The following is a 105,981-nucleotide window of genomic DNA, read 5'->3' as shown; positions in this document are numbered from 1 at the left end:
TGAATGTCGACTTCTCGCCATAAAAAACACTCCCCAATAGAATAAACAGATTTGTTATTTCATCTGTCTACCTATTGGGGAGCATATCAGAAATGGAGGTTCTTTTTGCGATTCGTATCGTGTGATGCATCCAGTCGCCGATGTCCGTCCAGATGTCTTGGCGTTGGCGCTCACGAAGCACTTCGTGGCGAGCCTGATCATAAGACAGCACGGTCAATTCGATGTCGGCGGCCTGATGTTTGCGGACGATTCCGGAGAGTCCTTCTCCGTCATGTACGACGGGGTCATCGGCACCTACGACGAACAAAATTGGTAGTGTTTTCGGATGTTCTTGTATCCGGGCGGCAGAGGTCACATCGAGTGACGCTTTTGCTACCTCGTGTAAATATCCGAGCGTCGGAATCCCACCACAGTCCGGGTCGTTCATATAGGCGATCACTTCCTCGGGGACACTAGAAATCCAATCGCTCTCGGTCGTGGCGGGTAAGAATTTCAAGTTATATCGTCCGAACAACAAGCGTTCGAATAAACGGGATTCATGGGTGCTCCCTTTGAACCGAATGGCCAAATCGATCGCATACAGTCCGGCACGTCCAATCAATCCAGAATGCGGGGGCGGGGAAACGGCGATGACACCCGCCAAGCGATGACCTAACTGTTGACCGAGTCGACGCGCGAGCAACGAGCCGAAACTATGGCCGAGGACGACGGTCGGCAATTCATCTTGATAGTGATCGAGGAGCGAGATGGCGTCGTCGACCATTTGATCAAATCCTTCGTGTGGAGATAGATGAGCGTAAGTGGACTGGGTTCGGGCCAAGGAACCGGCGCCGCGAAGGTCGCACAGAAACACATTAAAACCAATTTCTGACAAAAAATCAGCGAATTCGACATAACGTTGATGATGTTCAAGCATCCCATGGAAAATGAAACAATTTCCAATCGGTTGTCTGGCCTTGACGTGCAATAGTTGTGTCCGGTATCCATCCGCATACGTATGTTCCGTGACGTCCATCCCTATCCCTCCGTTGTCTTGATTAGAATAAGCCAATCGCTTTCCCAGTCTCATCAATCCCCATATTCAAGGCGGCCGGTTGTTTCGGCAGACCCGGCATCGTCAAGACGTTACCTGTCAAGGCGACGAGGAAGCCAGCGCCGACCGACGGTTTCAACTCTCGCACCGTCACGGTGAACCCGTGTTGGTATCCGAGTTTCGTCGGGTCATCCGAGAGCGAGAACGGCGTCTTCGCCATACAAATCGGCAAGCTCTGCCAGCCGTTCGCTTCGATTTGTGCCATCTGTTTTTTCGCGGTTGCGGTAAAGGTGACGTCGGCCGCTCCATACACTTCACGGGCGATCGTCAAAATTTTCTGTTCGATGGAATCGGTTAACGCATAGAGCGGGGTAAACGAACTCTCGTTCGACTCAATCGTGTCGATGACGGCCTCGGCGAGGGCACGACCGCCTTGTCCACCATTCGACCACACTTCACTGAGCGCCACTCGAATGTGGTTCGCTTCACACCAATCGAGGACGGCCGCCAACTCTTCGGCTGTATCCGAATTGAATCGATTGAGGGCGACGACGGTCGGCAAACCGAGTTTCCCCATCGTCTCGACATGTTTGGCGAGAAGTTTTAACCCGTTTCCGACAGCTCCGACGTTCTCGACGTGGAGTTGGTCTTTGGCGACACCGCCATGCATTTTCAAAGCACGGACTGTTGCCACGAGAACGACGGCGTCCGGGTTCAATTTTCCGATGCGTGACTTGATATGACAGAATTTCTCGGCGCCAAGATCGGCTCCGAAACCAGCTTCGGTGACGACATATTCACCGAGCTTGAGCGCGGTTTTCGTCGCAATCAATGAGTTGCATCCGTGCGCGATATTGGCGAACGGACCACCATGAACGAGGGCTGGTGTCTGTTCAAGTGTTTGCACCAAGTTCGGCTTGAACGCTTCTTTCAATAGCAGTGTCGCGGCACCGGCCGCACCGATTTGTTCGGCCGTGATCGGCTCATTGTCCCGATCGTATGCGACGACGATTCGCTTGATGCGTGCCTCGAGGTCAGTCAACGAATCGGCGAGACAGAGGATGGCCATGATTTCAGACGCGACCGTGATATCAAAGCCGTCTTCACGAGGTACGCCATGGGCAATGCCGCCAAGGCCAATCGTCACGTGACGGAGCGCCCGGTCATTCAAGTCGAGCACACGTTTCCAGACGATTTTCCGGACATCGATGCCAAGGTCGTTCCCTTGATGGAGATGATTGTCGAGCATGGCGCTAATCGTGTTGTGGGCCGCGGTGATAGCGTGCATGTCGCCTGTAAAGTGAAGGTTGATGTCTTCCATCGGCAACACTTGGCTGAATCCTCCGCCGGCGGCACCGCCTTTTAAGCCCATTGTCGGCCCGAGCGACGGTTCTCGCAAACAGACGATCGCTTGTTTGTCGAGTTGGTTGAGCGCTTGGCCGAGCCCGACGGTCACGGTCGACTTTCCTTCACCGGCTGGAGTCGGATTGATTGCCGTGACGAGAATGAGCTTCCCGTCTTCGCGAGTCGCCATCCGATCGATGACGTCGAAGGATAACTTGGCTTTATATTTCCCGTATAGGTCGAGGTCATCTTCTTGTAAACCGAGCTTTTCCGCAATCTCTTTGACGGGCAACATCTCGGCTTGTTGGGCAATCGTTAGGTCGGATAACGGTTTAATCGTCGTCATGTATAAAATCCCTCCACTTTCGAACATTGTAATCGGTTTATTTCATTTCATTCGTGAATCGACTTAGAATCAAGGTTTAATTCTTCATTCAGGAAGACTCGTTCGTGTTGTCATTGAGTTTATCATAACGCATCGTCTCGTATAATTCACCCATTGAGTGCAATATATTCCACCCTTTCCGTCAAATGTATCCGTTTTCATTTTGGTTGTTTGAAGGTAAGTTGATAGTGGAGGCGATGAACATGACAGAAACACCAAAACAACACAAGCGAAGACGAAATTGGAAGAAACCAGCGAGTTTTATCGCATTCGTCGGTCCGGCCTTTTTGGCGTTTGTGGCGATTGTGCTCATACCGTTCATAAACGGGATTTATTACAGCTTCACGGATTGGAACGGTGTGACGGGTCAGTTGAACGTAGTCGGGTGGGACAACTATCAGCGGATTCTATTCGAGGATGAACAGTTCCGCGCCTCGTTCTGGATTACGACGAAATACACGATTGTGGCCGTCATCTTGACGAACATCGTCGGTTTCTTACTGGCCTTACTGTTGACGATGAACATTAAGACACGCAATATCCTGCGCACCGTCTTTTTCATGCCAAACTTGATTGGCGGGCTCATTCTCGGATTCATTTGGCAGTTTATCTATGTGAAGGGCTTTGAATCAATTGGGGCACTGACCGGATGGAGTCTGTTCGAACTGCCGTGGCTCGGTGACGCCCAGACAGCCTTTTGGGGCATCGTCATCGTCGCCATCTGGCAAGGCGGAGGCTACGTCATGGTCATCTACATCGCAGCGCTTCAAAACGTGCCGACGGATTTGCTGGAGGCGGCCAAAATCGATGGGGCGAATCGGTTGAAGATGTTGCGTCACATCACGTTACCGATGATTATGCCGTCGATCACCATCTGTCTGTTTTTGACGATTTCCTGGTCGTTCAAAGTGTTCGACACGAACTTGTCGCTCACGAACGGTGGCCCATTCAAATCGACAGAGATGCTCGCCTTGAACATCTATACAGAATCATTCGTGAATAATAATTACGGGCTCGGCTCGGCGAAAGCGGTCATCTTCTTCCTTGTCGTCGCGGCGATTACCGTCACTCAAGTCTACTTGACGAAAAAGCGGGAGGTGGAGGCATGACGACAGAAAAAATTGAACGCATCGAAGCGAAGGTCGATTCATCTTCCCAGCGATTGCTACCGCAAAAACCGCTGCGGGCGGGTGGATATACGGCCGGTCTCGCTCTCGTCGAACTGGTGGCGATTCTACTTGGACTGTTATATCTCGTCCCGTTCTATTACGTCATCGTCAACTCGTTCAAATCAATTGCCGAGATTTACACGAACACGTCTGCCTTGCCGAGCGTCTGGCTCGCGTCGAACTATACAGAAGCCTGGGAGGCGATGAACTACGGACGCGTCTTCTTGAACTCGCTTCTCATCACGGCCGGGGCGAACCTTCTTATCGTGCTGTTCACCTCGATGGCGGCCTGGAAGCTCGTCCGGACAAAACATTGGATTTCGACCGTCATCTTCTTCTTGTTCGTCGCGGCGATGGTCATCCCGTTTCAGTCAATCATGATTCCGCTCGTGAAAGTGTCGAGCCTGCTCGGTCTTTTAAACAGTCATTGGGGACTGATGGTCATGTATCTCGGCTTCGGGTCCGGCATCTCCGTCTTTCTCTATCATGGTTTTATGAAGTCGATTCCGGAAGAGATTGAAGAAGCGGCCATCATTGACGGTTGCTCGACGTGGGGCGTGTTTTGGCGAATTGTCTTCCCGCTCCTCAAACCAATCACGGTGACAATCGTCATCTTGAACAGCCTTTGGATTTGGAATGACTTTCTCTTACCTTCACTTGTCCTCCGAGACATCGAGCTGCGGACGATTCCGCTCGCGACGTTCTATTTCTTCGGACAATATACAAAACAATGGGATTTGGCACTTGCTGGTTTAGTCCTTGGGATCGTTCCGCTCCTCGTCTTTTTCTTCGGTATGCAAAAGCATATTATCAAAGGGATTACGAGCGGCTCGATCAAATAACCCTGCCCAAGGGATCTCCCCCGTTCGCTACACGGGGGAGAATTTTTTTTTGAAAAAGTGGTTGACATTCGTCTGAATATTGATAATAATTGGGTCAATTCAATTGTGAACGACATTGAAAGGACGAGTACACAGAAGACGTAAGCAAAGCGAGCCGGGGAAGGTGAGAGCCCGGACTGAAATCTCTGTCGAAGAACCTCCTGGAGTCGCTACCCGAACGCTTTGCAAGTAGACGTAGCCGGACTGTTCCCCGTTATCGGAACTACGAGATGTTCGTCTCGAAAAAGTGAGTAGATTCGTCTACTAATTTGGGTGGCACCGCGGAGCTTGAAGCCTTCCGTCCCATAGTCCATGGGATTGGAGGGCTTTTTTCTATTGCTCCATCCCGAAATCCCACAATTGGAGGAAGAAAACATGACAACAACAGCAATGAGCAAGATGAAGGAAAAACAACAGGCGATTACAGTAGTGAAGGCGACATTCGAAGACAAGTTCAGCACGGCGCTCGGACTCACACAAGTTCAGGCCCCACTGTTCGTCACATCGGCGAGCGGTGTCAACGACCACTTGAACGGTGTCGAACGCATCATCCAGTTCGATACGCAGTATCCAGGGCATGAACTCGAAATCGTTCAGTCGCTCGCGAAGTGGAAACGTGAAGCGCTCGGCCGCTACGGATTCGAAGTCGGTGAAGGGTTGTACACACAGATGCGCGCCATCCGTCGGGATGAAGAACTCGACGCGACACACTCACTCCACGTCGATCAATGGGACTGGGAACGTGTCATCGCTCGGGAACACCGGACGACGGAGTACTTGAAGGCGACGGTCGAAACGATTTACGCGGCACTCCGCGAGACGGAACAGACGGTCGAAACGATGTACGGAATTGAGGCGATCTTGCCAGAGTCGATTCACTTCTTGACGAGCCAAGAGTTAGAAGACCTTTACCCGGATCTTACACCAAAAGAGCGTGAGCACGCGATTTGTAAAGCGTACGGTGCGGTCTTCCTCTCGCAAATCGGCGGCGCACTCGCTTCGGGCGATAAGCACGACGGTCGCGCGGCTGACTATGACGACTGGTCGCTAAACGGCGATATCCTCGTCTGGCACCCGGAACTCGAATCGGCGTTCGAACTGTCATCGATGGGAATTCGTGTCGACGAGACAGCGCTTGCCGAGCAGTTGGTGACAGCCGGAGCTGAAGACAAACGCAAGTACCCGTTCCACCAAGCGGTCCTCGAAGGACGTCTCCCGCTTACAATCGGGGGCGGCATCGGGCAATCGCGTGTCGCCATGTATTTGCTTCGTGCTCGTCACATCGGTGAAGTCCAATCTTCGGTCTGGCCGAGTGAGATGATCACAGCATGTGAAGAAGCTGGAATCAGCCTGTTGTAATTATATAGAAGAAACTAAAACCAGGACTTTCTTTTCAATAAGAAAGTCCTGGTTTTCTGTGCAACATTTTCCACCCTACACGTCAATTTTGACACCTACATAATGGAAGCGTTTTCATCTAAAGTTAGGGTGTACCGAATGTTGAAGGATTGTCGACTCTATACTTAGGAGGAAGCGAAATGAAACGTAAATGGAGATTATCAACTGCCGTCATGACGGCAGGGATGGTATTGACGCTTGCGGCCTGTGGCGGCGGGTCGCTTACGGAAGATGAAGGATCGAACGATGCGAACGCGGATAACGGGGACAAGCAAGACGTCACGTTGAACGTCTTCCAGTTTAAAGCGGAAATCGCCAAAGATCTTGAAGCGATGGCGAAAGAATACGAGGAAGAGACGGGCGTCAAAGTGACCGTTCAAACGGTCGGCGGCGGAGCCGATTACGGCGCTGCGCTCAAGTCACAGTTCGCGTCAGGCAACGAGCCGGACATCTTCAATAACGGCGGATTCACCGAAGCTCAGACATGGAAAGACAAATTGGAAGATTTGTCAGGCGAGAAGTGGGTCGGGGATTTGACGGAAGTGGCCAAGGAACCGATGACGATGGACGGAAAACTGTACGGGATGCCGATGAACTTGGAAGGATACGGCTTCATCTACAACAAGGAGCTGTTCGAGAAGGCGGGCATCAGTGAGTTGCCGAAGACGTTGTCTGAGTTGACGGATGCGGCTGAGAAGTTGGATAAAGCAGGCATCACACCGTTCTCGGTCGGTTATGCCGAGTTTTGGATTCTCGGAATTCACTTGCTCAACATTCCGATGGCGCAACAAGACGACCCGGATGCGTTCATCCAGGCACTCAACGAGAATAAAGAAAAATTCGAGGACAATGAGCAGTTCCAACAATTCTTGAAACTGTTCGACCTCACCATCAAATACGGCAATAAGAACCCGCTCACGACGGACTATAACACGCAAGTCACACAGTTCGCTCAAGGTGAGACGGCAATGCTTCAGCAAGGGAACTGGGCGCAACAGATGATTCTCGACGTGAATCCGGACATTGAGATGGGCTTCGTCCCAATCCCAATCAACGATGACAAAGAGAAGATGGATCGTCTCCCGGTCGGCGTCCCGAACAACTGGGTCGTCAATAAAAACTCGAAGTATAAAGAAGAAGCGAAAGACTTCCTCGAATGGATGGCGACATCTGATACAGGTAAAGATTACATGGTCAACAAATTCAAATTCATTCCGGCGTTCAAGTCGATCGAAGCGAACGACCTCGGTCCGCTTGCTGACGACATCTTGGCTTATTCGAACGAAGGCAAGACGATTTCATGGAACTGGTTCAAGTATCCGGATGGCGCGGTCAACGAGTACGGCGCGTTGATGCAAGCGTACGTCGGTGGTCAAAAGACCGGAGACGAGATGCTCCAAGACTTCACAAAAGTATGGGCCGATAAGGCAAAATAACAGCAACACAAGCAGCGAAATGACCCCTTCGCCGCTTGTGTTTTTTTTATGAAGAAACTGTCACACGAATCCCATAAAAACGACACACATACCCCCGTGGGTTTTCGTACAATATGTTCTGTAAGCGATTCATCAAGAGGAGGGGTTATGAGACGACTAAGCTGGTTACTCGCTTTATGGTTCTTCTCACCGATAGCTGTTCAAGCGGACACAGAACCGGTGTTGCTCGAAGAACCGATTGTGATTCAATCGAACGAAACGTTCAACGGTGCAGGAAAACGGTTCATCAGTTGTGAACGACCCGCTTTCCAACTCGAAGGAATCGGGGCCGTGCTCGAGAACGTCGAGATCGAACAGTGCGAACGGACGACTGTACCCGCGGTGCTCGTCGAGGGGCTGGGCCACCAAGTCATCGATGCGAGAATCGAAGCAGCTGGGACCGGGATTGCCGTCAGGGACAGTCACGGGGTCCGGTTGATTCGACCGAACGTGACCGGGACAGGTCGGGGAGAAGGCATCTCCGTACATAGTAGTGAAGCGACGGTGATTAAAGGTGCCATCATCGACCATGCCCGAGACGGGATTTACATCGAAGACGGGAGCGGACATGAATTGGTTCGGCCACTCGTTATGAACTCACGGTACGGCATTCATCTCATGTTCCCGACGGACGTTTCAATCACCTCACCTATCCTGCACCATAACGAAACCGGCGCGATGGTGATGGGAACCGAGCGCGTCAGCATCGAAAATGGACAAATTCATGACCAGACAGGTGCGACGGGGATGGGGCTCATGCTGTTCGAGGCGGTCGAGACGACCGTTCGTGCGAATGCAATTCATGGGAACCGCGTGGGGATTTACGCCGAGAAATCGGAGTGGACGGCAATCCATCATAACGGAGTGAACGGAAATGATATCGCGTTGCGGTTGCAGCGGGCTACCGGGATGACCCTGGTCGGGAATGATTTGACACATAATCGCTATCCGGTCATATCGTTCAAAGCGGCTGACAACGTGATTGCCGGCAACAGATGGGGTGGGCTGACGCTTGATTTGACCGAGGACGGACAGAGCGAGATTCCGTATCGGGCTGACCCGTATTTGTTTTTGCTCGCCGATTCGTATGAAGCGTTTGAATTATTGTACGGGGCCCCCGGGCTGACCGTACTCGAGCGTGTCCTCAGAAGTCCCGATGAGGTCACGCTCATTGACACGGCGCCACTTGTGACGAATTTCAAGTTTACTTGGCAAGGAACAGTCGGGGCGACCGTGTTAAGTGGATTATTGATGTTATTATGGCGATTTGGGAGGAAACAAGATGATTACTTATAAGAAGATGGCAGGATTACTTACCGTATCTGGATTGACACTCGCGCTAGGGGCGTGTTCAAGTGCGGCAGCGGAACCGTTCGACATCAAATGGGGCGAGACCGAATGTGAAGTGTGCAACATGAAAATCATGGACGAACAGTTCGCTGCCGAGGCAATCATGGACAACGGAAAAGGCTATGCGTTCGATGACATCGGTTGTTTGATGCGGGACTGGTATCCGGAACAGACCGAGGAAGACATTGCGGCCATGTACGTCAAAGACTATAACACGAAAGAATGGGTCGATCTCGAGGAAGGAACGTTCGTCCACGATAAGATGTCGAAGACGCCGATGGCATACAATATTGTCTCGTTCGCAAAAAAAGCGGACGCTGAGGCATATGCGGATAAGAACGGCGGAACGGTCATGGACCTCGACGACTTGAAAGAGCATTCATGGGAACGTGGTGAGATGAACCAACATAAAAAAATGAACACGGGTGATGACAACAAGATGAGTGACAGTGATTCATCAGAAGGCCACGGACAGTAAATGATGCTCTGGCGGATCGAGTGGTCGCGCACGTTGCGTCAAAAAGAGAGTTACGTCTTCCTGTTCACTTGGATGGTGACGCTCGTCTTGCTCGGTGGTCTTGGACAAGCACTGCCGATGGCGTCTGCCTACACGAACGTCAACGCGTCACTGCTCACGATTATCGGTCTCGTCTTGCCGCTGTTCGTCATGTTGACGACGGCACTCCAATGGGGAGGAGAGCGGGAGTCAAAACGGTTGCGCCTCTTGACGACGTACCCGCTATCGATGTTTCGTCTCATTTGGATGCGATACAGCGCTTTTCTCGCGACGCAAGCTTTGATCGTGACGCTCGCCTATGCACTCGCCTCATTCGTCGTATCGATGCCCCTCACCACATGGTTCGTCTTATGGACCTATTCAATCGGACTCATCGCGTATGGGGCGGCGCTCGGGACGTTCGTTGGCGTTATCGGTCGAAATCGACTTCAAGCCGTCCTTCTGTCTTTCCTCATCTGGATCGTCATGATTTTATTGTGGCCAACGATACTCGTGAGTGTCATTGCTTGGATGCCGTATGGGATTCAGGCGGAAGCGATGATCGGTGCTTTGTTCTTGAACGGATTTGAACTGTTGCGTGTCTGGGTGAGCGCGGTTTTAGCAGCACCTGATTTGTTCGGCGCCATCTATGAGACGTTTATTGATTGGCTCGATGGATCAATCGGCACGGCCGTCGTCGGTTTTACAATCGCAACGGTTATTCTTTGGATGCTATCCGCTTCAGCCTGGTGGTTACGACGGGAGGGTCGACATGATTCAGCTTAAGAAAGTAGGGAAACGTTACGGCGAGTCATGGGCGCTCCATCCGCTCGACGGAACGATAGTAGCGGTTCACATCGTGGCTTTGTGCGGCAGCAATGGGGCAGGTAAATCGACGCTGTTGAATCTCATGAACGGCACGATCACCCCAAGCGTCGGGAGCGTGTCGTTGAACGGTCGAACGATTGGTGACGGGAAAGCGTACCATCAGACGTTCGGTTACATGCCAGACGATTTTGCGTTCGACCCGTCTTGGACCGTCGGTGAGACGTACGCCTATTACGCCTTATGGCAAGGTGTGAAGCCGGACAAGGTACTGTTGAAGCGAGTCGGTCTCGATGAACTAAGGCATCGTCACGTTGGGAAGCTATCGAAAGGGATGCGACAACGGCTCTTGCTCGCGCAGGCGCTCGTAACCAAACCAGACATCCTACTCCTCGACGAACCGACGAACGGACTCGACCCAACATGGATGCATCTGCTCGGCGGTCTGTTACGGGATGAAGCGGCGCGTGGAGCGACAATCGTCTGTTCGACACATCAGCTCGACGTCGCAGCGATGCTTGCTGACGAAGTGTGGATGCTCAAGGACGGTCGGGTCGCCGGTCGCGTTATCGTAACGGACGAAACGGAGGCCTACGCTGAGATTAAACGTTTCTTTTTCGAATCGGAAGTTGAGGCTTGTCAAACGGGCGTCGCTCGCACAAAATAATAGACAGTTGAAGTGGTGCTCGGAACCTTCCGGCACCACTATTTTATTGGGGAGATGACAGATATGAGAAAGAATGTCACGGTCGCGTTGTTGTTGGCGACTTTTTTAGCGGCGATTGAAGGGACGGTCGTCTCGGTCGCGACGCCGGTCATCGCGAGCGAGTTGAACGGGGCCGCCCTCGTGAGTTGGGTGTTCGCCGCCTTCTTGCTGTTCACGGCGGTGTCGACACCGATTTATGGAAAAGTGGCCGATTTGTTCGGTCGCAAGCGGGTCCTACTGTTCGGGATCGGTTTGTTCACCCTTGCTTCGCTCTTATGCGGTCTTGCCACATCGATGGAGCAATTGATTATCTTTCGGGCGCTCCAAGGACTTGGTGCCGGGGCGGTATTGCCGATTTCGATGACCATCATCGGCGATTTGTATAAGTATGAGGAACGTGGCAAGATTCAAGGCATCTTAAGCGCGGTCTGGGGGGTCTCGGGCGTGCTCGGGCCGGTCATCGGCGGGTTCTTGGTCGAGACGTTGTCTTGGCGCTACGTCTTCCTCTTAAACGTACCGTTCGCACTGTTATCGTTCATCATGATCATTGTCTTCTATAAAGAGACGGTGACCGAGACGACGGAGCGGATTGACGTCAAAGGGGCGCTGTTGTTCGCGTTCGGTACGACGGCATTCTTATATGGACTGATCACGTTCAGCGAAACGAACGTCTGGACACCATCGATCATCGTCAGTGCCGTGTTCAGTGTCGTTCTGCTTACCAGTTTCTTTTTATCAGAGCGGCGTGCGAAAACACCGTTACTACCGCTCGATTTATTGAAACAACCGATTATCGCATCCATCAATGGCGCCGTCTTCTTCGCGGCATGGGTGCTCGTCTCGATGTCGGCCTATATTCCAATCTGGGCCCAGGCCGTACTTGGTAAATCGGCGACGGAAGCCGGATTCATGCTGATGCCGCTCTCGGTCGCTTGGACGTTCACATCGATTATCGGCGGCCGTACACTTGGCGCGGCCTCGCCACGGCGTCGAGCCGTGACAGGAATGAGTCTCTTGTTGATCGGGACAATCATCTTGACGCTGCTCACGCAATCAAGCCCAGATCTGTTCGTCTACCTCGCTGTCGCCATTATCGGCGTCGGGTTCGGCTTGTCGCAGCCGATGTTCATCGTCGTTTTACAGACGGTCGTGTCATATCGTCAACGCGGGACCGCGACGGCGGCAAACTCCTTCTTGAGTACCGTCGGTCAGACGCTCGGTGTCGCCGTATTCGGTGCCGTGTTTAACTTCATCGTCCTGAGTGGCTTCCGTGACGAGCCCGGGTTAAGCGGTGTGTCACTCGAATCGTTCTTCAATCGGAGTATGACCGAGGCGCTAAACGCGACAGTCAGGCTCCAAGGCGAACAACTCATCGCCACAGGATTGAACACCATCTTCATCGGTGCGGCACTTGCCGCATTCATCGCACTGTTGATTGCACTACGTTTACCGGTTAGCCCACCTGAACCTTCACGCGATAACTAAAGACACGGTATGATGGTGAAAAGGAGGCGATCATGTTGAGACGATGGATGTTCATCTTGTCGCTCGTATTTGTTGCCGGTTGTGCCTCGGAATCGACCGAGGCGCCGGAACCTGAACAGGCACCAGTCGAAGAGTCGACCGAAGAAGCACCGTCTGATACGGCACCAGAGCCGGAACCAACTGAGCCGGAAGGCGACGTGTCGACCGGTGCAACCGAATCGATTGTCGAACAGTTAGAGGCACCGTGGTCAATCGCAAAAACCGATGACGGATGGCTCATCTCGGAACGCGGCGGCACGATTGCCGTCATCGATGCGGACGGGAATCTCGACCGACAAGCGGTCGTCTTAGACGAAGACGTGCTTGAAATCGGGGAAGGCGGTCTCCTTGGACTCGCGTTGACCGCAGATTTTGCGACGTCACGCCAACTGTACGCTTATCATACGTACGGGACACCCGGGAACGTCCAAAACCGGGTCGTCGAGTTGACGTGGGATGGCAATCAGTTTGAAGAGACGGCGGTTGTACTCGATGAGATTCCAGGGGCCCAGTTCCATAACGGCGGACGGTTATTGCTCGACGGTGACGTGCTTTGGGTCACGACCGGAGATGCGCTCGTGCCGGAACTGGCTCAAGACGAGACATCGATTGCCGGAAAAGTGTTACGGGTGCCATTATCCGGAGCGGGCAATCCGACCGATTGGATTTATTCGTCCGGACACCGCAATCCTCAAGGTTTGACGAAAATCGAGGATACGTTCTATGCGAGTGAACATGGGGCGTCCGGTCACGATGAAGTGAATATCATCGAAGAGGGTAACAACTACGGCTGGCCGCTCATCGAGGCAGACCAAGAACGAGATGGGCTCGAGACACCATGGTTCGAGGTCGGGGAGACGTCGTGGGCACCATCGGGCATTGTTGCCGACGACCGTTACGTGTATATGGCGACGCTGCGCGGGAATCGCCTCGTTGCCATCGACCGGGAATCACGTGAGGTCATCCCGCTCGTCGAGGATAAAGGTCGCATCCGTGACGTCTGGTTGGAAGACGACGGACTTTACTACATCACAAACAATACGGACGGACGTGGCAACCCTGGAAGTGGGGACGACCAGCTGTATCGCCTCACGATCGAATAGAAACTGACATACGTGTCAGTTTCTATTTTTTTGTTGAATACATCCATTTATCCGGTATAATGGAATTCATATGGAAAATGAAGGGGATTTTTACATGAAACAATCGCAATTGGTACATAAGAACGAAACATTGTATTTTGGACTGCTCGTCGCCGCCAGCGTGTTGACGGTGGTGCTAGGAATCGTCTTCACGATTGCCTCGCTCGGCATCTTTTTATGGGTGATCGGATCAATTTTAGCACTGTCTCTATTCACACACTGGCTCCAAATCGGATATATTCGCACGAACGGCGTCAAAGTCACGGAGCGTTAATTCGCCGACCTGTATCAGACGTATCAGCGTGTCGGGCAGGAAATGGGTATTCGCTTACTCCCAGACGTGTACATTCTTCAAGCCGGAGGCGTCTTGAACGCTTTTGCGACTCGTTTCTTCCAAAAGAACATGGTCATTCTGTATTCGGATGTAGTCGAGTTGTCACGTGACGGATATACGAAAGAAGTCGAATTTGTCATTGCCCATGAGTTGGCACATATTCGCCGGAATCATGTCCAAAAACAATGGGCGATGATGCTCGGCGGTTGGATTCCGTTTTTAGGGTCGGCTTATTCGCGTGCTTGTGAGTTTACATGTGACCGTATGGCCGCCCATCATATTCAAGATCAGGAGGCATCGAAACGTGCTCTCACGATTCTTGCGATTGGTGGGAAATTGGCAAAAGAAGTGAGCGAGTTTGACTACTTGTATGAAGCGAGCCGTGAGAACGGATTTATCGCCAAGTTGAGCGAGTTGTTATCGACACATCCGCCACTCCCGAAACGAATTGCGGCCATCGCGACGAACGCCGGTGAGACGAACGTTCCGGTCTTCAAGACGGCAGGGTATGTCAAAGGGTCGATTATCGGGACGATTGTATTGACTGTCATTGTCAATGTGGCCATTGTCGCCTGGTTGTTCACGAGTGATGGATTTACAAGCTTCGCTTCATCGCCTTTCATTGAAGAATTTGCTGGTGATATGACTGAAGAACCGCTTCAGCAGTTGGCGTATGACAATGCAGGTGCGGACGCGATTCGAGAGGAATTGGCGAACGGCGCGGACGTTAACATGCAAGACAGTTATGGTGATACTCCGCTCCATAATTTGCTGTATAACGATGGAATGGACTACGATTCATTAGTGTTGCTGCTCGAAAGCGGAGCCGATGTCACAATCGAGAATGACGATGGGATGACACCAGTCGATGTGGCGAAAGATTGGAGCCACGAATTTGGGATTGTAGAACTGCTACGTTCTTATGAATGAACAACTGGCTCGTCTCTCGAGAAACTGGGAGACGAGATTTTTCATGACAACATTGCAAACGCTTGCATAAGCCGTGATATAATGACAGCGAGGAGGCGATACGTGGATGAGCATTCGGACGAAGCTGACGGGAATGATCGCATTGACGATTATCGTTCCCGTCATTTTGGCGACGATCATTTCCTTTTGGTACGTCAAAGACCGGGAGCGGGAACGGGGGCTTCAGCTCACGGAATGGTCGCTTGAGCGAGGCACACTACAGATGGAACGGTATGTCTCGGACTTGAGCCGCTTGCCGACCAGTCTGTATGCGAATCGGGATGTGCTCGATATTCTCGAGTACGGCCCGGGACTGTCGCTCGAACAGACTGAACTCGAGGTACGACGGGCGCTGCTCGGGATGTACTTATCCCGTGAGGATGTGGCCCAAATCCAACTGCTCATGCTTGAGGATATGGATTCGTTCGCCGCCTATAAGATGAAAGTGTCCCCGCGCTCGAAACGGCAGCCAAGTGAGATTCAGCAACAACTATTGAAATATGAGGAGAGCCGCGTCCTGCTTGAGGCCTCGCATCCGCTCGTGCCCTATCATGATTTCGGGCCGCTCGTCTCGGAAGAGCAGGTCGTCACACTCCATTTCCGACTCGACAAAATCGAGACGGATCAGCCACTCGCGATATTGTCGATTGATATTCCGGAGGACATTTTCATCGGCCAACTCGCCTCACTACAGAACAATCCGAGCGAGAGCCTCTGGTTCGTCGGGGGAGGCAATCAAGTGTTCGCACAACTCGGTGACGGTGAAATCCCGCAAAATGTATCGACGAACTCGCTGTCGAGCGATGGAAAGCATCACCGTATCGTCAAATCGTTCGAGTTTGAGAACCAGACGTTCTACGTCGGAAAATCGATACCGGATCGATTGTTGATCGAGCCGGCGTCGCGGACGTCGTTCATCATCTTTGTCGTCGGGATGGTGTCGCTCGTATTGGCATTGATTGGGGCGACCTATGCCTCGATGCGTTTGACGACTCCAATCAAGACGCTCACGTCGAACATTTGGCGAATCGAACAAGGGGACATGACGGTCTCATTCGATTCCCTCGGAAATGATGAGTTCGGCGTGCTCGGACGGCAGTTCAAGCGGATGATTGAACGAATCGATGATTTGATTCAACGGGAGTACCGATTGGCGCTCGAGAATCGGACGAATGAGCTGAGGGCGCTCCAAGCCCAGACGAACCCACACTTCCTGTTCAACGCCTTGCAGTCAATCGGGACGCTCGCATTGAAAGGCGATGGCAAGACGGTGTACCGTCTCATCACGCAGCTCTCCTCGATGATGCGCTATACGATGCACCCTGATGAGTCGCTCGTGACGCTAAAGCGAGAAGTCGATCACCTCACGTCCTACATTCGCTTGCAACAAGTCCGGTTCCCGGATCAATTTGAGATTGAGGTCGATGTGCCGGAGCCGCTCCTCGATTTGATTGTGCCGAAGATGATTTTGCAGCCGCTCGCCGAGAACTTTTTCAAGCATGGGTTTGAGCGCGCCGGTGCGACAGCGGCCAACCGTTTCTCCGTGCGAATTCATCAGTCGGGACAAAATCTTGTGATTCATTGTGAGAATAGCGGACGCGATCTCTCGGATGAAGAGTTGACGCTATTGAAAGAACGGATCGAGGTATCGACCGAGCCATTGAATGGGGCGGAAGGTACCGGTTTAAAGAACATTCGGGATCGACTCATGTTAAACTATAATCGGGAGGCTCAGTTTATGTTGGCTACACCAGAGACAGGCGGATTTCGTATTGTCATGCGTTTCCCGGCCGTAAAGGAGGCGGATGCGTCATGACGAAAGTGTTGATCGTTGATGATGAATCGCCGGTACGGGAAGCGGTGAAACTGCTCGGGGAGTGGGACCGGCTCGGCGTCACGAAAGTGATTGAGGCGCAAGACGGGGAAGAAGCGAAACGGATTATCGTCAAAGAACGGCCGGCGTTGATTTTATCGGACCTTCAAATGCCTCGATGTAACGGCATCGAGTTGATGGAGTGGGTCCATATGGAGGCGGAGACGGCCAAACTGATCGTCTTGACGGGCTATGACGAATATTCGTACATGCGGCGCGCGATCCAGCTCGGCAGTTTCGACTACTTGCTGAAACCGATTGACCCGGATGTCTTGAACGAGACGCTCGCACGTGCCCTCGCCGACGTCATTCCTGACGAAGACGATCCGATTCTACAGATTGGCGCGTTCATCGAACGCCATTATGCGGAAGAACTCAGCTTACAAGGGATGAGCGAGCGCTTTTACTTGAGCCGCGAATACATATCGCGTCGCTTCAAACAGCAGTACGGCGTCAACTTATCCGAGTACTTGCTGTCGATCCGGATGCTCGAGGCGAAACGTCTCCTTGAGACGAGTAGACAACGTATTTATGAAGTCGCCCAAGCGGTCGGCTTTTCGGATGATAAGTATTTCCGGAAAGTCTTCAAAAAACAGATTGGTATCACCCCGAATGAATATCGGGAGCAGTGCCAACGACTATCTTGAAGGAGGAATTTAATCATGAGTGTACACATTGGGGCAGAAGCAGGACAAATCGCAGAAACGGTATTATTGCCAGGAGATCCGTTGCGTGCGAAATATATCGCGGAGACGTTCCTCGAGGATGTTGAGTTATACAACGAAGTCCGCGGCATGTATGGCTTCACAGGAACATATAAAGGAAAACGTATTTCCGTTCAAGGGACTGGGATGGGTGTTCCATCGATGTCGATTTACGTGAACGAATTGATTATGTCATACGGCGTAAAAAACTTGATTCGTGTCGGTACGGCCGGCGGAATTCAAGAAGACGTCAAAGTACGTGACGTCGTCATCGCGATGAGTGCATCGAGTGAGATGGCCCAAAACCGGGTTCGTTTCAACGGCATGGACTATGCACCGACAGCGACGTTCGACCTCCTACATCGCGCGTATATGAACGCCGAAAAGGCTGGTATTCCGGTCAAAGTCGGTCAAATTTTCACAGCCGACCAGTTCTACCAGGATGATTTCCACCATTTCAAGAAGTGGGCCGATTTCGGTTGCCTTGCCATCGAAATGGAAGCGGCAGGTCTTTACACACTCGCTGCGAAACACAAAGTGAACGCGTTGACGATCCTCACAATCTCAGACCACTTGTTGACAGGTGAAGAGACGACATCGGAAGAGCGTCAATCGACGTTTGACGAAATGATTCGTGTCGCACTCGATACAGCGGTCGAAGTCACAAACTAATGAACACGCCTTACAGACCACTGGTTTGTAAGGCGTTTTTGTGTCCGCGCGCCTTGTCTTGTATACAAAGTGAAACTGGCAGGCTAGACTGAAGCTGAAACGAACAGTTCCCGTATTGGGCTGGATCAAGGAGTTGTCATCATGAATAAAGCGTCCGCTTTTGTCATTTATAGTATCGTCTTTTTTGCCTTCTTTGATTTATTCGCCCAGCTTCCGGTCATGAGCACGTTTGCGACATCGGTTGGTGCGACACCTTTCATCGCAGGGCTCGTCATCGCCATCTACTCGTTGTCGAATACGTTCGGCAACATTTTATCCGGCATTTGGACCGACCGGATTGGTCCGATCGTCATCTTGCTCGTTGGTCTTGCGCTGTCGAGCCTCAGTCTCTTGTCGTATCATCTCGTCGACACAGCGACGACGCTATTAATTGTCCGGATCGTGCACGGCTTTGTAGCGGGTTTGATTGTCCCAGCCGCGTTCACGTTGTCCGCCAATCTGACCGCCGCGAACCGACAAGGTAAAAAAGTGGCATTGACCGGCAGTTTTGTTGGTTTGGCAGCCATCGTCGGTCCGGCGTTCAGCGGCATCATGGCCAGCCAGACGACCGTGCCGATCGTCTTCACATACGTCGCGCTGTTCGGGGTAGCCGTCGCGCTCCTCGCACTCGTCTTTTTGCGCCCGTCGAAGTTAACACTTGAACCTTCCCATCGTACAGATGAAGGGACGTCGCGCCTGGAACGAGACGTAGTGAAAGCGTATATCGGCGCCTTCCTCTTGATGTTCTCGCAAGGGGCAATCGCGTACTTGCTTCCCCTTTACGTGCAGGCGCTCGGGTATGACTCTCGTCTGAGCGGGACATTGCTCAGCACGTTCGGTATCATGGCGGTGCTCGTGTTTGTGTTGCCGACGAATCGCCTGTTCGACCAAATCGAACCAGCGAAGCTCGCGGCACTCGGTGTCGGCATTCTCGGTGTGAGCCAACTGTTGATTGGCCGATCAGAGACGTCGCTCCTCTTGTACGCTGTCCTCGCCTTGTATGGCGTCGGGTTCGCTATCTTATTCCCAGCCATCAATACGATGTTGATTAAAGCGACGAATCAGGCCAATCGTGGTAAGTCGTACGGCTATTTTTATGCGTTCTTCTCGCTCGGGACAGTGACGGGCTCGGCATTGTTAGGCTGGCTCTCGATTACGCTGACACAAAAATTCGCGCTGACGGGTGGCATCCTGCTCGTCGCCGGTTTGATATTTGTCGTCATGCAACAAACGAAGAAACGGGACGTGCCTGTCAGATAGGACGGACGCAGATCGAAGGTTCAAAATGGTCGCTGACCGAGTGAAGATGATAAGATGAAGCTAGCGTTATCATCCAAGGGAGGCAGATTTATGCTCGCACCAATCGAACAGTTGACCATTGAAGAGCTCATTCGTAAACAGCGTCGCTTCTTTCGGACGCAAGCGACCAAGTCGCTCGCATTCCGTCTCAGCATGTTGACGTTTTTAAAAGAGTCAATCAAGCATCATGAAGCAGAGATTCTTCAAGCGTTGGAGCAGGATTTGAACAAATCAGAACTCGACGCGTTCACGACGGAGATCGGTTTCGTCTATGACGAAATCACACGGACGACACGTGAGTTGAAGCGTTGGATGCGCCCGAAACGTGTCCGAGGCGCCTCAATCCATCTCGGGACGCAAAGTGAGGTCATGTATGAACCTTACGGAACGGTACTCGTGATCGCTCCGTGGAACTATCCGTTTCAATTGGCGATGGCGCCGCTCATCGGAGCGATTGCCGCAGGCAACACGGCTGTCGTGAAACCTTCGGAATTGACACCGAACGTCGCCCAAATGATCACGAAAGTGCTCGAACGGGCGTTCACCGACCGCTACGTCGTCAGCGTCGAAGGAGATAAGGACGTTGCGACCGAGTTGCTTGCCCAGAAATGGGACCATATCTTCTTCACAGGGTCGACGCCAGTCGGGAAAATCGTCATGGAGGCGGCGGCGAAGCACTTGACGCCCGTCACGCTCGAACTTGGTGGGAAATCACCGGCCATTGTCCATGAAGATGCCAATATCGAGATTGCAGCCAAGCGCATCGCCTGGGGCAAATGGATGAATGCCGGGCAGACATGCGTCGCTCCGGATTACGTCCTTGTCCACGAATCTAAACGAGAGGCGTTCCTCGAGGCCATCAAACGGGAGGCGTTCACGATGTTCGGAAACGGCGTCGGGACGAAACGGTTCACACGAATCGTCAATGAGACCCACTTCGACCGCTTGACCGCATATTTGACAGAAGGAGACATTTTCTTTGGAGGCCAGACGGACCGGGACGAATTGAAGATTGCCCCGACCGTGTTGACGGATATCGAAGAGGACGCGAACGTGATGAAAGATGAAATTTTCGGACCGATTCTACCAGTCCTCACGTACCGCCAACTCGACGAAGTGATTGAGTTTGTGTCATCGCGTCCGCATCCGCTCGCGCTCTATTTGTTCACCGAGACGAAAGCCGTGGAGCAGACCGTGATGAAACACCTCACGTTCGGTGGAGGCTGTGTCAATGACGTGCTCATGCATTTGACGAACCCGAACCTGCCGTTCGGCGGCGTCGGCGAGAGCGGGATGGGCTCGTACCATGGACGTTACAGTTTTGAGACGTTTAGTCACGCCAAATCGATTTTACGAAACACGACGAAATTTGATTTACCGATTCGTTATCCGAACTTCAAAGCGGCCGAGAAGTTGATTCGACTCGTCTACCGTTGACCAGACTAGACTGCAGGGAGCCTGCAGTCTTTTTTTTTGTGGTCAAAGAATAAGAAGATTGTTTGAAATGTCACATACTTTTATGAAACTAGCGGCATACCTCTTGTATAATATAGCCATACACATGACGTACGAGACTTAATCAGATATACGATTAGTGGAGGGAGCAGAGAACATGACTATGAAATGCGGAACGACCAAACCGAATAGCTTTGTCTTTTCGCAAGAGACGAAACAGCTCTTGCTCGAGATGATGACGTTTCAAGATCATTCGAAAGGGAGCATCGTTTGTTGGGAAGGCGAGAAGTGCAACAAGTTCTTTTATTTGAAGAGCGGTTCCGTCAAATTCACGAAGCTGACGAAAAAAGGGAGCGCACTCATCATGTTCATCTATGGGGCGGACGACTTCTTCGGGGAGTTCGATATCGACGAGGTGTTCCCGAGTTCGTATAGCATCGAGACGACTTCGGACAGTGTCATCGGTTGGATTTCGAAGCAAGAGATGGATGAACTCGTTCGGCGCGATGCGCAGTTGGCCACTGAAGTATTGCGGTGGACGTCGATGATGCGCAAGCAGTCCGAGATGAAACTCCGTGACTTGCTGCTATATGGGAAACCGGGTGCCCTCGCCTCCACGTTATTACGCATGGCGGCGATGGACGGCGTCGAGTCAGCAGAAGGGATCGTCGTGCCAAAACATCCGTCAGACGGGGAGCTCGGTCAGCTGATTGGCGCACCTCGCGAGACGGTGAATCGGATGATGAACCAGTGGCGGAAGGAAGGCATGTTGACGACGACGGGGACAGAGATGATTTTGCATGACATCGATTTCTTGAAAGAGCTATGTTACTGCGAAGGCTGTCCCGCCGGTATTTGTCGGCTTTAATCTTTCAAGAGAGCTGCAACATTTCACCTTATCAAAGCGCGTGAAACCGAACAGGTGGTTGACTCGATTCGTGTCGGGACAATCGCCTTTTTTGTATGCCTTTATACAAAATGTGAACTTTATGTGTGGAAACTACGCAAATTTGATGTGATTGTCACTTTTGGAGTGATAAATGTCACATATTAATCCCCATCCCATTTCATACAATAAAAGTGGAAATCACAGGGAAAGGGGTCCTTCACGTGGAGAAAAACGATGGACAAGAACCGAACTTAAAAGGCACGTTCACATCGGTCATGATTGTCGCGGGCGTCATCATTGCCATGTGGTCGTCAGTGTTTTACCTATTTATGACGCGATAACGAGCAGGAGGAGAGCAACATATGCATATTCATAAACTTGAAAAATATTGGCTTGTATTCGGCATCATTTTATTAGGTGTGTTTTTAACCGTGCTTGGTATCTCTGCCTTTGCGGCAGGAAATCAACCGGCTTCGGACGCGGATTTGATCGATCCGGCGAAAGTACATCAAACCGCACCGTTCGACAAACCGGGACTTCATAAAATTGATGACAACGAATATGAACTTGTCATGGTCGCGCAAGCGTTCACGTTCACGCCGGGCAACGTCGAGATTCCAAAAGGGGCGAAAGTCACGTTTCTCGTCACCTCACCGGACGTCGTTCACGGTTTCCAGTTGACGGGCACACCGGTCAATATGATGGTCGTACCTGGCCATATCAACTCGCTCACGTATACGTTCGACGAGGCGGGCGAATTTTTAATCCTTTGTAACGAATATTGTGGTACCGGACATCACATGATGTCGACAAAAATTAAGGTGGTGGACTAAATGAATGACGTAGCCTCAAAACTAAAGCAGTGGGAAATGGAACGCGGCGTACCGGTACCGAGTATCGGTGTCAAAGAAGCACGCCTCGCCTATGCCCATGTCGTCATTTCGGTCCTCGCCGTCTTAATCGGCGGTTTGGCAGGACTCATGCAGACGCTCATCCGAACGGGCGTCATCCCGGAAGTGTTCGGTTATTATCAACTCTTGACCGCGCACGGCATCATGCTCGGTCTCGTTTTCACGACAATGTTCATTATCGGTCTGCTTTACGCGCTCCTCGCCAAGTCGTTCGGACGCTTTGAGTCGTTCCCAACGAGGGTCGCTTGGCTCGGGTTTTGGATGATTATCGCCGGCGCCGTGCTCGTCACGATCATGGTGCTCGCCAATAAAGCGACCGTCTTGTATACGTTCTACGCACCGCTCATGGCCGACCCAGTGTTTTATATCGGTCTCGTCTTGTTCGTCGTCGGTACGTGGTTATCGGCGTTCGCCATGTTCCGGATGTATGCGGACTATAAACGAGAAAATCCGGGCGTTCATCCGCCGCTTCCGGCGTATATGAGTATCATGACGATGCTCTTGTGGGTCATCGCCACGCTCGGTGTCGCCGGGACGATTTTATTCCAACTGCTCCCGCTCTCGCTCGGTTGGAAAGACACGGTCGGAATCGAGTTGTCACGGACGCTCTTCTGGTATTTCGGTCATCCGCTCGTCTATTTCTGGCTCATGCCGGCCTATATTGTCTGGTATACGGTCGTGCCGAAAGTCATCGGCGGAAAGATTTTCTCCGATGCGCTCGCCCGGATGGCATTCCTGTTGTTCCTGCTATTCTCGTTCCCGGTCGGCTTCCACCACCAGTTGACGGAACCAGGGATTGAACCGTTCTGGAAGTTCGTTCAAGTCATCTTGACGTTCCTCGTCGTCATCCCGTCGTTTATGACGGCGTTCTCGCTGTTTGCGACGTTCGAGCTGCGCGGCCGCGCACTCGGAGCTCGCGGTTTATTTGGTTGGGTCAAGAAGATGCCATATGGGGATGTCCGTTTCCTCGCTCCGTTCGTCGGCATGTTGTTCTTCATTCCGGCTGGGGCCGGCGGAATCATCAACGCATCGCACCAATTGAACGCGATGGTCCACAACACACTTTGGGTCACGGGCCACTTCCATATCACGGTCGGAACGGCCGTCGCCTTGACGTTCTTCGGAACGGCATATTGGCTCGTGCCGGTATTGCGCGGCCGTATCCTAACGAAAAAGATGAATCGAATCGGATTGATTCAAGCAGGCACGTGGGCGTTCGGAATGTCGATCATGTCTTACGCAATGCACATCTCAGGACTGCAAGGTAATCCGCGTCGGACCGGTCCGGCAACGTACTTCTCGGATGCGCTTACGCGCGAGTGGATTCCATACCACATCGCGATGGCGATTGGCGGGACGATCCTCTTGATTTCGGTCCTCATCTTCGTCTATTCAATGTTCAACTTGTCGTTCCTCGCTCCGAAGGGAGAAGAGGAGTTCCCGCTCGCCGAGACCGAAGAGGCGGCGATGGAGACACCGCGTTTCTTCGAGAATTGGAAGCTTTGGATTACGGTCACGTTCGTTTTAATTGCCTTCGCCTATACGATTCCGATTTGGCACTTGATTGAAAGTGCGCCGCCGGGAGCTAAAGGTTGGGTGCTCTGGTAAACTGAAGTCAGCCTCGCTAGCGGGGCTGACTTTTTCATGTGGGGAGATGGAAAGATGGAGCTACTTCGTGCAGATATTCACCGTGAATATGTTAGACGCGAGCCGGATCGGCCGTTCCTCGTCGCGATCGACGGGTTGAGCGGGGCAGGGAAGACGACGATGGTCGAACAACTACGCGGGATTGCAACGAATGAAATGGTGTTACATATCGACGACTTTATCGTCGAGCGGCACCGACGTTACGCGACGGGACAGTCAGAGGCGATGGAATATTATGCGCTCCAATGGGACGTCGAGTTGCTCGTGGAGACCTTGTTCAAACCGCTTCGGGAAAGGCAGACGAATTTGACGTTGCCGTATTATGAGCGAGACCAGGACGCGGTCAACATGCGAACAATTGAGATTGCTCCGAACACACTTGTCTTGATCGAAGGGATCTTCTTATTGCGGGACGAGTGGCGTCCTTATTTTGACTACATCGTCTATCTCGACTGTCCGCGGGAAGTCCGGTATGAACGGGTCTTGAATCGTGATACGTATATCGGCGACTTGTCGGAGCGGCTTGCTAAGTACGAACGCCGGTATTGGCCGGGAGAAGCGCATTACATCAAAACGATCAACCCGCAAGCCCAGGCCGATCAAATCGTTTCATCTAGTTGACGCATCCATTTATAGGGGATGCGTTTTTGTTTTGGAAAAAACTGTTGACTCGGTTAGTGTACTATGGTGATAATACAGTTAGATAGTGTATTAGTCGCATCATACACTTAGAGAGGTGACAACATGATCATACAATTCAACACGAGAGCCCCGGTTTACATTCAAGTCGTCGATTACTTCAAAAAGAAGATGGCGCTTGGCGAACTGCAGGCGGGCGAAGAGATGCCGTCGCGACGTGAGCTCGCGACCGAACTGAAAATCAATCCGAACACCGTCCAAAAGGCGTTCAAAGAGATGGAGGAACAACAATTGATTACGACCGAACGGAACCGTCCGAGCCGCGTGACGACCGATGAACATGTATTGAAACGCATCCGCACGGAACTCGTCGATGAGGCAGTCGCTGTCTTTGTCGAATCGATTCAAGAACTTGACGTCACGATGGATGAGCTCGTCGATAAAATCAAACGGCAATACGGGGAGGGGAATATTCATGATCGAAGTACTGGGAGTTAAGAAGCGTTACCGCAAAAAACAAGTCATCGAAGAGGTGTCGTTCACGGCCCAAAAAGGGGAAATCACATGCTTGATCGGGTTGAACGGTACCGGGAAATCGACGATTTTAAAAGGCATCATGGGACTGACGCCGTTCGACCAGGGGACGGTGCTTGTCGACGGCAAACCGATCGATTTGAATCGTGTCGCGTTCGTACCGGACCATTCGACGTTCCCCATCCATTTCACCATTGAACAGTGCGAGGCGTTCATGCGCGACTTTTATCCAAAGTTCGACCCGAAATTGTTTGCCCGTCTTGTCGATGAGTTCAAGCTGTTCCCAGAGGACAAGTTGAATGAGCTGTCGAAAGGGACGCTCGCCAAAGTGAATTTGGCGCTCGGGATTGCCCAAGATCCGGACTATCTATTGCTCGACGAACCGTTCTCGGGCATCGACGTGTTCTCGAAAGAACAAATTGTCGAGTTGTTCTCGAGTGACATTATGCAAGACCGCGGCGTCTTGATTACGACGCACGAGATTGAAGACATCGAATACTTGGTCGACAAGGCCGTCATGTTGAACCGCGGCCGGATCGTTCGCGAGTTCGACGTCGAGGACGTCCGCTTCATTCATGGGAAGTCGATTGTCGATGTCATGAGAGAGGAGTATGGCGCATGAATTTGTTGAAACTACTCGGATGGGAAGTCGAGCGGTTGACGAAACCGTATCTCATCTTGATCACGTTACTCGTCGTCACCCAGTTCGCCTGGCTCGGCGTCTTCCTATGGAGCGAGACGAATATGTATGAAGAAATGCGTCGTGCTGGAACGCCGGATTACACTTTGACGTTCGGGAATTATCTTGGTGGCACACCGTTCATCTTGTCGATTGGGGTTGCTGTCACGGCGATGGTATTCTTCAGTTTTTGGATTTGGTACCGTGACTTCCAAGGCCGTGGGACGTTCATGATGCGCCTATTGCTCATGCCGCAACAACGGATGCTCGTCTTCGGTGCGAAGCTAGTGACGATGATGTTGATGATCCTTGGCTTGTTCTCCGTCCAGTGGATTGCGCTCAAACTCCAGTACATAGCGTTTTCGAGTTGGTTGGACTCGCAAATGATTCCGATGAGTGGCTCCTTCGAACAGGCCATCGGCTACGATGGGGCGCTTTCGGTCATGTTCCCGGCGTCACTGTTCAACTTCTTTGTCCATCAAGTATTAATTGCCCTCGCCGTCTTATTCATCTTCGCATTTGTGTTGATTGAACGGAGCCTGTGGCAACGGACGGTGTGGGCGCCGTTCCTCGCCTTATTGATGATTGGGGTTGTCGTAGTTGTGCCGATGATTGGATTCTTTATCATTGAGAACTATCTGTTCATGGAAGAGACGCTGGCCGTCTTCACTCTTATTTTAGTGATTTGGTTTACTGGGGTCGTTTGGATTGGATATCGTCAGTTGACGAAGAAATTAAGTGTGTGAGGTGAGCAGATGAAACGAATGTGGAATGTGGCCGCGCTCGGTGCGGTCGTCATCATCGGGCTCGGTACGTTCGCCTTTGATTCGAAAGCATCAACGGCGGAGTGGGTGCTCGATGTCAAAACAAATGAAAGTGTATGGGAAAATCAAAAGATACAAGCCTTTTATGAAACTGAGGATGAGGTCCAGGAACGGTTTGAAATCACCAGGTCTGGTAGCGAAGTGACGACCCATTTAAATTACGTCGAAGAAGCGCTTAAACAACGCGAACGGGTCAATCCTACGATGCGAAAGTTCTATCGTCAAATGACAAACCTTAGTTTCACCCAATCGTTACGCACGAAAGAGGAGTATGTCGGCATCGGACAAAAAGGAAACGATGAAATCGTTCTTTTCCGAACCGAAGGCAACGACATTGCCACGACAACGTTCCCGTCAAATGTCAGCGATGCAGTGGAAGTCATGGAAGGGAACTGGCACGGCATATTCGTTCAAGATGGTCGTGTTCATTTGATTTATCGTGACGGTTATGACAGACAGGCAGCAACAAAAATCGCCGTATTTGATGAAGGGGCGGCTGAAATCACCCTTGAAGAAATCTCAATAGAAGACGGCTTTATTTCTAGTGTTGTCGGAACATCTAGGTTTTACGATGAGAACCGGATGACCATCGCAGCCGATAATCGTTTCCTCCCGGTACGTCTTGGGACATACGAAACGATAACCGAAGATGGTCAGACGTACACGAACGAGACGGAACGTCCAGGCGTGTATGCCTATGACACCGAAGAGAAGCGTGTCGTCGAGTTAAAAGCTGAAGGGGATATGTGGGGCGCAACCGTCTATGAGGATCAATTAATCGTCTTGCAGGAAGATGGGACCGAATTCGTTGTCGACTTGAAGACAGGGAAGCAATCGACGCGACAAGTCATCGATGGTTCGGTCGGTACGACTTGGTATGTCGATAACCAACTGTATCATATTCGCCCGACGAAAGATGGGGCCGTTATCGACGTCTATCAAGATGGGAAAGCCATCTCGAGCGCCGTCGTGAAGGCGACGAACGATGCGGCGAAGGCATTGTTATCCAACACGAAATATTATGTACAATAACAAATAACCGAGAGGCAGCCGCCTCTCGGTTATTTTGATGGTTTCGGGACGATGACCCCGTCTTCTAAATCGAGCAACATGTCGATCAGTTCTGCACAGAACTCTGGGAACTGATCGAGGAACGCACCCGGACCGACCTCATCGGTGAAGTCGATATACAGGTCCGACACGTTACCGGCCATTTTCGCCGGAAGAGCGAGGAACGCCGACCCGAAACGCCAGCTGCCTCGGATATCGAGCAGCTTGCCGAGCATGATGTCACCGACCTCACGTTTTTCCGGGAGATTGACGCGATACGTCTCTTTCGTCTCCCAATCGCGCAGTCCTTCCTCGGTCACTTCAAACACCGAGCAACGCGGGACCGCCAAGCCACGGAGCGCGTGATACAAGGCAGGGGACATGTCGGCTTTTTGATCTGCCAAGTAGCGGCCGTGCGGTGTCATCCCGTCCTCGTCCGTCTCGAAGAAGACGGCCCAGTCGATGAACAGGTCGCGGAATAGCTCGGCGTCTTTCAACTGCCATGTGCCTTCCGAGGCGATCTCTTGAATATAGTTCGTCCAATGTGTGCTGCGCGCGAGCGCGGCTTGCTCATACAACTTTTTCAGCTCGGCCAGCAATTCGGACTCTTCTACAAGCAAAGGGAATGGAATTACTTTCCGGTCTTTTTTCATCGGCGCGGTCCTCGTTTGTTCGCAGGACGCTTCACGACCGGCGGTTTATCCTCGATCCGTTTCTCGATGACGTCGCCACGATAAATCTCGAGTTCTTTCAATTCCACGCCTAGCTGGCGAGCGAACGATTTCAAGTGCGTCAAGTCTTCGTCCGTCACGAGCGAGAGCACGGTCCCGGCCGCATTCCCGCGTGCCGTCCGGCCCGAGCGGTGAATGAAGTCGTCAATCGATTCTGGCAAATCGAAGTGGACGACGTGCGTCACTTCTTCGATGTCGAGACCACGGGCCGCGAGACCTGTCGTGATGAGGAGTGGATAGTCGCCTTTCCGGAATTCGCGGAGCGTCTCCACGCGTTCGCGTTTCCCTTTTAGGCTGTCGAGCATCCGGTAATTCACTTTCATTTTATCGAGTTCGCCTCTGAGTGGTGGCAAGAATGAGCGGTTGTTGATGAAAGCGAGCGCTTTGACGCCGTTGACATGTGACAAACGACGAAGCAATTCCGGCTTATAGCGGCGTGTCGTCAACATATAGCCGTACGTCACTTGACTGCTCACAGCTCGTTCGATTTTCACGTGTGCCGGCTCCTTCAAGAACGGGGCAGCCCATGCTTGAAGCGTGTCTGTGAGCGTTGCCGATACGAGGGCGATTTGATGTTCGTGCGCCGTGTGCTTGATGATGCGTTCGGCAGCTTCTGTTAATCCGCTATCGATGATTTGGTCAGCTTCATCGAGGACGATTGTGTGCGTCTCATGAAGCTTCAATTTTTTCTTGTCGATCAGTTCGACGAGTCGGCCCGGTGTCCCGACAATCAAATGGGGCTTTTTCTTCAAGCGGTCGATTTGACGTTTCAATTCGACACCGCCAATAAATGAAGCGATGCGGACATCACCTTTCTCGGTGAAGCGTTGCGCGACCGTTTGAATCTGCATGACGAGCTCACGCGTCGGCGCGACGATGACGACTTGAATCCGGTCGTTCGAGGTGTCGATTTTTTCAATGGCGGGTAACAAATAAGCAAGCGTCTTCCCGGTACCTGTCGGCGCTTCGATCGTGACGTCTTTTCCGTCAAGAAGAAGCGGGAAGGCTTCGGCTTGGACCGGCATTGGTTCAGTAAAGCCAAGGCGATCCCAGGCTTCGTTAATAAATGGTTTTGTAAAGTTCATATCAATTCTCCTTATCGTGGGGCAAAAACAAAGGAAGCATAAGCGCTCCCTGTCTTAGATATAGCGAACATGTTCAGTATCTTGGTCGAATGAAGAACGGAGTGTCTGTGTGAACGTCTGTCCGTCCTCGATGAGTTTGATGTGCACATCGATTTGGTCAGCCGACGCCTCGACGCCTTCGACGGTGAAGCCTTGATACACACGATACTGCAATTCTTTCGTCAACCGTTCGTATGAAGCGAGCTCTGGATACGTCGCTGCCACGTCAATCGGGCGCGAGATGAGAGCAACGAGCAAGTTATCGCGGTAGTCGATGAAATCCTCGTTTTCGATGTCGTCGTCAAACCGAATCCAAAAACCTGCGTCTTCAAATTCTGTGATAAATCCATCACGTTGTTCACCGTTCGCTTCTACTTTAAGGGAGATGCGGTCACCGGCTTTCAAGTCGTGATCAGCTGTCAATAATTCGTACGTCATGGGAAGAACCCCTTCCTCTTCTACAATGTTCTGCCTTCATTGTGTCCGATGTAAGGCAAAAATTCAAGTTCTATCCCTGAGTCGTGATATACATCACACTAAAAACTGTACAAATCGTCACATCCGAATTCAGATGATACAGAATCGACTTGAATTGCGTCGTGACGTGATTTATCTGTTTCATAGTTAATGAGAAATACGTTATAACAGAATTTAAAGCGCTTACAAAAACGGCTTCACGCCAACGTTCATGAGATTGTTACAACTTTCACAAGAATGTAAAACATAATGTTCACGTTTTCACGTACACTCAACTTATAGAAAGCACGCAGTTATCTCAACTATGAGGAGTGACCCACAATGGCAACCGAAATTAAATCAGCCTGGTCAGGATTTGTACCTGGGCAGTGGACGAACGAAGTGAACGTCGGTGAGTTTATCCGTTTGAACCGACATGAGTACACAGGAGACGACCGTTTCCTCGTCGGACCGACCGAAGCGACGAATCGTCTTTGGGCACAAGTGATGGAATTGACGAAAGAAGAGCGGGAACGCGGTGGTGTTTGGGCCGTCGATCAAAACAACCCATCGACAATCGTCTCGCACGGACCGGGATACTTAAACAAAGAGCTCGAGAAAGTGGTCGGCGTTCAAACGGACGAGCCGTTCAAACGTTCGATTCATCCGAACGGTGGCATCCGAATGGTCGACGCTGCACTTGAATCGTATGGCTTCGAGCCGAACCCTGAAATCACAAAGATTTATTCGGAAATCCGCAAAACGCATAACCAAGGTGTCTTCGATGCGTATACACCTGAGATGCGAGCAGCACGGAAGTCAGGGATTATCACAGGACTTCCTGACGCTTACGGCCGTGGACGGATTATCGGCGACTACCGTCGCGTTGCCTTGTACGGGTTAGACTTCTTGATTGCCGCACGTAAAAAAGATTTGGCGAACCGTGGCGGTTTCTTATCAGAGGCAGATATTCGGACACGGGAAGAAATGTCTGAGCAGCTCCGGGCCCTCCAAGAGTTGAAACAACTCGGTGCGGCGTACGGGTTTGACCTCGGCCGTCCGGCGGAAAATACACAAGAGGCGTACCAATGGGTATACCTTGCATATCTCGCAGCCGTCAAAGAACAGAACGGCGCCGCCATGTCACTTGGACGTGTCTCGACATTCCTCGATGTATACGCAGAACGTGACATCGAAGCAGGTCGTTTGACCGAGTCGGACGTTCAAGAAATCGTCGACCACTTCATCATGAAGCTTCGAATCGTCAAGTTCTTGCGCACGCCTGACTACAACGAATTGTTCTCGGGTGACCCAACATGGGTGACCGAGTCAATCGGTGGGATGAGTGAGGATGGACGTTCGAACGTGACGAAGAGCTCGTTCCGCTTCTTGCATTCACTCTCGAACCTCGGGCCAGCACCAGAACCGAACTTGACGGTGCTTTGGTCGACGAAATTGCCAGAAGGCTTCAAACAATATTGTGCGAAGATGTCGATTGAGACGTCCGCCATCCAATATGAGAACGACGACCTCATGCTTCCAGAGTTCGGTGACGATTACGGCATCGCCTGCTGTGTGTCACCGATGAAAATCGGGAAACAGATGCAGTTCTTCGGAGCCCGCGCCAACATGGCGAAAGCACTCCTTTATAGCATGAACGGAGGCCGTGATGAGAAGAGCGGCGACCAAATCGCACCGGTTTGGGAGATGAACACCGAGGACGTGCTCACGTACGACAAAGTGTATGCCGACTTCGACCGGACGCTCGATTGGCTCGCCGAGCTCTATGTCAACACGCTCAACGTCATCCACTTCATGCATGATAAATATGCATACGAACGAATCGAGATGGCGCTCCACGACCCTGAGATTTTACGGACGATGGCATGTGGCATCGCCGGCCTCTCGGTCACGGCGGATAGTCTTTCAGCCATCAAATATGCGACCGTGAAACCGGTCCGCAACGAGCAAGGCATTGCCGTCGACTTCGAGACAGAAGGCGACTTCCCTAAATTCGGCAACAACGACGACCGTGTCGATGCGATTGCCGTCGAGCTCGTCGAGTCGTTCATGCAAAAAGTACGCAAGCATAAAACGTACCGCGATGCGCTCCATACGCAATCGGTCTTGACGATCACATCAAACGTCGTTTACGGCAAAAAGACAGGGAACACACCGGACGGACGTCGCGCCGGCGAACCGTTCGCACCTGGTGCGAACCCGATGCATGGCCGCGATACGAAAGGGGCAGCTGCGTCGCTCTCATCAGTCGCGAAACTCCCGTTCGAACACGCACAAGACGGAATTTCATACACGTTCTCAATCGTACCGAAAGCGCTCGGTAAAGAAGAAGTGGCCCGTGAACTCAACTTGGCGGCACTCCTTGACGGTTATATGGGCGGCGAGCATAAAGGACATCACTTGAACGTCAACGTCTTCAACCGTGAGACGTTGCTCGATGCGATGGAGCACCCGGAAGAATATCCACAGCTCACGATTCGTGTCTCTGGCTATGCGGTCAACTTCATCAAATTGACACGGGAGCAACAAATCGACGTCATCAACCGGACGTTCCACGGTTCATTGTAAACAAAGGCTTGGCGGCCTTCACTCGAGGGCCGCTCATTCGTTAGGAGGTCATTTCGATGACAATGGGATATGTACACTCGGTCGAATCGTTTGGAACCGTTGACGGCCCGGGAATTCGTTTTATCGTCTTTTTACAAGGTTGTGCGCTTCGTTGCTTGTATTGCCACAATGCTGACACGTGGGATTTCAAAAAGAATAACCATCGTTCGGCCGAGGACGTCATTCAAGAAGCGCTCAGCTATCGTCCGTTCATGGAAGCGTCAAAAGGCGGCATCACGATTTCTGGGGGCGACCCGCTCGCGCAGCCAGAGTTTTTAGAGGCGCTCTTGCGTGAAGCAAAGAAACACGGGCTTCATACGACACTCGACACGTCCGGTGCACTCCGTCCCCCTAACTTGGATGCGATTTTAGACCATACGGACCTCGTGTTGCTTGATATCAAACATATCGACGATGACATGTGTAAGAAACTGACAGGACGGAGCAACGTCAACACGCTCGCGCTCGCTGAACATTTATCCGAGCGCGGAACGAAAATGTGGATTCGCCACGTCCTCGTCCCGGAATGGACACTTGATGAAGGAGCGCTCCGCCGCACGGCAGCGTTCATTCAAAAGCTCGACCACGTCGAGAAAGTCGAAATTTTGCCGTACCATGAGATGGGCGTCTATAAATGGGAGGCGCTCGGTCTCGACTATCCGCTCAAAGGAATTAAACCCCCGACGACGGAAGAAGTCGAATGGGCGGAAGGGATTTTACAAGGAACCGTTTAAAAAACTGCGCAGACCATCATGGTCTGCGCAGTTTTTGGATTACAAATGTTTTTGACTGACGTGCTGACGGATGGCGGCCTCATCGAGAGGACGTTTGGCGACGCCGGTCTCGACGGCGGCTTTGGCGACCGCGACCGCCACGGCCGGTGCGATTCGTTCATCGAATGGGCTCGGGATGACGACACCGTTCGCCAAATCTTCTTCGGTCAATAAATCGGCAATCGCGTGGACGGCCGCTTCCTTCATCTCCTCATTGATTTCGCTGGCGCGAACGTCAAGTGCGCCCCGGAAAATACCTGGGAAGGCGAGGACGTTGTTCACTTGGTTGGCGAAATCGGAACGGCCGGTCGCGACGACACGCGCCCCGGCTTTTGTCGCGAGGTCTGGCATAATCTCCGGAATCGGGTTCGCCAGAGCGAAGATGATTGGATCGACGGCCATCGAGCGGACCATGTCTTCCGTGACGGCCCCGGCCGCCGAGACACCGATAAAGACGTCGGCACCTTGAAGCACGTCGGCGAGCAATCCTTCGTGTTGCTTCCGATTCGTCGCTTTGGCGATTTGATCTTTGAACGGGTTCATCCCTTCGACGCGTCCTTCGTAAATCGCGCCTTTCGTATCACAGATGACGAGGTCCTCGACACCGAAACGCTTCAACAGTTTGGCGATGGCGATGCCCGCGGCCCCGGCACCGTTCATGACGACACGGAGTTCAGGCATCGTTTTATCGACGAGGCGCAACGCGTTGACGAGACCGGCCAAAACGACGATGGCTGTCCCGTGCTGGTCGTCATGGAAGACAGGAATCGGGAGCGATTGTTTCAAACGGGCTTCGATTTCAAAACACTCGGGTGCTTTAATGTCTTCTAAGTTGACGGCACCAAACGTCGGTGCGAGCAGTTCGACCGTCCGGACGATTTCATCGACGTTGTGCGTGTCGAGACAGATGGGAAACGCATCGACGCCAGCGAAGCTTTTGAACAAGACGGCTTTTCCTTCCATGACCGGCAGTGCGGCTTCTGGACCGATATTGCCGAGACCGAGCACGGCGCTCCCGTCCGAGACAACGGCGACCGTGTTGGCGCGGAGCGTGTAGTCATACGACAACTCTTTATCCTCGGCGATGCGACGGCACGGTTCGGCGACGCCAGGCGAATAGGCGAGGCTGAGTGCTTCTTTCGTGTCGACGTCGACTTTCGGTGTCGTTTCCAATTTTCCGTGATGGAAGGCATGCATCTCGAGTGCGCGTTCGTTCAATGTTTTCATAAGTCTCTCCCTATAATTAGCGATTTTAATCTGTGACAATACGAGTCCATTGTAACGGAGAAACCGCTTACTTTCGAGGGTTTTACCTGCATTTGGGCGAACTATTTCTGAACGGTTGTTCACAAATGTCGGATTGCTGATAGGACTTGGTGCTAGGTCAGGAAGGTCAAAAAAGGAGCCACAGTTTTTCTGTGACTCCTTTCGTAGATTAAGCTTTCGTTTTTCGTTTCTTCTTCTCGGCGAGACGAGCCGCTTCCGCTTGTCGTTTTTCGGCGTAGCGGAGTTCACGCTCGAGCTTGACGAAGCTTTGATAGCGCTTCGCGTCGAGCATCCCGGTTTCAATCGCCTTGCGGACCGCACAACCGGGTTCGGCCTGGTGTGAACAGTCCCGGAACCGACACGCCTCGGCGAGCGCCTCGATATCCCGAAACGTATCGTCGAGGTAATCGGCCCCGTCCCAAAGGCCAAATTCACGCATCCCCGGTGTATCGATGACGAACAAATCGTCAATCTGGAACAGTTCGCGATGCGTCGTCGTATGCTTGCCGCGTTCATCGCTCTCGCGGACTGCCTGTGTCTCGGCGACGGTCGTCCCGGCGAGCGCGTTCGTCAGCGTCGATTTCCCGACACCGGACGAGCCGACGAGCACGATGGTGCTTCCGCTCGGCAGTGCGGCTCGCAACGCTTCGACGCCGTCACCAGTGACTGAACTGACAGGGAAGACGTCGACCCCAGGCACTGTCAACGTAAGTTCGTCGACGAGTGCATCTGCGTTGTCGACTTGGTCCGATTTCGTCAAGACGATGAACGGCGTGGCGCCAGTTTCCCACGCGGCGAGCGAGTAACGCTCGAGCCGACGCAGATTGAAATCGTGTCCGCACGCCATCGTGATTAAGATAAAGTCGACGTTCGCACAGATCAGCTGTTCGCGCGTCTCGTTGCCGGCGGCTGCCCGTGATAGGACAGTGCGCCGTTCAAGGAGACGTCGAATTACGCCTTGACCGTGTTCGCGAACGGTGAACTCTACGAAGTCACCGATGACCGGATAGTCGCGCTCGCTTTCAGCCTCATGTCGGAATTTCCCGGTGACGCTGCACGTGTAGGCTGCATTTTCGGTCGTGACCGTGTACATATGTTGGAACTGTGCCGTGACACGCCCCGTTGTGATTGTTGTTTGATTCAAATAGAATCCTCCTCTTAGTGATGGAGGACAGTCGCCCTCCGATTGGCTGACAAGGTGTATACTGCGTTGAATACGGTGCTCATAAAACATCATCCTTTCATTGTTCGATGCCTTTAGTATAGCACAGGATTTGAGAACGCTATCATCTCAGTCTATAGACCGAGGGAAAACGGGCCTTGCGCTCGTCGCGCTATAAAAAATAACGTATTATGATAAGAGTGTACTTAACGAGGAGGGATGATAGATGAATCGCCAGGTGAAACAAGTGTTGTTCATCGTGGCCGCGATCTCTTTAGTTCTCGTTCTAATCGGCTTTTTACCGAATATGATCATGTTCGGTTTGGGGGCGCTCTTAGCACTGTGGGCTGGAGTCAGATTCATGGCCGTGACACATGTCGGCGCAAAAATCGGTTACGGCGCGCTTGCCGTGATCGGGATCATCACAATTTTATCGAATATTTGGGCGTTAATCGGGATTGTGGTGGCATGGGTATTGTTTAAAGGGTATATGATGTATGCCAACCAAAAACAAGACGTCGAGATTTTGAATGCGGACGGCTCGCGTGCGAACCGGAGCAGCTTTCAATCGTTTGATCAAGTGTGGCAGAAGTTTGTAAACCGTCGCTAAGCTTCACAAGGAGGATATTATGATGAAAACACCATTTGACCAGTTTCGTGATTTAGCTAACGAGTTGACGAAAGAATTGTCGAAAGAGATGAAGAAGTTCCAAGATAAAGAGGGTCCACGTTCGGCACCGCGTTCGAGCGGGGAGGCCGAGTTGAACCGCCACATCCGTGGTGCTGAAAAAGAAGCGATGTCCGTCGAACGTCTCGTCGAACGTCAAAAAGCGCTCCTCGATGAGCTGGCGACAAAACGTGATGACGCTAAACTGATGGCGGATAAGCGTTACGAGCAGACCGAGCTCGCCAAACAAGCGGGCGAAGAAAAACTCGCGGAGCGGGCCGCACTCGAGTCGAAGCATTACGGTGAGCAGTATCGTTACTTTGAAGGGTTGCTCGACGAAGGAGCGCGTGAACTCGACGCACTCGAGCGCCGTGCCCTCGAGATGCGACTGAAACTCGATGAGATGCAAAACAAACGCTATGAGTTCGCGATGCGAGAAAACCTGGATTTATTGAAAGGTGCGCTCGATCAAATCTTCGGAGCGGAGACGTCGAAGACTCATCCGTTCACGGAAGAAGAGAAGAAGCAAGAACCGGCCGCTGAAGAGAAAATCGATGCAGCGGATGAAGATGATTTCGAAGCAAAACTAAAAGAACTTGAGCGTCGTTTCAAACAAGACTGACGCAACGGTTCAGCGATGGTCCGGCGAATGAGTTGGGCCATCGCTTCTTTGCTTCATTGTACATACTGTCAGAGAGGGGGAAGCAACGTGGAACGTTGGAACACACGCCAAATCATCGGATTCATGATTATTTTGTTTGCCATTGGACTATTTATCGATATCGTGACGGGTGGAAACAGCGTCCTCTTCAGCATGGTCGTCCCGTTATTGTTACTTTATATCGGACGACGGTTCAGCCGCAAAGGCAATCAGCCGGTCAGCTATATCTTTTACGGGATTGGCGGCATCATGCTCGTCGGACTCATCTTTTCGTCGGCGGCATTTGGTTTTGTGTTGTCGGGCTTACTGCTCATGTTCGGTTATCGGCTGTATAAAAACCGTCCGCTCGAATCGACCCGATTCAAGTCGCACATCCGGCAAGAACAGGCGTTTACGTTCGGGACGAAAGAAAGTGGTCACTACGTGCTCCAAGACACGAATGAATTTTTCTTGTTGCGTGACGTCGAACTCGACTTGTCGCGCGCGATTATCCCGGAAGGAGAGACGTTCTTACTGTTGAATGGGCTCGCCGGGGATATCCGGATTCTCATTCCGGCAGGTTACGATTACTCGATTGACGCCTCGATCGGGTTCGGCAAGATTCAAGTCGACGAATCGAATTATTCACCGGTGTTCAACCGTCGCTTTTATACGGCATCGGACGATTACGCGTCGGCGACACGAAAAGTCCGGATTCATATCGTACTCATGAGCGGAAGTGTCGAGGTGATGACCGTATGAAGAAGGATTCGTATCCACGGACCGTCGTCTGGCATCAACTGTTCAGTAGCCTATTGACGGCACTGTTCGTCACGATTGCATTTTTAATAGGTGACTCGACTTCACTCCGAGATCTGTTCACACGTGAAGAAGGGTTGCCTTTCGGTGTGTCTATCCTCGTCATCGCCGTCTTGATCGGCAGCGTGTTCGGGGTCGGTTCGTACTTTTATTTGCGCCGTGACTTCCGGGAAGTGGCGATTGCCTTATGGAAGCTCGAGAATCAAAAAGAAATCACGTTCCGGCCGCTGTCTCCTTATCGCGACACACTCGAACGAATTGCACGCATCTCGAAACAGCGCGCAGAAATGGTCGAGATGGCGAAACGGGTCGGTGACCGGCCTGTCAGTGTCGAGGAAGCGCGCAGTGAAGCCGTCGTTGAGGAGCGGCGCCGTGTCGCCCGAGAGTTGCATGACTCGGTCAGCCAGCAACTGTACGCCATCTCGATGATGACGACGGCAGCCAAGCAGACGATCGAGGCGAAGCCGGATGTGGCCGCCAAACAAATTGAACAAGTCGAAGTGATGGCGCAAACGGCTCAGGCCGAGATGCGCTCGCTTTTGTTGCAACTTCGTCCGGTCGAACTTGAAGGGATGACGCTCAAGACGGGTATCGAGCGATTGTTAGAAGAGTTGTCGCGCAAACAGTCGACCGAACTTGTCTGGCGCCTCGAAGAAGTCGAGTTGTCGCGTCACACCGAAAATGAACTGTTCCGTATCGTTCAAGAAGCGATCAGCAATACGCTTCGACATGCGAAAGCGAAGCGACTCGAAATCGAAATGCGGACCGTGCAACAAACGGTCATCTTAAAAATAAACGACGACGGCATCGGCTTTAATGTCGATGATACACAAGTCGCCTCATATGGCTTACAATCGATAAGAGAGAGGACGGCTGAGGTCGGCGGGACGTTACGACTCGTCAGTGTGCCCGGCGTCGGTACTCAGATTGAAGTGCGTGTGAAACAACAAGTGGAGGGGTTACAATGATTCGAGTCGTATTGATTGATGACCATGAGATGGTGCGGGCCGGAGTCTCGGCGTTCTTGTCGACGCAGCCTGACATCGAAGTCGTCGGAGAGGCATCGGACGGCGCGACTGGGGCGGAACTCGCGATCCAAGAAAAGCCGGATGTGGTCTTGATGGATTTAGTAATGGAACCTGTCGATGGGGTCGAGTCGACAAAACGGATCAAGGCGAGTTGGAAAGACGCCAAAATCTTGGTCGTGACGAGCTTCTTAGATGATGAAAAAGTGTATCCCGTCATTGAGGCCGGGGCGATGAGTTACGTCTTGAAGACGGCAAACGCCAATGAAATCGCCGATGCGATTCGTCAAACGGCAGCGGGCAATCCCGTCATGGCCGCCCAAGTGACGGGCAAGATGCTTGAGCGGCTCCGTCACCCGGAAAAGACGTTGCACGAGAGTCTGACGGCCCGGGAACGTGAGATTTTGCAGTTGATGGCGGAAGGAAAATCGAACCAAGTCATCGCCGACGAACTATACATCTCGTTGAAGACGGTAAAGACGCACGTCTCCAATATTTTGACGAAGCTCGACGTCTATGACCGGACGCAAGCTGTCGTCTATGCATTTCAACATAACATCGTCAGTAAAGGGTGAGCAGCATGCTACCGATGCTTGAAACGGAACGGCTCCGATTACGACAACTCGACGTGACCGACGCTGAACGGCTGTTTACCATCTTTTCAGACCCGAACGTCTTGCGCTACTACGGAATGGAACCTCATAGGTCCATCGTGGAGACGCAACAAATGCTTGCCGGTATGCTCGAAGGGATTGAATCCGGTGCGGTGATGCGCTGGGGCATCGTGACGAAAGAGTCGTCTGACTTGATTGGAACGATTGGATTCCATAACCGAGCGCCGCGACATCGACGTGCCGAAGTCGGCTATGAAATTCACCCGAACTATTGGCGTCACGGATATGCGACCGAAGCACTCCAGGCCGCGTTAAGCTATGCCGCGCAGACAGGCGAGATGGAACGGGTCGGGGCCATCGTCTTCACCGAGAACGTCGCGTCGCAACAAATGCTCGAAAAGACCGGCTTCTCGCGGGAAGGGACGCTTCGCCGCTATATGCGACAAGGCGAACGCGCGCACGATGTGCATGTATATGGCTATACGACAAACAAGGATCACGCCGACGCGTGATCCTTGTTTTTATTTCTTCTGTGCTTGAATTTGTTCATCAATCTCCGATAAATATTCCCAACGCTCCATCTTCGCATCGAGTGCTTCTTTCAACGCGGCAATTTCGGCGTACAGTTCATTCACTTTGCCGAGGTCGCTTCCGGCTATAGCGAGCCGAGCTTCCGCTGCTTCAATCTCGGACTCGAGAGAAGCGATATCTTCCTCGATCGTCTCCCATTCCTTCTGCTCTTTGAAAGTGAATTTGACGACGTCGACTTTGACACGCTCTTTCTTTTCTTTCGATTCTTTCTTCACTTGTTGCTTCGTCTGTTCTTGGAGTGTGGCCAAGTAATCACTGTATTCGGCGTGATAGACGTTGATCGTCCCATCTTCGAAGGCGATGAGCTGCTCTGCAATACGATCTAAGAAATAGCGATCGTGACTGACGGCGATGACCGTACCTGGGAACGACTCCAAGTAGTCCTCGAGGACGGACAGTGTCTCCGTATCAAGGTCGTTCGTCGGTTCATCCAAAAACAGTACGTTCGGCTCGTCCATCAAGATACGGAGCAAGACGAGGCGGCGTTTCTCGCCACCGGATAGTTTGGCAATCGGTTTGTATTGCGCGTCCGGGGTGAACAGGAACCGTTCGAGCATCTGACTGGCCGTGATCGTCTCGCCGTCCGGCGTATAAATGACTTGAGCGATGCGTTCAATCTCATCGATGACGCGGCGCGATGTGTCCTCAAACTCGACTTGTTGCCCGTAATAGCCGAGATGGACCGTCTCGCCATGGACGACCGTTCCTTGCGTCGGTTGAAGGCGATGGGCGAGCAAGTTCATGAGCGTCGTCTTCCCGCTACCGTTTGGTCCGACGATGCCGTACCGCTCACGTCGTCCGAACAACCACGTGAAGTCTTGGATGAGCAACTTGTCGTCGTAGCCGAATGATAAGTTCTCGACTTCAATCACTTTTTTCCCGAGACGACGTGATCCGACGGACACTTCGAGCGCCTCATCCTCGGCGAGCGTCTCTTGGTGTTTCAAATCTTCGACGCGTTGGATACGCGCCTTCTGTTTCGTCGTCCGGGCTTTGGCGCCTCGGCGCAACCAGGCGAGCTCGCGGCGCAAGATGTTTTGGCGTTTCTGCTCCTTCGAATGCGACCGGGCTTTTCGTTCGGCGCGTTTTTCAAGGAAGAGCTCATAGTTCCCGTCATAAAAATAACTTGTCCCGTCGGCGATCTCGAGAATGTGGTTCGTGACTCGATTCAAGAAATAGCGGTCGTGGGTGATGAGTAAGATGGCGCCTCGATAATCGGCCAGAACCGTCTCGAGCCAAGCAATCGTATCGGCGTCGAGTTCGTTTGTCGGCTCATCGAGCAACAACAGGTCGGCTTCATCGAGCAGGGCGGCGGCCAAAGCGACCCGTTTCTGCTGTCCACCGGAGAGCGAACTGATTTCCGCCGTCACATCCGGAAGGCCGAGCCGATTCAAAATCGATTTCAACTTGGCCTCTGTCTCCCAAGCGTCGGCTGCATCGACTGCTTGTTGGGCTTTCATGAAGCGTCCCAACCACTGTTCACTCGTCGGGTTTGCCTCGAGTGCTTGGCGGGCCAGTTCATATTGCTTCAATGCTTGAACGGATGGGGTGTCACTCGTGAACAAGGCGTCCAAAATCGTTTGACCCGGATCGAAATCGACCGTTTGCGTCAAATGGCGAATCCGATAGTCGTTTGGATGTTGCATCGAACCGCGGTCTGCCGTCTCGACGCCAGCGACGATTTTTAAAAACGTCGATTTTCCGGAGCCGTTGACTCCAATCACACCGATGCGATTGCCTGGATGAATCGTCATCGTGACGTCATCGAATAACACTTTATCTGCAAATTCTTTGTGGATACCTTCAATCGTTAATAAGCTCATGATTCTTCTCCTTCAACAACGCGGCGAATCATCGTCTCCGCAAGCGCGGCAATTTCTTTGTTCGGGACGTCGGCCGGATCGATGACCGGTAAAAAGGTGACGTCGACCGTCCCAGGGGTGATGCGGTTTTTCGTTTCGAGCAAATGATGACTGCCTTTGATGGCAACCGGGACAATCTTGGCGCCACTTGATGTGGCGAGCGTCAGGCTGCCGGCTTTAAACTCTTTAATCGGCCCGCCTTTCGAGCGGGTGCCTTCCGGGAAGACGATAATCGATTGGCCGGATTGAATCGTCTCGACGCCGGAGCGGATGGCTTTAATCGACTGGCGGCGGTCGCTGCGGTCGATGAAGATACAACCCATTAGTTCCATCCAACGTGGGATGATTGGGAACTTTTGAACTTCGATTTTTGAGATGAACGCTTTCGGATGTTTCGTCGCCGTGATCATGATCGGGACATCGAAGTTCCCTTGGTGGTTCGCGACGTAGACGACCGGTTCATTCGGAATGTTCTCTTGGCCGTGAACGCGGACGCGAGCGCCGGCAATCCGGAGTAGAAAGCTTGCCCATGTATAGGCGACGGTTTGAACGTACGCGTAACGTTCGGGCGGCGTCAGCCGTTTCGCTTTCGGATAGAACGGAAGCGTCAGCGGTAAGACGGCAAAAAAGGTGATAAACCAGATGGCGGTGCGGATCATGAGTCATTCTCCTTTCAATCGTACAACTGTTAGTCTGGACACGAAGAAAGAGTCTTCTTCTCTAAGCGAGAATCCGACTCTTCGGCATGAATCCTTATTCCCAGAAGCGAGATTCGCTTTCCTCTTCTTCTTCCTCGAGTTCGAACGTGATTCGTTTATTCACCGGGTCCACGGCAAAGTAAGCCCCGTCTTGATCGATGCTCTTGAACTGCATGACGTGATCAGTGCCGATTTCGAGGGTGAGTCGAATCCGGTTGTCATCGTCGACGAGCAAGATGCCATCTTCTTTCAGCCATAGCTCCATGACAGGTGAATAACGTAATAGCCATTCGTTCGATAAAGGGATTTCATTCATACGTGTTTGTGCCTCCTACGGGTTGAGTCCGTTTTGCTCTCTGTCTACAATAGAATAACAAAAGTGGAGGGTGAAGACGAGTGTTATGTAGAACGTTTACGTGTACTTGAATGCATACGTGCCACGATGCGTTTGATTTTTTTCTGGTTGCGGCGTTCAATCAATAAGACGTTCGTTTGTGCGACTAACTGTTTAAATGAAGATAAGCCCATGGCGAGCAATACGGCGAACAGGAATGTACCGATCGGGTCTTTGAAAAAACCAGTTTGGAGCGAGACGGACAAACCGACGACCGAAAGAATCGTGGTGAGAAAATAAAATAGCATGAGTGGCTCTCCCTTCCCAGATGATTCAATAGTAAAAGCCGAACGTTATGTTCGTTCGACAGCTGCACAAAAAATCCCTTTTTTTGTCGGAACAAAACAAAAAAACGCCTTCTGTCAGGAGAGGGCGTTTACTCTTGGACCATCGTGACGGATGAAGATACGTTTGTATCGACTCCGTTTGAGAAAATGAAGCTAAGTGAAGCGAGTAGCGCGAAGAAAGCAATCAATAAGCCTTTCATAAAGCGCTTCGCAAATGATCGAGATTGAACATCAAACATTTATTATCCCCCGTTCGGCCATGGCTGAAACCTAATTCGTTAAACAACACTTCCTTAATAATAACGTTTTCAAAATGTGGATACTAGATGGAAAATGCACGTTCACAAAATTGTCACAAAAGTTGAAATAAAGACGTTAGAATGCTCGCCAATCGGTCATATGCGTCTTCGTCTCTCGTTCACAATTTAGACACAATTAAGCGGAGCAATGAAATCGAACATGATATGATTAGGAACGTGTGTAGGTAGGTATACTGACAGTAATAGATGAAAAAGGATGTGGATTGTATGGCATTACGTGCAGGAGAAGTAGTAGACTTGGTCGCGGAACGTTCAGCTGATTTTGGAGTGTTTATCGGAAACGGTCGCGAAGAGGTACTCCTTCATCGAAAAGAACAAACAGAAGAAGTTGCGGTCGGACAGACGGTACGCGTCTTCCTTTATCACGACTCGGAAGGACGTCTCGCTTCGACGATGACGATTCCTAGTGTCACGTTCGATGACTATGAATGGTATGAAGTGACAGGGGTCCGGTATAACACAGGTGTGTTCGTCAATATCGGGATTCAAAAAGATGTACTCGTCTCATTAGATGATCTTCCTGAGAACCGGTCGTATTGGCCGAAAGAAGGAGACAAGCTATGCATTCGTCTCAAGTACGACCAAAAGAGCCGCCTCCTCGGCGAACCGGCTCATTATGCGTACCTGAACTTATTGGCGCGTCCCGCCAAAGAAGAGTGGGGCAACCAAGATGTGCAGGCGATCGTCGTCAATCGACGCGACGTCGGTGTGAACGTCTGGGTCGAGAACGAGTCGCTTGGCTTCCTACATGAAGCAGAGATGACACGTTGGCCGCGCCTCGGTGAGCAATTGACGGTGCGCGTGACACAAGTGAAGCAAGACGGGACGGTCCTCGTCTCAATGAAACCTCGAGCCTATGAGGCGATCGACCCGGATGCGGAAAGTATCCGTGCCTACATTGAAGAGCGCGGCGGCCAAATGCCTTACGGCGACAAGACGGCGCCGGATGTGATCGATCGTGAGTTCGGGATGAGTAAAGCAGCGTTCAAACGGGCGCTCGGGAAACTGCTGAAAGAAAAGCAAGTTGAAAAACTCGACAATGGCTATAAATTGAAATAAGATAACTCATGTCCAGGTGGCTATAAAAAGTTTTAGAATGTATTTCTTTCATTTTAGAAACAAATGCGTTATAGTAGTAAGAGTTGACTACGAGGAAACATTGTAAAAACGTCTGTAGAACTAAACCTCAGACGTTTTTTGTATGAAAAAAGGAGAATATAATTTGACAAAATTCCAAGATTTACAGTTAAGTGAAGTATTAGTAAAAGGTGTACTCAAAATGGGCTTCGAAGAAGCTACACCGATCCAAGCTGAGACAATTCCTGTCGCACTCACAGGAGTGGACGTATTAGGTCAAGCGCAAACAGGTACAGGGAAAACAGCAGCTTTCGGTATTCCGACAATTGAGCGAATCGATACAAAGGCACGTCAAGTCCAAGCACTTGTTCTTGCACCGACACGTGAACTTGCGATTCAAGTTGCAGAAGAATTGAACAAAATTGGTGAAGCGAAGCGCGTTTACGCACTTCCAGTATACGGTGGCCAACAAATCGACCGCCAAATTCGTGGTTTGAAAAAGAACCCACAAATCGTCGTTGCGACACCTGGACGTCTCATGGACCACATGAAACGCAAGACGATCAAACTCGACGAGATCCAAACAGTGATCTTGGATGAGGCAGATGAAATGCTCAACATGGGCTTCGTTGAAGATATCGAGATGATTTTGAAAGGCCTTCCGGCTGAACGTCAAACGCTTCTCTTCTCTGCAACAATGCCACCACAAATCAAGAAGATTGCTGAGCGCTTCATGAAGTCGCCGACAATCATCAAAGTCAAAGCGAAGGAAATGACAGTTGAGAACATCAACCAACAATTCCTCGAATTGCGCGAAGGCCAAAAATTCGATACGCTTTGCCGTTTGATCGACATCGACTCGCCAGAACTCAGCATCATCTTCGCTCGTACGAAGAAACGTGTTGACGAAGTGACAGAAGCACTGATCAAGCGTGGTTACACGGCTGATGGTCTTCACGGTGACTTAACGCAATCAAAACGTGACCAAGTCATCCGTCGCTTCAAAAACAGCACGATTGACATCTTGGTCGCAACAGACGTAGCGGCACGTGGTCTTGATATCACAGGCGTTACACACGTTTACAACTTTGACGTCCCACAAGACCCGGAAAGCTACGTGCACCGTATCGGACGTACAGGCCGTGCTGGTAAAACAGGTACAGCTCTTACGTTCATCACGCCACGTGAATTCGGTCAAGTCAAAGCAATCGAACGCGTAACAAACAAGAAGATGAACCGTCGTCACGTTCCGACAATCGCAGAAGTGCTTGAGGGCAACCAAAAGCAATCGGCTGAAGATTTGATCGAACGTGTACAAGCGGGCGACTTCAAAGCTTACACGCAACTTGCGACTGAGCTTCTTGAAGAATACGAAGCAGTCGAGCTTCTCGCAGCGGCACTTCGTGGATTGACGAAAGAGCCAGATTCAACTCCGGTTGAAATCTCGTATGCAGAACCAGTTCGCGTCAAACGTCAAGGTGGACGCAACGACCGTGGTGGATACCGTGGAAATCGCAGTGGCGGCGGCGAACGTCGTGGCGGCGGTGACCGTGGTGGACGCAGCGGTGGCGGCGGTGGATACCGTGGCAAACGCACGGGTGGAGAAGACCGTCGTCGTTCAGACGACCGTGGCCCACGCCGTCCGCGTGACTAATCAATAACCCAAAACCGCATCTCCCTAAGTGGATTTGCGGTTTTTTTTTTGGTGTCATGCTACACTAAACGAGTAGAGACAGAAAAATGAGGTGTCAACGGATGATTGAATTAGGTTTTGGTCTCGTCATACTATTGGCGTGCGTCCTGGCTTTGAAACCGATTATAACGCGGACCGAACGTCCGAATTTCCGATATATCCCGGTCGCCACGCTCCTGTTCGGCGCCATGATTTGGCTGGTGATGGCCATCGGCGTCGGTGGGAAGATGGGAATCGGGTACGGTGTGATGAGTATCGTATATTTCATTGCTTGTTTCGGTGCCTATATGTATGTGCATACACGAGCGAGCTGAACCCAGCTCGCTTTCGTGTTTAGAAAAAAAGACGAGGTGATCAAGGTGGATGCAGTGGATGTGATGATGAACCCAGAAGAAGTCGAAGTGACATTTGAACCGATTCTCGGGGCTGCTACCTTTCAAGTAGAGGGGTATATGGTGCATGGGCAGTTCAGGGGCGAATCGCTCACCCCTTTCTTTTATGACGATGACGTTCCGCTGGAGTATCAGCTCGACATCGCTAAACGCATGGAGCGTCTTGCCGCCGAACAGTTGCGGGACGAAACGCAATTCGTCACGTTCCGATGTCGGTCAGAATGGATTCTCGATCAAGGCGGCGAGGCGTTTTTGGCCCCGCTGCGGGAGTTGAACTTCCCGCTCCATCGCATTTATGTGACACTTCAAGGGACTGACCTCGTCGACGTGTCACGTTTGTCACGAGTCGTCCAATATTATCGTTCGTCCGGTGTCAAAGTCGCGCTCGACTTCGCTGAGTCGACAAGCATTGAAGATATCATGACGGTGGCGCCTGAGATGCTACTCGTCGATTTGGCGACGATGGTCGAGAAGAAGACGTTATCGGTCACGTATCCGCAAATGCTTCAGACGATGGAATATATCGCTTCCCGTCTCGGGGCTCCGCTCTTGTACAAATCAATTGATCACCTCGGGCAGCTGCGTTATGCGTGGCGTCATGGCGGACGTTATTATATGGGTGGACTCCTGGGTCAAGGTGATGCGACACCGCCGCGCGAAGCGAAAGGCATGAGCGTCTTGACACAAGAAGTGCCGTCATTCTTCTTGCACGATCAAGAGCGGATCAAGCGATTGTATGAGCTTGAGTTCGAACTCCATAAACAAATTCACGACCTCGTCCAAAGCGGGAAGTGGTCGCGCGATAAAAAAGATGAATGGTTGCTCCATATTGCGCCGAAACTCGAAGGAACGTTCGTCCGCTACTATTTGACGGACCAAACCGGGTTCCAGACGAGCGCGAACGTCTATCAGGCGCAGTCAAATTGGACAGTCGACAATACGTATCGCGGCTATAACTGGAGTTTCCGGCCGTACTTCATTCGCACGATGGCGGCGATGGACGTGCGCGGACGAGGCTACTTGTCCGAGGATTATCGTGACTTCAGCTCGAACGAAGTGACACGGACGTTCAGTTATCCGTTACCGGATGGCATGTTCTTGTTTGCGGATTTATCAGAAGAGTTCTTATATCAAAATCGACTATTAGATTGAGAGGGAAAACGATGTTAGATTATGATTACGATGCATTGCGTGAGATTGGACGGATTGTCGCCTTGGCGCGCGACGAGATGGCGAAAGCGGTCAAACCGGGCATGACGACGAAACAGTTGGATGAGATTGGACAACGTATTTTGGAAGCGGAAGGGGCCGCCTCGGCCCCGATTACGATGTATGAGTTCCCAGGCTACACGTGCATCTCCATCAATGAAGTCGCAGCCCACGGGATTCCGGGCGAGCTTGTCATCCAAGACGGGGACGTGGTCAACGTCGACGTCTCGGCCGTGAAGGATGGTTACTATGCCGACACTGGGCGTACGGTCATCGCGGGCACACCGAAATCGGCTAAACACGAGCGTTTGGTCGAAGTGTCATTGACCTCGCTCGAAGCGGGTCTCAGCAAAGTGAAGGCGGGCGTCAAGGTCAACCAAATCGGCAAGGCGATTTATGCCGATGCCCGGAAGAACGGCTTCACGGTCATCCGCAACTTAGCGGGCCATGGTCTTGGGCGCACCCTTCATGGGGAGCCGGAGACGATCTCGAACTATTATAGTCGTGAAGAGAACGACATTTTGAAGGAAGGTCAAGTCATTGCCGTCGAGACATTCATCTCGACGCAAGACGAAATCGTCTATCAATCGGAAGAAGACGGCTGGTCGTTGTTCACCCCGAACAACAGCCTCGTCTCTCAATTCGAGCACACGGTCGTCGTCACGAAAGACGGCTATGAAGTGTTGACGGGCACATTCCGTTAACGATGAAAAAGCGGCAGACGCGAGGTCTGCCGCTTTTTTTGCGGAGTTTTTACAGGAGTCGAACTGTCTGTTCGCTCAGTTGCTCGATTGTCGTCCAATCCGGTGCGACCTGGTCGGGAAGCATCAACTGTCCGTTCTCGACCTCAAGCGGGGTATCGAGCAAATCGGTCTCGAAGTAAGCGCTCGTCCCGGCCATATCGGCCGGGTAGGCGGCTCCGCTCATTGAGGCGAATAAGAGCGTGTGATAACGGCCGATGGAGGACTCATACATACCACCAACCCAGTAGGGGGTGCCGCTATCGCGAATCGCGAGTGCCTCGCTCCAGCCGCCGACGCGGGCCGGTTTGATATTGACGATGCGACCGGCTCGAAGTCGATGCATCGTCGCCACGTCTTGAGCCGAACTGATCGATTCATCGAGACAAATCGGTGTGGTGAGCCGTGCCTGCAAGTCTGCTGTCTCGACCCAATGTGTGCTCGGATAAGGCTGCTCAATCATCAAGAGACGGTAGGTATCTAACGCCTCAAACCAGTCAAGCGGTTGCTCGGAGCCACTTCCGTTCAAATCAATCATGAGCGGGGCGTCCGGAAAATTGTTCCGAATTTCGCCGAGCGCAGGGAGTAGTTCATGCGGGGACGCTTTTAACTTGATCCGGTCGAATCCGGACGCGAGCGCAGACTCGATGGCGTTCAATGTTTGACTGAGCAGACCGATGCCGATGGTCCGGCCACAGGCCACGGTGTCGCCGGCTTGGACGTATTGTTTTAATGTCTGATTCGCGCGGGCCGCTTCCACCTCCCATAGAGCGCTTTCCCACATCGCTTTCGCCATCGGATGGCCGATGATGGAGCTGACATGGGTACCGAACGAGGCGGCGGACAACGTCATTCCTTTCAACAGTTGGATAATTAAAGCGGACGTATCGATGACGGAGCGGACGGTCTCAGCCGTATACCATGGCGTCTCGAACGCGACACCTTCCCCGTAGCCGACAACACCGTCGACCGTCTCCAGACGGAGAATGACCGTCCGTCTCGTCGTCAACACGGCGTGGGCGGTGACAATCGGATGTTTGAACGTGAGGGGGACGATATACAGTTCAGCGCGACGAATCATGGTCAGCCTCCTTTAAGCGATGACGCATCAATTTACCGTTGGCGTTACGAGGCAACTCGTCGACGGCAATCCATGCTTTCGGATGTTTATAAGACGCCAGATGGTCGTGCAACAGCTGAATTGCCTCATCGAAATCGAACGTACCGACCGTGAAGGCGACAGGTATCGCTCCCCAAGTCGGGTCGGGACGACCGACGACCCCTACGTCTTGAATGCCCTGGCAACGCAATAACACGCTCTCGATTTCGGCTGGATAAATGTTCTCGCCGCCAGAGATAATCAAGTCACTGCGACGGTCATGGACGTACAAGTAACCATCCTTGATTGTGCCGAGATCACCGGTCTGCCAATAGCCGTCGGGCGTCCAGGCGTCGGCCTCTGGCTGTCTATAGTAACCAGGGGTCACCGTCGGTCCGTTCACTTCAATCTCCCCATCCGCATTGATACGGAGTTGGGTCGGCGCAATCGATTGACCGCTCGAACCGATGTGGGCGAGCGCCTCGGATGGCAAGAGCGTCGCGACTTGCGAACACGTCTCCGTCATTCCGTACGTCTGGGCGACCGGTAACTGCCGCCGCTCGGCTTCTTCGAGCAACGGGCGCGGTACGGGACCACCACCGACGAGCAGAAGTCGTAGCTGATGGCGGGAAAGACCTGCGTCGAGGAGACGCTGAAGCATGACGGCGACAAGCGAGATGTGGGTGATTCTTGCCGTCTCAATCAACTCGAGTGTCTGGACGACATCGAACCTCGGTTCGACGTATAATGTCGAACCGAAACGGGCGCTCCGATACACTTGGGCGAGTCCGCTCATATGGAAGAGTGGCGTGACGATGAGCATCCGATCACTCATCCCATATCCGAGGCGAGTCTTGGCCGCCTCGGCGCTCGCGATGTGATTGCCGAACGTCTGCTTTACGGCCTTGGCTCGACCGGTCGTGCCTGAGGTGAACATGAGCGACATGACTTCATCGTCTGCCCACTCGTGCGGTGTGGCGAGTGACGCCTCATCTCGTGACGTCAACGCGAATTGGGTGATCGACAGTTCAATCGGTTCATCGACGAGCAATACATCGATATCGGCCGTCTCGATTTGTCCTGCCAGTTCGCTCATCGTCAACCGTGTGTTGAGCGGAACGAGCACTTTTCCGAGTAACTGGATGGCATGGACAGCGATGACATAATCAGCGCTGTTCGCAGCGCGTAATCCGATATGGCGGGCTTCGGGTGCGACCCGTTCCAAGAAGTGGGCTAAACGGGCACTCTCCGCGCTTAACTCGGCCCAGGTCAAACTGACGGACGCGGTGACGAGTGCCATGGCGTCACGTCGATGTTGTGTCACATAACGATTCATCATCAGGACCTCCAAAAAAAGAGTAGCGAAGTCGCTACTCTTTGTCGATTTACGGGAAACGCGGGAACTGACCGAAGTCTGGGTCGCGTTTTTCTTTGAAAGCGTCGCGTCCTTCTTTCGCTTCGTCTGTCGTGTAGTAGAGAAGCGTCGCGTCGCCGGCAAGCTGTTGAAGTCCTGCAAGTCCGTCCGTGTCGGCGTTCATCGCTGCCTTCAAGAAGCGAAGGGCCGTCGGAGAGTGTTGCAAGATCTCTTGGCACCATTGGATCGTCTCGGCTTCAAGTTGCTCGAGTGGGACGACCGTGTTGACGAGTCCCATGTCAAGCGCCTGCTGTGCGTCGTATTGACGGCAGAGGTACCAGATTTCGCGTGCTTTCTTGTGGCCGATGATGCGAGCCAAGTAACCTGAACCGTAACCGGCATCGAACGAGCCCACTTTTGGTCCAGTTTGACCGAAACGGGCGTTGTCGGCTGCAATCGTCAAGTCACAGACGACGTGCAAGACGTGTCCGCCACCGATTGCATAACCGGCTACCATGGCGATAACTGGTTTCGGGATGACGCGAATCAAGCGTTGAAGGTCGAGGACGTTCAAGCGTGGAATCTCGTCGTCACCGACGTAGCCGCCGTGGCCGCGTACTTTTTGGTCGCCGCCTGAGCAGAAGGCTTGATCGCCTTCACCAGTCAAGATGATGGCACCGACTTCTTTATCGTCACGGGCGCGTGCGAACGCGTCGATGAGCTCGTTTACCGTGAGTGGACGGAACGCGTTCCGTACTTCCGGACGGTTGATGGTGATTTTGGCGATGCCGTTCCACTTCTCGTACTTGATATCTTCGTACGTGCGGACCGATGTCCAGTTTGCTACTGATTCCATTTAAATTCCCCCTAAAATCAATTTCTCTATCATTGTACCAAATTGTTGGGCATTCTCGACATGTGGAGCATGAGATGCGTCCGAAATTTCATGAATTTCAATATCGGGACGAATCAACTGCATGTTCCGAGCAATCTGTTGAAACTTCACATCGTGTTCTCCGACAATCAAATCGGTGCGAGGTAAGCGCTCGAGTAGCGGCCAGAGCGACGGCATGCTGCCCGTCCCGATAGCGCGAAGGCTGTCCGCGAGTGCGACTGGATGTTGGGCCAACCGCTCAGGACGGAGTGCGGCACGCATCTCATTAGTCTGATGCCAGAGCGGAAGCTGTTCCCAACGGTCGACGAACGCCTCAAGTCCTGCTCGCTCGATGAATTCAGCGAGCTTTTCGTCTTGAAGCCGGCGTTGTCGACGTTCGGCCGCACTGAGTCCGGGCGTCGTGCTAATGCCGATAAAATGGGTGACCCGATCATCATAGGCGGCGAGTGTCATGCCGACACGTCCGCCGAGCGAGTAACCGACGACCGTCCACGGACCTTCGTCCGTATCGAGTAGCGCCGACAAGTCTTTTACCTGTTGACTCATCTTGGCACGCTCGACCGGCTGATGGCCCGTTTCACCATGTTGCAACAGTGTCGGGGCGACGAGTCGGACGGGTAGTTCCGGGAAGCGGGAAAGCCATCCCGCGTTTCCTGTGAAGCCGTGCAACAGCAAGACCGGCCGGCCGTTGCCGCGTTCGAGCACCTCGTACGAGACGCCTCGCAGCGAACGCATCACGACTCATTCCCCGTCGCCAAGCGGTCCGTGAGCGAAGCAGTCCAACGACGGTGCTCCGCCACGTTCGTCGTACGGTCGGATGGAAACTCGATGAGTTGGACGCCCGCCTCGATGGCGGCCGTGACGTCTTCAGGCTGCTCCAGCCGTTGATAGCTGAGCCCGTATGTGTCAGCGAATCCACGCAGGTTCAGCTGCAGCGGTGTCCCGAACAAGTCCTCGAACATTTGCGGTGCGATCGAAGCTTGTGGCAAGAAGGAGAAGATGCCGCCCCCGTCGTTGTTGACGACGACGATGGAAAACGAACCTGGATGCGATTTGACGAGCTGGAGCGCGTTGCTGTCATGATAAAATGCCAAGTCGCCAATCAACAAGGCGGCCTTGTCCGTATCGTGACAGGCACCGAGCGCGCTCGAGATGATGCCGTCAATCCCATTCGCCCCGCGGTTGGCGACGACGTCAATCGACTGACCGGCTGAAAGTGTCGTATCGATATCACGAATCGGCATGCTATTGCTAACGAAGATGCGTTCGAGACGTGACGCTAGCAAATGACGCGTCAATGCACTTTCTCCGCTCAAAGCAGGTTTCGCGGATTCGATGATCTGTTCGAACAACGCGAACCGATCGAATAAGTCGACGTCATAGTTTTTGTTGATGGCGGCTACATAATCAATCGCATCTCCGTACACGACCGTAGCATGATTTGACGGGTCGCGGAACGAGCCCGGTTGCTCAATCAAGACGCACGGGACGTCCTGGAGCCACTGGTTCAATCGTTTCGAGACGGGAGCGGCGCCGAAGCGGACGACCGTGTCAGGCGTCCATTCCGTCCGATGCTCGCTCGCGAGCCATGTGTCGTAGTTCGTCAGCACGTGATCAAATCGGCGCATCCCGCTCAACGGGTCGGCGAAAATTGGGATATGATACGTTTGCGCCGCTTTATAAATCGCTTCAAGCCATGACGCCGGTGTCCCGGGACCGACGAGGAAGGCGAGACGGTCAACATCGATGTCTCGTTTGAAGCGGTTCACGTCACTTGTTGTCGGCTTGAGATAGGTCGGTTCAGACAATTCGGCGTCCCCTTCAAGCAGTGACGTTAAGCGTTCGATGTCCGGCAATAACGGCTCGCGGAACGGGATGTTCACGTGGACTGGTCCGAACGGCGCGTGCATGCTCGTTCGAACGAGCCGGCTCACCGCTTGTTCCATGTAGCGCTGGCTGGCGGCTTCAGGAACAGGGAGGTCGATGCTCGCTTTGACATGCTCGCCGTACAGCCGGACTTGATCGATTGCTTGAGGAGCGCCGACGTTCCGGAGCTCATGCGGACGGTCTGTCGTCAATACGATGAGCGGCAACTGCGAGATGTTCGCCTCGGCCACCGCAGAAAAGTAGTTGGTCGCGGCGGTGCCACTCGTGCAGATGAGCGCGACCGGTCGCAACGATGAGGTGGAGCGGGTCAAGCCGAGAGCGAAGAAGGCGGCCGAACGTTCATCGACGATGATATGATGACGGACGCTCGGATGAAGATAAGCGGCCATGGCCAGCGGGGTCGAGCGCGAACCGGGACTGATGACGATATCCTCGACGCCTTGTTCGACGAGCCGGTTCATCATCTGGGCGACCCAATCCGTTAACGTTTCATTCATGCTTGATTGCCTCCTGCGCTTACTTTGTCCAACCCGAGTGCTTGCTTGATTGGACTGAGCTTGATTTCCGTCTCGGCGAGTTCCGCTTCGAGCTCAGACTCTTGGACGATTCCACAGCCTGCGTATAGCGCCACGAATTGGTGATGCACGAGGGCGGACCGGATTGAGACGACGAATTCGCCTTCTCCTTCCGTATTCAACCAGCCGAACGGCGAACCGTACCAACCGCGGTCGAAGCGCTCAATCTCACGCAATAAGCGGACAGACGTCCGTTTCGGTGAACCGCCGAGCGCGGGGGTCGGGTGGAGCGACTCGATGATGGACAGCAATGACGCGTTCGTATCGAGCGTCGCTTGAATCGGTGTATGCAGATGGAACACCGAGCGATTTTCTAATATACGCGGCGTTTCGGGTGCCTTGATAGTAGCCGCGTATGGAGTGAGGGCGTTTTTAATGTCCTTCACGACAATTTGATGCTCATCTAAATTCTTCGCATCGTGCAACAGCGTCTGTTTGGCTACATCCGCCTCGATTTCTGTGTCCGGTCGTTTAATCGTTCCGGCGATGGCTGCCGTTTCGATGTACGGTCCTTGTTTTTTGACGAGGCGCTCCGGGGTCGCCCCGAAAAAGCCGATTTCTCGCTTCGGTTGATATAAGAAGACGTAACTGCCCGTTTGATGTTCTGACAAATGGCGTAACGTCGTCGCGAACGGGAACGGCTCTTCTGATGTTTGATATATCTCTTCACGGGCGATGACGATTTTCTCGACGCGTTCTTCCGAGATGTTCAGTTTGGCTTGTTGGAAGCTCGACTTGAAGTGGTCGACGCCATCTTTCACTTGAGAGTAGGTCGGTGCCTGCTCGTCGGGAGCGTGCAACGCGTTGAACTGGGCGAGCTGATCGGCCAGTTGAATCAAATATTGTTCGACTGAACGTTTCGCGGAGACGAGTGTCGAGACGGTCAACGTGTGTTTGTCACCCGAACGGCGATATAAAAATTTAGGCACGACCAATGACGCTTCGCCGAACGCTTCCCACATATTTTTCTGGGGGCGGATGAACGTGTCGAACGAGAAGCCTGAGAACGCATAAATGACCGCATCGACGTCCCGGCGGTGCAGGCTCCAATCATATTGCAACCGTTGGAACCGTTCCGGGCCAGAAGCCGTCAACACGAGCGCATCGGCACATCCGAGCATCTCGAGGGAGCGGTCGGGTGTCGAAAAATAATAATGGGACGTTTCGGTATTTTGAATGATATGAAACGCGTCGAACGAAGGGATCTCCCACGTGTAGGAGGCCAAGACCGGCCGTTGCCAAGCACGTGCCCGTTTATGGGCTTGCTCGATTCGTTGTTTAATGTGTGTTTGAGTATCTGGCATGTAAGAAAAGCCTCCTCAATCCAATGGAATTCTCATTCTTTAGTGTATCATGACTTCACGGCAGAACTGGCCGTCAAATGCTCGGGAAAGTGAAGGGAACCGTTCGAGCGACGGGCATTGACAGATTTTTTTAAAGAGACGTAAACTAACGAAGGGAGGGAAGTGCATGAAGAAGAGAGAGAAAGGTGCCTATTGGCGCATGATTCGTCCGCACACATTGACGGCGAGCTTCATACCGGTGCTGTTAGGGACGTTCATCGTCCTCGGGCAAGTCGAATTGAAATGGGGACTGTTCCTGGCGATGCTCATCGCCTCGGTCTTGATTCAAATCGCGACGAATTTATTCAATGAGTATTACGATTATAAGCGCGGGCTCGACCATGAAGGGTCAATCGGAATCGGTGGTTCAATCGTACGCGATGGATTCACACCGGGCCAAGTCCTCGGGATTGCCCTTGGGATGTACGGGGTAGCGGCCGTGCTCGGTCTTTATATCGCCGCTTCGACGAGCTGGCACTTGATTTGGATCGGCGTGTTGTCGATGGTCGTCGGGTTCCTCTATACAGGAGGTCCGCTTCCCATCGCCTATACACCGTTCGGTGAACTCGTCGCCGGTCTGTTCATGGGGTATGTCATTATCGGGATTTCAGGATACATCCAAATCGGAACGGTGACGACGGAGCTGTTGCTCGTGTCGTTCCCGATGGCGCTGTTAATCGGGGCCATCTTGCTCGCGAACAATATTCGCGACTTAGATAACGATAAAGTGAACGGGCGCAAAACGATTGCCTGTCTCGTCGGACATCGACGTGCGGTTCTCGTCTTAGCCGGATTCTTTATCGCGGCGTTGATTGGCATTATCGTCGCTGTCGTCGGGTTTGGCGTGACGCCTTGGGTGCTGTTGTCACTCTTGACCATTCCGATTATGATTCGGGCGGTGAAACGCTTTTGGATCAAACAGGAACCGGCTCAATTGATGCCAGCGATGGCGATGACCGCAAAAGTGAACACGTTGTTCGGTGCTTGGATGGTCATCGGTTTGATGGTCGCGCGATTCATCGCGTAAATAAAAGGAGGGAACCATATGTCAGTCGTTCAAGAAATGTTAGCGTTCAATGAAAAATTCGTCTCGGAGAAACAATACGAAGAGTTCGTCTCGGACAAGTTCCCCGATAAGAAAATTGTCATTTTAACATGTATGGATACACGTCTGACGGCGTTACTGCCGAAAGCTCTCGGTTTGAAAAACGGGGATGCTAAAATTATAAAAAATGCGGGTGCTGTCCTATCACATCCGTTCGGTTCGGTCATGCGTTCCATTCTTGTCGCGCTGTATGCGCTCGGAGCGGAAGAAGTCATCGTCATCGGGCACTATGATTGCGGGATGGCGGCCATCGACCCAAACGCGGTCATCGGCGAAATGGAGCGTCGCGGGATCGAACCGCAAACGCTCCAGACGCTCAAATCGTCGGGTATGGATTTGGAGAAGTGGTTACACGGGTTTGACTCGGTCGAAGCGAACGTCGTCAACTCGGTCAGTCTCATCAAAAACCATCCACTCTTGCCACCGGGCACGAACGTCCACGGATTCGTCATCGATCCGGCGACGGGACGTCTCGATGTCGTCGAAGCATAACGTAAAAGGCGGTCTCTCCTGCAGAGACCGCCTTTCTTTCGTTACCCGTATGTGTTGACGGGAATGTCTTTATACTCGTCCTCGTCCGAATCTTTCGATTTGGACTTTTTATTTTTCTTATAGTTTTTCTCGTACTCACGTTCGCTCGGCGTTTTGAAGAAACGTTGCCAAGTAGCATTGATTTCTGACCCGATCAAAATGATCATGCCGGTCAATTGTAACCAGAGCAACGTGACGATAATCCCCCCGAGTGAACCGTACGTCGAATCGTAGTTGCCGAAGTTTGAGACGTACAGGCTGAATCCGAGTGAGACGAGCTGCCAGGCGATGACGCCGAAGATCGCGCCTGGAATCGTGCTCTTCCAAAACACGTGTTGTTGAGGAGCAATCTTATAAAAAATCGAGAGCGTCAAAATCAAGATGACGGTCGTCAACACGTAGCGGAACACGTTAATCAAGATGACGTCAGCCCCTGAGATGGGGATGAAGCGCATCAAAAAGTCGATGATTTGTGAACCGAACACGTTCGAGACAATGAGCAACAGTACGCCGACACCGAGCAAGAGCGTCAAGCCGAGCGCGATGCCTTTGCTGACGAAGAAGTTTCGTTCGTTGTCTTCCCCGTATGCGTGAATCGCCATGTTAATCAAGCGTTCGACCCCTTTAGCGGCCGACCAAATCGCCAAAATCGCACCGATTGAGAGGAGTCCGCCGCGCGGTTCGCCAATCGCGTCAAAAATCCCGGTCAAAAAATCAGTCGCGGCCGCCCCAGGCGCCAAGTTGTTCAACTGTTCTTGGAACGATGCCTGGGAAATGTCGAAGAACGACAGCAACGCGAGAATGAAGATGATGCCCGGAAAAATCGATAAGAACCAAAAAAAAGCGAGCGTCGCGCCGTAATCTTGAACATCATGTTCTTTGAAGCGACGAAGCAACTCTTTCCCGAAGGCGAACCAATTCTTTTTTTCTTTCACTTCTGTAGTATCCATGTATGAGCCTCCTGAACGTTATCGTTAGAAACTTTCTTTCCCGAAATGTCAGGAGGCTACACATAAAATCAGTCTTCGGCCAGCGTTTTATTGAAAAAGCGCTCGGCCTCGTTCGCGAGCAAGTCGGCGAGTGACGGCGGTCGTACCGGCAAATGGCTGAGCGCGCTGCGTTTCACCCACATTGGTGTGTATGAACCATTCGTCTGTTCGGCTTGAAACTCTTCGCCGGTGCCGGTGCCGAATTCGCCACCGGTCACGCGAGCCCAGTAATACGGGTTCAACTCGCCATTGAAAGCGACGTGAGCGGCTACCCCTTCGAGTTCGACGTGGACGCCGAGCTCTTCGAACGCCTCACGGACGGCCGTCTCTTCGGCGGTATGGCCGAATTCGACTCCGCCACCTGGGAAGACATAATACAAAAGGTTCTCTTTTTCTCGGCGAATGAGCGCGACTTCGTCATGTTCATTCACGAGGATGATGGCACTGCGTAATTTCGTTCTGACCAATGGAATCGTTCCTTTCGATTTCGAATCGTGAACAAAACGCATCGACTCGCGGCCGATGCGTGTTGGTTAATCTGCTGCTGGTTGTTCGAGTGATGCATACATATCAGGCGTCAGGCCGTTATCGTGCGAGGCGATGACTTTCCCGGCGACGCGCATCCCGAGTCGGAGCGCATCCTCAATCGGATGGCGTTTCATCAACTCGGAGATGACAGCGGAGAAGAACGAGTCACCGGCACCGGTCGAGTCGGCGACTTTCACTTTCGTCGTCGGGACGTGGCCTTGTTCGTTCGTACGCAAGTCGACATAGACCGCACCGAGTTCACTCATCGTGACGATTGTGAGCGGGGCACCTTTCATGGCGAGCACTTCAGCGACACGTAACGCATCGTCCACCGTGACGATCGACATGTCAGATAGAATCTCTGCTTCTTCACGGCTACAGATGAAGCCGGTGAAGCCTTGAAGCAAATGGCGGTTCCGTTCGATGACAGACAGATGGCCGCACACGCCGTAAAGCGGGAGTTTCATCTCGCGGCATAGCTCAATCGTCTCGTTGAGCACGTTGACCGACAAGTCGAGGTCGATGGCGACCGCCTGACTTTCGGCGAACACCGTATCGATGCGACGAAGGATACATTCTTCCATCATCGCCTCGTCCGGTTGCTTCGAGATCGACGTTTGAAGATCGCCGTTGTTATCCATGACGGCCAGCCACATGCCCATGCCGTTGTCATCGAGCAAATCGACGTGATCGACGTTCACATTCAAACCGCGGAGTTCCTCGAGGACACCCATCCCGATTTGATCGTTCGTCACGGTCGACACGAAACGGACATCATTGCCGAGGACACCTAAATTTTGAGCGACGTTACGGCCGGTTCCGCCGTTTGAGAACGCGATGTCACCGACGTTCTTGGCATCTTTATGGAGCGGGGCGAACGAGGTTCCTTTAATATCGACAAACACTTTGCCGATTACTGCTATCGTATTCATACACTGTACCACCTTTAGCCAATCTTCCTAATCAGTTCCGGTCTAATTAGACACATTGTTTCAATTATAGCGAAATCGCCAACGGCTTTCAATGACGGTGTCGATTTTTGTCAGTCCCATGACGTGCTGAGCAAGCGTAGGCCGTTCAAAATGACGAGGATGGTCGATCCTTCGTGCCCAACGACGGCGAATGGCATGACGAGCAATTCGAAGATGTTCGTCGCAATCAAGACGAGGATGACCCCTAATGCGAACACGACGTTTTGGAGGACGACCCGATTCAACTTACGCGACTGTTTGATGGCCGAGCTTAGGCGGTTCAAATCGTTCTTCATCAAGACGACGTCGGCCGTCTCAAGAGCGGCGTCCGTCCCTTCTCCCATCGCAATCCCGACATCGGCCGTCGCGAGGGCAGGGGCGTCGTTAATCCCGTCACCAATCATGCCGATGCTGCCATACTCTTGTTTCAATCGTTTAATGTGCTCGACTTTCTCTTCCGGAAGACATTCGGCAATATAGCGGGTCAAGCCGGCCTCGGAGGCGATGGCGCGTGCTGTTGCCTCGTTGTCACCCGTGATCATGATGGTGGCGATGCCGAGGTGGTTGAGTCGCTCGATCGCTTGCTTGGCCTCGGGACGTAACGTGTCTCGAAGCGCGAACGCCCCAATTGTCTTCTCTTCGTCACTGATGAATACGAGTGTGTGGCCGGCCGCTTTCAAACGTTCGACTTCGTCGCGGAAAAAGTCGTGGCTGCGATCGGCGAATTTCTGTTTACCGACCCGGTAAGCGACACCGTCGATGGTCGCTTCAATCCCAGACCCGGTCACGTCTTTAAAGTGTTCCATCGCCCCCGTATAACTGCCCGTATACTGAACGAGCGCCTCGGCGAGCGGATGCATCGAATGTTCTTCAATCAAGCTGACAATGCGATACACGTGTTCTTGTGTCGTATCGGGATGAATCAACGCCGCTTGGACTTCTGGTTTACCGATTGTGAGCGTACCGGTCTTATCGAACGCGACGGCTTTCAAACGTCCCATATTTTCGATATGGACACCGCCTTTGAATAAAATCCCGTGTTTAGCAGACGAGGCAATGGCTGCGAGTGCCGCCGGCGTGATGGCGGCAACGAGTGCACACGGCGAAGCGACAACGAGAAGGATCATCCCGCGGTAAATGCTCGTCTCGAGCGACCATGACGTCAATACCGGGCCGAGCAAGATGATTGCCGTGACGGAAGCGAGCACGACTTGAACGTAGCGTCCCTCGTACCGGTCGATGAACTGGGCGGACGGTGATTTTTCTTCTTGCGCCTGCTGGACCATCTGAATGATTTTTTGGAACAATGTCTCTGTGGCGAGCTTTGTCACTTCGAGCGTCAAGACACCGTTCAAGTTTACGCTTGATCCATATACCTCATCGCCGACGTTCCGGTCGACCGGAATCGATTCACCGGTGATGGCGGCTTCCTCAATCGAGGCGCTACCTTTCAAAATCCGACCGTCGACCGGGATGCGCTCGCCGGGTCTTACGTAGATGTGGTCACCGACGCGCAGTTCGTCGATATGGACGACCTCGAGGCCGCCCGAGCTGTTCAATCGGGTCGCTTGCTCAGGTTGGAGTTCCATGAGCGATTCAAGGGCACGCTCATTTTTATTCATCGTATACGTCTCAAGGGCGCCTGATAACGCGAAGATGAAGATTAGGATGGCGCCTTCCATCCAGTACCCGATTGAAGCAGCACCGATGGCGGCGATAATCATGAGTAGCTCGACGTTCAAGGAGCGCGTCTCCCATGTATCGGTCAAGCCTTCCTTGGCTTTGGCATATCCGCCGATTAAAAAGGCGGTCAAATACAGAGTGACGTAGAGCGCAGGAGCTCCGTCTTGTCTTTCCGCGATATATGCGAGTACAATCAATACACCACTGATGAGCGCCATGATGAGCTCGATATGTTCGACCCAGCTGGCCCGTTTGAAGACGTGGCTTTTTTCGTGTGTGACGGTTGATGTGTTCATGTGAGCACCTCTTTCTAATTGAGAATATATATCAGTTAAATGATAATGAATGAGGATGATTATCATTATCTATTGTTGATATTATTAGGTTTTACGCGAATTAAAGGTGAATCCCTTATTTATAATAATTATCGTGTAAGTCTATTTTAGCACCAAACGTAATCACTCACAAACTAAAAGATTAAGGAGTTTTTGTGTCATGCCGAATGTATTTCAACGCCCTTGGACGGTCACGTTCTTAGCCCTATTCAACACGTTCTTATGGGGGAGCGCCTTTCCGTTCATCAAACTGAGCTACGAAGCGCTCGATATCCAGGAAAACGAATACGGGCAACAGCTGTTCTTTGCCGGGGAACGCTTTTTATTGGCCGGTCTGCTCTTACTCGTCATCAGTCGACTCGTCTTCAAGCGTCCGATTCGCTTAACTGCTGAAAAGCTAAAGGCGTATGCGCATTTAGGGGCATTTCTGACGTTCTTACAATATTTGTTCTTCTATATCGGTCTTTCGATCTCGACGGGGGTGCAGGGCTCGATTATCGCGGGGTCGACGTCATTTTTCCAGATGGCACTCGCTCATTTTCGTTATGAGGATGATCGCTTGAATCGCTTGAAAGGGATTGCCCTTACGCTCGGATTCTCCGGAATCGTCATCGCCAACTGGCCGACGGCAAGCGCGGAAGTCGGGTTTGGGATTGGAGAGATTCTGCTCATTATGGCGATGATCTCAGGCGCGTTCGGGAATTTGATTGCCAAAGATTATTCGCGCTCGCATGACGTCGCTCCGATGACGGCTTGGGCGATGGTGATTGGCTCGCTCGGACTACTCATCGTCGGTTGCGTGCTTGCGCCAGGGGATGTGTTCCTGCCTTACACCGTGACGACCCTCTTCTTCTTGTTGTATCTCGCCCTTTTATCGGCGGTCGGGTTCACATTATGGAATACGCTGATGAAATATAATCCGGTCAGCCGGGTATCGCTCTATATGTTCTTTGTTCCCTTATTCGGTGTCGTCCTATCGAGCGTGTTACTCGGGGAGACGATTCCATGGAACGCGCTCGTCGGGTTGTTGTTCGTCATCGCTGGGATTTATCTCTCCACATATTTTCAAGGACGAGCGAATCGGGGAGTGCGATGACAAAGTGAGGGAGAGGCATGGTTGACGGAATCTTGTTCCCATGGCAAAATATATTAAAAATTCTGAATTCTTTCAGTTGAAATCGGTCTTCGTTGTAAAGACTTGCGTGCGAATCGAAAAGAAAGGAGGGTGCTACCGTGGCAAGAAATCCAATCGTCCGAAACATACTCATCTCTCGCCAACCGCGAGACGAGTATGTCAAATACGTGATGAAGTGCGTAAGTCGCGGGTTGAAGGAACATCATGAGCAAGTGGACGCGCGTGCTATGAGGCATGGCGAAGACATTCAGACGAAATGGCAAATCAATGATCGAGTCATTGAAGTCACGCTCAAGTCCGATGTGTTGGCCTCGCTCGAGACGGAACCGTTCGCGCTCGATGAGGTGTTCATGCGGGCGTTCGAACGAAACGATGTCAGGCTCGGTCCGCTGAAAGAATAACGTGAAACAGGGAGGGTCTCGGCGGAGACCCTCCCTTTTAGATGTCAATCGGCTTGGCTTTCGCCGTGAATAAACTGACGGCCAGAATCCCAAGAATGAGCGTATACATCAAGAAATACACTTCTTTTGGTAACGCGATCCAAAATGCGCCAATCATCGGTCCGCTAATCGAACCTACGCTGAACGAGATGCTATAGAGCATATTGCCGGTCGGTAACAACGAACGCGGCAACACTTCCGTCATATGGGCCAGTCCGAGCGAATATGTCGAGCCGAGCCCGGCGCCTGCGAGCGCGAACAAGACGAGGAGCCAGACGTAATGGTCGACGGCCAGGTTGGCAATCGCAAAAACGAGCGTGCCGAGTGTCAGGACGATTTGAAGAATCCGCTTTTTCCCGAAGTGATCGGCGAGCCGACCGAGCGGTAATTGCACGATAATCGAGGCGACGATGAACGTCGTGATGAGCGTGCTCGTCTGCGTGAGCCCGATATCGTTGCGGACTGTGAAAATCGGTAAGTTGGCATTCAAGCTCGCTTCAAGGAACCCGTATGTAAAAGCAGGTAAGAGCGTATACCCGCCGCCGATGAGGACGAGTCGAATGCGTCCTTTCGAGTCGGTCTTCACTTTCTCGGTCTCAGGATACTCATTGTCGACCTTGAAGATCAAGAACAAGGATGCGAGACAGAAGACGATCAAGACGAGGAACGGCAGCCAAAAGTGAAGGTCGACGAGCGGCGCGATGAGCGGACCGACCGCGAAACCAAGGCTGAACGCCATCCCGTAATACGCCATTGCTCGTCCCAGGCTCCGCTTGTCGCTCGCAGACGTGACCCACACTTGGGATCCGTAATGGAGCGCCGAGTCACCGAAGCCGATGACGAAACGCATGAGCGCCCACATGAGCAGGGACGGCCAGAGCGGCAAGAAGAACGTAGCGAGCGCCGTCAAGATGATGCCAAGGACGATGGTCGGACGAAATCCGTACTTGCGGACGAACCGTTCGAGTAGCGGGGCGGAGACGATTACCCCGAGATAGAGCATGGTCGCGTTCAACCCGTTCAACCAGGCCGGGTTGCCGTCCCGTTCGATGAGTGTCGACAAGAGCGGGATGAGCGCACCTTGAATCAAGCCGGAGATAAAGACGACAAGTAATAAAATTGAAAATCGAAAGCGTTGCATAGTTCACCTCATCATTGATTGCATAGTAAAAAGCTGAGAAGAGTCTCAGCTTTTTGGCTCGTCAATCGGTTGGGGTACATGGTTCAAGTGTAAGAGTTCATCGTCCCAACTGCCTTGACTGAATACTTCATCACGGTCTACTTTGTCTGAAACGAATGCGGCTGTCAATAAGATGCTGAGCACACCACCGAAAATGATGATGGCCATGACGGTGATCATAAATACATAGATGGCTGTCATCTTCAAACACCTCGATTCAGTTTATATACTGAACATTTCCCGAATCGAAGTAATTAAAACGGTTCGGCCACACGTTCCCGGAAGTTCACTTCAGGATAGTACGCTTGTTTGACGAGTGCGTTCGGGCCGAGGCATTTGACAGCCGGACAGTGGCAGGACAGTGTGGCGTTCAAACTGCTGTTCGTCCACGCCTCATACGCGTCTTGGAACGAGGTGTCATACAACGTCCCGAGCGTGCCGAGCTCATCGCCGAAGTCGGTGACGATGATTTGGCCGTCGAAGATGTTCGTGTTGAGGCGTGAGCGGCCATCCGGGTCGTTTCGCACGGTCACGTTCTTCGCCTCGTGGAGCCGTTTCAATAAAGCGCGGTCTTCCGGTAACTCGGAACAAGCATAGAACGGCAACGTTCCGAACAGCATCCAAACGTTCTCGTCCCGGACATCGAGCAGGTCGTGAATCGCCTGGCGAGTGTCAGGGAGCGACGCCGACTCGAGCGCACTGGCAAAATCGGCGGGGTACATTGGGTGCACTTCATGACGTTGACAGCCGAGTGCGACAATCTCTTCATGGATTTCCTTCAAGTGCGGAATCGTCCGTTTGTTGAGCATCGTCTCGGCCGATACGATCACACCCTCGGCCGTAAGCGCACGGGCGTTGTCTTTCATCGTCTGAAGCATCTTCAAACGTGCCTCCGCGCTCGGTTTTCGGTCCATCATCGCGAAACCGCCCTCTAAGAAGTCGGCGTCCGTTCCCCAGTTATGCGAAATGTGCAAAACGTCGAGGTAAGGGGTAATAAGATGGTAGCGAGAGAGCGGGAGCGTCAAGTTTGAGTTGATTTGCGTGCGGGCGCCGCGCTCCTTAGCGTAACGCAAGAGTGGGACGACGTAGTTGCGCACCGATTTCATCGACAGCATCGGTTCGCCGCCCGTAATCGAAAACGCGCGTAAATGCTCGATTTCATCCAAACGCGAAATCAATAAGTCGAGCGGGACTTCGGGTTCTTCTGTCTGGTCGAGCATATAGCCGACCGCGCAATGCTCGCAGCGCATATTGCATAGTTTGGTCGTCGTCACTTCGACGTTCGAAAGGACGAGGCGACCGAACTCGGTTTGATCGAGGTATGCTTCCCACGGATCAAACGTTGTCGAGATGTTTTGCATATCAATTCCACCTTTTCTTCAAGTCACACGAAATAGTATGCTATAATAACAACTCTTTGTCACGAACCAAAGGAGCGATCACGAGATGGGTAAATCACGAACAGATACGGCAGGAAAAATGAACGTGTTAAAATCGAGAACGGAATTACTGTGCTTATCAGTCAATACGTTGGACGAATTCACGACGCCAGAGGATTTGCATCGATTGTTAGCTGATATTGATTCCTTACGTGCGAAAGTCGTACGTTACGCCAAAGATTTAGAACAAGTATCTCGAAAGGATGAAACACATTGAAACTGATCGTAGGAGAATACACAAGCGCCCAAGCCGAGCGGCTAGGCATTAACGGAGAGGGCATCGCGACGATTGATCGCATGGTCATCTTCATTCCGAACTTATTGCCGGGAGAGAAGGCGAAAGTCGAAATTACGCGCGTCGAGCGGAACTACGCCGAGGCACGCGTCATCAAGCGCGATAATGATTCACCGGACCGGGTCAAGCCACCATGTCCGATTTATGACGAGTGTGGCGGTTGCCAGATTCAACATATGAGTCCGCGCCTGCAGATGGACTATAAAGAAGAAATCGTCCGCAACGCCTTCCGTCAAAAGACGAAATTGAACGTCGACAAATCGGATATCCGTGGTACGAAAGGGATGGACAACCCTTGGTATTACCGCAACAAGTCACAATTCCCGCTCTCGACGCGCCGCGGTGAAATCGTGTCAGGGCTCTACAAGCCGAACACGAATGAGCTCGTGCCAATCGAACACTGCATGGTGCAGCAGCGCGACACGACGAACATCAACAACGCCATCGTCCGTATTTTGAACGAACTCGACATCCCTGTATACGATGCGCGCCGTGACGTCGGTTTTGCCCGTACCGTCATCGTCCGCTCGGGCTATAAGACGGATGACGTTCAAGTCGTACTCGTCGTCGGGAATGAAGATGTCCCGCGTTTGGACGAACTGAGTGACCGCATCATGGCGTTGCCGAACGTCGTGTCGTTCCACTTGAATATTAACTCGAACCGTTCAGGCGTCATCTTCGGGTACCGCACGGTTCATATCGCCGGGCAAGACAAGATGGACGAACAGCTTGACGACGTCCATTACCACTTGTCACCGCGTGCGTTCTTCCAACTCAATCCGGCTCAGACGGAAGTCATGTATCGGGAAGTCGTCGAGGCGGCTGGCCTAACGGGTGAAGAACGGGTCATCGATGCGTACGCTGGTGTCGGTTCAATCGGGCTCTGGCTCGCGCCACATGCAAAAGAGATTCGCGGGATGGAAGTCGTCCCAGAAGCAGTCGAAGATGCGAATGCGCACATGCGTGAGAACGGGTTCAGCCATGCAACCTATGTTGAAGGCCGGGCCGAACATTGGATTCCGCGCTGGGTCAAGGACGGTTGGATTCCAGATGTCATCGTCGTCGATCCGCCGCGCACAGGTGTCGATCATCAACTCCTCAATGCAATGATTTCATCGAAAGCGAAACGCATCGTGTACGTGTCATGTAACCCACAGACACTCGCACGGGATGCGGATCAACTCATGAAAGCCGACTATAAAATCAACTATATCCAGCCGTACGATATGTTCCCGCAGACGGCACACGTCGAGTCAATCGTCGTCTTCGAGAAGAAGAAAAAGAAAAAGTATTGACGGGGTTGTGAAAACGCTTGCAAAAACAGTGTTTTCACGCTATAGTTCAGATGTCAGACTTCTTTTGATAAACGTTAAGAAGCGGAGGAACATCAGATGATCCCACAAGAAAAAGTGAACGAGCTTGTCCATAAAGCAATTGATGCACGGTCGCGTGCCTATACACCGTATTCGAAATTCAATGTCGGGGCCGTCGTCATTGACGAGACCGGCAAAGAAATTTTGGGTTGCAACGTCGAAAACGCTTCGTACGGGTTGTCGATGTGTGCAGAACGGACCGCCATCTTCAAAGCGGTATCGGAAGGCAGCAAGGCAATCGAGACGGTCGTTGTCGTTGGAGACACAGCGGGCCCAATCTCGCCGTGTGGCGCTTGCCGTCAAGTCATTGCCGAGTTTGCGAGTGACGACTTTACGTTGATTCTCGCGAACATGGCCGGAGAGACGAAAGTGATGACAAAAGAAGAGATGCTACCATACGGCTTCTCGCCAAAAGATTTAACGTGAAATAAAGATGCGGACGAATTCGTCCGCATCTTTATTTGTTGCCGTCATATTTTTTCTCGCTGGCCGAGTCGTCCTTCGAGTGTCGTTTCTGTTTTTCATCCTTCACTTTTTGGTTCAGCTCTTCCACCGGAATCGGGTCGACGGTCTCCATGCCCTCCTGGTCGAAGATACTCTCCTTGTCGGTATCGACAGCATCCGGATTATCGAACGGTCGCTTTGACGGGTTCTGTGATTTCTTCATCCTCATCGCCTCCTTGTGTTGATTGTTATTCCACTCTGTTAAATTGTGTAAACGCTTTAGGAAACGGGTTTCGATTTTGCGGAACAGTGGAATTATCGGTACATAGTGACTAAGGAGGGGTATTCGGATGGATAAGAAAGTCTTAATGGGAATCGTACTCGGTGTGGCCGGGGCTGCGCTCGTCGCGCCGAAAGTGGCAGCGCTCTTGACGCAAGACCACGATGAGGATACATGGAGCAAGATGGATCGCATGGAAAGTGTCGATTCAGATAAAGACGAGGCGGAAGCGGGTCTCACTCAACTTGACTCGAATCACCGGGCCGAGTGGCAAGCGAACGGCTTTCCGCAGACGCACGCTGAGCGGGAGCGTCTCATGAATGAATCAGATGATGCCTATAAAGGGAAGGACATCTAAAAACAGACAGCCATCGCGGCTGTCTGTTTTTTAAATATCTTCGTCCGGTAAAAGGGGGAGCGTGAGTGTGACGGTCGTCCCGTTGCCGACTTCTGAGGCGAAGTGCATCGAGCCGCCGTGGCGCTCCATAATATGTTTGGCGATGGCGAGCCCGAGTCCGGTCCCGCCGTCTTCGCGTGTCCGTGACTTATTGACGCGATAGAATCGTTTCGTCAATTGATCGAGGTCTTCTTTCGGGATGCCCCGGCCTTCGTCATGAATCTCGGTGACGGCATTGTTCGCGGTCGCATACGTCTTCACATGAATCGATTTGCCGGCTTCCGTATAGCGGAGCGCGTTATCGAGCAAATTCCCGACGACTTGCTCGAGTCGATCGTGGTCCCCGAGAATAATCAAGTCGAAGTCGAGGTCCGTCTCGATGGTGACGCCTTTCGCCCGCGCGATCGGCTCGAAGCGATAGAGAACGTCTTCGAGCACTTGCGAATAGACGACTGGTTCTTTCGTCATCGGATACGAATCACGCTCGAGTTGGGCCAAGTCGAGCAAATCGTTGACGAGCCGTTGCAACCGTTCGGTCTCGCTCTCGATAATCTCATAATATTGATCTTTCGTTTTGTCATCGAGCGACGGGTCTTGAAGCATCTCGGTATAACCGCGAATATACGACAGTGGCGTCCGCAATTCGTGGCTCACGTTCGCCAAGAACTCTTTCCGTTGTTCTTCGACGAGACCGAGCGATTCGGCCATCCGGTTCAGTGTCTCGGCAAGCTCACCAATCTCATCATCGTAATAGATGGGGATGCGGTGCGAGAAATCACCTTTAGCATACACTTGGGACGCTCGTTTCATTTGAATCAGCGGTTGGATGATTGTATCGATAATCTGAGTGCCGAAAATGAGTAAGTTCACGATCATCAAGATGAGCAAGAACGTGATCATGAGCCGAATCGGTTGGAACGGTTCACTGATTTTACTCAGCTCCATATACAGGATGAGCGCATTATCGAGTTCGCCGTCTCGGATGAGCGGGAAGGCGGACATGAGGATGTCGACGTCTTCGGTCGGGTGCTTGCGGGTAACAGAAATCGCATAGCCGTCTTGCAACTTGGCGAGGTCCTGCTCCCGTAAAAACGTCTTGCCCGATCCGAGACTGTCTTCCCGGACGGACGAGAGAAACACTTTCGTCTCGGTCAGTTCGTTCGTGTACGTCATACTGTCGGAAAACGCGTCAGAGAAGCCGTCCGCCTTATAGATGGTGACGAGCTTCTCTCCGCGGTTGATGAGCAGTTCTTCTTGCGTCTGAATATAAAACTTGTCATACAAGTAAAACGTCATGATGATGAACACGAACGCGGAGAAGAGGCTTGCGGTCCAGATGGTGATCCAAATCCGCTTCCGGATCGTGTATTGCTTCATACGGTCGCCTCGAACTTATAGCCGATCCCCCAGACGGTTTGGATGTAGCCACCCGCTTCGCCGAGCTTGAGACGAAGTGTCTTGATATGGGTGTCGACCGTTCGGAGGTTGCCGTGATACTCGGTCCCCCAAATTTGGTCAAGCAATTGTTCACGCGAGAACACTTTCTCTTCGTTCGTGATGAACAAGTAGAGCAAATCGAACTCTTTCCGGGTCAAGTTGACCGTTTTGCCTTTCACGCTGACCGCACGGCCATCGATATCGATCGACAAGACTCCGGTATCGAACGTGGTTTCTTGTTCTTTCGAGAAATTATGCGTCCGACGAAGCGTCGCTTCGATTCGAGCGAGCAACTCGCGGGGGCTGAACGGCTTCGTGATATAGTCGTCCGCGCCAATCTTCAAGCCGTGGATGCGATCGAGTTCTTCTGAGCGGGCCGTTAGCATAATGATCGGCACGTTCGAGAACTCACGGATGCGCATGCATGCCGTTAGGCCGTCGAGTTCAGGCATCATCACGTCGAGCAGCACGAGGTGGAACGACTGTTCTTTCAATAAGTCGATTGCCTCGAGACCGTTCGTTGCTGTGACGGTCTCGTATCCTTCCTTCTCTAAGTTCGAAACGAGTAAATCCCGCATTTGTTCTTCATCATCGGTCACTAAGATGCGAAACGTTGGTTCTGACATTGGGCATTCTCCTTTACAAAACGGTTAACGAGGACGTGTGATAATTCCCTCATACTTCTATCATACCTATCTCTCCGAATTAGAACAGAAATATTTATTGTCGTAAAGTTGTCCTCATGAAATCCACACAAAAACGCCACAAAAAAGCCAATTCTTTGTCAGAATTGGCTTATGCTTCGAGCTGAGCTTCGTACGTATGGTCGAATTCAGGCGCATGGAGTGAGTGCAAGTAAAGTTGGAAACTCGACTTCGACACTTCATACAGAACGTATTCGACATCACCTTGATTGATTTCAGTTAGTAATTCAGACCGAATCTCATTGGCGCAGAAAGCGTACGGCAGTTTTTCCGCCGCCGCGATTGAACGCTCATTCGATTGACGGATTTTCAAAAATACACTTTCAATGTCAAGTTCGAAGAAAAGTTCTGAGAAGAACGCTTCTTTCGCGACTTGATTGTAACCTTTGCCGTGATACGGTTTGCCAAGCCACGTCCCGAGGAATCCATAGCCGGATTCCACATCGAACAAGCTGATTGTCCCGATTGGGGTGCCAAACTCGTTCGTGATGGTACGTGAGATGATGTTTCCTTGCTCTTCTAGCTCGATGATTTGCTTCGTGCTAAATAAAAACTCGTCAAAGTGGACCGTCTTTTGACGGACATATGGAAAGACATCTGGGTGTTGCATCAGTTCGAACAACTCCGCGCAGTCGGTAAGCTCACGAAATTTGAGCACCTTTACATTCCTCCTCCTATTTCAGACCGCTGAAGAATAGTTGTAACGAAAGCATACTTCTGGCTTCGTTGTTCGAACTTGCCTTGGCTGCTCCCTTTTATGAAGTTACAAGATTATTTTATATAGTTTTTTTAAAAAAGCAAGTAAATAAAATGCAACTTCACAAAAAAAAATAAGAGCGCTTTCACGACTGGTGTCACTCACATCTCGTGATGCGTTTTCGAGCGGCTCGTCGAGTAAACGATGTGACCGTCGACGATGGTCATAATCGGCTTCGACATGTAGTCGAGCGGGAAGTGGCTCCATAGGACAAGATCGGCATCTTTGCCGATTTCGAGCGAGCCGATGCGGTCGTCTACTCCGAGCGATTCAGCCGGATGAATCGTGATGGCGCGGAGCGCGACGTCGACGGGAAGCCCTTCGCGGGCAGCAAGACCGGCGCACAAATTCAAATATTGAACCGGCGTATAAGGATGGTCCGTCGTGATGGAGACGATCATATCGTGCTCATGTAAGATTCGGTACGTCTCCCACGTCTTGTTTTGGAGCTCGATTTTCGACTTCCGTGTGAACGTCGGTCCGACGGTGACATGTTTGACACCGAGTTCGCGCAACTTTTCGGCGACGAGATGTCCTTCCGTACAGTGCTCAATCCGATAATCGAGGTCAAACTCTTGTGCGAAGCGGACAACCGATAAAATATCGTCGGCGCGGTGGGCGTGGACACGAATCGGCATCTTGCGATCGAGCGCCAATTGAATCATCTGGCTACCGAACGTGCCGATCGTCTTTGTCGAATCAACGGTCCGGAACGCTTCACGCAACAAGCCCATGATTCCCATCCGGGTCAACTCGCCGGATTTCCCCATGCTGTGGACGCGCTTCGGGTTCTCGCCGAGCGCGAGTTTCAGGCCGGCATAGCGGCGGAGCACCATGTCCTCGATGAAGCGGCCATGGGTTTTGATGACACTCGTCACGCCGCCGATGACGTTCATACTGCCAGGCATGACTTGGACGGCCGTCACCCCGGCCATGAGCGCTTCCCGGAAGCCCTCATCGAGCGGATAGACGCCATCGATGGCCCGTGCGTGCGGGGTCATCGCCTCGACGGTCTCGTTCGCATCGTTCCCGACTGAACCCGTCCCTTCGTCATACAGTCCGAGATGGGTGTGGGCATCGATGAAGCCGGGGAACAAGAAGTTGCCTTCGGCTTCGATGACCGTCTCTCCGTCGAGCGGGTCCAACAAGTCCGCCATCTCGACGATTTTGCCGTCTTTGACGCGAAGGTCCCCGTAAAAATGTGGTGCGGTGATCGGATAGATATGGGCGTTACGAATTAACAAATTACTCACGTGCTAGCTCCTTTCAAGTCAAATGAAGTAGTTGTTTCAGGGCGGGTTCTAACGTTTCATAACGGAACCGGAAACCGTGGTTGAGGGCTTTCGTCGGAACGACTTTCGCTCCTTCGAGGACGATGACGCTCTTCTCTCCGAGTGCGAGCTTGAGGAGCGGCGCCGGGGCGGGTGCCCAGTGGGGACGATGCATCACCCGGCCTAGCGTCTTCCCGAATTCGTCCATCGTGACAGGCGTCGGTGCCGTGCCATTGACGGGTCCCTCGATCGTACTCGTCTCGAGGATATGGACGAACAGACGGACGAGGTCGTCTAAATGAATCCACGGCACCCATTGCTTGCCGGAGCCGAGTCGTCCACCGATACCAAGCGTGTACGGCAACTTCATGAGCGGGAAGGCGCCGCCGTCATTCGATAAGACGACACCGGTCCGCATCGTGACGAGACGGATGCCCATGTCTTGAACGGGTTGCGCCTCTTTCTCCCACAACACGCAGACGTTGCCTAAAAAGTTGGTTCGGTCGGGGAGCGGTGTCGCTTCCGAATACGTGATGGATCGATCTTCACCGTATATCCCGATGGCGGACCCGCTGATGACGACGCTCGGCTTGCGTTTCATATTTTTAATGATGCGGACGACTTCTTTCGTCCCATCGATCCGACTTTGAAGAATGGCTTGCTTTTGTTTGTGCGTCCAACGTCCGTCGTTGATCGAGGCTCCTGCCAAATGGACGATGGCATCGACGTCTTGAAGCTCGGATTCAGGATGACTATCGGGCGTCATCCATTCGACGAACGAGATCCCTCCTTGCCGCGGACGTGGGTGGCGCGTCAATACGACGACTTGATGTCCGGCTTCGGCGAGCGCGCGTACGAGCGGTCGGCCAATCAATCCGGTACCACCAGTGATTGCTATTTTCATGGGTCTCCCTCCAATATCCTTTAAGCGATTTCAAAACGGGTATGAGGACTATAGGAATGTCTTGTACAGATAATACCCCTTCTTCTAACTTATCAAAAATCCTGCCCGAACGGGGAACGTGATATGTTAGAAGCAGGAAATGGAGGGATTTTGTGAAAATCGCCAAGTTTACGACCCAGAAGAAAAATCAAGATCGATTGAACGTCTTTGTCGAAAAGGACGGACGGGAGGAATTCGCGTTTGCCATCGACCTCGACGTCTTCATCAAATACGAATTGACGAAAGGGATGGAACTCGAGGACGATTTCGTCCGGGACGTCCTTCAAGCGGAAGAAGAACAGAAAGCGTACAAAGCGGCCGTCAACTATTTATCGTATCGAATGCGTGCCGTCTCAGAGGTGCGTGACTACCTCGTGAAGAAAGAGATAGATGAGTCAGCCATCAAACGCGTCATTGAACGCTTGATTGAACAGCGCTATTTGAACGATGCCGAGTTCGCCAAAGCTTACACCCAGACAAAGTTCAATACGAGCCCGAGCGGACCCGTGAAAATCAAACGAGAACTCGCTCAGCTTCAAATCGCTCCGGATCTTATCGAAGACGTCATCGCCGCCATCTCGCACGAAGACCAGCTTGAAAAGGCCGGAAAGTTCGTAAATCGGAAACAAATGGAAACAAATCGCCGTTCCGCCACAGAAGTGCAACAAAGAATTCAACAAACCCTGATGCAAAGGGGATTTTCGTTTGATATCATTTCAGAGGCGATTCTCACGTTTTGGGAGAACGAGGATGAGGACGTTGAACTTTCAGCTTGTCTGACACAGGCTGAAAAACTGAATCGAAAGTTTAGCGGGTACGCCCCATATGAGCGGAAACAACGGATGAAGATGCAGCTTCGTCGCAAAGGTTTTCCGTATGAGGTGATCGAGAGGGCGTTAGAGAGGCTCGCTGAACAAGAGTCATAATGGGAGATGTTTTTACGGTAGGGGAAAAAACTGAAAAGGTGGGTCTACATTGACGATTTTTGAATGGATTACAGCACTGATGCCGATTGTGGCAGTGCTCATCTTATTGGTCATTATGCGTTTACCGGCGTCGGTTGCGATGCCACTATCTCTTGTCTTGACGGCTGGACTTGCGTTCTTCGTCTGGCAGCTCGACGCGACGCGAATCATGGCGGCGACGCTACAAGGACTTGTCATCGCCGTTACGACAGTCTGGATTGTTTACGGTGCGATTGGAATGATGAATACGATGAAAGAGGGCGGCGGCATGAACGCCATCCGTTCCGGCTTCATCAACATTACGCCCGATCCCCGGATTCAAGTGCTCATCGTCGGTTGGTTGTTCGTCTCATTCATCGAAGGCGCATCTGGTTTCGGTACACCGGCCACGGTTGCGGCACCACTGTTAATCGCACTCGGCTTCACGCCGATCGCTGCCGTTGTCATCGCCTTGTCGGCAAACGTATCGGCCGTCACGTTCGGCGCGGTCGGAACACCGGCCTTAATCGGGATTGGGAACGGGCTGTCACTTGACGTCAACCAACCCGAGACGATTGAGTTTTTGACAACCGTCGTCTTGCAGACGGTGCTCATCGATATGTTCGTTGGTCTTTTTATCCCATTCATTTTAATCTTGATGCTGACGCGATTCTTCAGTAAAGAAAAATCGATTAAGCCGGCGCTCGAAGTATTCCCGATCGCGATCGTCGCGGCGCTCGTCTATAGCATCCCGGCCTACATCTGGACGCTCATCCTCGGATTCGAGTTCGGGGGTATGCTTGGTGCATTGACGGGTCTCATCATTCTCGTCACGATGGCACGCAAAGGCATCCTCATGCCGAAACGGTTATGGACGTTCGACGGCTATGCCGATGAAATCGATCAACCGCTCGAGAAGCCGTCCGTCGGCAAAGGCAAACGCGAGCTTCCGCAATGGAAAGCGTGGGCCCCTTACTTGATTTTAACGATTTTCCTCGTGTTGACGCGGACCGTGCCGTTCTTGAACGAACTGACGCGTAGCGTCCGCATCGATTTGCCGAACATTTTGAGTATCGAAGGCATCTCGACATCGTGGGAACCGTTCTATTCACCAGGCTTCATGTTCATCTTGACGATGATTGCGACGTTCTTCCTCCATAACATGAGTTGGTCGCAAGTGACCTCGGTGTTTAAAGCGACGACGCTCGGTGTCGTCGGGACGGCGATCACGCTCGCTGCTTCCGTGCCGATGGTTCGGATTTTCATTCATTCGGAAAATGGTGGGGCAGGTCTCGCTTCGATGCCGGTCGAACTCGCAACGGCTGCGGCCGACACGTTTGGTGGCGTCTGGCCGCTCGTCGCACCGTGGATTGGTGCGCTCGGGGCGTTCGTTTCCGGGTCGGCTACGTTCTCGAACATGATGTTCTCGAGTTTAACGACGAATGTCGCCGAGTCGGTTGGAGTCAACGAGACACTTGCCTTGTCGATGCAGATGGCGGGGGCGAACGCCGGTAACATGATTTGCGTCTTGAACGTCGTCGCAGTCGCCTCGGTGGCAGGGCTCCTCGGAAAAGAAGGAACGATTATCCGCTATACGCTCATGCCAATGATTTATTACGTGACAGCGACCGGTCTTGTCGGTTTGATGCTCGCTGCATTCTTCTTGTAAAAAGTTACAAATTATTTACGATAATAATATTGACAATTTTCTGAACAGTCTGCTAAGGTTTTAGTAGATTTTCAAACTATGAACAGAGAGGAGCCAGCATGATGAAGTACATCCCAACACTACAACGCACACACACAACATCATATGGCTACTCGTATTTGACTGCATAATTTGGCAGCTGGATAGGGGTAGTGTCCTTTCCCTGACCATGCAAAAGACTGAAGACTCAGAAGCGTACTTCATCCGATTGGTTGCACAATCAGGTGACGTGCGCTTTTTTGCGTGCGCGGAAAGGACGAAAGGGGGAATCAGTCATGAAACTGATTAAACAATTAGATTGGTTTATTAAAAGACAAAAGCGGACGTATATCGTCGCCATCATCTTGTTGATTATCACCGGGGTCGTCGATATGCTCCCGCCGTGGATCATCGGACAGGCGATTGATGCGATTCGCGAAGGCAGCCTGACGACAGAACGGCTTGTTATGATTGTCGGGTCATTGCTCGGCATCATGGTATTATCGTACGTCCTTTCGTATGTATGGATTGCCCGCCTCTTCGGGACGGCGTTCCTGCTCGAGAAAAAACTGCGGGCCCGATTCTTCGGACATCTGCTCCGGCAGACACCGCGCTTTTATCAACAGCACCGCACGGGTGATTTGATGGCGCTCGCGACGAACGATTTGAAAGCGGTGGAACGGACGGCTGGATTCGGTGTCATGACACTCGTCGACTCGTTCAATATGACACTCATCGCTCTCACCATCATGGGAGTGTTCATCGATTGGAAATTGACGCTCGCGGCACTCCTGCCGATGCCGCTCCTTGCCTGGTCGATGAATAAGCTTGGCCGCCAAATCCATGCCCGCTTCACAGCGGCGCAGGATGCGTTTGGCGTGATGAACGACCAAGTCGTCGAATCGATTTCAGGCCTTCGGGTCGTCCGCTCGTTCGTCCAAGAAGACGCGGATACGAAAAAGTTCGATACAATCACCGACGACGTCATGGCCAAAAACATGCACGTCGCCAAAATCGACGTCTTGTTCGAACCGGTCATTAAACTGCTCGTCGGCTTGAGCTATTTGATCGGGTTGTCGTTCGGCACGTACCTCGTGTTCACGAATGACATCACGCTCGGACAGCTCGTCTCGTTCAATATTTATCTCGGGATGCTCATTTGGCCAATGTACGCGTTCGGGGAACTGATTAACGTCGTACAACGGGGAACGGCTAGCCTCGAACGAATCGAAGCGACGATGAACGAGACACCGGATGTCGTCTCGACCGGCACGGTCGAAGTCGGCGTCCCGGAGAAAATCACGTTCAAATCATTGTCGTTCCAATATCCAGGATCGACCCGCGCCTCGCTCGAAGACATCGTTTTGCACGTGTCGCGTGGTGAGACGATTGGGGTCGTCGGACCGACCGGGGCCGGCAAGACGACGCTGTTGCGTCAATTGCTTCGGGAGTATCCGATTGATGACTCGTTACTCGTCAACGGTGTCCCGATTCACGACATCAAACTCGATACGGTACGCGGTTGGAGCGGTTACGTCTCGCAAGAACATTTGCTGTTCTCGAAGACGGTCCGCGACAACATCTTGTTCGGCTCAAACGATGCGTCGGCACAAGATCTCGAGACGGCGATCCGGCTCGCGGCGTTCGATACCGATATCGAACATTTGGAAAACGGTCTCGACACGGTCGTCGGGGAGCAAGGGGTTATGCTCTCGGGCGGTCAGAAACAACGGCTCTCGATTGCCCGCGCCCTCTTGAAAGATCCAGAGATCCTTTTGCTCGATGATTCGCTTTCAGCGGTCGACGCCAAGACGGAAGCGCGCATCATCGATTCGGTCCGGACGAGCCGGGCCGAACAGACGACGTTCATCGTCGCGCACCGCCTATCCGCTGTCGCCCACGCCGACCAGATTCTTGTGTTACAAGACGGTCGCGTGACGGAACGGGGCACGCATGACCAACTGATGGGACGACGCGGTTGGTATTATGAACAATACGTTCGACAAGGAGAGTCGGAGTAATCCGGGAAAGGGGGAATCTCTCATGATCGATCAATATGAATTAGATCCAGTCCGCAGGAAGAAAACGATCCGTTCACTCGTCGGCTATGCCAAACAAGTGAGACGCTCGATTTTCCTCGGTTTGACCTTACTATTTTTAGCGGTCGGCGCCGAATTGGCCGGACCGTACATCGCCAAAATCATCATCGACGACCACATCGTCGCCATTGAGCGGGATTGGGTACAAGTCGAGTCAGGCGGGAGTGTCGCTTTTGACGGAAACTCCTATGAAAAAGAGACGAGGGTTGACGGAGAGACGGTCGTCCGTCCCGTCTCGATCGTGCAGACGACAGACGGCTATTATCTCGTCCCTGACGCCGTCATGAGTGGTGGCGTCCGTGAGGTCGAAGATGGTGTCCTCACCATTACACGAAGCGAAGAGACGGCAACGTATGACAACATCGTGCCGCTCTCGTCGACCGATGTCTTCCGCTTTTACGAGACGGATTTGCGGGCCGTGCTATTGCTGTCTGGTCTGTACGTCGTCTTGCTTCTTATCGCGGCAGGGTTGAACTGGGGGCAACAGATGCTCCTCCAACGCTCGGCCCATAACATCGTCAAAACGATGCGCCTTGACGTCATGCGGCATTTGCAGACGATTCCGGTCCGTTACTTCGACCAGACGCCAATCGGGAAAATCGTCAGCCGGGTCACGAACGACACCGAGACGATTCGCGACCTATATTTGGGCGTCCTCGCACGTGTTTTCCAAAGCGTCGTCATGATGATCGGAGTCTTGATCGCCATGTTCTTCTTGGACGTGCGCCTCGGTCTCGTCTCGCTCATCATCATCCCGGTCGTCATCGTTTGGATTAAATTGTTCCAACGCCTGTCGACCCGGAACAACTTCCGTGTCCGCGCCCTCGTCGCGGATATGAACGCCCAATTGAATGAGAGCATCCAAACGATGCCGATCATTCAGTCGTACGTCAAAGAAGATCTCGTCTATGACGAGTTCAACGAGAAAAACAGTGACAACTTCCAAACAAGACGGAAGCTGCTCAAACTGGATGCACTCATGTCGCACAACTTGGTCAACTTCTTCCGCAACATGGCACTCGCCTTACTCATCTGGGTCGTCGGTGCGCAGACGCTCGGAACGGGGAGCGTGCTCACGCTCGGGATTTTGTACGCCTATATCGATTACGTGTCACGGATTTTCGAACCGGTGACGCAAATCATGAACCAGCTGTCTCCGCTCCAACAGGCACTCGTCTCAGCAGACCGGATGTTCCAGTTGCTTGACGAGAAAGGGGAAGACGTGTCGGCGGAACGAATCGCTCGCTTTAAAGGTGAGGTCGTGTTCGACGATGTGTCGTTCAGCTATGAAGCCGGGAAACCGGTACTCCAACACATCGATATCCATGCGGCACCAGGTGAGACGGTGGCGCTCGTCGGACATACCGGCAGCGGTAAGAGTTCGATCATGAACTTGCTCATGCGCTTCTATGACCCGTCAGAAGGAACGCTCAACATTGACGGTATGGACGTGACGAAACTACCGACCCAAGCCGTCCGGGCCCATCTCGGCATCGTGCTTCAAGACCCGTTCTTGTTCACAGGCTCGATTCGGACGAACGTGACGCTCGGCGACGAGACGATTTCGGACGACCGCGTATGGCGCGCATTGACGGCGGTCGGAGCCGATCGTTTCGTCAAACAGTTGCCACACGGGCTAGACGAGCCGGTCATCGAACGCGGCGCCTCGCTCTCGAGCGGAGAGCGCCAGTTGATCAGCTTCGCCCGCGCCCTCGTCTTCGACCCGGCCATCCTCGTCTTAGACGAAGCGACGGCAAGCGTCGATTCAGAGACGGAAGCACTCATCCAAGACGCGCTCAAGACGCTCACGTACGGCCGGACGACGTTCGTCATCGCGCACCGTCTCTCGACGATTCGGGAAGCGGACCAAATCCTCGTCCTCGACCACGGTCACATCATCGAGCGGGGTAACCATCAGTCGCTCATCGCGGCAGGCGGCGTTTACGCCCGGATGCATGAGCTGCAAAGTAAACAACAAGCCATCAGTTGAGGAGGTATTATGGAGATTATCGGAAAGCATAACCGGGCCAAAGTATTCAATGAACGGATTGACGATACGACGCGGGCCCAAATCCAAACGCTCGTCGACCAACCGTTCACGAAAGGCGCCTCGATTCGAATCATGCCGGACATGCATGCCGGCAAAGGGTCGGTCGTCGGGACGACGATGACGATTCACGACAAGGTCGTACCGAACCTCGTCGGCGTCGACCTCGGGTGTGGCATGCTCTGCACGGAAATCAAGGTGAAGCGAATCGACTTTCAACGGCTCGACGACGTCATCCGTCAATACGTACCGAGCGGGATGAACATCCGGGATACAGCACACCCATACGCCTCTGAGCTCCCGCTCGAGGACGTGCGGGCGCCGTATAAGCTGGACCGGGCCCTCCGCTCGGTCGGCACGCTCGGCTCGGGCAATCATTTCATCGAAGTGAACCGGGACGAAGCCGGACGCACGTTTCTCGTCATCCACTCCGGCTCACGCCACCTCGGTGTCCAAATCGCTGACCATTATCAACAGTTGGCGGTCGAGCACATGATGAAGACGGTCGACATTCGAGACGAGATTGAACGGATGAAGGCAACGGGACGGCAACAGGACATCTCGGCCTATCTCGAGACGGAGCGCGAGGCACGGAAACGTTTCCGCGACCTCGCCTACGTCGAAGGGGAAACGATGGAAGATTACATGCACGACGTGCGCATCGCACAGCAATATGCGGCCGCCAACCGTCTCGCCATGACCGACGTCATCGTCGAGGCGATGAACTGGAACGTCGTCGATCAATTCGATACGGTCCACAACTACATCGATCACGACGCGATGATGCTTCGAAAAGGGGCCATCTCGGCGCGGGACGGCGAGCGGGTCATCATTCCGATGAACATGCGCGACGGTTCGCTCATCTGTACTGGCAAGGGCAACCCCGACTGGAACTTCTCGGGACCACACGGCGCCGGTCGCGTCATGTCACGCTCGGCCGCGCGAAAACGCGTCGACTTCAACGAATTTAAAAAGTCGATGGCAGATGTCTGGTCAAGTTCGGTCCGACCATCGACGATTGACGAGTCACCGTTCGTCTATAAGTCGATGAAGGAAATCGTCCGTTATATCGAGCCGGCCGTCACCATCAATCAAATCATCAAACCGCTCTACAACTTCAAGGCGAACTGAACATCGTTTCAGTTTCGCCTTTTTCTTTTCTGAGAAAAATCTGATACGCTACAAGAGAGGTGAGCGAAATGGAAAAACGATTGAGCGATTTATCAAAATATGAGCTCGAACAAGAGATTCGAGCGCTTCATGAACGGAAGCGGAAAGCCGAACAGATGGGCATGGTCAGTGAAATCGAGGTCGTCTTGCGACGGATCGCGATTGCCGAGAGTTATTTGATTGACCCGAAATCGTTCAAGCCGGGGGCGACGTATATCGTCAACTATAACGAGCGCCCGTTCCGTTTGAAATTTGTGAACGGCGTCATGGGCTGGGGGACGTTCGAAGGGGAGACGGCTGAACATGCGATTCCGCTCTCGGAGCTGTCGGAGGTGAAAGCATGAACCGGACCGAACAATACGAGCGCTTGGCAGAAATCTTGAAACAGAAGAACGATGTCTTGAGCGAGCTCGAGGCGTTGACGTGGGTTGAAGTGCTGTGGGAGGATTTTGAGACGACGCTCGCCCGTGCCGGTGAACCGTATCCTGGGGAAGCAAAATCGTTCCAATACGTCGTGCAACAAATCGATGCGTACGGCCCCCAGCTCCACCTGTTTCAAACGAAAAATGAGAAGTTCAAACACTTGATGTCCAAGCGCGACATCCATTAAAAATCACGCCGGAAATCGGCGTGATTTTTTACTTGCAAACTGCACACAATCCGTTATAATAAAGGTCGCTATTAGTTCGCTTTGTAGTTAAGTATTTATAAACTTTCTTTAGTTGGAATCATCTTTCACTAAACTTGAATCAAAGCTGAAAGGAGGGATTGTGACTTGGAAGTCGGTCAAAAAATCAAGCGGCTCCGCGTCAAGAAAGGGCTGACGCAAGAAGAGTTGGCCGAGCGCACGGATTTGAGCAAAGGCTATATTTCTCAAATCGAGCGTGATTTGAGTTCACCTTCGCTTGAGACACTATTCGACTTGTTGGAAGTGCTCGGATGTTCGCCGAAAGAATTTTTTGATGAAGATGTGAATCAAAAAGTGATCTATACCGAGGACGATCGGACCATCTACGTCGACGAGGAGCGGAAATATCGGACTGAATGGCTCATCCCGGAATCGAACGAAAAAGAGATGGAACCCATTTTACTAACGTTCTCGAAGCAGGGCGAGTTCAAACGATATGAGCCGTCGCGATCGGAGACGTTTGTCTATGTCCTATCGGGGCACATCGCGCTAAAACTTGGCAATCATACGTACTTCGCCAAGACCGGAGAAACACTCTATTACGTCGCCTCCGATTCGCATCAACTCGTCAATGACTACGACGGCGAGAGTGAATGTTTAATCGTCGCGACCCATTCATATTTATAAGGGAGGAACTGAAATGAACCCAGAAACGATTATTCGCTTTGACAATGTGTCGAAGCGTTACGATGACACCGTCGTCTTAGAAAACATCAGCTTCGAGATTGAGAAAGGGAAGTTCTACACGTTGCTCGGGCCATCTGGATGTGGGAAGACGACGATTTTACGCTTAATTGCCGGCTTCACGGATGCGTCAGCAGGCGATATCCAGTTCAACGGGAAACGCATCAACGACGTCCCGGCGAACAAACGTCAAGTGAACACCGTGTTCCAAGACTATGCGCTCTTCCCGCACTTGAACGTGTTCGAGAACGTCGCGTTCGGTCTGCGCATCAAGAAGATGAAAGAAGCGGACGTGAAGACGAAAGTCGAACAGGCGCTCAAATTCGTCAACTTGAAAGGGTATGAGTCACGTGAAATCGATGAGATGTCAGGCGGGCAGCGCCAACGTGTCGCCATCGCCCGGGCCATCGTCAACGAACCGGAAGTCATCTTGCTTGATGAACCGCTCTCGGCGCTCGATTTGAAACTCCGGACCGAGATGCAATATGAGCTCCGCGAATTGCAACAGCGTCTCGGCATCACGTTCATCTTTGTCACGCATGACCAAGAAGAAGCGCTCGCGATGTCGGATGAGATTTTCGTCATGAATAACGGGAAAATTGTACAAAGCGGGACACCGACTGATATTTACGATGAGCCGATTAACCGTTTCGTCGCCGATTTCATCGGGGAGTCGAACATCGTACCGGGCGTCATGCCAGAAGATAACGTCGTCACGTTCGCCGGGAAGACATTCGATTGCGTCGACCAAGGGTTTGACCGCAACGAGAAAGTCGAGGTCATCATCCGTCCGGAAGATTTAGAGATGACATCGGTCGAATCTGCGAAACTTGTCGTCGACGTCGACTCGCAACTGTTCCGAGGCGTTCACTATGAGATTTGCTGCTATGACCAAGAAGGCAACGAATGGCTCGTTCATTCGACGAAAAAATCGGTCGTCGGTTCGAAAATCGGCCTCACGTTCGATGATGAGGCGATTCACGTCATGCGCTTAGGAGAGACGGAGGAAGAGTTCGACCGTCGTCTCGAGTCCTATGAGGAGGTCGCTCATGAATCAAACTAGTCAAACCGCGAAGACGGTCTATTTGACGACCTACTGGTTATGGATTGCGCTGTTCGTCATCGCGCCGCTCCTGCTCGTCGTCTACTACTCGTTTTTTGATATCGAAGGGAACTTGAGTTTAGAGAACTATCAGATGTTCTTCACGTCGACGTATTTGACGATGACGTTATCTTCTTTCTGGTATGCGTTCTTGATTACGTTCTTCTCGCTTTTGATCGGGTATCCGACCGCCTATTTATTGACGAAGACAAAGCATAAGCAACTTTGGCTTTTGCTCATCATTTTGCCATCATGGATCAACCTATTGCTCAAAGCCTATGCGTTCCTCGGCATTTTCGGGACATACGGCATCACGAACCAGTTTTTAGAGGCCATCGGTATCGGGACACGACAGATTTTGTTTACGGACTTCAGTTTCGTGTTCGTGTCAGTTTACATCTTCATCCCGTTCATGATTTTGCCGATTTATAACGCCATCGAGAAGCTCCCGCCGTCGCTCGTCTATGCGTCGCGCGACCTCGGGGCCTCGAACTGGACGACGTTCCGCCGGGTCATCTTCCCACTTACGCTCGACGGTGTGAAGTCAGGGATTCAAATCGTCTTCATCCCGGCGTTGTCGCTCTTCATGATCACTCGACTGATTGCTGGGAACCGAGTCATCACGCTCGGGACGGCGATTGAACAACAATTCCTCGTCACGCAAAACTGGGGCATGGGCTCGACGATTGCCGTGTTCTTGATTTTGGCGATGGTCCTCGTCATGGTCATCACACGTGACTGGGGCGCGAAAGGAGCGGTGCGTCGATGAAACCGAAAAAATTTAAATTAGCCAACCTCTATTTGATAGCGGTGTTCTTCATCCTCTATGCACCGATTCTCTATTTGGTCGTCTACTCGTTCAACAGTGGCGGGACGATGAGTAACTTTGAAGGCTTTACGCTCGATTGGTACAAGTCGCTCTTTACCGACACGCGCCTGCTCGTTATCGTCTTGAACACGATTGTCATCGCCTTGCTGTCGGCGACGATTTCAACCGTGCTCGGCGTCATCGGGGCGCTCGCTATCTATACGGCGCGACAACGCTTCACGAAGACGTCACTCTTATCACTCAACAACGTGTTGATCGTCAGTCCGGACGTCATCATCGGGGCGTCGTTCCTCATCTTGTTCACGATGCTCGGGATTCAGCTCGGCTTTTACTCGGTGCTATTGGCGCACATCGCCTTCTCGGTACCGATTGTCGTCATCTTGGTCTTGCCGAAGCTGCAAGAGATGAGCCCGACGCTCATCGATGCGTCGCGTGACCTTGGGGCAAGTACGTGGGACGTCTTGACGAAAGTCATCTTGCCGTATATCACACCGGGTATCTTTGCCGGGTTCTTCACGGCACTCACGTATTCGCTCGATGACTTTGCCGTCACGTTCTTCGTGACCGGAAACGGCTTCACGACACTTGCCGTTGAAGTCTACTCACGCGCCCGTCAAGGCATCTCGCTCGAGATTAACGCCTTGTCAGCCATCTTGTTCTTGTTCACACTCATTCTCGTCCTTGGGTATTATGTGCTCGCCCAACGCGGTGGTAAAGCGAAGGAGGTAAGACGATGAAAAAATTGGTCATCATGTTGACGGTACCGGTCGTCGTCAGTTTCGGCCTCTTGCTCTGGGTGTATCAAATCAATATGGCGCAAGGGTTCGGCGGCGATAACACGCTCGTCGTCTACAACTGGGGCGATTATATCGATGAAGACTTGATTGGAGAGTTCGAGGAAGAGACGGGCTTGAAAGTCATCTATCAGACGTTCGACTCGAACGAGGCGATGCTCACGAAAATCGAGCAAGGCGGTACGGCGTTCGACATCGCTGTCCCATCGGATTACGCCATCAGTAAAATGATTGAAGAAGACCTGCTCTTGCCGATCGATTATGACAAGCTCGAGAACTTCGATAACATTGACCCACGTTTCCTCGACAAGTCGTTCGACCCGGGCAACACGTACTCAGTCCCTTACTTCTGGGGGACGGTCGGCATCGTGTATAACCCTGAACTCGTCGACGGTGAGATTACGTCGTGGAACGACCTATGGGACATGCCGCTCGAGAATGACATCTTGCTTGCAGACGGGACCCGTGAAGTGATGGGCTTCGGTCTGAACTCACTCGGTTACTCGCTCAACACGACGGACAAAGATGAGCTGCTCGAAGCGGAGAAGAAGCTCGAGACGCTCTGGCCGAACATTAAAGCGATCGTCGGCGATGAAATCAAGATGCTCATGGCCAATCGCGAAGCGGCCGCGGCCGTCGTCTGGTCAGGTGACGCCTCCGAAATCATGTACGAGAACGAAGAGTTGACGTACGTCATCCCGGAAGAAGGGACGAATCTCTGGTTCGACAACCTCGTCATTCCGAACACATCGAAAAACGTCGAAGGCGCGCACCAGTTCATCGACTTCATGCTTGACGCGGAAATCGCGGCCCGAAACACCGATTATGTCGGATATTCGACACCGAACGAAGCGGCACTTGAATTTTTAGATGAAGAAGTGACGTCAGACGAACGTTTTTATCCGACAAAAGAAGTGACGGATGAGCTCGAAGTGTATGAGAACTTAGGCAAACGCATGAACGCGTACTACAACGAACTATACTTGCGCTTTAAAATGCAGAGTAAATAAAAGGAGTCCCGCTCACCGTGAGCGGGACTTTTTTGGATGGGACAGCCCATCACGTCACCCGTTGCTTGGCGGCGATATGGGCTTCCTTGACGGCTTCGTCAGCAGATGCGAATTGGAGCAGGTGCTCGTAGATGGCCGTCTGTTCCGCCAACGTCAACCGGGCCTCACCTGGCAAGGCAATCTGTTGTTTCCATGTCTTCCGGTTCAACACGGGAACGTCCGCCACATCAATGCGCTTCAAGGTCGACCGGTCGCTGAAGACGATCCAAGAGTGTAATAGACTCCGCTCCACAGCAATCGTTTGTTCCATCGCTTTCATATGTAACTCGTTTTGTTTGATCGGATTGAAAAACCGGAACTTCTTTCGGTTCGGCATCGATTGGGTCCAATGCCGTTCTTGTTCATGTCCAAAAATCCAGCCGCTATAATTTTTCGACTCAATCACGTGGACACCGCTCTGGTTGATGAACACCACATCGATTTCAGTCGTACGCTCTCGATTTTTTGGATGGGGCAAATATAGATTCGTCAATATGAAGGGATTCGGGACGCGCTCCTCGATGGCGGCGACACATAAATATTCGCCGTATAAGCCGGTGTCTTGAACGACTTTGAAATAGCTGTGTCCGGTCTGGGCGAAATAGCGGCTCCGTTTATAACGCTTGACCTTCGTATACAATATACCGCTCATCACCAGGAACAGAGGACCGAATAGACTGACCAATGAAATCATCATACCGTTAAGCATGCTCGTGAGAAGCTCGGACATAGGCTGCCTCCTTTCGTGTCTCTTTTTACTATATCGAATCGAGTCGATTGTTAGGTTGGTTTTTGGGTTAAATTGGAAATGTGATTTTGAGAAAAGGGTGCCCTTTGACTAAAAAAAGACCAGCCCTCGAGATGGCTGGTCTTCTACATTCAACTCTGTTGCAACTCGGCCCGCTCTTCGTCCGTGAACACGCGGGAACGGCTTAAAAACCGTTTTCCTTCGACGCCCTCGACCGAGAACATACCGCCCCGGCCCTCGACGACGTCGATGATGAGCTGGGTGTGCTTCCAGTAGTCGTATTGCTTCTCGTGCATATAGAACGGACAACCGCCGATTTCGCCGAGCAGGACGTCATGATCTCCAATCATGAATTCGCCTTGCGGGAAACACATCGGGGAGCTCCCGTCACAACAACCGCCCGACTGGTGAAACAAGAGCGGTCCATGTTTTCGTTTCAGCTGTTCGAGGAGCGCGAGCGTGGCGGGGGTGGCCTCGACGCGGTTCACCATCTCAGAAGAACCCGAGTTTTTGTTCGCTATAGCTAACGAGCATGTTTTTCGTCCGTTGATAATGGTTGAGCATCATCTTATGGTTCTCGCGACCGATTCCAGACATCTTGTATCCACCGAACGCGGCATGGGCCGGATATTGGTGATAGCAGTTGATCCAGACGCGACCTGCTTGAATCTCGCGACCGAACCGGTAGGCGCGGTTCATGTCACGCGTCCAGACGCCGGCACCGAGTCCGTATAACGTGTCGTTCGCGATGGCGAGCGCCTCGGCGTCGTCTTTGAACGTTGTCACCGATAAGACCGGTCCGAAGATCTCTTCTTGGAAGATGCGCATCTTGTTATGGCCTTTGAAGATGGTCGGCTGCACATAATAGCCGTCGGCGAGTTCGCCGTCCATCATGTTGCGTTCGCCGCCGATGAGGCACTCCGCGCCCTCCGACTTTCCGATCTCCAAATACGACAAGATCTTTTCCATCTGCTCATTCGAAGCTTGGGCACCCATCATGACGTCAGGGTCGAGCGGATTGCCGAGCTTGATGGCTTTGACTCGTTCGAGCACCCGTTCCATGAACGGCTCATAAATCGACTCGTGAATGAGCGCGCGTGATGGGCACGTGCATACCTCGCCTTGGTTCAAAGCGAACATGACCAGCCCTTCGATCGACTTGTCAAAGAAATCATCATCCGCATCCATGATGTCCGCGAAGAAGATGTTCGGTGACTTCCCACCGAGTTCGAGCGTGACCGGGATGATGTTTTGTGAGGCGTACTGCATGATGAGTCGACCTGTCGTCGTCTCACCCGTGAAGGCGACTTTGTCGACGCGGTCGCTCGACGCGAGCGGTTTGCCGGCCTCGAGTCCGAACCCGTTGACGATATTCAACACGCCTGGCGGGAGTAGGTCTTCAATCAATTCCATGAGCACCATGATCGAAGCCGGCGTCTGTTCGGCTGGTTTCAATACGATACAGTTTCCGGCAGCGAGAGCCGGCGCGACTTTCCAGACCGCCATTAAAATCGGGAAGTTCCATGGGATGATTTGGGCGACGACACCGAGCGGTTCATTGAAATGATAAGCGACCGTGTCGTTGTCGAGTTCACTGATGCCGCCTTCCTGTGACCGGATGACGCCCGCAAAATAGCGGAAGTGATCGATAGCGAGCGGTAAATCGGCATTGAGCGTCTCGCGGACGGCTTTCCCGTTTTCCCACGTCTCGGCGTATGCGAGCATTTCGAGGTTCGTTTCCATACGATCGGCGATTTTATTTAAAATGACAGAGCGTTCAGTGACCGACGTTTTGCCCCAGGCGTCTTTGGCAGCATGGGCCGAATCCAAGGCGAGCTCGATATCTTCTTTCGTTGAGCGGGCGACTTCGCATAAAACTTTACCATTTACCGGAGAGGTGTTCTCAAAATATTCTCCCCCTGCAGGCGCGGTCCACTTTCCGTTGATGTAATTCTCATAGCGGTCTTTAAAGTGAACTTTCGTGCCTGTCGAGTTTGGGACTTCATAAATCATGGTCGTTCCTCCCTTTTCCGTAAAGTATAGGGATTCTATGTATGCGCTTACATTTTACTGTAAGTCAACAGCTCCCTTTTTTCATCGTAACGGGTCGATGTGATAAAAGTCAAAATTTTTCGACAATAATTTGTCACATTTAAACGGGAATGTTTTGAAGTCAAGAATTGTGGTAAACATCATATTAGTATCAATTCCAAATCGAAGGAGTGGACAGATTCATGGCAAAAACATATCAAGTCGACCCGGCACACAGTTCGATTACATTTACGGTCAAGCATATGATGATTTCGAAAGTAAAAGGGGAGTTCAAAGATTTTCACGTCGAGGCGAACGGGCAACCGGACGATCTCGCGAACGCGAGCGTGAAGGTGACCATCAAGGCGGCATCAATCGATACGAACAACAGTGACCGTGACAACCATTTACGGTCTGGAGACTTCTTCGATGTGGAGCAACATGAGGACATCGTGTTCGAGTCGACATCGTTCCGCTCAAAGGGTGGCGGTGAATTCGAATTGACCGGGAATTTAACGATTCGCGGGACGACCCGGGAAGAGACGTTCGAAGTCGAGTACGAGGGAAGCGCGAAAGACCCGTGGGGCAATATGAAACACGCTTTTACCGGGGACGGGTCAATCAACCGAGAAGATTACGGATTGACGTGGAACCAGGCGCTCGAAGCGGGTGGCGTTCTCGTCGATAAAAAAGTCAAATTTGATTTTGAGCTCCAGTTCACGGAGTCAGAGGCATAAAAAAAGTCGCTCTTGTGAGCGACTTTTTACTGTTCGTAGGCCAATTTCTTTTGCAAGCTCTCTTCACTGAACACCCAGCCAGTGAATGAAGACAACACTTCATTCGATTCTTCGTCGACGATGACGACGGCGACGAACGGATAAATATCTTTCGCGAAATAGCGCAAGTTCGTGAAGCGATACTCGATCATACCGTTGTGACGCGTGACCGTATACGTGTGAATCTTCGAGAATTCGAGGAACGATTGAAGATCCGCATTTTTACGGGCTTCCACGAAGTGAAGGTCATCTTCACCTGGCATCGGCTTGTCACGGAAACGACCGCATTCGATGACCGTTCCTTTTTTCACTTTGACGGCACCTAAACCGTTGCGGAATCGAACGGCGACATGCCAGTCATCCCAACCGATACCTGGCGAGATGAACAGTTCGTGTGCACCAGCGAAGTGACGGGCGACCGTGGCGAGGGCGCGGTTACGCAACTTGAATTGAATCGCATAATAGCTGATGAGGAGCGCAATGAGCAATGCAAAAATCGGGACAGTCGCCCCTGTGATAAGCCATAATACATATGCCCCATAGTAGGCAGAGAACAAATACGGATCAAACGTACCAATGACGCCCCAGCCAATCCATTTTTTCGAAAACGGTTGAAGGGCCTGCGTCCCGTAGGCGTTGAACAAGTCGACCGTAACGTGTAACAACACGGCGATTTGTGCCATGACCCATAATGAAGCGGGGTTGACGCCAAGCGCGAGTCCGATGACGGCGCTGACGATGATCGGCCAGGCGAGTAGTGCGGTTATTCCGTGTGAACGACCGCGGTGCTGGCGTAAATACGTGCTATTTCCTTTTAGTTTGAAGACCGTGTCAAAGTCCGGAGCATGTGAGCCGACGAGCGCCGTCGCTGTCATGGCTAGAAACATTTGTGCGTCGCCTGACACCTCCGGGCTGAGTGTCGCGATTGCACTTAAACCTAGTCCCATCCCAATGTGAGTAGCAGTATCCAATGTGCTTCAGCACCTCCATAAAAGTAGAAAAACCGCATATTTTAATCCACTACATCATACAATATTTTTAAAACGAGGGGAAACAAAATGCTCGATGTTGATAAATTGTTCACAAATTATAATATTCAAGAATTCAACACAAATTTAGTAACGTGGTTCAATCGCGAAAAGCGTGATTTGCCATGGCGTCACGGAAAAAATCCATATCGGGTCTGGGTGAGCGAAGTCATGCTCCAACAGACGCGCGTCGATACCGTTATCCCATACTATAACCGTTTCATGGAGCGGTTCCCGACGATTGAGGCATTGGCAGCGGCCGAACCCGATGAGGTCGTCAAATATTGGGAAGGACTCGGTTATTACTCACGGGTTCGAAACCTTCATCAAGCCGTCCGAGAAGTCGTTGCCGTGTACGACGGGATTGTCCCCGAGGAAAAAGAACGGTTCGAAAAACTGAAAGGTGTCGGACCGTATACGACTGGGGCGGTGTTATCGATTGCCTACAATCAGCCGGAACCGGCCGTCGATGGCAACGTCATGCGCGTCATGTCCCGTCAATTCGGGATTTATGACGACATCGCCGTCCCGAAAACGCGAAAACTGTTCGAGCAAGTCGTGCGCCGACTCATGGACCCGGCGCATGCCTCAGACTTTAACGAAGGCATCATGGAGCTCGGGGCGACGGTATGCACGCCGAAAAACCCGATGTGTTCGCTCTGTCCCGTTCAAAACGATTGTTATGCTTATACCCATAACGTTCAAGATGAACTCCCGGTCAAGACGAAAAAAGGGGCGGCTCGGATTGAGATGTATGATGCGCTCTACTGTCGCCAGGACGGCCGGACCGCATACGTGAAGCGCCCAGATGCCGGTCTTCTCGCTGGAATGTGGCAATATCCGCTTACAGACCGCGGAACGGGGGAACAGTTAAACGGAACCTATATTGGACAAGTGAAACATGTGTTTTCCCATATCGTCTGGTACATCGACTTATACGAGGTCGAGACGCTACCGGACGGCGAGTGGGCTTGGCTCGACGAAGAGGCACGCGACGTGGTGACGGTATCGGTCGCCCAACAAAAATTAGAGCAGATGGCAGGTGCGAAAGATGAGACAGTTTGACGTACGAACACCATTCGACACGTCTGTGGACACATTATGGACGTTGCTTCAAGACGCTTCGCTCTTATCAAAACTGACGTCCTTCCCGAAAGTGACGCTCGTTGGAGATGGGGCTTCGGTCGAGGGGAACGTCGTTCAGCTCCGTATCGGGGTTGGGCCGGTCTCTTTGCCTTGGAATAGCGCCATCACATTGGCTGGAGACCGTGCCTTTTGTGATCAAGGCGTAAAGTTGCCGTTTCCTTTCCGTCGTTTCAGTCACGTCCACCGCGTCGAACAAGTGGACGGGCAAGCCGTTATGGTCGATGAGGTCACGTTCGACAGTTACGTGCCGACTGTCCTCGTCGAGTACTTCGTGCTCCGGCCGATGTTCAAAGCGCGAGCCGAGGCATTCCAAAAAACACTAAATTCGTGAAAATAAGAGATTTCCTTTTTCATTGGTTCTGAAAGTCGCTATAATTAAATATGAGAATTGTATAGCATCATAGCGGAAAGGAGGAGCTTATGAGCTTATTTCCCAAAGCAGGTAGCAAGATCGAGATACAGAGCTACAAGCACAACGGAACTTTGCATCGCGTTTGGGAAGAAACGCTCGTCCTTCAGTCGTCAAAAACGGATATGATCGGATTCAATGACCGCATCATGGTCAGTGAGTCAGACGGCCGGCAATGGAGAACACGTGAGCCGGCAATTTGCTACTTTTCATCTGAGTTTTGGTTCAATGTCATCTGCATGATTCGCGAAGATGGGATTTACTACTACTGTAATCTAGGTTCGCCGACAACGTTCGATGGGGCAGAACGTGCCATCAAGTACATCGATTACGATTTGGACATCAAGGTGTTCCCGGATATGTCGTACACGATTTTAGATGAGGATGAATATGAGCGGCATCGTCGCGAGATGAATTATCCGAAAGCGATTGATCGAATCTTGAAACAGAACGTTCAAGAACTTATTAACTGGATTCGAGGACGGAAAGGGCCGTTCAACCCAACATTCGTCGATGAATGGTATCGCGAATACGAAGCACGTTACCGGAGATGATCGCTCATCTCCGCTTTTTTTCTTGAAGGAGGAACTAATGGGTAGTATTAAACGTTATTTACAGTTCGTTAAACCGTATAAGAAACAAATCGCGCTGACCATTTTCGTCGGGATTTTGAAATTTTCCATCCCACTCGGGTTGCCGCTCCTTTATAGATATGTGATCGACACTTATTTGACAGACCCGGAACCGGCGAGGGATTATACCGAGCTCGTCTGGCTGTTCAGCATCGTCTTCTTCGTCTTCCTCGTCTTGAAGCCGCCGATTGAATACTTGCGCCAATATTTGGCGCAATGGGCAGCGACGCGGATTTTGTTCGACGTCCGGAACCGATTGTTCGACCACGTCCAAAAACTATCGCTCCGCTATTATTCGAACAATAAGACGGGACAGATTATCTCGCGCATCATCAACGATGTCGAACAGACGAAAGACTTCGTCATCACCGGCCTGATGAACATTTGGCTCGATATGGTCACGATTTTAATCGCGATCGCCATCATGTACACGATCGATCCGCAATTGACGCTCATCGCCATCTTGCCGCTCCCGTTCTACGCCATCGCCGTCCGCTACTTCTACGGAAGATTGCGCCGGCTTACGCGGGAACGCTCGGCCGCTCTTGCGGACCTTCAAGGTCATTTGACCGAACGCGTCAACGGGATGGCCGTCATCCGCAGCTTCGCCCTCGAACCGTATGAGAACAAGGCGTTCGAAGAACAGAACGGTGGCTTCTTGAAGGCCGCGCTCCGTCATACAGGGTGGAACGCGAAGACGTACGTCGTCGTCTCGACGATCACGGACATCGCCCCGATCTTAATCTTCACATCGGCTTCTTGGCTCGTCCTGCAAGGGGATGTCTCGCTAGGGACACTCGTCGCCTTCATCGCGTATATCGATCGTCTCTACGCACCGCTCGGCCGTCTCGTCAACTCGGCGACGACGCTCACGCAGTCGGTCGCTTCGATGGACCGGGTCTTCGAGTTCCTCGATGAGCCGTATGACATCGAAGAAAAATCGAGTGCGTTCGTTCCCGTGAAAACGGCAGGCGACATCGAACTCGATCAGGTCAGCTTTGCGTACGAGAAAGACGGTACCCGCGCCCTCCGTGACGTCAACCTGCATATTCGCTCTGGAGAGCGGGTTGCGTTCGTTGGCATGTCCGGTGGCGGAAAGTCGACGCTCGTCAGCTTGATTCCCCGGTTTTACGACGTCACGTCGGGTAGCATCAAAATTGATGGCACCGACGTCCGTGATTTCAAATTGCGGGCTCTGCGCGATCAAATCGGGATGGTCATGCAAGATTCGGTTCTGTTCAGTGAATCGGTCGCGATGAACATCCGGATGGGGAATCCGGAAGCGAGTGACGAAGATGTGATCGCCGCCGCGAAAGCAGCGAACGCACATGAGTTCATCTCGAACTTGCAGGATGGCTACAATACGCCGGTCGGGGAAAAAGGTGTCAAACTGTCAGGCGGTCAGAAACAACGGCTTGCCATCGCCCGTGTCTTCTTGAAACATCCGCCAATCATTATTCTCGACGAAGCGACGAGTGCGCTCGACCTTGAGAGTGAGGCGATGATTCAGGATTCGCTCGCGCGTTTGACGAAAGGGAGAACGACGCTCATCGTCGCGCACCGATTGTCGACCATCACCGATGCCGATAAGATTGTCGTCGTCGATAACGGACAAATTATGGAGACCGGGACGCATGAAGAATTGATGCGTCGCCGCGGAGCCTATTACGATTTGTATATGATTCAAGATTTGGCAGTCGTCGAATGAGACGCGGCCTCGAGGAGACTCGGGGCCTTTTTTGTTTTCCGTGACAGTGAGACGGGAATGAAGAAACGACATGCCAAAAGGGGGAGAGTCCAATGATGAACGGGGAAGGTTTAATCACAGTAAAACCGCTTAAGGATGCGCTCGAGTTGACGTGGTCAGTGGAGGGGAAGGTCCGGCTTACGCGGAACGAGAAGTATGTGTATGAAGGGACCGACCAGCACTATGTCGACCATGAGACGGCCGTCGGAGAGCAAGTCGCCTATCGTCTCACGGATGAGCAAGGGGAAGTGGCGAAAGTGTATACGGCCGCCGTCGACCCGAGCGATGATTTGTATTGGAATCGACATCTCACATCGGCCGTCGTCGCGTCGACCGGTACCCATCTCCAATGGGATCCGATTCCTGACGTCGAGACGTATGCGATCTATCGACAAGGACGACGAATCGCCGAGGTCGTCGGGAACGCCTATTTGGACGACACACCGCTACACGAACCGACGATGTATGAAGTTCGGGCGCTCCGCCCGGTGAAGCGGGACGCGAAACCGGGGACGCGTCTCATTCACGCTGTCGGCAAAGCAATGTCACTCGCCAAAGAATTGAAGACGGACACGCGGCGCGACAAAGAACTGTTCGTCATGTATTTTCTTGTCAGTCCGCTCCGTCCTGATTTGGAGACGGTCAATCAGATTCAGCTTCGCGTCCAGACGTTCATTCGTCCGCCGATGATTAAAAATCCGAACTTATTGTCGCCTCACCCTTATTTTGAAGGGGATGGACGACCATACAACGTTCATGCGAACGACTATCGGACGCGGACGGAAGTGAAAGTCGAAGGGATGCACGACATTCCAATCGTCTCTATCAAAAAAGATGCCGGAGTGACGCGCGGATACAACGCCCGTCATCAACTGACAGGAGAAGATGTCGCTTCGGTCGATCAGGTGTATCTTGACGATATCGATATTGACCGGGGGCGGACCGCATACCGCTTGCACCATTCGGTCGGCAATCCGCTCGTCATCGCGCCGGACATCAAGTACACGATTGTCGCACAATTGAAGGACACTGCCACGTTCAAACTGTCCGGTAGTCATACGCAATCGCCGCACCATGAAGTGTATCTTCAAATCGGGGATGCCCCGTGGACGACGATTCACCGGGCCGATGACCTCGGTGTCAGTTTTATGGGCAGTCCGATGCCGGAGTGCCATTGGACGTACTTGACGTGTATGGACTAAAAAAAACCGTCGACTCATCGAGTCGGCGGTTTTGGTTGTTGATCGAGAAACCGGCTTCGTTCTTCCGGTGTCGGCAGTTTACACGTCTGTTTTTGTCCGAACCATTCGTAACGATGTTTGGCGATGACATCATAGCCGAAGTCGCGAATCGGTTTTGGGACGATTTTCACGAACCGGAGCCATCGCCACATCCCATCCAATCCTTCTGCAATCCGGATGGCCGCGTCGGATTTGATATAAGGCACGCCGTCACGAATCAAGACGATGCTGTCAACCGAGTCGCTGATGCGGTGACATTCGCGTAACGCTTTCCCAGCGTCGCCTTGGAGCGAGGCAAAGTGGAAATTTCCTGTTGTGTCCCGATTCAGGATGAATTGGACGCTGGCGTCGCAAAAATTACAGTCTCCATCAAACAATACAATGGCTGGCATTTGGTTCGCCTCCTTCACTCTTGCCTGTTTCCGTTCCGGAGTCAGTTCAAACGTCATGCGGCAAGCTGGCGTAGCGATTCCATTTTATAGAGCGAGACGTAATAAAGATACGCCCCGAGCGCCCCGAACAAGAAGATGTAGCCGCTCATGAACACAGGTCCGATGAACGCCCCGACGACGATGCCGGTCGCGGCCACGAGTTTGGCCCCATGGAATGTGAGTCCCCCAAAAGCGAGATACGAAGCGCGACGTTCTGGGTCGAGCAGGTCGACTTGCTTCACTTGGCGGATTGGTGAGTATAGCAACTCGCCGACCGTGAAGACGATGGCCAAGACGGCGAGAATCAGAAATGAGTTCATCGATGTGATGGCCGCATACGCTGTGATATAGAGTGACAAGCCGATGAAGAATACGTATTTCTCCCGGTACCGTTTCACAAAGGCGGTGACGGCGAACGTGATGGCGACGACTAGCAATGTGTTCTCGAGCTGCATGAACGCCATCATCCGGACACCGTCGAACGGCACGCCGATAATCGCACGTTCTTGAAACGATTCGGCCAAATGAACGCCGATATAGTTTGCCATATGAAACTCTGTCGAGAAGACGAGCATGCTACCGAGCACGAAGAGCATCCAACGTCGGTCATTGAGAGCGATCCGATAGTTTTGAATGACACCGACGATCGGGTTCGCCGGAGTTGACCGGTTCCCTTGATGTGAATCGACGAGATAGCGTTGCAAGACAATCGTTGTGATGGTCAATACGAGCGTCATCCCGATGAATAAGCCGAACCGGTAGTCGCGATAGAACGCACCACCGAGCATGACACCGCCGGCGATCGCTAAATTGACGAGCCAATAATCATATACATAAATCGCTTTCCGATTCGATGGTTCCATCGAGTCGATGACGATCGCTTCGAGAGCCGGATAATTCAAGCCGTTGGCGACGGCATGACCGAAATAGAGGATGGCCACGACGAGTGCCCAGTTATTTGATGGGTGAATCGCCACTGTCATCCCCACGAAGCAAAGGATTTGAATGAGTTGGCCGATTTGTAAGACGTGCTTGCGATTAAAGCGGTCCGAGAAGTACCCACCGAACAAACCGGTGATATACCCGACGATGACGAATGACGTCATGATGATTCCGGCAGCGATTTTGCCGAGTTCTTCTGAAAAATATAAAGCCATGAAGGGAAAGATGGCCGAGCCGACGATGCGAATAAAAAATCCACAGACGAGTCGAAGTCGGACGTTAGTTGGGAAATCTTTGAATTTCATGTGAGCACCTCCTTGTCACTACTTTAAACGTGGACTACACTTGGTAAAAAGAGACAAATTATCTGGACATGTCCACTTTTAGGGGGAATGACATGAATGCAAAACTAGTGGCCATTTATCGCTATGCGTTACAGGCAGACAGAATGGACGTGACACTCCGGCAAGCCGTCGAGGTGGTCGGCTATAGTGAGAAACAAGTGAAGCGCGATATCAAGGCATGGGAGGCGGTGGGGTGGGTGACCTATCAAGCCGGCAAAGGGCGCGGCCATGAATCGATGCTTCGTTTTCAGTCGGACTTTGACGAGACGCTCCAGGCGTGGGTCGTAACCTCATTTTCTGAGGCTACAATGGCGCAGGCGGCCAAATGGTTGGAGTGGGATTGGCCACCCGCATTACGGGAACTGATCCAAGCGCGGATTTGGAACCGATTTGGTTTCGAACAGACGGAAGAAGACCGTTTTATTTTCCCGAGGACGCGGACACTCGAGTCACTTGATCCGCTTGATATCCACATCGCAATGGAGGCGTCGTTATCGCGTCACGTCTTCGACCGCCTGTTCGAATGGGACGGGACCACGGTTCAACCGTCGCTAGCCCATCATATGGAGGAGACGCCATTTGGATTTCGCTGTTACATCCGTAAAGGCGTCGCTTTCCACAACGGGATGACGTTAACGGCAAAAGACGTCGTCTACTCGTTGAGCCGACTCTTGGCTCGCGGCAAACAAGTCTGGTTGTTCGCGCCGATTGATTGGGTCGATTCGCCCGCACCGTATGTGGTTGATCTCTACACGAAAGCACACCGGGCCTATATCGAGCGCTTGCTTGCTCAAACACCGGCATCCGTTACGTATGAAGGAGCAGAAGGGATTGTTGGGACGGGGCCTTTCAAATTGGAGAAACAATCCGGCGACGTCGTGCGCTTACGGGCGTTCGAGCGTGGGTTGCGCCCGCGCCCGTCATTGGACGTGGTTGAATTTGTCACGTTCTCGGAAGCGGACCACGCCAAATGGAGCGCCCGGGACGATCATAGCGTCGTGAAATGGATTGCCGAGGCCGGAGCACGCTATCTTATGTTCAACTTGCAGCACTCCTGGTTGAAAGAGGACGTGACGGCGCGACGCGCGATTCAACGAGCGATTCATAAACAGGCGTTCGTCGAATTGGGTGGAGAGCGTCATCAAGTGGCCCACGGCTTCTTCCCGGAAACGAGTCGCCCGATTCCACTGGACGAGCCAGGTCGAAGTTCCAAACGTCCGCTCCGACTATTACACTTGCCGTTCGACGTATCGACGGAAGACGCTGCGCTTGTCGCATCACAGTTGCGGGCTGCTGGTTTCATTGTCGAGACCGAGACGTATACGCTAAGTTGTTTACTGCAGGAGGAGACACTTCGCCGCGCCGATTTGATTTTATGCGGGGAGATGATGAGCGAAGACTTGGATTTGGCGTTTCTCGCTTTTTTGACGAGTGAACTGTCGCTCGTCGGCAAGCTCGTCGCACATGAAACGGAACTGCGAACGATGATGGACCGCTACCGTCAAACCGATATGAGCACTTGGCCGTTGCTCCATCGGGAAGTCGAACGCTATTTGACGGAGTCGGCGCTCGTCATTCCGCTGTACCATGTCGAGCGGGAGCGGAGCTTCCCAAGTTTTCTAGGCGACGTGCCGGTCGATATATTCGGTCATCCACGCTACGATCAGCTGTGGATTCGACCTTCGGTGTAATTAAAAAAGGAGATGCCGCGGCATCTCCTTTTGCTTATAGTTGGGCGAAGGCACGATTCACCGCGTCAATCGTCTCTTCGATATCTGCCTCGCTATGCTCAGTCGTCAAGAACCAAGCCTCATACTTAGAAGGGGCCAAATTGACACCGTTCTCGAGCATCAATTTGAAGAAGCGTCCGAACACTTCACCGTCCGACTTCTCGGCTCCCTCATAGTCGGTCACGACCTCGTCCGTGAAGTACACCGTAAGTGCGCCTTTTAGACGGTTCAATGTGATGGTCACGCCGTGTGTTTTAGCGGCTTCACGAATCCCGGCCTCGAGCTGGGCACCGAGCGCGTCGAGTTGTTCATACACACCCGGTTGCTCGAGTACTTCGAGGCAAGCAATCCCTGTTGCCATCGATGCCGGGTTACCGGCCATCGTTCCGGCCTGATAAGCTGGACCGAGCGGAGCGACCGTTTCCATAATTTCAGCTTTACCTCCATAGGCACCAATCGGCAAGCCTCCGCCGATGATTTTCCCGAGGGCGGTCATATCCGGCTCGATGCCATATACTTGCTGGGCACTGCCGTATGTGAAGCGGAACGCCGTGATCACTTCGTCGTAAATAACGAGGGCGCCATGTTCATGGGTGATGTCGTTGATGGCCTGGAGGAATCCAGGTTTCGGCTCGACGATGCCGAAGTTTCCGACAATCGGTTCGACGAGGACACAGGCGATTTGACTGCCCCATTCGCGCATCATGTCTCGGAACGCCTCGACGTCATTGAACGGCACGGTGATGACTTCTTTCGCCGTGGCCCGTGTGACGCCGGCCGAGTCTGGTGAGCCGAGCGTGGCCGGTCCGCTGCCTGCTGCGATGAGCATCAAGTCCGAGTGGCCATGATAGCAACCGCTGAATTTGACGACGAGTTCGCGTCCCGTGTAAGCACGGGCGACACGTACGGTCGTCATGACCGCCTCGGTCCCCGAGTTGGTGAAACGGACCTTATCCATTGACGGGATGGCCGCCTTTAGTTTTTTCGCGAACTCGACTTCAAGCGCATGCGGTGTCCCGTAAAGGAGTCCTTTAGACGAAGCCGCGATTAACGCTTTATGGATATGCGGATGGGCGTGGCCCGTGATAATCGGACCGTACGCCGCCAAATAGTCGATATAACGATTGCCGTCGACGTCATAAAAATAGGCGCCGTCTCCTCGTTCCATATAGACGGGTGCACCTCCGCCGACTGCCTTGAATGAGCGGGAAGGGCTGTTGACCCCGCCGACGATATGCGTCAAGGCATCGGTATACAAAACGTCTGAATTGTTGCGTGTAGATGGTGTTGCCATATGTATTGCCTCCTTTTAGAAATTCGCACTTATTGTATCACAGCCGTCAACCGCTTAAGCTCAACGTTTGACGACCGTTCCAGAAATCAGTACACTATTTATAAAGATTACTATGTAAGAAATAGGTTAATTACTACTAACACTTCAAATGAATTCTATAGAAGAAATGAGGGATTGACGTGGGAAGCGAAATGCTTGACCATGCTGTTCAGTCGCTCCGAGAACATGGAGTCAGAATGACGCCTCAGCGCCAGGCCATTTTGGAGTACCTCGTCACGGAGCACAGTCACCCGACAGCGGATGACATTTATAAGGCACTTTCGGCGAGATTTCCGAACATGAGTGTCGCTACCGTCTATAACAACTTGCGCGTCTTTAAAGAAGTCGGTCTCGTTCAAGAGATGAATTACGGAGACGCATCGAGCCGGTTTGATTTCGTGACGTCGCGTCACTACCACATCATCTGTGATGCGTGTGGGAAAGTCGTTGACTTCAACTACCCGGTCCTCGATGAAATCGAATCGGTCGCATCTCAATTGACTGGGTTCAAAGTCGACCGTCATCGTCTCGAAGTATACGGGACATGCCCGGCGTGCCAAGCTGAACAAGCGCATAAACATTAAAAAACATCCTCTGCCTGAGGATGTTTTTTTATTCGTGTGAATGTGATTGGCGTTTGTTATATTTTTCGTCGAACTCTTTACCTTCGAGCGATTGGTCGATCGTGAGCGGTTCGTCGCAATGCATACATAAGTCGACCCGACCGAGCATCTTTGTCTGTTTCTCACAATTCGGACAAGTGACGACGATGGCTTTCGTGGATGCCATCCCAATAATAAAGTAGAGTGCTGAACTCGATAACACCATCACGAAGCCGAGCAACATGAAAATAATCATCAGCCATGTGATGCTTTTCGCCAACAGGCCGAGATACATGACCCCGATTCCCGCAAAGACGAGCAACAACGCAAGGTTTCGAGCGCGGTTGATTTTATTCCCCCGTTTTTTCATTTCGTAATCCCTCCATGTCTGTCTTTACTATAGCTCATCTGCTCGACCGTGAGAAGTTCATACAATCGTTGGCAGGAGAATTTTAAAAGAAGGCGAATCATTTTCGTATCAGATTATTGGGTGGACGTTTGAAGTTCATCATATAGAAAGAAGGTATCAAGGTGACTATGGAGTATGCCACACGCACAATCTATTCGGAATATGCAGCCTTGAAGACGACGCTTGGCATCATCGAAGTGAAGAAGAAACGACCACGCGATCCGTTGACAGACCAATCGGACCGGTTGTTGATTGTGATTGAAGCCAAAGAAGAACCGTTCTGGACAGTGAAACACTATCAGGTCGGACAAGAAAAAATCATTCTCCATTTGGTGAGTGATTCGATGATGGACCGCTGGATTTTGATGAACGAGAATCGCCGGGCCATCCACTGGATTGAAGATGGAATGGTGTTGTTTGAACGAAATACGTTTTTATTAGACTTGCGACAACGTCTTCGTAATTTCTCAAACGATGAGCAACGTCTGCAACTATCGCTTGCTTTTGCGAAATTGCTGCGACGCTTTGAAGACGGCCGAAGCTTATTTTTGCAAGAGGAACACCAAGACGCCTTCACCCAAATTCATCATGCCTTGACTCATTTGGCCAGATTATCGGTCTTAGAGGCCGGGATTCATCCTGAAATCGTATTATGGAAACAAGTACGCACACTCGATTTAGAAATATATAAACTCCACGAGGAACTCGTGAGCGGACAAGAGTCGCTTGAACAACGGATTCACTTGGTGATTATCGGAATGGAACATTTGATTCAATCAAAAGTGTTGCCGGGCACGCTTCTGCTACTGCAAACGATGCAACAACGCGACGAACCGTGGGCGTTCTCGGAATTAATGGAACACCCAAACTTGCAAGCATTGAAAGTCGACCTAGGTAGCATCGTCGGGTTCCTTGTCCGCAAAGGATATGTCCGTTCGGTCGCGCGACCGACAAAAGGTGTTGGGGTCGAAGCCATCGCCTATGAGATCGCCTAACTATATAGAAGCGAATGGAGTAGTTGAATCAGATGAAAATCGTTAAGTTTATATTCGGTAGTGTGTTGATTGTGCTTGTGACCGCAGTCATATCGGTCTTTACAGCACTCTTTACGATGGGCAATCCGATTGCAGGAGGACGCCCGATCCTTTGGACAATTTGGTACGTTGCCGCTTTATTAATTCTCATTATGGCGCTATATGACTTCTCGTCGTTAACGAAGGGGCAACTCAAACGAGTCGGATTGATTGGAACCGTGATTGGAGTCGTGTTCTTCGGTTCAGTGAAAGGGTACTACGTGTATACAGAAGGTTTGCGGATTGAAGAACGCGGTGTTGAGTTGTTTGACTATCAACCGTTTGAAGAAGAGTCCGATTTAGCTAAGCTCGATGCGCCATCTTCGTTTAAAATCGATTCAAATCTCCCACGCCTCGATGGTGCTACGGCACTCTATCCACTGTATGCGTCTTTTGTCGAAGCGGTTTATCCTTCTAACGAATATAATCCGTATAGTACGGAGGAGAGTCCTGTCGTCTCGACGACGACGGGAGAAGCGTATGATCGGTTGATTCAAGGGAAAACGGACATCATCTTTGTCGCCGGACCATCAGATCTTCAAGTGGCCGCGGCTAAGAAGGCAGGTGTGGAGTTCAACATGACACCAATCGGGCGCGAAGCGTTTGTCTTCTTTGTACATGAAGACAATCTAGTTGACTCGCTTAAATTAGACGAGATTCAACAAGTGTATGCCGGAGACATCGATAATTGGAGTGAGGTCGGAGGCGAGAATGATCCGATTCGAGCCTTCCAACGTCCAGAAGGAAGCGGGAGCCAGACGGCCTTGCAGCGGGTGATGGGTGATCGTAAATTAATGGCTGCACCCGTTGAAGATGTCCCGGAAGGTATGGGCGGTATTATCGAACAGACGGCCGCATACACAAATCATAAAAATGCGATTGGGTTCTCTTTCCGCTTCTATGCGACCGAGATGGTCGAAGATCACGACATTAAATTACTTCAAGTGAATGGAATCGCTCCAACGGTAGAAACCATCGCTGACGGGACGTATCCGATCACTTCTGAATTTTATGCCATCACGACAGAAGAGAACTATGAAACGCATAAGCCGTTTTTAGATTGGATGACATCTGAAGAAGGGCAGGCATTGGTGGAGCGGACGGGCTATGTGCCGCTAGCGAAAGATTGAAGCGTTGGGCCTCATGACGGGGCTCAACCTTTTTTATTTTTTTGTAATATTTCTATTGACGAAGTGGTAAATAGAGATTATAGTTATAAACGTTGTCACGGCGAAAGATTATTTCAGTAAAACAATTTGTGAAAAAAGTTGTTGACGCGGAGATAGACGACGTGATAAATTAATGAAGTCGCCAAGAGCGACAGACGAACTTTGAAAACTGAACGATGAGGCAAAAAAAGTTTTACAATGTTTGAATGAAGCGCAAGCTTCGTCATTTTTAAAGAGCTATATCAAATTCTTTGGAGAGTTTGATCCTGGCTCAGGACGAACGCTGGCGGCGT

The 105,981-nt window shown here is 52.1% G+C and carries 108 protein-coding genes and 1 other annotated feature; of the genes, 69 read left to right on the top strand and 39 right to left on the bottom strand.

The window, feature by feature from the left end:
• Positions 1–67 precede the first annotated feature (67 nt).
• On the bottom strand, positions 68–1,015 hold the full coding sequence (locus KNP71_RS11955) for an alpha/beta fold hydrolase (RefSeq protein ID WP_214830766.1): 948 nt from the start codon (positions 1,013–1,015) through the stop codon (positions 68–70).
• A 22-nt stretch (positions 1,016–1,037) separates the two neighbouring features.
• Positions 1,038–2,723: a formate--tetrahydrofolate ligase gene (locus KNP71_RS11950; RefSeq protein WP_214830765.1), complete on the bottom strand. Its 1,686-nt coding sequence runs from the start codon at positions 2,721–2,723 to the stop codon at positions 1,038–1,040.
• 242 nt (positions 2,724–2,965) lie between these two features.
• Here KNP71_RS11950 and KNP71_RS11945 point away from each other — a divergent pair, with 242 nt between their 5' ends.
• The 26 genes from KNP71_RS11945 (at position 2,966) to KNP71_RS11820 (ending at position 28,228) form a co-directional block, all read left to right on the top strand.
• Complete coding sequence (locus KNP71_RS11945; RefSeq protein ID WP_058765715.1) at positions 2,966–3,871, top strand: carbohydrate ABC transporter permease; 906 nt, start codon at positions 2,966–2,968, stop codon at positions 3,869–3,871.
• Positions 3,868–4,773, top strand: a complete 906-nt coding sequence (locus KNP71_RS11940) for a carbohydrate ABC transporter permease (protein ID WP_251132803.1) — start codon at positions 3,868–3,870, stop codon at positions 4,771–4,773. Before KNP71_RS11945 ends, KNP71_RS11940 begins: the two co-directional genes overlap by 4 nt.
• 106 nt (positions 4,774–4,879) lie before the next feature.
• Positions 4,880–5,121 (top strand) — a binding site (T-box leader).
• Between the two features lie 66 nt (positions 5,122–5,187).
• Positions 5,188–6,171, top strand: a complete 984-nt coding sequence (asnA, locus tag KNP71_RS11935) for an aspartate--ammonia ligase (protein WP_021067832.1) — start codon at positions 5,188–5,190, stop codon at positions 6,169–6,171.
• Positions 6,172–6,350: 179 nt separating this feature from the next.
• Complete coding sequence (locus KNP71_RS11930) at positions 6,351–7,646, top strand: ABC transporter substrate-binding protein (protein WP_029596061.1); 1,296 nt, start codon at positions 6,351–6,353, stop codon at positions 7,644–7,646.
• Between the two features lie 147 nt (positions 7,647–7,793).
• On the top strand, positions 7,794–8,981 hold the full coding sequence (locus KNP71_RS11925; protein WP_214830762.1) for a NosD domain-containing protein: 1,188 nt from the start codon (positions 7,794–7,796) through the stop codon (positions 8,979–8,981).
• Positions 8,968–9,513 carry a nitrous oxide reductase accessory protein NosL gene (locus tag KNP71_RS11920; RefSeq protein ID WP_214756684.1) on the top strand — a complete coding sequence of 182 codons (546 nt, stop codon included), beginning with the start codon at positions 8,968–8,970 and terminating at the stop codon, positions 9,511–9,513. Before KNP71_RS11925 ends, KNP71_RS11920 begins: the two co-directional genes overlap by 14 nt.
• Positions 9,514–10,317 carry an ABC transporter permease gene (locus KNP71_RS11915; RefSeq protein WP_236355798.1) on the top strand — a complete coding sequence of 268 codons (804 nt, stop codon included), beginning with the start codon at positions 9,514–9,516 and terminating at the stop codon, positions 10,315–10,317. It begins immediately after the preceding gene.
• Positions 10,304–11,023: an ABC transporter ATP-binding protein gene (locus tag KNP71_RS11910; RefSeq protein ID WP_214830760.1), complete on the top strand. Its 720-nt coding sequence runs from the start codon at positions 10,304–10,306 to the stop codon at positions 11,021–11,023. The genes KNP71_RS11915 and KNP71_RS11910 overlap by 14 nt, the downstream gene beginning before the upstream one ends.
• Before the next feature lie 63 nt (positions 11,024–11,086).
• Positions 11,087–12,547, top strand: coding sequence for an MDR family MFS transporter (locus KNP71_RS11905; RefSeq protein WP_214799585.1), 1,461 nt, complete (start codon positions 11,087–11,089; stop codon positions 12,545–12,547).
• A gap of 35 nt (positions 12,548–12,582) precedes the next feature.
• Positions 12,583–13,689: a PQQ-dependent sugar dehydrogenase gene (locus tag KNP71_RS11900; protein ID WP_251131497.1), complete on the top strand. Its 1,107-nt coding sequence runs from the start codon at positions 12,583–12,585 to the stop codon at positions 13,687–13,689.
• A gap of 94 nt (positions 13,690–13,783) precedes the next feature.
• Complete coding sequence (locus KNP71_RS11895; RefSeq protein ID WP_214830757.1) at positions 13,784–14,002, top strand: hypothetical protein; 219 nt, start codon at positions 13,784–13,786, stop codon at positions 14,000–14,002.
• Between the two features lie 9 nt (positions 14,003–14,011).
• Entirely contained in the window at positions 14,012–14,992 is a 981-nt protein-coding gene (locus tag KNP71_RS11890; RefSeq protein WP_285801279.1) for a M48 family metallopeptidase, read from the top strand.
• Positions 14,993–15,098: 106 nt separating this feature from the next.
• Positions 15,099–16,847: a sensor histidine kinase gene (locus KNP71_RS11885; protein WP_214830753.1), complete on the top strand. Its 1,749-nt coding sequence runs from the start codon at positions 15,099–15,101 to the stop codon at positions 16,845–16,847.
• A complete protein-coding gene (locus KNP71_RS11880; RefSeq protein ID WP_021067822.1) occupies positions 16,844–17,551 on the top strand; it encodes a response regulator transcription factor in 708 nt (235 codons plus the stop codon). The genes KNP71_RS11885 and KNP71_RS11880 overlap by 4 nt, the downstream gene beginning before the upstream one ends.
• 15 nt (positions 17,552–17,566) lie before the next feature.
• The gene (deoD, locus tag KNP71_RS11875; protein WP_029596056.1) at positions 17,567–18,280 is read left to right on the top strand and encodes a purine-nucleoside phosphorylase; all 714 of its coding nucleotides are present in this window, start codon (positions 17,567–17,569) and stop codon (positions 18,278–18,280) included.
• Positions 18,281–18,421: 141 nt separating this feature from the next.
• Entirely contained in the window at positions 18,422–19,579 is a 1,158-nt protein-coding gene (locus tag KNP71_RS11870) for an MFS transporter (RefSeq protein ID WP_029596055.1), read from the top strand.
• A 90-nt stretch (positions 19,580–19,669) separates the two neighbouring features.
• Entirely contained in the window at positions 19,670–21,055 is a 1,386-nt protein-coding gene (locus tag KNP71_RS11865; protein WP_021067819.1) for an aldehyde dehydrogenase, read from the top strand.
• A 175-nt stretch (positions 21,056–21,230) separates the two neighbouring features.
• Positions 21,231–21,941, top strand: a complete 711-nt coding sequence (locus tag KNP71_RS11860; protein WP_021067818.1) for a Crp/Fnr family transcriptional regulator — start codon at positions 21,231–21,233, stop codon at positions 21,939–21,941.
• 242 nt (positions 21,942–22,183) lie between these two features.
• Positions 22,184–22,303: a hypothetical protein gene (locus KNP71_RS11855; RefSeq protein ID WP_021067817.1), complete on the top strand. Its 120-nt coding sequence runs from the start codon at positions 22,184–22,186 to the stop codon at positions 22,301–22,303.
• A gap of 21 nt (positions 22,304–22,324) precedes the next feature.
• A complete protein-coding gene (locus tag KNP71_RS11850; protein ID WP_021067816.1) occupies positions 22,325–22,795 on the top strand; it encodes a cytochrome c oxidase subunit II in 471 nt (156 codons plus the stop codon).
• Positions 22,796–24,481 carry a b(o/a)3-type cytochrome-c oxidase subunit 1 gene (locus KNP71_RS11845; RefSeq protein WP_035385689.1) on the top strand — a complete coding sequence of 562 codons (1,686 nt, stop codon included), beginning with the start codon at positions 22,796–22,798 and terminating at the stop codon, positions 24,479–24,481.
• Positions 24,482–24,535: 54 nt separating this feature from the next.
• Entirely contained in the window at positions 24,536–25,141 is a 606-nt protein-coding gene (locus KNP71_RS11840; protein ID WP_214830751.1) for a kinase, read from the top strand.
• 123 nt (positions 25,142–25,264) lie between these two features.
• A complete protein-coding gene (locus tag KNP71_RS11835; protein ID WP_029596052.1) occupies positions 25,265–25,657 on the top strand; it encodes a GntR family transcriptional regulator in 393 nt (130 codons plus the stop codon).
• On the top strand, positions 25,635–26,315 hold the full coding sequence (locus tag KNP71_RS11830; protein ID WP_131472461.1) for an ABC transporter ATP-binding protein: 681 nt from the start codon (positions 25,635–25,637) through the stop codon (positions 26,313–26,315). Before KNP71_RS11835 ends, KNP71_RS11830 begins: the two co-directional genes overlap by 23 nt.
• Positions 26,312–27,118 carry a hypothetical protein gene (locus tag KNP71_RS11825; RefSeq protein ID WP_214830749.1) on the top strand — a complete coding sequence of 269 codons (807 nt, stop codon included), beginning with the start codon at positions 26,312–26,314 and terminating at the stop codon, positions 27,116–27,118. The genes KNP71_RS11830 and KNP71_RS11825 overlap by 4 nt, the downstream gene beginning before the upstream one ends.
• A gap of 9 nt (positions 27,119–27,127) precedes the next feature.
• Positions 27,128–28,228 (top strand): hypothetical protein, encoded by a 1,101-nt coding sequence (locus KNP71_RS11820; RefSeq protein ID WP_214830747.1) that lies wholly within the window; start codon positions 27,128–27,130, stop codon positions 28,226–28,228.
• Positions 28,229–28,257: 29 nt separating this feature from the next.
• On the opposite strand, the gene KNP71_RS11815 is transcribed toward KNP71_RS11820, so the two are convergent.
• From KNP71_RS11815 to KNP71_RS11805, 3 genes are read right to left on the bottom strand one after another with little or no spacing between them, the layout of a single operon-like run.
• Complete coding sequence (locus KNP71_RS11815) at positions 28,258–28,899, bottom strand: hypothetical protein (RefSeq protein WP_021067809.1); 642 nt, start codon at positions 28,897–28,899, stop codon at positions 28,258–28,260.
• A complete protein-coding gene (locus KNP71_RS11810; RefSeq protein ID WP_131472465.1) occupies positions 28,896–30,062 on the bottom strand; it encodes a DEAD/DEAH box helicase in 1,167 nt (388 codons plus the stop codon). Before KNP71_RS11810 ends, KNP71_RS11815 begins: the two co-directional genes overlap by 4 nt.
• 54 nt (positions 30,063–30,116) lie before the next feature.
• Positions 30,117–30,539 carry a hypothetical protein gene (locus tag KNP71_RS11805; RefSeq protein WP_021067807.1) on the bottom strand — a complete coding sequence of 141 codons (423 nt, stop codon included), beginning with the start codon at positions 30,537–30,539 and terminating at the stop codon, positions 30,117–30,119.
• A gap of 360 nt (positions 30,540–30,899) precedes the next feature.
• Between KNP71_RS11805 and pflB the strand changes: the two genes are divergently transcribed.
• Both pflB and pflA read left to right on the top strand, forming a co-directional pair.
• Positions 30,900–33,146, top strand: a complete 2,247-nt coding sequence (gene pflB / locus KNP71_RS11800; protein ID WP_021067806.1) for a formate C-acetyltransferase — start codon at positions 30,900–30,902, stop codon at positions 33,144–33,146.
• Positions 33,147–33,202: 56 nt separating this feature from the next.
• Entirely contained in the window at positions 33,203–33,919 is a 717-nt protein-coding gene (gene pflA, locus KNP71_RS11795; RefSeq protein WP_021067805.1) for a pyruvate formate-lyase-activating protein, read from the top strand.
• A 39-nt stretch (positions 33,920–33,958) separates the two neighbouring features.
• On the opposite strand, the gene KNP71_RS11790 is transcribed toward pflA, so the two are convergent.
• Together KNP71_RS11790 and rsgA are read right to left on the bottom strand one after the other, a co-directional pair.
• The gene (locus KNP71_RS11790) at positions 33,959–35,185 is read right to left on the bottom strand and encodes an NAD(P)-dependent malic enzyme (RefSeq protein ID WP_021067804.1); all 1,227 of its coding nucleotides are present in this window, start codon (positions 35,183–35,185) and stop codon (positions 33,959–33,961) included.
• A gap of 208 nt (positions 35,186–35,393) precedes the next feature.
• Complete coding sequence (gene rsgA, locus KNP71_RS11785) at positions 35,394–36,368, bottom strand: ribosome small subunit-dependent GTPase A (RefSeq protein ID WP_131472467.1); 975 nt, start codon at positions 36,366–36,368, stop codon at positions 35,394–35,396.
• Between the two features lie 244 nt (positions 36,369–36,612).
• Between rsgA and KNP71_RS11780 the strand changes: the two genes are divergently transcribed.
• The 6 genes from KNP71_RS11780 (at position 36,613) to KNP71_RS11755 (ending at position 40,663) form a co-directional block, all read left to right on the top strand.
• Complete coding sequence (locus KNP71_RS11780) at positions 36,613–36,996, top strand: lmo0954 family membrane protein (protein WP_021067802.1); 384 nt, start codon at positions 36,613–36,615, stop codon at positions 36,994–36,996.
• Between the two features lie 22 nt (positions 36,997–37,018).
• Positions 37,019–37,675, top strand: a complete 657-nt coding sequence (locus tag KNP71_RS11775; protein ID WP_021067801.1) for a PspA/IM30 family protein — start codon at positions 37,019–37,021, stop codon at positions 37,673–37,675.
• Positions 37,676–37,762: 87 nt separating this feature from the next.
• Positions 37,763–38,455: a cell wall-active antibiotics response protein LiaF gene (liaF, locus tag KNP71_RS11770; RefSeq protein WP_214756675.1), complete on the top strand. Its 693-nt coding sequence runs from the start codon at positions 37,763–37,765 to the stop codon at positions 38,453–38,455.
• Complete coding sequence (locus KNP71_RS11765) at positions 38,452–39,480, top strand: sensor histidine kinase (protein WP_131472471.1); 1,029 nt, start codon at positions 38,452–38,454, stop codon at positions 39,478–39,480. The genes liaF and KNP71_RS11765 overlap by 4 nt, the downstream gene beginning before the upstream one ends.
• Positions 39,477–40,112: a response regulator gene (locus KNP71_RS11760; RefSeq protein WP_021067798.1), complete on the top strand. Its 636-nt coding sequence runs from the start codon at positions 39,477–39,479 to the stop codon at positions 40,110–40,112. The genes KNP71_RS11765 and KNP71_RS11760 overlap by 4 nt, the downstream gene beginning before the upstream one ends.
• 5 nt (positions 40,113–40,117) lie before the next feature.
• Positions 40,118–40,663 carry a GNAT family N-acetyltransferase gene (locus KNP71_RS11755; protein ID WP_131472473.1) on the top strand — a complete coding sequence of 182 codons (546 nt, stop codon included), beginning with the start codon at positions 40,118–40,120 and terminating at the stop codon, positions 40,661–40,663.
• A gap of 9 nt (positions 40,664–40,672) precedes the next feature.
• Here the strand turns inward: KNP71_RS11755 and KNP71_RS11750 are convergent, their stop codons facing one another.
• The 5 genes from KNP71_RS11750 to KNP71_RS11730 form a co-directional block, all read right to left on the bottom strand.
• Positions 40,673–42,565, bottom strand: coding sequence for an ABC-F family ATP-binding cassette domain-containing protein (locus KNP71_RS11750; RefSeq protein ID WP_214830746.1), 1,893 nt, complete (start codon positions 42,563–42,565; stop codon positions 40,673–40,675).
• Complete coding sequence (locus KNP71_RS11745) at positions 42,562–43,263, bottom strand: lysophospholipid acyltransferase family protein (RefSeq protein WP_021067795.1); 702 nt, start codon at positions 43,261–43,263, stop codon at positions 42,562–42,564. The genes KNP71_RS11750 and KNP71_RS11745 overlap by 4 nt, the downstream gene beginning before the upstream one ends.
• 94 nt (positions 43,264–43,357) lie before the next feature.
• Positions 43,358–43,618: a hypothetical protein gene (locus tag KNP71_RS11740; protein ID WP_029596043.1), complete on the bottom strand. Its 261-nt coding sequence runs from the start codon at positions 43,616–43,618 to the stop codon at positions 43,358–43,360.
• 83 nt (positions 43,619–43,701) lie between these two features.
• The gene (locus KNP71_RS11735) at positions 43,702–43,944 is read right to left on the bottom strand and encodes a hypothetical protein (RefSeq protein WP_021067793.1); all 243 of its coding nucleotides are present in this window, start codon (positions 43,942–43,944) and stop codon (positions 43,702–43,704) included.
• Positions 43,945–44,072: 128 nt separating this feature from the next.
• The gene (locus KNP71_RS11730; RefSeq protein ID WP_021067792.1) at positions 44,073–44,222 is read right to left on the bottom strand and encodes a hypothetical protein; all 150 of its coding nucleotides are present in this window, start codon (positions 44,220–44,222) and stop codon (positions 44,073–44,075) included.
• A gap of 288 nt (positions 44,223–44,510) precedes the next feature.
• Here KNP71_RS11730 and KNP71_RS11725 point away from each other — a divergent pair, with 288 nt between their 5' ends.
• The 5 genes from KNP71_RS11725 to map all read left to right on the top strand — a co-directional run bounded on the left by KNP71_RS11725 (position 44,511) and on the right by map (position 49,378).
• Entirely contained in the window at positions 44,511–45,362 is an 852-nt protein-coding gene (locus tag KNP71_RS11725) for a CvfB family protein (RefSeq protein ID WP_029596042.1), read from the top strand.
• A 163-nt stretch (positions 45,363–45,525) separates the two neighbouring features.
• Positions 45,526–47,034: a degradosome RNA helicase CshA gene (gene cshA / locus KNP71_RS11720; protein WP_087576473.1), complete on the top strand. Its 1,509-nt coding sequence runs from the start codon at positions 45,526–45,528 to the stop codon at positions 47,032–47,034.
• A 101-nt stretch (positions 47,035–47,135) separates the two neighbouring features.
• Positions 47,136–47,387 carry a hypothetical protein gene (locus KNP71_RS11715; protein WP_021067789.1) on the top strand — a complete coding sequence of 84 codons (252 nt, stop codon included), beginning with the start codon at positions 47,136–47,138 and terminating at the stop codon, positions 47,385–47,387.
• A gap of 45 nt (positions 47,388–47,432) precedes the next feature.
• Entirely contained in the window at positions 47,433–48,617 is a 1,185-nt protein-coding gene (locus tag KNP71_RS11710; RefSeq protein WP_029596040.1) for an EAL-associated domain-containing protein, read from the top strand.
• A gap of 11 nt (positions 48,618–48,628) precedes the next feature.
• Positions 48,629–49,378 carry a type I methionyl aminopeptidase gene (gene map, locus KNP71_RS11705; RefSeq protein ID WP_029596039.1) on the top strand — a complete coding sequence of 250 codons (750 nt, stop codon included), beginning with the start codon at positions 48,629–48,631 and terminating at the stop codon, positions 49,376–49,378.
• Positions 49,379–49,427: 49 nt separating this feature from the next.
• Here map and menC read toward each other — a convergent pair whose 3' ends face one another.
• From menC to KNP71_RS11675, 6 genes are read right to left on the bottom strand one after another with little or no spacing between them, the layout of a single operon-like run.
• A complete protein-coding gene (gene menC / locus KNP71_RS11700; RefSeq protein ID WP_131472475.1) occupies positions 49,428–50,495 on the bottom strand; it encodes an o-succinylbenzoate synthase in 1,068 nt (355 codons plus the stop codon).
• Positions 50,479–51,849: an o-succinylbenzoate--CoA ligase gene (gene menE / locus KNP71_RS11695; RefSeq protein ID WP_131472477.1), complete on the bottom strand. Its 1,371-nt coding sequence runs from the start codon at positions 51,847–51,849 to the stop codon at positions 50,479–50,481. Before menE ends, menC begins: the two co-directional genes overlap by 17 nt.
• A gap of 49 nt (positions 51,850–51,898) precedes the next feature.
• Complete coding sequence (menB, locus tag KNP71_RS11690) at positions 51,899–52,723, bottom strand: 1,4-dihydroxy-2-naphthoyl-CoA synthase (protein WP_021067784.1); 825 nt, start codon at positions 52,721–52,723, stop codon at positions 51,899–51,901.
• Positions 52,724–53,497, bottom strand: a complete 774-nt coding sequence (locus tag KNP71_RS11685) for an alpha/beta fold hydrolase (RefSeq protein WP_131472503.1) — start codon at positions 53,495–53,497, stop codon at positions 52,724–52,726.
• Complete coding sequence (gene menD / locus KNP71_RS11680) at positions 53,497–55,146, bottom strand: 2-succinyl-5-enolpyruvyl-6-hydroxy-3-cyclohexene-1-carboxylic-acid synthase (protein WP_131472479.1); 1,650 nt, start codon at positions 55,144–55,146, stop codon at positions 53,497–53,499. Before menD ends, KNP71_RS11685 begins: the two co-directional genes overlap by 1 nt.
• Entirely contained in the window at positions 55,143–56,528 is a 1,386-nt protein-coding gene (locus tag KNP71_RS11675) for an isochorismate synthase (protein WP_058765741.1), read from the bottom strand. The genes menD and KNP71_RS11675 overlap by 4 nt, the downstream gene beginning before the upstream one ends.
• A 166-nt stretch (positions 56,529–56,694) precedes the next feature.
• Between KNP71_RS11675 and KNP71_RS11670 the strand changes: the two genes are divergently transcribed.
• Both KNP71_RS11670 and KNP71_RS11665 read left to right on the top strand, forming a co-directional pair.
• Positions 56,695–57,594, top strand: a complete 900-nt coding sequence (locus tag KNP71_RS11670) for a 1,4-dihydroxy-2-naphthoate polyprenyltransferase (protein ID WP_214756671.1) — start codon at positions 56,695–56,697, stop codon at positions 57,592–57,594.
• Positions 57,595–57,612: 18 nt separating this feature from the next.
• A complete protein-coding gene (locus KNP71_RS11665; protein ID WP_021067779.1) occupies positions 57,613–58,164 on the top strand; it encodes a beta-class carbonic anhydrase in 552 nt (183 codons plus the stop codon).
• A 41-nt stretch (positions 58,165–58,205) separates the two neighbouring features.
• Here KNP71_RS11665 and KNP71_RS11660 read toward each other — a convergent pair whose 3' ends face one another.
• The 4 genes from KNP71_RS11660 to KNP71_RS11645 form a co-directional block, all read right to left on the bottom strand.
• Positions 58,206–59,153 carry a YihY/virulence factor BrkB family protein gene (locus tag KNP71_RS11660; protein WP_021067778.1) on the bottom strand — a complete coding sequence of 316 codons (948 nt, stop codon included), beginning with the start codon at positions 59,151–59,153 and terminating at the stop codon, positions 58,206–58,208.
• A 68-nt stretch (positions 59,154–59,221) separates the two neighbouring features.
• Complete coding sequence (locus KNP71_RS11655; RefSeq protein WP_035385765.1) at positions 59,222–59,659, bottom strand: NUDIX domain-containing protein; 438 nt, start codon at positions 59,657–59,659, stop codon at positions 59,222–59,224.
• A 66-nt stretch (positions 59,660–59,725) separates the two neighbouring features.
• Positions 59,726–60,652 carry a carbohydrate kinase family protein gene (locus KNP71_RS11650; RefSeq protein WP_021067776.1) on the bottom strand — a complete coding sequence of 309 codons (927 nt, stop codon included), beginning with the start codon at positions 60,650–60,652 and terminating at the stop codon, positions 59,726–59,728.
• A gap of 110 nt (positions 60,653–60,762) precedes the next feature.
• Positions 60,763–62,670, bottom strand: a complete 1,908-nt coding sequence (locus KNP71_RS11645) for a heavy metal translocating P-type ATPase (protein WP_021067775.1) — start codon at positions 62,668–62,670, stop codon at positions 60,763–60,765.
• A 199-nt stretch (positions 62,671–62,869) separates the two neighbouring features.
• On the opposite strand from KNP71_RS11645, the gene KNP71_RS11640 reads away from it, so the two are divergent.
• On the top strand, positions 62,870–63,805 hold the full coding sequence (locus KNP71_RS11640; RefSeq protein ID WP_214802881.1) for a DMT family transporter: 936 nt from the start codon (positions 62,870–62,872) through the stop codon (positions 63,803–63,805).
• A gap of 137 nt (positions 63,806–63,942) precedes the next feature.
• A complete protein-coding gene (locus tag KNP71_RS11635) occupies positions 63,943–64,245 on the top strand; it encodes a hypothetical protein (protein WP_058765743.1) in 303 nt (100 codons plus the stop codon).
• Between the two features lie 37 nt (positions 64,246–64,282).
• On the opposite strand, the gene KNP71_RS11630 is transcribed toward KNP71_RS11635, so the two are convergent.
• The 3 genes from KNP71_RS11630 to yfkAB are packed head-to-tail and all read right to left on the bottom strand — an operon-like array spanning position 64,283 to position 66,825.
• Positions 64,283–65,425, bottom strand: coding sequence for an MFS transporter (locus tag KNP71_RS11630; RefSeq protein ID WP_214830745.1), 1,143 nt, complete (start codon positions 65,423–65,425; stop codon positions 64,283–64,285).
• Positions 65,426–65,470: 45 nt separating this feature from the next.
• Positions 65,471–65,665 carry a hypothetical protein gene (locus tag KNP71_RS11625; protein ID WP_021067771.1) on the bottom strand — a complete coding sequence of 65 codons (195 nt, stop codon included), beginning with the start codon at positions 65,663–65,665 and terminating at the stop codon, positions 65,471–65,473.
• A 53-nt stretch (positions 65,666–65,718) separates the two neighbouring features.
• Positions 65,719–66,825 carry a radical SAM/CxCxxxxC motif protein YfkAB gene (gene yfkAB, locus KNP71_RS11620; protein ID WP_021067770.1) on the bottom strand — a complete coding sequence of 369 codons (1,107 nt, stop codon included), beginning with the start codon at positions 66,823–66,825 and terminating at the stop codon, positions 65,719–65,721.
• An 85-nt stretch (positions 66,826–66,910) separates the two neighbouring features.
• On the opposite strand from yfkAB, the gene KNP71_RS11615 reads away from it, so the two are divergent.
• From KNP71_RS11615 to KNP71_RS11605, 3 genes are all read left to right on the top strand, one after another.
• A complete protein-coding gene (locus KNP71_RS11615; protein WP_016510454.1) occupies positions 66,911–67,120 on the top strand; it encodes a hypothetical protein in 210 nt (69 codons plus the stop codon).
• Positions 67,117–68,493 (top strand): 23S rRNA (uracil(1939)-C(5))-methyltransferase RlmD, encoded by a 1,377-nt coding sequence (gene rlmD, locus KNP71_RS11610; protein WP_214799564.1) that lies wholly within the window; start codon positions 67,117–67,119, stop codon positions 68,491–68,493. Before KNP71_RS11615 ends, rlmD begins: the two co-directional genes overlap by 4 nt.
• Positions 68,494–68,589: 96 nt before the next feature.
• Positions 68,590–68,997, top strand: coding sequence for a cytidine deaminase (locus tag KNP71_RS11605; protein WP_021067768.1), 408 nt, complete (start codon positions 68,590–68,592; stop codon positions 68,995–68,997).
• Positions 68,998–69,028: 31 nt separating this feature from the next.
• Here the strand turns inward: KNP71_RS11605 and KNP71_RS11600 are convergent, their stop codons facing one another.
• The gene (locus KNP71_RS11600; protein ID WP_031200364.1) at positions 69,029–69,244 is read right to left on the bottom strand and encodes a hypothetical protein; all 216 of its coding nucleotides are present in this window, start codon (positions 69,242–69,244) and stop codon (positions 69,029–69,031) included.
• A gap of 121 nt (positions 69,245–69,365) precedes the next feature.
• Here KNP71_RS11600 and KNP71_RS11595 point away from each other — a divergent pair, with 121 nt between their 5' ends.
• Entirely contained in the window at positions 69,366–69,653 is a 288-nt protein-coding gene (locus tag KNP71_RS11595; RefSeq protein ID WP_021067766.1) for a hypothetical protein, read from the top strand.
• A 30-nt stretch (positions 69,654–69,683) separates the two neighbouring features.
• Here the strand turns inward: KNP71_RS11595 and KNP71_RS11590 are convergent, their stop codons facing one another.
• From KNP71_RS11590 to KNP71_RS11570, 5 genes are all read right to left on the bottom strand, one after another.
• Positions 69,684–71,069 (bottom strand): sensor histidine kinase, encoded by a 1,386-nt coding sequence (locus KNP71_RS11590; RefSeq protein ID WP_131472983.1) that lies wholly within the window; start codon positions 71,067–71,069, stop codon positions 69,684–69,686.
• Positions 71,066–71,755, bottom strand: a complete 690-nt coding sequence (locus tag KNP71_RS11585) for a response regulator transcription factor (protein WP_131472982.1) — start codon at positions 71,753–71,755, stop codon at positions 71,066–71,068. Before KNP71_RS11585 ends, KNP71_RS11590 begins: the two co-directional genes overlap by 4 nt.
• 169 nt (positions 71,756–71,924) lie before the next feature.
• A complete protein-coding gene (locus KNP71_RS11580; RefSeq protein ID WP_021067763.1) occupies positions 71,925–72,491 on the bottom strand; it encodes a GNAT family N-acetyltransferase in 567 nt (188 codons plus the stop codon).
• A gap of 200 nt (positions 72,492–72,691) precedes the next feature.
• A complete protein-coding gene (locus KNP71_RS11575) occupies positions 72,692–73,843 on the bottom strand; it encodes an amidohydrolase (protein WP_021067762.1) in 1,152 nt (383 codons plus the stop codon).
• A 13-nt stretch (positions 73,844–73,856) separates the two neighbouring features.
• Positions 73,857–74,765: a TIGR01777 family oxidoreductase gene (locus KNP71_RS11570; RefSeq protein WP_021067761.1), complete on the bottom strand. Its 909-nt coding sequence runs from the start codon at positions 74,763–74,765 to the stop codon at positions 73,857–73,859.
• Positions 74,766–74,917: 152 nt separating this feature from the next.
• On the opposite strand from KNP71_RS11570, the gene recX reads away from it, so the two are divergent.
• The 12 genes from recX to KNP71_RS11510 all read left to right on the top strand — a co-directional run bounded on the left by recX (position 74,918) and on the right by KNP71_RS11510 (position 87,858).
• A complete protein-coding gene (recX, locus tag KNP71_RS11565) occupies positions 74,918–75,730 on the top strand; it encodes a recombination regulator RecX (protein WP_021067760.1) in 813 nt (270 codons plus the stop codon).
• Positions 75,731–75,779: 49 nt separating this feature from the next.
• Positions 75,780–77,417 carry an L-lactate permease gene (locus KNP71_RS11560; protein ID WP_214756669.1) on the top strand — a complete coding sequence of 546 codons (1,638 nt, stop codon included), beginning with the start codon at positions 75,780–75,782 and terminating at the stop codon, positions 77,415–77,417.
• 314 nt (positions 77,418–77,731) lie between these two features.
• Positions 77,732–79,456, top strand: a complete 1,725-nt coding sequence (locus KNP71_RS11555; protein WP_214756668.1) for an ABC transporter ATP-binding protein — start codon at positions 77,732–77,734, stop codon at positions 79,454–79,456.
• Positions 79,457–79,478: 22 nt separating this feature from the next.
• Positions 79,479–81,524, top strand: a complete 2,046-nt coding sequence (locus KNP71_RS11550) for an ABC transporter ATP-binding protein (protein ID WP_029596019.1) — start codon at positions 79,479–79,481, stop codon at positions 81,522–81,524.
• Between the two features lie 6 nt (positions 81,525–81,530).
• Positions 81,531–82,712 carry an RtcB family protein gene (locus tag KNP71_RS11545; RefSeq protein WP_029596018.1) on the top strand — a complete coding sequence of 394 codons (1,182 nt, stop codon included), beginning with the start codon at positions 81,531–81,533 and terminating at the stop codon, positions 82,710–82,712.
• Positions 82,713–82,780: 68 nt separating this feature from the next.
• Positions 82,781–83,095, top strand: coding sequence for a YfhH family protein (locus KNP71_RS11540; protein WP_021067755.1), 315 nt, complete (start codon positions 82,781–82,783; stop codon positions 83,093–83,095).
• Positions 83,092–83,361 (top strand): YfhJ family protein, encoded by a 270-nt coding sequence (locus tag KNP71_RS11535; RefSeq protein WP_021067754.1) that lies wholly within the window; start codon positions 83,092–83,094, stop codon positions 83,359–83,361. The genes KNP71_RS11540 and KNP71_RS11535 overlap by 4 nt, the downstream gene beginning before the upstream one ends.
• A gap of 165 nt (positions 83,362–83,526) precedes the next feature.
• Positions 83,527–84,066: a helix-turn-helix domain-containing protein gene (locus tag KNP71_RS11530; protein ID WP_029596017.1), complete on the top strand. Its 540-nt coding sequence runs from the start codon at positions 83,527–83,529 to the stop codon at positions 84,064–84,066.
• 13 nt (positions 84,067–84,079) lie between these two features.
• A complete protein-coding gene (locus KNP71_RS11525) occupies positions 84,080–85,186 on the top strand; it encodes an ABC transporter ATP-binding protein (RefSeq protein ID WP_029596016.1) in 1,107 nt (368 codons plus the stop codon).
• Positions 85,173–85,994, top strand: a complete 822-nt coding sequence (locus KNP71_RS11520) for an ABC transporter permease (protein ID WP_021067751.1) — start codon at positions 85,173–85,175, stop codon at positions 85,992–85,994. The genes KNP71_RS11525 and KNP71_RS11520 overlap by 14 nt, the downstream gene beginning before the upstream one ends.
• Positions 85,991–86,791, top strand: a complete 801-nt coding sequence (locus tag KNP71_RS11515; protein ID WP_029596015.1) for an ABC transporter permease — start codon at positions 85,991–85,993, stop codon at positions 86,789–86,791. The genes KNP71_RS11520 and KNP71_RS11515 overlap by 4 nt, the downstream gene beginning before the upstream one ends.
• Complete coding sequence (locus tag KNP71_RS11510) at positions 86,788–87,858, top strand: ABC transporter substrate-binding protein (RefSeq protein WP_029596014.1); 1,071 nt, start codon at positions 86,788–86,790, stop codon at positions 87,856–87,858. The genes KNP71_RS11515 and KNP71_RS11510 overlap by 4 nt, the downstream gene beginning before the upstream one ends.
• Positions 87,859–87,907: 49 nt before the next feature.
• Here the strand turns inward: KNP71_RS11510 and KNP71_RS11505 are convergent, their stop codons facing one another.
• From KNP71_RS11505 to exaC, 3 genes are all read right to left on the bottom strand, one after another.
• Positions 87,908–88,627: a nuclease-related domain-containing protein gene (locus tag KNP71_RS11505; RefSeq protein ID WP_029596013.1), complete on the bottom strand. Its 720-nt coding sequence runs from the start codon at positions 88,625–88,627 to the stop codon at positions 87,908–87,910.
• Positions 88,628–88,776: 149 nt separating this feature from the next.
• Positions 88,777–89,136, bottom strand: coding sequence for a DUF779 domain-containing protein (locus KNP71_RS11500; protein ID WP_021067747.1), 360 nt, complete (start codon positions 89,134–89,136; stop codon positions 88,777–88,779).
• Between the two features lies 1 nt (position 89,137).
• Positions 89,138–90,658: an acetaldehyde dehydrogenase ExaC gene (gene exaC, locus KNP71_RS11495; RefSeq protein WP_029596012.1), complete on the bottom strand. Its 1,521-nt coding sequence runs from the start codon at positions 90,656–90,658 to the stop codon at positions 89,138–89,140.
• A 221-nt stretch (positions 90,659–90,879) separates the two neighbouring features.
• On the opposite strand from exaC, the gene KNP71_RS11490 reads away from it, so the two are divergent.
• Positions 90,880–91,413, top strand: coding sequence for a YceI family protein (locus KNP71_RS11490; protein ID WP_021067745.1), 534 nt, complete (start codon positions 90,880–90,882; stop codon positions 91,411–91,413).
• Positions 91,414–91,439: 26 nt separating this feature from the next.
• Here the strand turns inward: KNP71_RS11490 and KNP71_RS11485 are convergent, their stop codons facing one another.
• Positions 91,440–92,423 (bottom strand): metal-dependent hydrolase, encoded by a 984-nt coding sequence (locus KNP71_RS11485; protein WP_029596011.1) that lies wholly within the window; start codon positions 92,421–92,423, stop codon positions 91,440–91,442.
• A gap of 87 nt (positions 92,424–92,510) precedes the next feature.
• On the opposite strand from KNP71_RS11485, the gene mutY reads away from it, so the two are divergent.
• From mutY to KNP71_RS11460, 5 genes are all read left to right on the top strand, one after another.
• Positions 92,511–93,545 carry an A/G-specific adenine glycosylase gene (gene mutY / locus KNP71_RS11480; RefSeq protein WP_029596010.1) on the top strand — a complete coding sequence of 345 codons (1,035 nt, stop codon included), beginning with the start codon at positions 92,511–92,513 and terminating at the stop codon, positions 93,543–93,545.
• The gene (locus KNP71_RS11475) at positions 93,532–93,957 is read left to right on the top strand and encodes an SRPBCC family protein (RefSeq protein ID WP_029596009.1); all 426 of its coding nucleotides are present in this window, start codon (positions 93,532–93,534) and stop codon (positions 93,955–93,957) included. The genes mutY and KNP71_RS11475 overlap by 14 nt, the downstream gene beginning before the upstream one ends.
• 89 nt (positions 93,958–94,046) lie before the next feature.
• The gene (gene ntdP / locus KNP71_RS11470; RefSeq protein ID WP_021067741.1) at positions 94,047–94,589 is read left to right on the top strand and encodes a nucleoside tri-diphosphate phosphatase; all 543 of its coding nucleotides are present in this window, start codon (positions 94,047–94,049) and stop codon (positions 94,587–94,589) included.
• Between the two features lie 37 nt (positions 94,590–94,626).
• Positions 94,627–96,375, top strand: a complete 1,749-nt coding sequence (locus KNP71_RS11465) for an ABC transporter ATP-binding protein (protein ID WP_029596008.1) — start codon at positions 94,627–94,629, stop codon at positions 96,373–96,375.
• A gap of 92 nt (positions 96,376–96,467) precedes the next feature.
• A complete protein-coding gene (locus tag KNP71_RS11460) occupies positions 96,468–97,616 on the top strand; it encodes a DUF3238 domain-containing protein (protein ID WP_029596007.1) in 1,149 nt (382 codons plus the stop codon).
• A 14-nt stretch (positions 97,617–97,630) separates the two neighbouring features.
• Here KNP71_RS11460 and KNP71_RS11455 read toward each other — a convergent pair whose 3' ends face one another.
• Both KNP71_RS11455 and KNP71_RS11450 read right to left on the bottom strand, forming a co-directional pair.
• Entirely contained in the window at positions 97,631–98,047 is a 417-nt protein-coding gene (locus KNP71_RS11455) for a thiol-disulfide oxidoreductase DCC family protein (protein WP_029596006.1), read from the bottom strand.
• A 53-nt stretch (positions 98,048–98,100) separates the two neighbouring features.
• A complete protein-coding gene (locus tag KNP71_RS11450; RefSeq protein ID WP_029596005.1) occupies positions 98,101–99,333 on the bottom strand; it encodes an MFS transporter in 1,233 nt (410 codons plus the stop codon).
• Positions 99,334–99,425: 92 nt separating this feature from the next.
• On the opposite strand from KNP71_RS11450, the gene KNP71_RS11445 reads away from it, so the two are divergent.
• A complete protein-coding gene (locus KNP71_RS11445) occupies positions 99,426–101,063 on the top strand; it encodes an ABC transporter substrate-binding protein (protein ID WP_214830744.1) in 1,638 nt (545 codons plus the stop codon).
• A gap of 34 nt (positions 101,064–101,097) precedes the next feature.
• Here the strand turns inward: KNP71_RS11445 and KNP71_RS11440 are convergent, their stop codons facing one another.
• Positions 101,098–102,396 carry a glutamate-1-semialdehyde 2,1-aminomutase gene (locus tag KNP71_RS11440; RefSeq protein WP_029596003.1) on the bottom strand — a complete coding sequence of 433 codons (1,299 nt, stop codon included), beginning with the start codon at positions 102,394–102,396 and terminating at the stop codon, positions 101,098–101,100.
• Positions 102,397–102,587: 191 nt separating this feature from the next.
• Between KNP71_RS11440 and perR the strand changes: the two genes are divergently transcribed.
• Complete coding sequence (gene perR / locus KNP71_RS11435) at positions 102,588–103,019, top strand: peroxide-responsive transcriptional repressor PerR (protein ID WP_029596002.1); 432 nt, start codon at positions 102,588–102,590, stop codon at positions 103,017–103,019.
• A gap of 28 nt (positions 103,020–103,047) precedes the next feature.
• Here perR and KNP71_RS11430 read toward each other — a convergent pair whose 3' ends face one another.
• Positions 103,048–103,407 (bottom strand): YgzB family protein, encoded by a 360-nt coding sequence (locus tag KNP71_RS11430; RefSeq protein WP_021067733.1) that lies wholly within the window; start codon positions 103,405–103,407, stop codon positions 103,048–103,050.
• 167 nt (positions 103,408–103,574) lie between these two features.
• On the opposite strand from KNP71_RS11430, the gene KNP71_RS11425 reads away from it, so the two are divergent.
• Complete coding sequence (locus tag KNP71_RS11425; RefSeq protein WP_029596001.1) at positions 103,575–104,441, top strand: nucleotidyltransferase-like protein; 867 nt, start codon at positions 103,575–103,577, stop codon at positions 104,439–104,441.
• A gap of 32 nt (positions 104,442–104,473) precedes the next feature.
• Positions 104,474–105,649 (top strand): PstS family phosphate ABC transporter substrate-binding protein, encoded by a 1,176-nt coding sequence (locus tag KNP71_RS11420; RefSeq protein ID WP_029596000.1) that lies wholly within the window; start codon positions 104,474–104,476, stop codon positions 105,647–105,649.
• The last annotated feature ends 332 nt before the right edge of the window (positions 105,650–105,981 follow it).

This window comes from Exiguobacterium sp. s56, from assembly GCF_018618255.1.
GTDB lineage: Bacteria > Bacillota > Bacilli > Exiguobacteriales > Exiguobacteriaceae > Exiguobacterium > Exiguobacterium chiriqhucha.
Note: the sequence above shows the minus strand (reverse complement) of the source record. Positions and strands in the feature narration are given on the sequence as shown.

Coding starts and splice junctions, on each gene's coding strand:
- KNP71_RS11955 (WP_214830766.1), bottom strand. CDS start 1,015: ATGGACGTCACGGAACATACGTATGCGGATGGATACCGGACACAACTA.
- KNP71_RS11950 (WP_214830765.1), bottom strand. CDS start 2,723: ATGACGACGATTAAACCGTTATCCGACCTAACGATTGCCCAACAAGCC.
- KNP71_RS11945 (WP_058765715.1), top strand. CDS start 2,966: ATGACAGAAACACCAAAACAACACAAGCGAAGACGAAATTGGAAGAAA.
- KNP71_RS11940 (WP_251132803.1), top strand. CDS start 3,868: ATGACGACAGAAAAAATTGAACGCATCGAAGCGAAGGTCGATTCATCT.
- asnA (WP_021067832.1), top strand. CDS start 5,188: ATGACAACAACAGCAATGAGCAAGATGAAGGAAAAACAACAGGCGATT.
- KNP71_RS11930 (WP_029596061.1), top strand. CDS start 6,351: ATGAAACGTAAATGGAGATTATCAACTGCCGTCATGACGGCAGGGATG.
- KNP71_RS11925 (WP_214830762.1), top strand. CDS start 7,794: ATGAGACGACTAAGCTGGTTACTCGCTTTATGGTTCTTCTCACCGATA.
- KNP71_RS11920 (WP_214756684.1), top strand. CDS start 8,968: ATGATTACTTATAAGAAGATGGCAGGATTACTTACCGTATCTGGATTG.
- KNP71_RS11915 (WP_236355798.1), top strand. CDS start 9,514: ATGATGCTCTGGCGGATCGAGTGGTCGCGCACGTTGCGTCAAAAAGAG.
- KNP71_RS11910 (WP_214830760.1), top strand. CDS start 10,304: ATGATTCAGCTTAAGAAAGTAGGGAAACGTTACGGCGAGTCATGGGCG.
- KNP71_RS11905 (WP_214799585.1), top strand. CDS start 11,087: ATGAGAAAGAATGTCACGGTCGCGTTGTTGTTGGCGACTTTTTTAGCG.
- KNP71_RS11895 (WP_214830757.1), top strand. CDS start 13,784: ATGAAACAATCGCAATTGGTACATAAGAACGAAACATTGTATTTTGGA.
- KNP71_RS11885 (WP_214830753.1), top strand. CDS start 15,099: ATGAGCATTCGGACGAAGCTGACGGGAATGATCGCATTGACGATTATC.
- KNP71_RS11880 (WP_021067822.1), top strand. CDS start 16,844: ATGACGAAAGTGTTGATCGTTGATGATGAATCGCCGGTACGGGAAGCG.
- deoD (WP_029596056.1), top strand. CDS start 17,567: ATGAGTGTACACATTGGGGCAGAAGCAGGACAAATCGCAGAAACGGTA.
- KNP71_RS11870 (WP_029596055.1), top strand. CDS start 18,422: ATGAATAAAGCGTCCGCTTTTGTCATTTATAGTATCGTCTTTTTTGCC.
- KNP71_RS11865 (WP_021067819.1), top strand. CDS start 19,670: ATGCTCGCACCAATCGAACAGTTGACCATTGAAGAGCTCATTCGTAAA.
- KNP71_RS11860 (WP_021067818.1), top strand. CDS start 21,231: ATGACTATGAAATGCGGAACGACCAAACCGAATAGCTTTGTCTTTTCG.
- KNP71_RS11850 (WP_021067816.1), top strand. CDS start 22,325: ATGCATATTCATAAACTTGAAAAATATTGGCTTGTATTCGGCATCATT.
- KNP71_RS11845 (WP_035385689.1), top strand. CDS start 22,796: ATGAATGACGTAGCCTCAAAACTAAAGCAGTGGGAAATGGAACGCGGC.
- KNP71_RS11840 (WP_214830751.1), top strand. CDS start 24,536: ATGGAGCTACTTCGTGCAGATATTCACCGTGAATATGTTAGACGCGAG.
- KNP71_RS11835 (WP_029596052.1), top strand. CDS start 25,265: ATGATCATACAATTCAACACGAGAGCCCCGGTTTACATTCAAGTCGTC.
- KNP71_RS11830 (WP_131472461.1), top strand. CDS start 25,635: ATGATCGAAGTACTGGGAGTTAAGAAGCGTTACCGCAAAAAACAAGTC.
- KNP71_RS11825 (WP_214830749.1), top strand. CDS start 26,312: ATGAATTTGTTGAAACTACTCGGATGGGAAGTCGAGCGGTTGACGAAA.
- KNP71_RS11820 (WP_214830747.1), top strand. CDS start 27,128: ATGAAACGAATGTGGAATGTGGCCGCGCTCGGTGCGGTCGTCATCATC.
- KNP71_RS11815 (WP_021067809.1), bottom strand. CDS start 28,899: ATGAAAAAAGACCGGAAAGTAATTCCATTCCCTTTGCTTGTAGAAGAG.
- KNP71_RS11810 (WP_131472465.1), bottom strand. CDS start 30,062: ATGAACTTTACAAAACCATTTATTAACGAAGCCTGGGATCGCCTTGGC.
- KNP71_RS11805 (WP_021067807.1), bottom strand. CDS start 30,539: ATGACGTACGAATTATTGACAGCTGATCACGACTTGAAAGCCGGTGAC.
- pflB (WP_021067806.1), top strand. CDS start 30,900: ATGGCAACCGAAATTAAATCAGCCTGGTCAGGATTTGTACCTGGGCAG.
- pflA (WP_021067805.1), top strand. CDS start 33,203: ATGACAATGGGATATGTACACTCGGTCGAATCGTTTGGAACCGTTGAC.
- KNP71_RS11790 (WP_021067804.1), bottom strand. CDS start 35,185: ATGAAAACATTGAACGAACGCGCACTCGAGATGCATGCCTTCCATCAC.
- KNP71_RS11780 (WP_021067802.1), top strand. CDS start 36,613: ATGAATCGCCAGGTGAAACAAGTGTTGTTCATCGTGGCCGCGATCTCT.
- KNP71_RS11775 (WP_021067801.1), top strand. CDS start 37,019: ATGAAAACACCATTTGACCAGTTTCGTGATTTAGCTAACGAGTTGACG.
- KNP71_RS11765 (WP_131472471.1), top strand. CDS start 38,452: ATGAAGAAGGATTCGTATCCACGGACCGTCGTCTGGCATCAACTGTTC.
- KNP71_RS11760 (WP_021067798.1), top strand. CDS start 39,477: ATGATTCGAGTCGTATTGATTGATGACCATGAGATGGTGCGGGCCGGA.
- KNP71_RS11755 (WP_131472473.1), top strand. CDS start 40,118: ATGCTACCGATGCTTGAAACGGAACGGCTCCGATTACGACAACTCGAC.
- KNP71_RS11750 (WP_214830746.1), bottom strand. CDS start 42,565: ATGAGCTTATTAACGATTGAAGGTATCCACAAAGAATTTGCAGATAAA.
- KNP71_RS11745 (WP_021067795.1), bottom strand. CDS start 43,263: ATGATCCGCACCGCCATCTGGTTTATCACCTTTTTTGCCGTCTTACCG.
- KNP71_RS11740 (WP_029596043.1), bottom strand. CDS start 43,618: ATGAATGAAATCCCTTTATCGAACGAATGGCTATTACGTTATTCACCT.
- KNP71_RS11735 (WP_021067793.1), bottom strand. CDS start 43,944: ATGCTATTTTATTTTCTCACCACGATTCTTTCGGTCGTCGGTTTGTCC.
- KNP71_RS11730 (WP_021067792.1), bottom strand. CDS start 44,222: ATGTTTGATGTTCAATCTCGATCATTTGCGAAGCGCTTTATGAAAGGC.
- KNP71_RS11725 (WP_029596042.1), top strand. CDS start 44,511: ATGGCATTACGTGCAGGAGAAGTAGTAGACTTGGTCGCGGAACGTTCA.
- KNP71_RS11715 (WP_021067789.1), top strand. CDS start 47,136: ATGATTGAATTAGGTTTTGGTCTCGTCATACTATTGGCGTGCGTCCTG.
- map (WP_029596039.1), top strand. CDS start 48,629: ATGTTAGATTATGATTACGATGCATTGCGTGAGATTGGACGGATTGTC.
- menC (WP_131472475.1), bottom strand. CDS start 50,495: ATGATTCGTCGCGCTGAACTGTATATCGTCCCCCTCACGTTCAAACAT.
- menE (WP_131472477.1), bottom strand. CDS start 51,849: ATGAATCGTTATGTGACACAACATCGACGTGACGCCATGGCACTCGTC.
- menB (WP_021067784.1), bottom strand. CDS start 52,723: ATGGAATCAGTAGCAAACTGGACATCGGTCCGCACGTACGAAGATATC.
- KNP71_RS11685 (WP_131472503.1), bottom strand. CDS start 53,497: ATGCGTTCGCTGCGAGGCGTCTCGTACGAGGTGCTCGAACGCGGCAAC.
- menD (WP_131472479.1), bottom strand. CDS start 55,146: ATGAATGAAACGTTAACGGATTGGGTCGCCCAGATGATGAACCGGCTC.
- KNP71_RS11675 (WP_058765741.1), bottom strand. CDS start 56,528: ATGCCAGATACTCAAACACACATTAAACAACGAATCGAGCAAGCCCAT.
- KNP71_RS11670 (WP_214756671.1), top strand. CDS start 56,695: ATGAAGAAGAGAGAGAAAGGTGCCTATTGGCGCATGATTCGTCCGCAC.
- KNP71_RS11665 (WP_021067779.1), top strand. CDS start 57,613: ATGTCAGTCGTTCAAGAAATGTTAGCGTTCAATGAAAAATTCGTCTCG.
- KNP71_RS11660 (WP_021067778.1), bottom strand. CDS start 59,153: ATGGATACTACAGAAGTGAAAGAAAAAAAGAATTGGTTCGCCTTCGGG.
- KNP71_RS11650 (WP_021067776.1), bottom strand. CDS start 60,652: ATGAATACGATAGCAGTAATCGGCAAAGTGTTTGTCGATATTAAAGGA.
- KNP71_RS11645 (WP_021067775.1), bottom strand. CDS start 62,670: ATGAACACATCAACCGTCACACACGAAAAAAGCCACGTCTTCAAACGG.
- KNP71_RS11640 (WP_214802881.1), top strand. CDS start 62,870: ATGCCGAATGTATTTCAACGCCCTTGGACGGTCACGTTCTTAGCCCTA.
- KNP71_RS11630 (WP_214830745.1), bottom strand. CDS start 65,425: ATGCAACGCTTTCGATTTTCAATTTTATTACTTGTCGTCTTTATCTCC.
- KNP71_RS11625 (WP_021067771.1), bottom strand. CDS start 65,665: ATGACAGCCATCTATGTATTTATGATCACCGTCATGGCCATCATCATT.
- yfkAB (WP_021067770.1), bottom strand. CDS start 66,825: ATGCAAAACATCTCGACAACGTTTGATCCGTGGGAAGCATACCTCGAT.
- KNP71_RS11615 (WP_016510454.1), top strand. CDS start 66,911: ATGGGTAAATCACGAACAGATACGGCAGGAAAAATGAACGTGTTAAAA.
- KNP71_RS11605 (WP_021067768.1), top strand. CDS start 68,590: ATGATCCCACAAGAAAAAGTGAACGAGCTTGTCCATAAAGCAATTGAT.
- KNP71_RS11600 (WP_031200364.1), bottom strand. CDS start 69,244: ATGAGGATGAAGAAATCACAGAACCCGTCAAAGCGACCGTTCGATAAT.
- KNP71_RS11595 (WP_021067766.1), top strand. CDS start 69,366: ATGGATAAGAAAGTCTTAATGGGAATCGTACTCGGTGTGGCCGGGGCT.
- KNP71_RS11590 (WP_131472983.1), bottom strand. CDS start 71,069: ATGAAGCAATACACGATCCGGAAGCGGATTTGGATCACCATCTGGACC.
- KNP71_RS11585 (WP_131472982.1), bottom strand. CDS start 71,755: ATGTCAGAACCAACGTTTCGCATCTTAGTGACCGATGATGAAGAACAA.
- KNP71_RS11570 (WP_021067761.1), bottom strand. CDS start 74,765: ATGAAAATAGCAATCACTGGTGGTACCGGATTGATTGGCCGACCGCTC.
- KNP71_RS11555 (WP_214756668.1), top strand. CDS start 77,732: ATGAAACTGATTAAACAATTAGATTGGTTTATTAAAAGACAAAAGCGG.
- KNP71_RS11550 (WP_029596019.1), top strand. CDS start 79,479: ATGATCGATCAATATGAATTAGATCCAGTCCGCAGGAAGAAAACGATC.
- KNP71_RS11540 (WP_021067755.1), top strand. CDS start 82,781: ATGGAAAAACGATTGAGCGATTTATCAAAATATGAGCTCGAACAAGAG.
- KNP71_RS11535 (WP_021067754.1), top strand. CDS start 83,092: ATGAACCGGACCGAACAATACGAGCGCTTGGCAGAAATCTTGAAACAG.
- KNP71_RS11525 (WP_029596016.1), top strand. CDS start 84,080: ATGAACCCAGAAACGATTATTCGCTTTGACAATGTGTCGAAGCGTTAC.
- KNP71_RS11520 (WP_021067751.1), top strand. CDS start 85,173: ATGAATCAAACTAGTCAAACCGCGAAGACGGTCTATTTGACGACCTAC.
- KNP71_RS11515 (WP_029596015.1), top strand. CDS start 85,991: ATGAAACCGAAAAAATTTAAATTAGCCAACCTCTATTTGATAGCGGTG.
- KNP71_RS11510 (WP_029596014.1), top strand. CDS start 86,788: ATGAAAAAATTGGTCATCATGTTGACGGTACCGGTCGTCGTCAGTTTC.
- KNP71_RS11505 (WP_029596013.1), bottom strand. CDS start 88,627: ATGTCCGAGCTTCTCACGAGCATGCTTAACGGTATGATGATTTCATTG.
- KNP71_RS11500 (WP_021067747.1), bottom strand. CDS start 89,136: ATGGTGAACCGCGTCGAGGCCACCCCCGCCACGCTCGCGCTCCTCGAA.
- exaC (WP_029596012.1), bottom strand. CDS start 90,658: ATGATTTATGAAGTCCCAAACTCGACAGGCACGAAAGTTCACTTTAAA.
- KNP71_RS11490 (WP_021067745.1), top strand. CDS start 90,880: ATGGCAAAAACATATCAAGTCGACCCGGCACACAGTTCGATTACATTT.
- mutY (WP_029596010.1), top strand. CDS start 92,511: ATGCTCGATGTTGATAAATTGTTCACAAATTATAATATTCAAGAATTC.
- KNP71_RS11475 (WP_029596009.1), top strand. CDS start 93,532: ATGAGACAGTTTGACGTACGAACACCATTCGACACGTCTGTGGACACA.
- ntdP (WP_021067741.1), top strand. CDS start 94,047: ATGAGCTTATTTCCCAAAGCAGGTAGCAAGATCGAGATACAGAGCTAC.
- KNP71_RS11465 (WP_029596008.1), top strand. CDS start 94,627: ATGGGTAGTATTAAACGTTATTTACAGTTCGTTAAACCGTATAAGAAA.
- KNP71_RS11460 (WP_029596007.1), top strand. CDS start 96,468: ATGATGAACGGGGAAGGTTTAATCACAGTAAAACCGCTTAAGGATGCG.
- KNP71_RS11455 (WP_029596006.1), bottom strand. CDS start 98,047: ATGCCAGCCATTGTATTGTTTGATGGAGACTGTAATTTTTGCGACGCC.
- KNP71_RS11450 (WP_029596005.1), bottom strand. CDS start 99,333: ATGAAATTCAAAGATTTCCCAACTAACGTCCGACTTCGACTCGTCTGT.
- KNP71_RS11445 (WP_214830744.1), top strand. CDS start 99,426: ATGAATGCAAAACTAGTGGCCATTTATCGCTATGCGTTACAGGCAGAC.
- KNP71_RS11440 (WP_029596003.1), bottom strand. CDS start 102,396: ATGGCAACACCATCTACACGCAACAATTCAGACGTTTTGTATACCGAT.
- perR (WP_029596002.1), top strand. CDS start 102,588: ATGCTTGACCATGCTGTTCAGTCGCTCCGAGAACATGGAGTCAGAATG.
- KNP71_RS11430 (WP_021067733.1), bottom strand. CDS start 103,407: ATGAAAAAACGGGGGAATAAAATCAACCGCGCTCGAAACCTTGCGTTG.
- KNP71_RS11425 (WP_029596001.1), top strand. CDS start 103,575: ATGGAGTATGCCACACGCACAATCTATTCGGAATATGCAGCCTTGAAG.
- KNP71_RS11420 (WP_029596000.1), top strand. CDS start 104,474: ATGAAAATCGTTAAGTTTATATTCGGTAGTGTGTTGATTGTGCTTGTG.